The 115343-nt window shown below is 71.9% G+C and carries 103 protein-coding genes and 2 tRNA genes (1 of these 105 running past the window's edge); 60 read left to right on the top strand and 45 right to left on the bottom strand.

Annotated elements, in window-relative coordinates; genetic code table 11:
- Positions 1–461, top strand: partial view of a 4-(cytidine 5'-diphospho)-2-C-methyl-D-erythritol kinase gene (locus HDG68_RS01695; protein WP_172148657.1) — the final stretch only. The gene continues 475 nt to the left of window position 1, outside the view; the window shows 461 of its 936 coding nt (coding positions 476–936); the start codon falls outside the window, past its left edge; its stop codon occupies positions 459–461.
- Positions 462–588: 127 nt separating this feature from the next.
- Here HDG68_RS01695 and HDG68_RS01690 read toward each other — a convergent pair whose 3' ends face one another.
- Both HDG68_RS01690 and HDG68_RS01685 read right to left on the bottom strand, forming a co-directional pair.
- Positions 589–1887 carry a hypothetical protein gene (locus HDG68_RS01690; protein ID WP_172148655.1) on the bottom strand — a complete coding sequence of 433 codons (1299 nt, stop codon included), beginning with the start codon at positions 1885–1887 and terminating at the stop codon, positions 589–591.
- Positions 1880–2848 carry an acetylxylan esterase gene (locus HDG68_RS01685; protein WP_172148654.1) on the bottom strand — a complete coding sequence of 323 codons (969 nt, stop codon included), beginning with the start codon at positions 2846–2848 and terminating at the stop codon, positions 1880–1882. The genes HDG68_RS01690 and HDG68_RS01685 overlap by 8 nt, the downstream gene beginning before the upstream one ends.
- A 179-nt stretch (positions 2849–3027) precedes the next feature.
- Between HDG68_RS01685 and HDG68_RS01680 the strand changes: the two genes are divergently transcribed.
- Positions 3028–4866, top strand: coding sequence for an ATP-binding cassette domain-containing protein (locus HDG68_RS01680; protein WP_172148653.1), 1839 nt, complete (start codon positions 3028–3030; stop codon positions 4864–4866).
- Between the two features lie 131 nt (positions 4867–4997).
- Here the strand turns inward: HDG68_RS01680 and HDG68_RS01675 are convergent, their stop codons facing one another.
- Both HDG68_RS01675 and HDG68_RS01670 read right to left on the bottom strand, forming a co-directional pair.
- Positions 4998–5933, bottom strand: a complete 936-nt coding sequence (locus HDG68_RS01675; protein ID WP_172148652.1) for an aldo/keto reductase — start codon at positions 5931–5933, stop codon at positions 4998–5000.
- Positions 5934–5959: 26 nt separating this feature from the next.
- On the bottom strand, positions 5960–6820 hold the full coding sequence (locus HDG68_RS01670) for an aldo/keto reductase (protein ID WP_172148651.1): 861 nt from the start codon (positions 6818–6820) through the stop codon (positions 5960–5962).
- 110 nt (positions 6821–6930) lie between these two features.
- On the opposite strand from HDG68_RS01670, the gene HDG68_RS01665 reads away from it, so the two are divergent.
- A complete protein-coding gene (locus tag HDG68_RS01665) occupies positions 6931–7827 on the top strand; it encodes a LysR family transcriptional regulator (RefSeq protein WP_172148650.1) in 897 nt (298 codons plus the stop codon).
- A gap of 7 nt (positions 7828–7834) precedes the next feature.
- On the opposite strand, the gene HDG68_RS01660 is transcribed toward HDG68_RS01665, so the two are convergent.
- From HDG68_RS01660 to HDG68_RS01650, 3 genes are all read right to left on the bottom strand, one after another.
- Positions 7835–9133, bottom strand: a complete 1299-nt coding sequence (locus HDG68_RS01660; RefSeq protein ID WP_172148649.1) for an MFS transporter — start codon at positions 9131–9133, stop codon at positions 7835–7837.
- Positions 9126–9632, bottom strand: coding sequence for a MarR family winged helix-turn-helix transcriptional regulator (locus tag HDG68_RS01655; protein ID WP_172148648.1), 507 nt, complete (start codon positions 9630–9632; stop codon positions 9126–9128). Before HDG68_RS01655 ends, HDG68_RS01660 begins: the two co-directional genes overlap by 8 nt.
- Positions 9633–9805: 173 nt before the next feature.
- Positions 9806–10402: a TetR/AcrR family transcriptional regulator gene (locus HDG68_RS01650; RefSeq protein ID WP_172149110.1), complete on the bottom strand. Its 597-nt coding sequence runs from the start codon at positions 10400–10402 to the stop codon at positions 9806–9808.
- A gap of 216 nt (positions 10403–10618) precedes the next feature.
- Between HDG68_RS01650 and HDG68_RS01645 the strand changes: the two genes are divergently transcribed.
- The 5 genes from HDG68_RS01645 to pth all read left to right on the top strand — a co-directional run bounded on the left by HDG68_RS01645 (position 10619) and on the right by pth (position 15221).
- Positions 10619–10690 (top strand) — tRNA-Gln (locus HDG68_RS01645).
- Positions 10691–10834: 144 nt separating this feature from the next.
- Positions 10835–12418 carry a bifunctional UDP-N-acetylglucosamine diphosphorylase/glucosamine-1-phosphate N-acetyltransferase GlmU gene (gene glmU / locus HDG68_RS01640; RefSeq protein ID WP_246253502.1) on the top strand — a complete coding sequence of 528 codons (1584 nt, stop codon included), beginning with the start codon at positions 10835–10837 and terminating at the stop codon, positions 12416–12418.
- A 78-nt stretch (positions 12419–12496) separates the two neighbouring features.
- Positions 12497–13480 carry a ribose-phosphate diphosphokinase gene (locus HDG68_RS01635; protein ID WP_172148645.1) on the top strand — a complete coding sequence of 328 codons (984 nt, stop codon included), beginning with the start codon at positions 12497–12499 and terminating at the stop codon, positions 13478–13480.
- Positions 13481–13873: 393 nt separating this feature from the next.
- Complete coding sequence (locus tag HDG68_RS01630) at positions 13874–14488, top strand: 50S ribosomal protein L25/general stress protein Ctc (protein WP_172148643.1); 615 nt, start codon at positions 13874–13876, stop codon at positions 14486–14488.
- A gap of 130 nt (positions 14489–14618) precedes the next feature.
- On the top strand, positions 14619–15221 hold the full coding sequence (pth, locus tag HDG68_RS01625) for an aminoacyl-tRNA hydrolase (RefSeq protein ID WP_172148641.1): 603 nt from the start codon (positions 14619–14621) through the stop codon (positions 15219–15221).
- A gap of 9 nt (positions 15222–15230) precedes the next feature.
- Here the strand turns inward: pth and HDG68_RS01620 are convergent, their stop codons facing one another.
- Entirely contained in the window at positions 15231–16238 is a 1008-nt protein-coding gene (locus HDG68_RS01620; protein ID WP_172148639.1) for a lysophospholipid acyltransferase family protein, read from the bottom strand.
- 181 nt (positions 16239–16419) lie between these two features.
- Between HDG68_RS01620 and HDG68_RS01615 the strand changes: the two genes are divergently transcribed.
- Genes HDG68_RS01615 through HDG68_RS01605 form a run of 3 tightly spaced genes read left to right on the top strand, consistent with a single transcriptional unit; the run spans position 16420 to position 20523 of the window.
- On the top strand, positions 16420–17607 hold the full coding sequence (locus HDG68_RS01615; RefSeq protein WP_172148637.1) for a glycosyltransferase: 1188 nt from the start codon (positions 16420–16422) through the stop codon (positions 17605–17607).
- Entirely contained in the window at positions 17604–19334 is a 1731-nt protein-coding gene (locus tag HDG68_RS01610) for a tyrosine-protein kinase family protein (protein ID WP_172148635.1), read from the top strand. The genes HDG68_RS01615 and HDG68_RS01610 overlap by 4 nt, the downstream gene beginning before the upstream one ends.
- Before the next feature lie 13 nt (positions 19335–19347).
- Positions 19348–20523, top strand: coding sequence for a glycosyltransferase family 4 protein (locus HDG68_RS01605; RefSeq protein WP_172148633.1), 1176 nt, complete (start codon positions 19348–19350; stop codon positions 20521–20523).
- Here the strand turns inward: HDG68_RS01605 and HDG68_RS01600 are convergent.
- From HDG68_RS01600 to HDG68_RS01580, 5 genes are all read right to left on the bottom strand, one after another.
- Positions 20471–21331: a glycosyltransferase gene (locus tag HDG68_RS01600; protein ID WP_343037368.1), complete on the bottom strand. Its 861-nt coding sequence runs from the start codon at positions 21329–21331 to the stop codon at positions 20471–20473. The genes HDG68_RS01605 and HDG68_RS01600 overlap by 53 nt on opposite strands.
- A 317-nt stretch (positions 21332–21648) precedes the next feature.
- On the bottom strand, positions 21649–22656 hold the full coding sequence (locus HDG68_RS01595; protein ID WP_172148629.1) for a glycosyltransferase family 4 protein: 1008 nt from the start codon (positions 22654–22656) through the stop codon (positions 21649–21651).
- Complete coding sequence (locus HDG68_RS01590) at positions 22653–23780, bottom strand: glycosyltransferase family 4 protein (protein ID WP_172148627.1); 1128 nt, start codon at positions 23778–23780, stop codon at positions 22653–22655. The genes HDG68_RS01595 and HDG68_RS01590 overlap by 4 nt, the downstream gene beginning before the upstream one ends.
- Positions 23777–25114: an O-antigen ligase family protein gene (locus HDG68_RS01585; RefSeq protein WP_172148625.1), complete on the bottom strand. Its 1338-nt coding sequence runs from the start codon at positions 25112–25114 to the stop codon at positions 23777–23779. Before HDG68_RS01585 ends, HDG68_RS01590 begins: the two co-directional genes overlap by 4 nt.
- Positions 25111–27180 carry a glycosyltransferase gene (locus HDG68_RS01580; protein ID WP_343037367.1) on the bottom strand — a complete coding sequence of 690 codons (2070 nt, stop codon included), beginning with the start codon at positions 27178–27180 and terminating at the stop codon, positions 25111–25113. The genes HDG68_RS01585 and HDG68_RS01580 overlap by 4 nt, the downstream gene beginning before the upstream one ends.
- A gap of 105 nt (positions 27181–27285) precedes the next feature.
- Between HDG68_RS01580 and HDG68_RS01575 the strand changes: the two genes are divergently transcribed.
- Genes HDG68_RS01575 through HDG68_RS01565 form a run of 3 tightly spaced genes read left to right on the top strand, consistent with a single transcriptional unit; the run spans position 27286 to position 30805 of the window.
- On the top strand, positions 27286–28317 hold the full coding sequence (locus HDG68_RS01575) for an NAD-dependent epimerase/dehydratase family protein (RefSeq protein ID WP_172148623.1): 1032 nt from the start codon (positions 27286–27288) through the stop codon (positions 28315–28317).
- Entirely contained in the window at positions 28314–29603 is a 1290-nt protein-coding gene (locus HDG68_RS01570; protein WP_343037366.1) for a class I SAM-dependent methyltransferase, read from the top strand. Before HDG68_RS01575 ends, HDG68_RS01570 begins: the two co-directional genes overlap by 4 nt.
- The gene (locus HDG68_RS01565; protein WP_425483717.1) at positions 29543–30805 is read left to right on the top strand and encodes a class I SAM-dependent methyltransferase; all 1263 of its coding nucleotides are present in this window, start codon (positions 29543–29545) and stop codon (positions 30803–30805) included. The genes HDG68_RS01570 and HDG68_RS01565 overlap by 61 nt, the downstream gene beginning before the upstream one ends.
- Here the strand turns inward: HDG68_RS01565 and HDG68_RS01560 are convergent.
- Positions 30792–31343, bottom strand: coding sequence for a dTDP-4-dehydrorhamnose 3,5-epimerase family protein (locus tag HDG68_RS01560; RefSeq protein WP_172148619.1), 552 nt, complete (start codon positions 31341–31343; stop codon positions 30792–30794). The two genes, HDG68_RS01565 and HDG68_RS01560, sit on opposite strands and share 14 nt — an antisense overlap.
- Before the next feature lie 161 nt (positions 31344–31504).
- Here HDG68_RS01560 and HDG68_RS01555 point away from each other — a divergent pair, with 161 nt between their 5' ends.
- Genes HDG68_RS01555 through HDG68_RS01535 form a run of 5 tightly spaced genes read left to right on the top strand, consistent with a single transcriptional unit; the run spans position 31505 to position 36500 of the window.
- Positions 31505–32923 carry a glutamate-1-semialdehyde 2,1-aminomutase gene (locus HDG68_RS01555; RefSeq protein ID WP_172148617.1) on the top strand — a complete coding sequence of 473 codons (1419 nt, stop codon included), beginning with the start codon at positions 31505–31507 and terminating at the stop codon, positions 32921–32923.
- Positions 32920–33768 carry a sugar phosphate nucleotidyltransferase gene (locus HDG68_RS01550; protein WP_172148615.1) on the top strand — a complete coding sequence of 283 codons (849 nt, stop codon included), beginning with the start codon at positions 32920–32922 and terminating at the stop codon, positions 33766–33768. Before HDG68_RS01555 ends, HDG68_RS01550 begins: the two co-directional genes overlap by 4 nt.
- The gene (locus HDG68_RS01545) at positions 33761–34954 is read left to right on the top strand and encodes a polysaccharide pyruvyl transferase family protein (protein WP_172148613.1); all 1194 of its coding nucleotides are present in this window, start codon (positions 33761–33763) and stop codon (positions 34952–34954) included. Before HDG68_RS01550 ends, HDG68_RS01545 begins: the two co-directional genes overlap by 8 nt.
- Entirely contained in the window at positions 34951–35586 is a 636-nt protein-coding gene (locus HDG68_RS01540) for a PIG-L deacetylase family protein (RefSeq protein WP_343037365.1), read from the top strand. The genes HDG68_RS01545 and HDG68_RS01540 overlap by 4 nt, the downstream gene beginning before the upstream one ends.
- 17 nt (positions 35587–35603) lie before the next feature.
- Entirely contained in the window at positions 35604–36500 is an 897-nt protein-coding gene (locus HDG68_RS01535; protein WP_172148609.1) for a glycosyltransferase, read from the top strand.
- Here HDG68_RS01535 and HDG68_RS01530 read toward each other — a convergent pair.
- The 3 genes from HDG68_RS01530 to HDG68_RS01520 all read right to left on the bottom strand — a co-directional run bounded on the left by HDG68_RS01530 (position 36448) and on the right by HDG68_RS01520 (position 39703).
- Positions 36448–37383, bottom strand: coding sequence for a glycosyltransferase family A protein (locus tag HDG68_RS01530; RefSeq protein WP_172148607.1), 936 nt, complete (start codon positions 37381–37383; stop codon positions 36448–36450). The genes HDG68_RS01535 and HDG68_RS01530 overlap by 53 nt on opposite strands.
- Positions 37380–38222 carry a glycosyltransferase family 4 protein gene (locus HDG68_RS01525; RefSeq protein WP_343037364.1) on the bottom strand — a complete coding sequence of 281 codons (843 nt, stop codon included), beginning with the start codon at positions 38220–38222 and terminating at the stop codon, positions 37380–37382. The genes HDG68_RS01530 and HDG68_RS01525 overlap by 4 nt, the downstream gene beginning before the upstream one ends.
- A 305-nt stretch (positions 38223–38527) precedes the next feature.
- A complete protein-coding gene (locus HDG68_RS01520) occupies positions 38528–39703 on the bottom strand; it encodes a glycosyltransferase (RefSeq protein ID WP_172148605.1) in 1176 nt (391 codons plus the stop codon).
- A gap of 112 nt (positions 39704–39815) precedes the next feature.
- Between HDG68_RS01520 and HDG68_RS01515 the strand changes: the two genes are divergently transcribed.
- The 5 genes from HDG68_RS01515 (at position 39816) to HDG68_RS01495 (ending at position 44822) form a co-directional block, all read left to right on the top strand.
- Positions 39816–40877 carry a glycosyltransferase family 4 protein gene (locus HDG68_RS01515; protein WP_343037363.1) on the top strand — a complete coding sequence of 354 codons (1062 nt, stop codon included), beginning with the start codon at positions 39816–39818 and terminating at the stop codon, positions 40875–40877.
- Between the two features lie 83 nt (positions 40878–40960).
- A complete protein-coding gene (locus tag HDG68_RS01510; RefSeq protein WP_216647869.1) occupies positions 40961–42154 on the top strand; it encodes an ABC transporter ATP-binding protein in 1194 nt (397 codons plus the stop codon).
- Position 42155: 1 nt separating this feature from the next.
- Positions 42156–42983: an ABC transporter permease gene (locus tag HDG68_RS01505; protein WP_172148604.1), complete on the top strand. Its 828-nt coding sequence runs from the start codon at positions 42156–42158 to the stop codon at positions 42981–42983.
- On the top strand, positions 42983–43840 hold the full coding sequence (locus HDG68_RS01500; protein WP_172148603.1) for a glycosyltransferase family protein: 858 nt from the start codon (positions 42983–42985) through the stop codon (positions 43838–43840). The genes HDG68_RS01505 and HDG68_RS01500 overlap by 1 nt, the downstream gene beginning before the upstream one ends.
- Before the next feature lie 28 nt (positions 43841–43868).
- Positions 43869–44822: a glycosyltransferase gene (locus HDG68_RS01495; RefSeq protein WP_172148602.1), complete on the top strand. Its 954-nt coding sequence runs from the start codon at positions 43869–43871 to the stop codon at positions 44820–44822.
- A gap of 379 nt (positions 44823–45201) precedes the next feature.
- Here HDG68_RS01495 and HDG68_RS01490 read toward each other — a convergent pair whose 3' ends face one another.
- A complete protein-coding gene (locus tag HDG68_RS01490) occupies positions 45202–45459 on the bottom strand; it encodes a hypothetical protein (RefSeq protein WP_172148601.1) in 258 nt (85 codons plus the stop codon).
- Between the two features lie 52 nt (positions 45460–45511).
- Between HDG68_RS01490 and HDG68_RS01485 the strand changes: the two genes are divergently transcribed.
- Positions 45512–46291: a hypothetical protein gene (locus HDG68_RS01485; RefSeq protein ID WP_172148600.1), complete on the top strand. Its 780-nt coding sequence runs from the start codon at positions 45512–45514 to the stop codon at positions 46289–46291.
- 95 nt (positions 46292–46386) lie between these two features.
- Entirely contained in the window at positions 46387–47685 is a 1299-nt protein-coding gene (locus HDG68_RS01480) for an apiosidase-like domain-containing protein (RefSeq protein ID WP_172148599.1), read from the top strand.
- A gap of 27 nt (positions 47686–47712) precedes the next feature.
- On the opposite strand, the gene HDG68_RS01475 is transcribed toward HDG68_RS01480, so the two are convergent.
- Positions 47713–48336, bottom strand: a complete 624-nt coding sequence (locus HDG68_RS01475; protein ID WP_172148598.1) for a phosphatase PAP2 family protein — start codon at positions 48334–48336, stop codon at positions 47713–47715.
- 170 nt (positions 48337–48506) lie between these two features.
- Between HDG68_RS01475 and mfd the strand changes: the two genes are divergently transcribed.
- A complete protein-coding gene (gene mfd, locus HDG68_RS01470) occupies positions 48507–52130 on the top strand; it encodes a transcription-repair coupling factor (RefSeq protein WP_172148597.1) in 3624 nt (1207 codons plus the stop codon).
- Positions 52131–52147: 17 nt separating this feature from the next.
- Here mfd and lhgO read toward each other — a convergent pair whose 3' ends face one another.
- Entirely contained in the window at positions 52148–53356 is a 1209-nt protein-coding gene (gene lhgO, locus HDG68_RS01465; protein ID WP_343037362.1) for an L-2-hydroxyglutarate oxidase, read from the bottom strand.
- 68 nt (positions 53357–53424) lie between these two features.
- On the bottom strand, positions 53425–53841 hold the full coding sequence (locus HDG68_RS01460) for a PPOX class F420-dependent oxidoreductase (protein WP_172148593.1): 417 nt from the start codon (positions 53839–53841) through the stop codon (positions 53425–53427).
- 71 nt (positions 53842–53912) lie between these two features.
- Between HDG68_RS01460 and HDG68_RS01455 the strand changes: the two genes are divergently transcribed.
- Together HDG68_RS01455 and ppdK are read left to right on the top strand one after the other, a co-directional pair.
- Positions 53913–54833 (top strand): pyruvate, water dikinase regulatory protein, encoded by a 921-nt coding sequence (locus tag HDG68_RS01455; protein WP_172148591.1) that lies wholly within the window; start codon positions 53913–53915, stop codon positions 54831–54833.
- Positions 54830–57535 (top strand): pyruvate, phosphate dikinase, encoded by a 2706-nt coding sequence (gene ppdK, locus HDG68_RS01450; protein WP_172148589.1) that lies wholly within the window; start codon positions 54830–54832, stop codon positions 57533–57535. Before HDG68_RS01455 ends, ppdK begins: the two co-directional genes overlap by 4 nt.
- 143 nt (positions 57536–57678) lie before the next feature.
- Here ppdK and HDG68_RS01445 read toward each other — a convergent pair whose 3' ends face one another.
- From HDG68_RS01445 to HDG68_RS01435, 3 genes are all read right to left on the bottom strand, one after another.
- On the bottom strand, positions 57679–58347 hold the full coding sequence (locus HDG68_RS01445; RefSeq protein ID WP_172148587.1) for an ABC transporter ATP-binding protein: 669 nt from the start codon (positions 58345–58347) through the stop codon (positions 57679–57681).
- 11 nt (positions 58348–58358) lie between these two features.
- Positions 58359–59921: an ABC transporter permease gene (locus tag HDG68_RS01440; protein WP_172148585.1), complete on the bottom strand. Its 1563-nt coding sequence runs from the start codon at positions 59919–59921 to the stop codon at positions 58359–58361.
- Between the two features lie 186 nt (positions 59922–60107).
- Entirely contained in the window at positions 60108–60788 is a 681-nt protein-coding gene (locus HDG68_RS01435) for a hypothetical protein (protein WP_172148583.1), read from the bottom strand.
- 189 nt (positions 60789–60977) lie between these two features.
- Here HDG68_RS01435 and eno point away from each other — a divergent pair, with 189 nt between their 5' ends.
- The 6 genes from eno (at position 60978) to HDG68_RS01405 (ending at position 66581) form a co-directional block, all read left to right on the top strand.
- On the top strand, positions 60978–62258 hold the full coding sequence (gene eno / locus HDG68_RS01430; RefSeq protein WP_172148582.1) for a phosphopyruvate hydratase: 1281 nt from the start codon (positions 60978–60980) through the stop codon (positions 62256–62258).
- Positions 62259–62617: 359 nt separating this feature from the next.
- A complete protein-coding gene (locus HDG68_RS17505; protein WP_343037361.1) occupies positions 62618–63295 on the top strand; it encodes an FtsB family cell division protein in 678 nt (225 codons plus the stop codon).
- 61 nt (positions 63296–63356) lie between these two features.
- A complete protein-coding gene (locus HDG68_RS01420; RefSeq protein WP_172149098.1) occupies positions 63357–63812 on the top strand; it encodes a DUF501 domain-containing protein in 456 nt (151 codons plus the stop codon).
- 49 nt (positions 63813–63861) lie between these two features.
- Positions 63862–64812 carry a Ppx/GppA phosphatase family protein gene (locus tag HDG68_RS01415; RefSeq protein WP_172148581.1) on the top strand — a complete coding sequence of 317 codons (951 nt, stop codon included), beginning with the start codon at positions 63862–63864 and terminating at the stop codon, positions 64810–64812.
- A 110-nt stretch (positions 64813–64922) separates the two neighbouring features.
- Positions 64923–66392 carry an NAD(P)/FAD-dependent oxidoreductase gene (locus tag HDG68_RS01410; protein ID WP_172148579.1) on the top strand — a complete coding sequence of 490 codons (1470 nt, stop codon included), beginning with the start codon at positions 64923–64925 and terminating at the stop codon, positions 66390–66392.
- A gap of 115 nt (positions 66393–66507) precedes the next feature.
- Positions 66508–66581 (top strand) — tRNA-Leu (locus HDG68_RS01405).
- Positions 66582–66587: 6 nt separating this feature from the next.
- Here HDG68_RS01405 and HDG68_RS01400 read toward each other — a convergent pair.
- On the bottom strand, positions 66588–66971 hold the full coding sequence (locus HDG68_RS01400; protein ID WP_172148577.1) for a DUF6221 family protein: 384 nt from the start codon (positions 66969–66971) through the stop codon (positions 66588–66590).
- A 120-nt stretch (positions 66972–67091) separates the two neighbouring features.
- Positions 67092–68012 carry a LysR family transcriptional regulator gene (locus tag HDG68_RS01395; RefSeq protein ID WP_172148575.1) on the bottom strand — a complete coding sequence of 307 codons (921 nt, stop codon included), beginning with the start codon at positions 68010–68012 and terminating at the stop codon, positions 67092–67094.
- 73 nt (positions 68013–68085) lie between these two features.
- On the opposite strand from HDG68_RS01395, the gene HDG68_RS01390 reads away from it, so the two are divergent.
- Positions 68086–69066: an EamA family transporter gene (locus HDG68_RS01390; RefSeq protein WP_172148573.1), complete on the top strand. Its 981-nt coding sequence runs from the start codon at positions 68086–68088 to the stop codon at positions 69064–69066.
- Here the strand turns inward: HDG68_RS01390 and HDG68_RS16845 are convergent.
- Together HDG68_RS16845 and HDG68_RS01380 are read right to left on the bottom strand one after the other, a co-directional pair.
- Complete coding sequence (locus tag HDG68_RS16845) at positions 69014–69649, bottom strand: helix-turn-helix domain-containing protein (RefSeq protein WP_246253418.1); 636 nt, start codon at positions 69647–69649, stop codon at positions 69014–69016. The genes HDG68_RS01390 and HDG68_RS16845 overlap by 53 nt on opposite strands.
- 22 nt (positions 69650–69671) lie before the next feature.
- Positions 69672–69911: a hypothetical protein gene (locus tag HDG68_RS01380; protein ID WP_172148571.1), complete on the bottom strand. Its 240-nt coding sequence runs from the start codon at positions 69909–69911 to the stop codon at positions 69672–69674.
- A 194-nt stretch (positions 69912–70105) separates the two neighbouring features.
- On the opposite strand from HDG68_RS01380, the gene HDG68_RS01375 reads away from it, so the two are divergent.
- Both HDG68_RS01375 and HDG68_RS01370 read left to right on the top strand, forming a co-directional pair.
- The gene (locus HDG68_RS01375; RefSeq protein WP_172148569.1) at positions 70106–73483 is read left to right on the top strand and encodes an efflux RND transporter permease subunit; all 3378 of its coding nucleotides are present in this window, start codon (positions 70106–70108) and stop codon (positions 73481–73483) included.
- A 167-nt stretch (positions 73484–73650) separates the two neighbouring features.
- Complete coding sequence (locus tag HDG68_RS01370) at positions 73651–74484, top strand: Bax inhibitor-1/YccA family protein (RefSeq protein ID WP_172148567.1); 834 nt, start codon at positions 73651–73653, stop codon at positions 74482–74484.
- A gap of 269 nt (positions 74485–74753) precedes the next feature.
- Here HDG68_RS01370 and HDG68_RS01365 read toward each other — a convergent pair whose 3' ends face one another.
- Complete coding sequence (locus tag HDG68_RS01365) at positions 74754–76670, bottom strand: glycoside hydrolase family 15 protein (protein ID WP_172148565.1); 1917 nt, start codon at positions 76668–76670, stop codon at positions 74754–74756.
- A 173-nt stretch (positions 76671–76843) separates the two neighbouring features.
- On the opposite strand from HDG68_RS01365, the gene HDG68_RS01360 reads away from it, so the two are divergent.
- The 3 genes from HDG68_RS01360 to HDG68_RS01350 are packed head-to-tail and all read left to right on the top strand — an operon-like array spanning position 76844 to position 79011.
- Complete coding sequence (locus HDG68_RS01360; protein ID WP_172148563.1) at positions 76844–77272, top strand: YciI family protein; 429 nt, start codon at positions 76844–76846, stop codon at positions 77270–77272.
- Positions 77273–77308: 36 nt separating this feature from the next.
- The gene (locus HDG68_RS01355) at positions 77309–77731 is read left to right on the top strand and encodes a YciI family protein (RefSeq protein WP_246253416.1); all 423 of its coding nucleotides are present in this window, start codon (positions 77309–77311) and stop codon (positions 77729–77731) included.
- Positions 77728–79011 (top strand): sigma-70 family RNA polymerase sigma factor, encoded by a 1284-nt coding sequence (locus tag HDG68_RS01350; protein ID WP_172148561.1) that lies wholly within the window; start codon positions 77728–77730, stop codon positions 79009–79011. Before HDG68_RS01355 ends, HDG68_RS01350 begins: the two co-directional genes overlap by 4 nt.
- A 4-nt stretch (positions 79012–79015) precedes the next feature.
- Here the strand turns inward: HDG68_RS01350 and HDG68_RS01345 are convergent, their stop codons facing one another.
- A complete protein-coding gene (locus HDG68_RS01345; RefSeq protein WP_172148559.1) occupies positions 79016–80026 on the bottom strand; it encodes a DMT family transporter in 1011 nt (336 codons plus the stop codon).
- 82 nt (positions 80027–80108) lie between these two features.
- Between HDG68_RS01345 and HDG68_RS01340 the strand changes: the two genes are divergently transcribed.
- Together HDG68_RS01340 and HDG68_RS01335 are read left to right on the top strand one after the other, a co-directional pair.
- Positions 80109–81029 carry a LysR family transcriptional regulator gene (locus HDG68_RS01340; protein WP_172148557.1) on the top strand — a complete coding sequence of 307 codons (921 nt, stop codon included), beginning with the start codon at positions 80109–80111 and terminating at the stop codon, positions 81027–81029.
- Between the two features lie 64 nt (positions 81030–81093).
- Positions 81094–81495 carry an FKBP-type peptidyl-prolyl cis-trans isomerase gene (locus tag HDG68_RS01335; protein WP_172148555.1) on the top strand — a complete coding sequence of 134 codons (402 nt, stop codon included), beginning with the start codon at positions 81094–81096 and terminating at the stop codon, positions 81493–81495.
- 54 nt (positions 81496–81549) lie between these two features.
- On the opposite strand, the gene HDG68_RS01330 is transcribed toward HDG68_RS01335, so the two are convergent.
- On the bottom strand, positions 81550–82767 hold the full coding sequence (locus HDG68_RS01330) for a class I SAM-dependent methyltransferase (RefSeq protein ID WP_343037360.1): 1218 nt from the start codon (positions 82765–82767) through the stop codon (positions 81550–81552).
- Positions 82768–82789: 22 nt separating this feature from the next.
- Between HDG68_RS01330 and HDG68_RS01325 the strand changes: the two genes are divergently transcribed.
- Positions 82790–83113 carry an Rdx family protein gene (locus HDG68_RS01325; protein WP_172148552.1) on the top strand — a complete coding sequence of 108 codons (324 nt, stop codon included), beginning with the start codon at positions 82790–82792 and terminating at the stop codon, positions 83111–83113.
- A 68-nt stretch (positions 83114–83181) separates the two neighbouring features.
- On the opposite strand, the gene HDG68_RS01320 is transcribed toward HDG68_RS01325, so the two are convergent.
- Positions 83182–83565 carry a DUF5997 family protein gene (locus HDG68_RS01320; RefSeq protein WP_172148551.1) on the bottom strand — a complete coding sequence of 128 codons (384 nt, stop codon included), beginning with the start codon at positions 83563–83565 and terminating at the stop codon, positions 83182–83184.
- A gap of 52 nt (positions 83566–83617) precedes the next feature.
- Here HDG68_RS01320 and HDG68_RS01315 point away from each other — a divergent pair, with 52 nt between their 5' ends.
- A complete protein-coding gene (locus HDG68_RS01315; protein WP_343037359.1) occupies positions 83618–84490 on the top strand; it encodes a LysR substrate-binding domain-containing protein in 873 nt (290 codons plus the stop codon).
- A gap of 108 nt (positions 84491–84598) precedes the next feature.
- On the opposite strand, the gene HDG68_RS01310 is transcribed toward HDG68_RS01315, so the two are convergent.
- From HDG68_RS01310 to HDG68_RS01300, 3 genes are all read right to left on the bottom strand, one after another.
- Positions 84599–86221, bottom strand: coding sequence for an AAA family ATPase (locus HDG68_RS01310; protein ID WP_172148550.1), 1623 nt, complete (start codon positions 86219–86221; stop codon positions 84599–84601).
- Between the two features lie 213 nt (positions 86222–86434).
- Complete coding sequence (locus HDG68_RS01305; protein ID WP_172148549.1) at positions 86435–87985, bottom strand: ATP-dependent DNA ligase; 1551 nt, start codon at positions 87983–87985, stop codon at positions 86435–86437.
- Positions 87986–88078: 93 nt separating this feature from the next.
- The gene (locus tag HDG68_RS01300; protein ID WP_172148548.1) at positions 88079–88453 is read right to left on the bottom strand and encodes a winged helix-turn-helix transcriptional regulator; all 375 of its coding nucleotides are present in this window, start codon (positions 88451–88453) and stop codon (positions 88079–88081) included.
- A gap of 100 nt (positions 88454–88553) precedes the next feature.
- On the opposite strand from HDG68_RS01300, the gene HDG68_RS01295 reads away from it, so the two are divergent.
- Entirely contained in the window at positions 88554–89198 is a 645-nt protein-coding gene (locus HDG68_RS01295) for an NAD(P)-dependent oxidoreductase (RefSeq protein WP_172148547.1), read from the top strand.
- Positions 89199–89276: 78 nt separating this feature from the next.
- Here the strand turns inward: HDG68_RS01295 and msrA are convergent, their stop codons facing one another.
- Both msrA and HDG68_RS01285 read right to left on the bottom strand, forming a co-directional pair.
- On the bottom strand, positions 89277–89945 hold the full coding sequence (gene msrA / locus HDG68_RS01290) for a peptide-methionine (S)-S-oxide reductase MsrA (RefSeq protein WP_172148546.1): 669 nt from the start codon (positions 89943–89945) through the stop codon (positions 89277–89279).
- Between the two features lie 158 nt (positions 89946–90103).
- Positions 90104–91696 carry a Na+/H+ antiporter gene (locus tag HDG68_RS01285; RefSeq protein WP_172148545.1) on the bottom strand — a complete coding sequence of 531 codons (1593 nt, stop codon included), beginning with the start codon at positions 91694–91696 and terminating at the stop codon, positions 90104–90106.
- A gap of 120 nt (positions 91697–91816) precedes the next feature.
- Between HDG68_RS01285 and HDG68_RS01280 the strand changes: the two genes are divergently transcribed.
- Genes HDG68_RS01280 through ilvA form a run of 3 tightly spaced genes read left to right on the top strand, consistent with a single transcriptional unit; the run spans position 91817 to position 94989 of the window.
- Positions 91817–92434 carry a YdeI/OmpD-associated family protein gene (locus HDG68_RS01280; RefSeq protein WP_172148543.1) on the top strand — a complete coding sequence of 206 codons (618 nt, stop codon included), beginning with the start codon at positions 91817–91819 and terminating at the stop codon, positions 92432–92434.
- A gap of 27 nt (positions 92435–92461) precedes the next feature.
- Positions 92462–93724, top strand: a complete 1263-nt coding sequence (locus HDG68_RS01275; protein WP_172148541.1) for an AI-2E family transporter — start codon at positions 92462–92464, stop codon at positions 93722–93724.
- A 44-nt stretch (positions 93725–93768) separates the two neighbouring features.
- Entirely contained in the window at positions 93769–94989 is a 1221-nt protein-coding gene (gene ilvA / locus HDG68_RS01270; RefSeq protein WP_172148539.1) for a threonine ammonia-lyase, read from the top strand.
- Positions 94990–95064: 75 nt separating this feature from the next.
- Here the strand turns inward: ilvA and HDG68_RS01265 are convergent, their stop codons facing one another.
- From HDG68_RS01265 to HDG68_RS01245, 5 genes are all read right to left on the bottom strand, one after another.
- Positions 95065–95487, bottom strand: coding sequence for an ectoine synthase (locus tag HDG68_RS01265; protein WP_172148537.1), 423 nt, complete (start codon positions 95485–95487; stop codon positions 95065–95067).
- Positions 95488–95531: 44 nt separating this feature from the next.
- The gene (gene ectB / locus HDG68_RS01260; RefSeq protein ID WP_172148535.1) at positions 95532–96827 is read right to left on the bottom strand and encodes a diaminobutyrate--2-oxoglutarate transaminase; all 1296 of its coding nucleotides are present in this window, start codon (positions 96825–96827) and stop codon (positions 95532–95534) included.
- 101 nt (positions 96828–96928) lie between these two features.
- A complete protein-coding gene (ectA, locus tag HDG68_RS01255) occupies positions 96929–97477 on the bottom strand; it encodes a diaminobutyrate acetyltransferase (protein WP_172148533.1) in 549 nt (182 codons plus the stop codon).
- 235 nt (positions 97478–97712) lie between these two features.
- Entirely contained in the window at positions 97713–98195 is a 483-nt protein-coding gene (gene greA / locus HDG68_RS01250) for a transcription elongation factor GreA (protein ID WP_172148531.1), read from the bottom strand.
- Positions 98196–98392: 197 nt separating this feature from the next.
- Positions 98393–98821: a DUF4307 domain-containing protein gene (locus HDG68_RS01245; protein WP_172148529.1), complete on the bottom strand. Its 429-nt coding sequence runs from the start codon at positions 98819–98821 to the stop codon at positions 98393–98395.
- A gap of 64 nt (positions 98822–98885) precedes the next feature.
- Between HDG68_RS01245 and mca the strand changes: the two genes are divergently transcribed.
- From mca to HDG68_RS01230, 3 genes are read left to right on the top strand one after another with little or no spacing between them, the layout of a single operon-like run.
- Positions 98886–99782: a mycothiol conjugate amidase Mca gene (gene mca / locus HDG68_RS01240; RefSeq protein WP_343037358.1), complete on the top strand. Its 897-nt coding sequence runs from the start codon at positions 98886–98888 to the stop codon at positions 99780–99782.
- Entirely contained in the window at positions 99782–100168 is a 387-nt protein-coding gene (locus HDG68_RS01235; protein WP_172148527.1) for a hypothetical protein, read from the top strand. Before mca ends, HDG68_RS01235 begins: the two co-directional genes overlap by 1 nt.
- Positions 100165–100977: a carbon-nitrogen hydrolase family protein gene (locus tag HDG68_RS01230; protein ID WP_172148525.1), complete on the top strand. Its 813-nt coding sequence runs from the start codon at positions 100165–100167 to the stop codon at positions 100975–100977. The genes HDG68_RS01235 and HDG68_RS01230 overlap by 4 nt, the downstream gene beginning before the upstream one ends.
- Before the next feature lie 182 nt (positions 100978–101159).
- Here the strand turns inward: HDG68_RS01230 and trhA are convergent, their stop codons facing one another.
- Entirely contained in the window at positions 101160–101951 is a 792-nt protein-coding gene (trhA, locus tag HDG68_RS01225) for a PAQR family membrane homeostasis protein TrhA (RefSeq protein ID WP_425483716.1), read from the bottom strand.
- Positions 101952–102185: 234 nt separating this feature from the next.
- Here trhA and HDG68_RS01220 point away from each other — a divergent pair, with 234 nt between their 5' ends.
- The 4 genes from HDG68_RS01220 (at position 102186) to HDG68_RS01205 (ending at position 105655) form a co-directional block, all read left to right on the top strand.
- Positions 102186–102947, top strand: coding sequence for an isoprenyl transferase (locus HDG68_RS01220; RefSeq protein WP_172148523.1), 762 nt, complete (start codon positions 102186–102188; stop codon positions 102945–102947).
- 37 nt (positions 102948–102984) lie between these two features.
- Positions 102985–103470 carry a MarR family winged helix-turn-helix transcriptional regulator gene (locus HDG68_RS01215; RefSeq protein ID WP_172148521.1) on the top strand — a complete coding sequence of 162 codons (486 nt, stop codon included), beginning with the start codon at positions 102985–102987 and terminating at the stop codon, positions 103468–103470.
- A gap of 22 nt (positions 103471–103492) precedes the next feature.
- Complete coding sequence (locus tag HDG68_RS01210; protein WP_172148519.1) at positions 103493–104686, top strand: glycerate kinase; 1194 nt, start codon at positions 103493–103495, stop codon at positions 104684–104686.
- A 159-nt stretch (positions 104687–104845) separates the two neighbouring features.
- Positions 104846–105655, top strand: a complete 810-nt coding sequence (locus HDG68_RS01205) for a bestrophin-like domain (RefSeq protein WP_172148517.1) — start codon at positions 104846–104848, stop codon at positions 105653–105655.
- 36 nt (positions 105656–105691) lie between these two features.
- Here the strand turns inward: HDG68_RS01205 and HDG68_RS01200 are convergent, their stop codons facing one another.
- Positions 105692–107611 carry a coiled-coil domain-containing protein gene (locus HDG68_RS01200; RefSeq protein WP_172148515.1) on the bottom strand — a complete coding sequence of 640 codons (1920 nt, stop codon included), beginning with the start codon at positions 107609–107611 and terminating at the stop codon, positions 105692–105694.
- 182 nt (positions 107612–107793) lie between these two features.
- Between HDG68_RS01200 and HDG68_RS01195 the strand changes: the two genes are divergently transcribed.
- The 3 genes from HDG68_RS01195 (at position 107794) to HDG68_RS01185 (ending at position 110650) form a co-directional block, all read left to right on the top strand.
- Positions 107794–108939, top strand: a complete 1146-nt coding sequence (locus HDG68_RS01195; RefSeq protein WP_172148513.1) for a ferrochelatase — start codon at positions 107794–107796, stop codon at positions 108937–108939.
- Positions 108940–108993: 54 nt separating this feature from the next.
- Entirely contained in the window at positions 108994–109758 is a 765-nt protein-coding gene (gene hemQ / locus HDG68_RS01190; protein WP_172148511.1) for a hydrogen peroxide-dependent heme synthase, read from the top strand.
- Between the two features lie 70 nt (positions 109759–109828).
- A complete protein-coding gene (locus HDG68_RS01185; protein ID WP_172148509.1) occupies positions 109829–110650 on the top strand; it encodes a tryptophan-rich sensory protein in 822 nt (273 codons plus the stop codon).
- On the opposite strand, the gene HDG68_RS01180 is transcribed toward HDG68_RS01185, so the two are convergent.
- Complete coding sequence (locus HDG68_RS01180; protein WP_172148507.1) at positions 110619–111416, bottom strand: putative protein N(5)-glutamine methyltransferase; 798 nt, start codon at positions 111414–111416, stop codon at positions 110619–110621. The genes HDG68_RS01185 and HDG68_RS01180 overlap by 32 nt on opposite strands.
- A gap of 206 nt (positions 111417–111622) precedes the next feature.
- Between HDG68_RS01180 and HDG68_RS01175 the strand changes: the two genes are divergently transcribed.
- Positions 111623–115270: a proline dehydrogenase family protein gene (locus HDG68_RS01175; RefSeq protein ID WP_172148505.1), complete on the top strand. Its 3648-nt coding sequence runs from the start codon at positions 111623–111625 to the stop codon at positions 115268–115270.
- Positions 115271–115343 lie beyond the last annotated feature (73 nt).

The raw sequence follows: 115343 nt of genomic DNA, 5'->3' as shown, positions 1-115343 counted from the left end.
TCGGCACCGGGCGGGGCCACCTGCTCACCCCGGCGATGACCCGCGGCGAGTTCCACTGGGCGTTCGCCGCGCAGGACGAGGGCCTGTCGACGCCCGCCGTCTACGGACGCTTCGACGAGCTCGTGGCCGCGGGCCGCCTCGCGCCGACCGCCGAGGTCGACGCCGACACCGCGCTGATGCAGGCCCTGCGGGCCGGCGACCCCACGGCCCTCGGTGCCGCCCTGCACAACGACCTCCAGGCAGCCGCGCTCGACCTGCGCCCCGAGCTGGAGCGGACCCTCGAGATCGCCCGCAACGGCGGCGCCCTCGGGGCCATGGTCTCCGGGTCGGGGCCGACCGTCGCCGCGCTCGCCCGGTCACGGCAGCACGCGCTCGCGATCGCGGCCACCTGGACCGCCGAGGACGCCGCCGACTCGGTGTGGTGCACGACGGCGCCCGCCGCCGGGGCCCGGGTCCTCTGACCCGCCCTCCCGCGACGTAGGCAACTCTCCCGCGAGGTAGGCAACGCCGCGCCGAGGTAGGCAACGTTCCCGTGAGGTACGCGACGGTGGGTGCCGGCCCGCACGCGGTCGTCGCACCGCGCCGCCGTCAGTGCGGCAGCGGCGCCAGCGGCGTCCCGTCCGCCGACCGCCCGACCAGGACGACCGGGCTCGCGGCCGGCCAGCCGCCGTCGTCCTCCCACGACGGCAGCACGGTCAGCCCTGGTCCGAGCCGGACGCTGCGGTCGCGCGCCTCCACCGTGACCTGCTCGACCTGCGGCGGCGCCGCCACGACCAGGTCGACCGTCATCTCCTCGGCGTCTCGGACCACCCAGTCGCCGGCGAACGGCGGCAACGCCGTGCCGTGCGGGGTGGACGTCCCTGCCCCGCGGCCCAGCGGATGGACCCACGGGGTCCCGTCACCGGGAGCGAGGACGCCCGCGCTCGCGGCCCACCACACGTCGTCCACGGAGTCGGGGTGCGTCCGGGCGGCTACGACGGCGATCGAGCGGCCGTCGTCGAGCCTCTTGGTGCCCCACACCTCGGCGTGGACGGGCTCTCCCGGGACCTGCTCGCGCGCCGCTTCCTCCGTGTCGGCCAGCGCGGACCAGGCGGACGCGGCGTGGGGGCCGGTGAGCGTCTCCCACAGGTCCGACCCGCTCGTCTCGATCGTCGTGCCCGACGACGGCCGCACCAGCCGCTCGACGTCGTCACCGGGAACTCTCGCGGCATCGAACGGCGGGCTGATGACCAGGCCGTCGTGGATCGGGCGGGCGCCGGCCCCGGTCCCGGCGGCCGCCGAGACCACCTCGAGCGTCGCGGGACCGGACGATGCCGGACCGGTGGCGTCCGAGGCGAGCAGGACGACGCCGTCCGCCGGGTGCAGTGCCGCACCGTCGAGATAAGGCGCGACGCCGTCGCCGACGATGGTGAATTCGTCGTCCCGGCCGCCGTCGTCCTCCACCTTCGCGATGAGCAGTGCCGTACGGTCCCCGGCGCGCAGCACCACGGCGCGCGCCGATTCGAGGAGCGTGGGCCGTTCGGGGACGTCGAGGGCGAGCTCGTAGCGGAGGTAAGCCATCAGGGCTTGTGCGGACACGTCGCCGGCCCACAGGACAGAGATCGGCTGCTGGTCCGACGGCGGCTCCTCGCGACCGCCGGCGGGTTCGTCCCGCCACACGTCCGCGGCGGCCTCGACCTCGCCGGCCCAGTCGCCGGAGTCGATCAGGCTGCCGCGAGCGGGGAACGCGTCGAGGGTCGAGGCCGTGACGGGTGCGTCGACGGGGTCGCCGTCCATGGCGGCCCACGCGGCACCTGCGGCGCAGAGCGCGAGGACCGCGACGGCCGTCGCCGTCAGGACGTGCCGCAGGCGGTAGCGAGGTCCGGGTGAGGCGACCGGTTCAGGCATGCTTGCGCAGCCACGCCACGGTGGGCGCGAACCGGTACGCCTGGCCGCCCTCGTGCCCGTTGTACGGGTACACGTCGATCTCTCGGTGCTCGCCGCCCCAGGCGTTGTACGCCGCGTACACCGTCGAGGGCGGGCAGATCGTGTCCATCAGGGCCGCGGAGAACAGTCCGGCGGCCCGCGCGCGGCGCGCGAACGAGACGCCGTCCAGGTAGGACAGGGTGCGCCAGACGGCGTCCTCATGGTCGCGGTGCACCGACAGGTACTGCGTGATCTCACCGTACGGATGGGAGTCGACGATCTGTACAGCACGCCGGAAGTGGCACAGGAACGGCACGTTGGGTGCGGCGGCGACGACGTCGGGCAGCAGCCCGGCCACGGCGATCGCGATGCCGCCACCCTGCGAGGTCCCGGCCACGGCCACCCGTGCGGGGTCGATCCCGTCGATCTGCCGCACGGCGTCCACGGCCCGCACCCCGTCGGTGAACACCCGTCGGTAGTAGTGCTGGGCCGGGTCGAGGATGCCGCGGGTCATGAAGCCGGGGGAGGCGGGGCCGCTGCCGACCGGGTCGGGCGTGTCGCCGCCGGACCCCCAGCCGGAGCCCTGTCCGCGGGTGTCCACGACCAGGTGGGCGAACCCGGCGGCCGCGTACCCGAGATGCTCGTGCGCCAGCCCGCGGCCCCCGCCGTACCCGAGGAACTCGACGACGGTCGGCAGAGGTCCGTCGACCTGCGCGGGCCGGACCAGCCACGCCTTGATCGGGTGCCCGCCGAACCCGGCGAACGTGACGTCGTCGACCGTGAGCGCCGTCAGCCCGGCGTCGACCCGCTCGACGCGGACGTCGTCGCCGAGGCCGCGCGCCTCGGCGATCGTCGCCCTCCAGAACTCGTCGAAGTCGTCCGGCTCGTCGACGGCGGGACGGTACTGCTCGAGCTCGGGGACGGGCAGGTCGAACTGGGCCATGCGGGAACTCCAGGGTGAGGACGGCGGCGTCGGGACGAGGTTAGCGGCCCGCGCCGTCGTCCGGCGATGCCCGCCCCCCGTCGAGCGTCCCTGGATGCACGTCATCGACGCCCCATGACGTGCATCCAGGGACGCTCGACGGTGAGGGTGGGGCGACGGGCGGCGACTACCCTTCTCGGGTGGCACATCTCCTCGGCGCGGACAGCATCTCGCTGACCATCGGCACCCGCACCCTGCTCGACGACGTCTCGCTCGGGCTCGACGACGGCGACCGGATCGGCGTCGTCGGCCCCAACGGTGCCGGCAAGTCCACGCTGCTGCGGATGCTCGCCGGCACGGCCTCGCCCGACGGCGGTCGCATCACCCGGGTCGGCGGCTCGCGGCTGGGGATGCTCGACCAGCGCGACGACGTCCCCGAGGGCGCCACCGTCCTGGACCTGGTGCACGGCGACGACGAGACCCATGAGTGGGCCTCCGACCCGCGGATCCGCGCCGTGCACGCCGGGCTGCTGGCCGACCTCGACCTCGACAAGCCGGCCACCACGCTCTCCGGTGGCCAGCGCCGTCGCGTGGCCCTGGCCCACCTGCTCGTCGAGGACCCGGACGTGCTGCTGCTCGACGAGCCGACCAACCACCTCGACGTCGAGGGTGTGGCCTGGCTCGCCGAGCACCTGCGGAACCGGTACGGCCGCCCCGGTGCGACGGGCGCCTTGGTGGTCGTCACCCACGACCGCTGGTTCCTGGACGCGGTGTGCTCGCGGATGTGGGAGGTCCGCGGTGACGGGTCCGGCGCCGTCGACGGGTACGAGGGCGGGTACGCCGCCTACATCCTGGCCCGCGCCGAACGGTCCCGGCAGGCCGCCGCCGCGGCCGAGAAGCGGAACAACCTGCTCCGCAAGGAGCTCGCCTGGCTCAAGCGCGGCGCCCCGGCCCGCACCTCCAAGCCGAAGTTCCGCGTCGAGGCGGCTCAGACCCTCATCGCCGACGAGCCGCCGCCGCGCGACCAGCTCGAGCTGACGCAGATGGCCACCAAGCGGCTCGGCAAGGACGTCCTGGACCTCGAGGACGTCACGGTGCGTGTCCCGTTGCCCGACGGCGGGGAACGCACCCTGCTCGACGACGTCACGTGGCGGCTCGGGCCCGGCGACCGGTACGGCGTCGTCGGCGTCAACGGTGCCGGCAAGACGACGCTGCTCGCCCTGCTGGCCGGACGCCGCGACCCCGAGGGCGGCCGGGTGCGTCGCGGCAAGACCGTCGAGGTCGCCGAGCTGACCCAGGAGGTCACCGAGCTCGACGAGGTCGGGCACCTCACCGCCGTGCAGGTCGTGGACCGCGAGAAGCGCACCGTCGTCGTGGACGGCAAGGAGCTCACCGCCGGCCAGCTCACCGAACGGCTCGGCTTCACCCGCGAGCGGGCGCACACGATCGTGCGGAACCTGTCCGGCGGCGAGCGGCGTCGGCTCCAGCTGCTTCGGCTACTCGTCTCGGAGCCGAACGTGCTGCTCCTCGACGAGCCGACGAACGACCTCGACACCGACACCCTGGCCGCCGTGGAGGACCTGCTCGACGGCTGGCCCGGCACGCTGATCGTGGTCTCCCACGACCGGTACCTGCTGGAGCGGGTCTGCGACCGGCAGTGGGCGCTGCTCGGCGACGGGGCGCTGAGGGACCTGCCCGGCGGCGTCGAGCAGTATCTCGACCTGCGCCGCGCTGCGACGTCCGGCGCGCCGGCGTCCGGCGGAGAGCCCACCTCTCGAGGGGCGACGTCCGCGCCGTCGGACGCCGCGACCCCCGCGCCGTCGGCCGCCGACCAGCGGCAGGCCAAGAAGACCGTCCAGCGCCTGGAGAAGCAGCTCGCACGGCTGACCGACGAGGAGGCCCGGCTGCACGAGCGGATGGCCGCCGACCCCACCGACTTCGAGGCGACCACCAAGCTGGACGCGCGCCTTCGTGAGCTCGGCGCCGAGAAGGACGAGCTGGAGATGCAGTGGCTGGAGGCCGCCGAACTCGCCGACTGAACGAGCCGGACGACGGCGGCACTCAACCTCTCGGTGCGTCCGGGCGTGTACCGGCCCTCGGCGTCCGTGAGGCCCCCGCGCGACGGCGGCCGGTCCGGGAACGCACCCCGGGCCGGCCGCCGTCGTCCCTGCTACGGCACGGTGTAGCCCGCCGCGCGGAACAGCTCGTACCACTCGGCCCGGGTCAGGGGGACGTCGGAACCCTGCGCGGCACCGGCGACGCGCTCCGGCGTCGTCGTGCCGAGGACCACCTGCATCCCGGCGGGGTGCCGGGTGATCCACGCGGTTGCGATCGCGATGGCGGGCACGTCGTACTTCGCGGCCAGCCGGTCGATGACGGCGTTGAGCTCCGGGTACTCCTCGGAGCCGAGGAACACCCCGGTGAAGAACCCGGCCTGGAACGGCGACCAGGCCTGCACGGTGATGTCGTGCAGGCGGCAGTAGTCGAGCAGCCCGCCACCGTCGCGCACGGCCGACTGGTCCAGCCCGGCCATGTTGGCCGCCACGCCCTGCGCCACGAGCGGTGCATGCGTGATCGAGAGCTGCACCTGGTTGGCCACCAGAGGCTGGCGCACCGACTTCTTCAGCAGCTCGATCTGGCCGGGCGTGTGGTTGGAGACGCCGAAGGCGCGCACCTTGCCGCTCGACTCCAGGTGGTCGAACGCGCGGGCGACCTCGTCCGGCTCCACCAGCGCGTCGGGACGGTGCAGCAGCAGCACGTCGAGGTAGTCGGTGCCCAGCGCCTCCAGAGAGCCCTCGACGGAGGACACGAGGTGGTCGTACGAGTAGTCGAAGTACGGCCCGTCCGGCACGATGCCGGCCTTCGACTGGATGGTCAGCTCCTCGCGCTGCGACGACGTGAGCTGCATGGCCTCGGCGAACCGGCGCTCGCAGCCGTGCAGCTCCTCGCCGTAGACGTCGGCGTGGTCGACGAAGTCGATGCCGGCGTCGCGGGCGGTGCGCACCAGGGTGCGCACGGCGTCGTCGTCCATCTGCGCGATGCGCATCAGGCCGAGGACGACGTTGGGGACCTGGCGGCCCGTGGTGCCCAGGGGGACGGTCTTCATGGATCTCCTCGGTGTGGTGCGGTGGGTCAGGAGGCCGAGAGCTCGGCGAGCTCGTCGGCGGTGAGGTCCAGGTCGACGGCGCGGACGGAGTCCTGGATGCTCGCGGGCCGCGAGGACCCGGGGATGGGCACGACGACGGGTGCGAGCGCGAGCTCCCAGGCGAGCGTGACCTGCTGGGGGCTGACGCCGCGGCTCTCGGCGACGCGGCCGAACGCCGCGTGGGCCGTGCCGACCTCACTTGCCCGGGCGATGCCTCCGAGCGGCGACCAGGGCAGGAACGCGATGCCGAGCTCGGCGCAGTGCTGCAGCTCGCCCAGGCTGGAACGGAAGGCGGGCGAGAACTGGTTCTGCACGGAGGCGAGGCGTCCGCCGAGCACCTCGTTCGCCTCGTCGATCTGGGCGACGTCCGCGTTGGAGATGCCGGCCTGCTGGATGACGCCCTCGTCGAGGAGCTCGACCAGCGCGCCGATGGACTCGGCGTAGGGCACGGACGGGTCGGGGCGGTGGAACTGGTAGAGGCCGATCGCGTCGACGCCGAGGCGCTGGGCGGAGGCCTTGGCCGCGGCCTTGAGGTGCTCGGGACGGCCGTCCTTCGTCCAGGACCCGTCGCCTGGGCGCAGGTGCCCGCCCTTGGTCGCGACGAGCACGGCGGAGGGGTCGCCGCCCCAGCTGCGCAGGGCCTCGGCGACGAGCTCCTCGTTGTGGCCGACCTCGCCGGCGTCGCGGTGGTAGGCGTCGGCGGTGTCGATGAGCGTGACGCCCGCGTCGAGGGCGGCGTGGACGGTGGCGATCGCGCGGTCGCGGTCGGGGCGTCCCTCGATGGACAGCGGCATCCCGCCGAGACCGACGGCGCTGACAGTGTGGTGTCCGATGGTGCGAGATTCCACGGTTCTCCTCGTCTCGACGACCTTGTGGTGACTGCGGGTTCGACGATAGGAAGGAACCGGTGATGAGTCCAACAACTTGAACTCATCGGATTCAGCAACGGGAGTGATCGATGGAGCTGCGGCAGATGGAGTACCTGGTGGCGGTGGCCGAGGAAGGCCACTTCACCCGCGCGGCCGCGCTGTGCGGGGTGACCCAGTCCGGGCTGTCCGCCGCCATCCGCAACCTGGAGAAGGAGCTGGGCGCGTCGCTGTTCGCCCGCACCACGCGACAGGTGGCGCTGACGGACGCCGGCCGCGCGCTGCTGCCGTTCGCCCGGCGCATGCTCGCCCAGGCGTCCGCGGGCCGCGACGCCGTCGCGCGAGCGAGCCAGCAGCTCTCCGGCCGGCTGCGGCTCGGGTCCGAGCAGTGCCTCGGTGTGGTCGACGTCGGCCCGCTGCTGGAGCGCTTCCGGCTGCGGTACCCGCTCGTCGACGTCCAGTTCACCCAGGCGGGGTCCGCCGAGCTCGCCGCGCAGGTGCGCGGCGGGGAGCTCGACGTCGCGTTCCTCGCCACCACGCAGCATCTCGGCTCGCTGCGGAGGCTCGAGCTCGGCCGCCGGCCCGTGGTCGGCCTGGTGCACCCCACCGACGACCTGGCCCGCTCCGACCAGGTCACGTGGGAGGACCTGGCCGTCCGCGACTTCGTGGACTTCCGGGAGCCCTGGGCCATCCGGCAGCTCGTGGACGCGGCGTTCGCCGACCGCCACCTCGAGCGCCGGGTGCGGATGAGCGTCGACGACGTCCACACGCTGCTCGACTTCGTCCAGCGCGGCCTGGGGGTCGCCGTCGTGCCGCAGCACGTGGCCGCCAAGCCGCAGGCCGCCGGCCTGGTGACCCTCGAGCTGCCTGCCGGGACCACCCCGCAGTGGGTCGTCTCGGCGGTCTCGGGGCCGACGGCGGAACCGACCGCCACGCGCCTGCTCGAGCTGCTCGGGGAGGCCAACCTCGCCGTCGCCCAGCCGGCCTGACCGGACGTCAGCGGCCCCGATCGCCCGCCGCGACCCACAGCGCCGCCGCCATCGCCACCACCAGCCCGACGATCACGCCGAGCGACGCCGTCCACGAGCCGGTGGCCTCGTGCAACGCACCCAGCAGCGTCGGGGCCAGCGCTCCGCAGGCGTAGCCGCCCGTCTGCACGACGGCGGAGGTCCGGCGGGCGGCAGCCACGGACGGCGAGCGTCGCGCGATGAGGGTGAAGATCACGGTGAACACGCCGCCCTGTGCGGCGCCCGCCAGGCACACCCCGACCCACCAGGCCTGCGGCGCCACGAGCAGGAGCACCGGCAGGCTCATCCAGAACGTGCACAGCACGGTCGCGACGGTCCGCTCGGACAGGCGTCCGCGCAGACCCAGCGGCACCAGGAACGCGCCCGCCACGGCGGCGAGCTGGAACGGGGCGGCTGCACCCCCGGCGGCCGCGGCGTCGAACCCGATCCGGTCGGCCAGGATCGACGGCAGCCAGGTCGACATCGCGTAGTAGCCGGACGTCTGCCCGGCGAACGCCACCATGAGCAGGACGGCCAGGCCGCGCTGCACCGTCGCGTCCGCCGCCTGCGGCGTGGTGCCCGACGGCGGTGCTCCGGCGTGCCGGGCGGCCAGCGTGCGGCCGGCGGGAACCCAGGCGACCAGTGCTGCGACCGCCAGCACGCCCCAGCCCGCCAGGGCCCACTGCCATCCGAACGCGGCGGCGAGCGGTGCGGTGAAGAGGGTCGTGACGGTGGACCCGGCGTTCATCGTCGCCGTGTAGGCGCCGGTCACCCCGGCGGCGCGGCGTCGGAAGTCGCGGGTGATGATCACCGGGACGGCGACGTTGCCGAGGGTGATGCCGACGCCGAGCACCGCGGTGCCGGCCAGTGCTGTCGTGACCGAGCCACCGGAGCGCAGCAGGGTGCCGCCGAGCACGGCGACCAGCGCGAGGACGAGGGCGCGTTCCGGACCCCAGCGACCCACCAGGGCCGCAGCGGCCGGTGTGCACAGCGCGAAGGACAGCACGGGGATGGAGGTCAGCAGGCCGACGCCCGCCGAGGTCATCCCCAGTCCGGTGGCGACGTCGTCCACCACCGGTGCCAGCGCGGTCAGCGGGGCGCGCAGGTTGACCGACACCAGCAGCAGGGCCGCGAGGACGAGTCCGCCGGCACCCGCGGCGAGCGCCGCACCCGGGCGGGTGCCGCCGTCGGACCCGGAGCCGCCGGACCCGGAGCCGTCGGACCCGGAGCCGCCGGGGCCGGACGCCGACCGGTCGGCCGGGGTGCCGCCGTCGTCGGCGCTACTCATCGAACTGGGCGCCGAGGGTCCTCAGGAGGGCGGCGAGCCGCGGACGTTCCGCGGCGGGCAGGGCGTCGAGGACCTGGGCCTCGACGTCGAGCAGGTCGCTCATCGCGGCGTCGACGCGGGCGCGGCCGGCGGCGGTGAGGTGGACGAGGACGCCGCGGCGGTCGTCGGGGGAGCGGTGCCGTTCGACGAGGCCGCGCTGCTCGAGCCGGTCGATGCGGTTGGTCATGGTGCCGCTGGTGACGAGGGTCTGCGCGACGAGGCGGCCGGGGGAGAGGCGGTACGGCTCGCCGGCGCGGCGGAGGGCCGAGAGTACGTCGAACTCCCACGTCTCGAGGTGGTGCCGCTCGAACGCGATGCGGCGCGCCCGGTCGAGGTGGCGGGCGAGGCGGCTGACGCGGGAGAAGACGGTCAGCGGCTCGACGTCCAGGTCGGGACGTTCGCGCTGCCAGGCGGCGACGATGCGGTCGACCTCGTCGCCGGCGTGCTGCGTGCTGTCCATCCGTCCAGCCTAGCGCCGGTGTCTCGACGTCAAGAATCTTGACGCGCCGTCCGCGCTGTGGGCATGAAATCTGCGGGTCCGGACCGCTGCGGACCTGCAGATTCCATGCCCACAGCGACCGGGGTCGACGTGCCGGGCCCGTGGTAGGCCGTGGCAGGACCGTGCCCTCGAGGTCAGCGGCCGATCAGACCCGGCTTGCGCTCCATGCCCGCCAGGCCGTTCCACGCCAGGTTGACCAGGTGCGCGGCGACGTCGGCCTTCTTGGGGCGGCGGGCGTCCAGCCAGTACTGGCCGGTCAGGGCCACCATGCCGACCAGCATCTGCGCGTACAGCGGGGCGATCTTGGGGTCCAGGCCGTTGCTGCGGAACTCGTCGGCCAGGATGTGCTCCACCTGGGTGGCGACGTCGCCGATCAACGAGGAGAACGTGCCCGTGGCCTGGGCGACGGGGGAGTCGCGCACGAGGATGCGGAACCCGTCCTCCGAGGACTCGATGTAGCCGAGCAGCGCCAGCGCCGTGCGCTCCACCATCACCTTCGGGTGCCCGCCCTCGGCCAGCGCACCCGTCAGCGCACCGGTCAGGGACTGGACCTCACGGTCCACGATGACCGCGTAGATGCCCTCCTTGCCGCCGAAGTGCTCGTACACCACCGGCTTCGACACGCCCGCCGTCGAGGCGATCTCCTCCACGCTCGTGCCGTCGAAGCCCTTCGTCGCGAACAGGCCGCGGCTTACCGCCAGGAGCTGCTCGCGGCGCTGGCTCGCCGTCATGCGGGCGCGCGGGGCGCGCTTGGCGTCGCGAGGTTCGGCAGGCATGCGTCCATTGTGCCGGGTGTGTCCACCGCGGGATGTGGTCCGCCCCACGACGCAGGCCGCCGCCGAGGCGTGGATCCGGTCCGACCCACTGCCGACGACCTGGCAGACTGAGGACCGACGAGCGACGGCAGGCCCGGGCCCGCACGCCGGAGGGTCACCGTCGTCGTCCGGTCCGCCTTGGTGTAATCGGCAGCACAAGGGTTTTTGGTGCCCTTGGTCCAGGTTCGAATCCTGGGGGCGGAGCCCGCGCGAGACCCCGACAGAGACGGAGCACCGGTGGTAGCCACGGCCCCTCACGGCGAGACGACCGCAGACCAGACGCCCGCACCGCAGCAGACGCCACGGCCCGCCGCCGTCGTCGTCCTCGCCGCCGGCCAGGGCACCCGGATGAAGTCCGCGACGCCCAAGGTGCTGCACGCCCTCGGCGGGCGCACGATGCTCGGCCACGCCATGACCGCCGCCGGCGAGCTCGCCCCCGAGCACCTCGCCGTCGTCGTGCGGCACGAGCGCGAGCAGGTCGCCGCCGCCGCGCTCGACCTCGACGCCGGTGCCCTCGTCGTCGACCAGGACGAGATCCCCGGCACCGGACGGGCCGTGCAGTGCGCCCTCGACGCCCTCGACGCCCGCGTGCACGCCACCCGTGCCGCGACGCTCGCGCAGAGCGACACGGTGCACGACGACGAGGACGGCGAGCACCCCCTCGGCGACGGCGTCGACGGCGCCGTCGTCGTCCTGGCCGGGGACATCCCGCTGCTCGACGGCGCCACCCTCGCCGAGCTGCTCGCCGCCCACCACGCCGACGGCAACGCCGTGACGATCCTGACCACCGAGCTCGACGACGCCACCGGCTACGGCCGCATCGTGCGCGAGAGCGGCACCGGCGACGTCACCGCCATCGTCGAGCACAAGGACGCCACCGCCGCACAGCGCGAGATCCGCGAGATCAACTCCTCCGTCTACGTGTTCGACGCCGCCGTGCTGCGCCGCGGGCTCGGCGGGCTCGGCAGCGACAACGCCCAGGGCGAGGTGTACCTGACCGACGTCGTCGCCTCCGCCCGTGCCGAGGGCGGGGCCGTGCGGGCCCTGCTGTCCGACGACCCGATGCTCGTCGAGGGCGTCAACGACCGGCTCGCGCTGGCCACCCTCGGCGCCGAGCTCAACCGCCGCACCCTCGAGCGCTGGATGCGCGACGGCGTCACCGTCGTCGACCCCGCCACCACCTGGGTCGACGCCGACGTCGAGCTCGCGCCCGACGTCACGCTCCTGCCCGGCACCCAGCTGCACGGCGCCACCACCGTCGCCGCCGGCGCCACCGTCGGCCCGGACACCACGCTGACCGACGTCGAGATCGGCGCCGGGGCCACCGTCGTGCGCACCCACGGCTCGCTGTCCGTCATCGGCGAGGGCGCCTCCGTCGGGCCGTTCGCCTACCTGCGCCCCGGCACGGTGCTCGGGACGAAGGGCAAGATCGGCACGTTCGTCGAGACCAAGAACGCCGAGATCGGCGCCGGGTCCAAGGTGCCGCACCTGTCCTACGTCGGCGACGCCGTCATCGGCGAGCAGTCCAACATCGGCGCCGCGTCCGTCACCGTCAACTACGACGGCGTCGCCAAGCACCGCACCGTCATCGGCTCGCACGCCCGCACCGGCGCCGACAACATGTTCGTCGCCCCCGTCACCGTCGGTGACGGCGCCTACACCGCGGCCGGCAGCATCATCACGCGCGACGTGCCCGCCGGGTCGCTCGGCGTCAGCCGCGCCCAGCAGAAGAACATCGACGGATGGGTCGAGAGCCGCCGCCCCGGCACCCCCGCCGCCGAGGCCGCGGCGCGCACCCGCGACGCCGCCGGCGACGACGCCACGCTCGCCCCGCAGGCGAAGCGTGAGCTCGCCGAGCACAATGCCCTGAACGGGGCGAACCCCTCGACGGACGACGACGGCGACGCCTCCGCGTCGACCGGATCCGCCTGAAGTCCTGCCCGACGTCCCGCCCGATGGCCGCCTGACCCTCGCCCGCACCCGAGCCGCACGACGAAGGAACCCCCGCAGATGAACACCTCGATCCCTGGCACCGGAGAGCGCACCCTCGTCCTCGCCGCCGGCCGTGCGCACCCGGCGCTCGCCGAGGACGTCGCCGAGGAGCTGGGCATCGGCCTGCTGCCGACCTCCGCCTACGACTTCGCCAACAGCGAGACCTACGTCCGCTTCGGCGAGTCCGTGCGCGGGTCGGACATCTTCCTGCTGCAGAGCCACACCGCGCCGGTCAACCAGTGGCTCATGGAGCACCTGCTCATGGTCGACGCCGCCAAGCGGGCGTCCGCCCGCACCATCACCGTCGTCGCGCCCTTCTACGCCTACGCCCGTCAGGACAAGAAGTCCCGCGGCCGCGAGCCCATCTCGGCGCGTCTGGTGGCGGACATGCTGCACACGGCCGGCGCCGACCGGATCATGAGCGTCGACCTGCACACCGCGCAGATCCAGGGCTTCTTCGACGGCCCCGTCGACCACCTGTGGGCCATGCCCGTGCTCACCGACTACGTGCGCACCCGCGTCGACACCTCCAACGTCACCGTCGTCTCGCCCGACGCCGGCCGCATCCGCGTCGCCGAGCAGTGGGCCGCCAAGCTCGGCGGCGGACCCCTGGCGTTCGTGCACAAGACGCGCGACGTCACCCGACCCAACCAGGCCGTCGCCAACCGCGTCGTCGGCGACGTCGAGGGCCGCGACTGCGTGCTCGTCGACGACCTCATCGACACCGGCGGCACCATCTCCGAGGCCGCCAAGGTCTGCATGGACGCCGGCGCCAAGTCCGTCATCGTCGCCGCCACCCACGGCGTGCTCTCCGACCCCGCCGCCCAGCGGCTCTCCGAGTCCGGGGCCCTCGAGGTCGTCGTCACCGACACGCTGCCCATCCCCGCCGAGAAGCGGTTCGAGAGCCTCACCGTGCTGTCCATCGCGCCGCTCATCGCCCGCGCCATCCGCGAGGTCTTCGACGACGGGTCGGTGACCTCGCTGTTCGACGGGAACAGTTGAGCACCTCGTCCTCGCGTGCACGACGGCGGTCGCCCCGGCGGGGGCGGCCGCCGTCGGCGCGTGCGGGGCCGCGGACTGTGACGTGCGCCGCCGTCCGACGCTTTCGCTGCAGGGACGACGCCGGGTACAGTAGTCAGGTTGCCTCGGCGAGGGACGTCTGACGGGCGCCGGTCTGCGAGACCGTGCGAACGCAGAGCAGGATCCGTCGGATTTCCGTGATCGACTGGGCGGCTGCCGGTGTCGCGCGCTGCGCCGACCCTGCGGCGTCCACGGTCGCGTCCGTCACGTGTCCCACGCCGACGCAGCCGCCCGCCCGTGGGCCTCCGGTCCCGGGCAGCCGACGGCTCCCACTGGCCGTCGGCACGCACACGACCTTCCGCAGGAGTGATCCCCATGGCCGAGATCAAGCTCGCCGCCGAGATGCGCACCGAGTTCGGCAAGGGTGCGGCCCGCCGCATCCGCCGCGCCGACAACATCCCCGCCGTCCTCTACGGGCACGGCACCGACCCGGTGCACGTGACCCTCCCGGGCCACGCCACGATGCTCGCCGTGCGTCACACCAACGCGCTCATCGAGCTGACCTTCGACAACGGCACCGAGCTCGCCGTCGTCAAGGACGTCCAGCGCAACGTCGTGCGCGAGGAGATCGAGCACGTCGACCTGCTCATCGTGAAGAAGGGCGAGAAGATCGCCGTCGACATCACCGTGCACGTCACCGGTGAGTCCGCCCCCGGCACGATCCACCTCGTCGACTACCAGACCCTCACGGTCGAGGTCGACGCCACCAACATCCCCGAGTACGCCGAGGTCTCCATCGAGGGCCGCGAGGCGGGCGACCACATCTCCGCCGGCGACATCGAGCTGCCGAACGGCGCCACGCTGCTTACCGACCCGGAGTACACGGTCGTGTCGATCACCGAGCCGCGCGGCGAGGAGTCCGCCGACGAGGACGAGGCGTCCGCCGAGTCCGCCGAGGCGCCGGCCGAGGGCGAGTTCTCCGCCGAGTGACCTCGTCTCCCGCGGGCGGTTCGCTGCTCGCGGGAGATGTCACGACCCTCGAACGCCCGACGGCGGCCACGTGCCGCCGTCGGGCGTTCTGCGTGCCGGGTAGGTTGCACCTGGCGAAAGGACGGAACACATGACTGACGGCCCCTGGCTCGTGGTCGGGCTCGGCAACCCCGGGCCGAAGTACGCCGGGAACCGGCACAACGTCGGGCAGATGGTGCTCGACCTGCTGGCCTCGCGGACCGGCGCGCGGTTCGCGCGGCACGTCCGCGCCCAGGCCGTCGTCACCGAGGCGCGGCTGGGTGTGCTGCCCGGTGGTGCTCCCGGCCCCCGCGTGGTGCTCGCCAAGCCCACCACCTACATGAACACCTCCGGCGGGCCCACGTCGGCGCTCGCGAAGTACTACTCGATCGACCCCGAGCGGGTCGTCGCCGTCCACGACGAGGTGGACATCCCCTTCGACACCATCAAGCTCAAGACCGGCGGGGGAGAGGGCGGCCACAACGGCCTGCGCGACATCTCCAAGGCGCTCGGGACGCGGGACTACGTGCGGGTGCGTGTCGGCGTCGGGCGACCGCCCGGGCGCATGGACACCGCGGACTACGTGCTGCGGGACTTCGCGGGCGCGGAGCGCAAGGAGCTGCCGATGCTGGTCGACGACGCCGCGGACGCCGTCGAGATGGTCGTGACCGAGGGGCTGCTGGCCGCGCAGGGGAAGTATCACCAGCGGGGCTGAGCCGGGTAGTCAGATGACGTCCCAATGGCGCGCCGATTTGTTCCAGCGGCGTTCCTGGCCCAGGTCGAGACTGTAGCGGCGAGGGTTTGTGCCGATGTGGTCCTCGATGGCGCGCAGAACCTGTCTTGTCACGTCGGCGTCACGCTCGGACGGATCGGTTGCCGACGACGAGTACGGGCCGAGGACATGGACCACGACTTCGGTCTTCCGGACTACGCCCGGCAGGATGAGCAGCAGCGGACACCCCACGGACCGCGCGATCCGTGCAGAGCCGGTGGAGAAGTGTCGTGTCGCGTGACCGGCGAATGGGACGGAGACGGTGCGTCCCCGACCGGCTTGCCACGGTGCGTCGATGTTGACCCACAGCATGCGTTTCTCGTCTCGGAGAGCACGTACGGCCTGGGTCGCCGCGTTGCCGAGGTAGATCAGTTGGAAGTCCAAGGGCTCGCTCCATGGCGCCAGTGCCTCGAGGCTCAGGCCCAGCTGACGCTGTATGCGCTGCTCCTGCGGTGTGGATGCCGACTCCGGGGGCGTCGCGGTGATCAGAGCCGAGTTGCGACCACCAACTTGCGCCGCGAAGGCGGCGTAGATGGCGGGGTCGCGGATGAAGTGGCCGGACACCACGACGAGTGGCCCCTGGCCGTCGAGCACCTGGCGTGCTTCGGGCGTCGCCGCGATGCAGAACTCGTAGGCGTCCGGGGTGAGTCGACGCGCCAGGACAGCGCTCTGGAAGGCATGCTCTTCGAGGAGCGCAGCCTGTTGCGCCCAGAAGGCGGCGACGGCGCGCGGAGCAGAGCAACCGAGTACGGCTCGGAACGGACGCCAGCCCGTGCCGCGCCTGGCGTCGAGGGCCACCAGCAAACCGGCAAACCCCCATGCCAAGGCGCGCGCGACCGACATCGGTAGGTGTCGACCTGCGGGTGCGAAGACCGATCGGTACAGAACGTAGCGGGCGAAGTCCTTGCGCTGACTACCCATCGTCTCGTGAAGGCGCCGACGTAGGTCTGAGGCGGTCATGAATCCTCCCGCGATGAATCGCCATGGCACGTCTCACGATCATGCGTGACGTTGGGTACGTGGGACCCCATAGTCGTCCGGTTTCACCCGGGTGACACCAGCACGAACGGTCCAGAAGGTGGCCCCGACGACATAACCTGACAGGGCACGCTCAGCGGATCGGCGTGCACAGGAGGCTGTGATGAGCGACGGAGTTGTGCTGGCGCACGACTACGCCACGCAACGAGGCGGTGCAGAGCGGGTGGCGCTGCTGATGGCACAGGCGTTCCCGGGGTCTCCGTTGTACACGACGCTGTACGAGCCGTCAGCGACCTTTCCCGAGTTCGGTGCTCTCGATCTCCGGGTCTCCGCTCTGAACCGCTACCGAATGTTGCGGCGTCATCACCGATTGGCGTTTCCGGTGCTCTCCCGTGCGGTCGATCACCAGCGGGTGGTGGGCGACGTCCTGGTCGCGAGCTCGACCGGCTGGGCGCACGGCTACCGCGGTGCGCAGCGGTCTGTCGTCTACTGCCATGCACCGGCGCGCTGGCTCTATCAGCGAGACCGATACCTCGGTGCGGGTGGTGGCCCGGCGGACCGACTCCGTCGAGCGCTAGCGGGAGCGGTCCTGGGCCTCACGGCCGATCGACTGCGGAGTTGGGACCAGCGCGCGGCACGGCGGGCCGACCTGTACCTGGTCAACTCCTCGGTGACTCGCGATGCTGTTCGTGTGGCGTACGGGATCGAGGCCGAAGTGCTCCCGCCTCCCGGCGCACTGTCCCCGACGGGCCCGTGTCGCGCGGTCGAGGCCCCAGGCGGGCACGCACTCGAGCCAGGTTTTCTGCTGTGCGTCGCTCGCCTCCTCCCGTACAAGAACGTCGACGTGGTGATCGAGGCCGCCGCCGAGCTCGGACGACGGCTCGTTGTGGTCGGCGAGGGACCCGACAGGTCGCGTCTAGAGCAGCGCGCCTCGCGACTAGCCCCCGGAGCCGTCACGTTCGCCGGAAGGGTTGATGACAGCGAGCTGCGCTGGTTGTACAGCAGCGCTTCGGTCTTGGTGGCCTCCTCGTACGAGGACTACGGGTTGACACCCCTGGAAGCTGGCGAGTTCGGGCTCCCCGTCGCCGCGCTGAGGGGTGGCGGATACCTGGACACCGTCGCGGAGCACGTCAACGGCGCCTTCTTCGACCACCCGACGAGCGGGTCCGTCGCCGCCGTGGTGCAGCAGATGCTGTCGGCGACCTGGGATGATGGAGCCATTGCTGCTCACCTGGAGCAGTTCTCCGCGGACAGGTTCGCAGCCCGTCTTCGTCAGGCGGCGATGTCGGAGTCGATGAAGATCGGAGCACAGGGTGCGACGAAGGCAACGTCGGCGGGGGCGCAGCCGTGACTGTGCGTGATTTCGGACGCGTCCTGTGGGCGGGCCGCTGGTATGTCCTGGCCGCGGTCCTCGTTGTGGTCGCCGCGACACTGTGGTTCGCCGACCGACAAGTCACCGAGTACGAGGCCGCCGCCGCCGTTCAGCTGGAGGAGAGCGCCACGGGCAGCGGAAGTGTCGTGGTCGGCGATGACCCGTCCCTCCTGACGTCGCCCGACATCGTCTCAGCTGCTGAGGAAGCTCTCGGGGACCCGATCGCCGAGGGCGAAAGCGTCGAAGCCAGCTACGACAGCGAGACTCTGACGTTCGTCGTCCAGAGCCGGGCACTCAGTCAGGAGCGTGCCACTGCACTTGCCAACACCTATGCGCAGGCATACCTCGAGTACCTCCCGACGCTGATCAACGATCAGGTGACGTTGCTGGACGAGCAGATTTCCGCCGTCAGTGAGCAGGTCAGTGAAGCGCGCGAGACGCTGGAGGGGGACAAGGACGACCCCGTCGCGACAGCACTCGAGCAGACCGGCAACGAGACGCTCGCCGGGCTCACGTCGACGCTGACGGCATATCTCGCCCTGGTGCGCCCGGGCCAAGTCTCGGTCGCCGCGGTCGGCGCGACGCCCGTGGGCCTCGATACGGCGATGATCCTCGCCATCGCGGTACTCGCAGGCATCGTCGCCGGTGTCGGTGCCGCATTTCTCAGGTTCGCGCTCGACATGCGCGTGCGGACTGCCCACGAAGTGGCCGAAATCAGCGCAGCGCCGGTTCTGGCGGGCCTCGCCAACGCGCGACGAGCGATGAAGTGGGCTCAGGGGGAGAAGAAGCTCCCCGTGGCGACTCGCGTGGCCACCCCGTTCACTGAGTCGATTCGCGAGCTTCGGACCGCCATCCAGGTCGGGTTGGGAGAGAGTCGACACGGCACGATCGTGGTATCTGCGGCGGAACCCCGAGCGCCACGCGCGTTCGTCGCGGCCAATCTGGCTGCGTCCTTCGCGTTGTCCGGGAGGCACACGATCGTTCTCTCCGGTGACCTGCGGCGTCCACAGATCGACGAGCTTCTTCCTCCGCCGGATGGATGGAGCGGCACCCGCGGACAACTCCGTGCCTCGACCGTCCCCAACCTTGAGGTCTGTCCGATGCCTGACGTCCCCCTCGACCCAGCGGACTACCTGGCGAGCGCCAGCGCGCGAGACCTGTTCGACGCTCTCAAGCGACGCGCCGACATCGTCGTCGTCGATGCGCCGCCCGTTCTTGCCGCCGCTGATGCCACCATCCTCGGGTCGTACGCGGACGGTGTCGTGTTGGTCGCGGAGATCGGAAAGACCGACCGTGCGGTGCTTGCCGAGGCGGCGAGTCGTCTGAGCACCAATTCCGTGCGTCTGCTCGGAGTCGCCGTGGCCGGCAGGTCTGAGACGCATCGAGCGGCCTACGCTGCGACATATGGCGAGGTGGACGAGGCCACGACGTCGTCTCGGCATTCGGGTGAGTCCGCAGAAGGCATCAGCTTTCCCAGTGCGTCGAGCACGTCGAGCACGTCGAGCACGTCGAGCGCTTCGAGCGCCTCGGATGCCGCGGGCATAGACAGGGGCGGTAAGCCCTCCGGCGCGCCAGCGGTGCCATGGGCTCGGATACCGTTCATGTCGAGGGACGGCGAGAGGAAGGAGTCGCCATCGTCGGCGGACAGCGGAGACGACGAGGCGTCACCGCTGCCGGGTTCGAAGCATGCCCGCAGCGCCCGCTGAAGTTCAGCGGCCCTTGCGCGTCACGATCATCGGTCACACGGCGCGTGAATCGGGCGCTGAGTTAGCGCTGTGCCGGCTGCTAGGTGCCGTCGACCGCGTCCGGCTCGGGATCGACGTGGTCCTCTTCGAGGACGGCCCGCTCGTCGATCGGCTGGCGCCGCTGGCCGACGTCGTGACCGTCATGCCCCTCGCGCGTCGTGCCGCGGGCTTGACGCGTGGTCAGGTCCACGGGCTGCGGAGCATCGCCGCAGCGCCCGCCGCTGCCGCGCTGATGTGGCGGCTCGCGGTGCACCTCGCGCGCGAACGGCCGGACGTGGTGGTCACGACGACGATGAAGGCCCACGTCATCGGTTCGGCCGCGGCTGCGGCCGTAGGGGCTCCTCTCGTCTGGCACGTGCATGACAGGATCGCGCCCGACTACATGCCCGCTCCGCTCTCGAAGCTGTTGCGAGCGGCCGCCAGGGTCTTCCCCCGTGCAGTCGTCGCCAACTCTCGTGCGACCGCAGCCACGCTTCCCGGGGTGCGGAACCTCGTCGTCGCCTACCCTGGTTTTTCTACCAGCCAGGCGATCGCCGACCCCGCCAGCCACGTGGCGCCCGCGCGCCCGGTGGTGCTCTTGCTCGGCCGGATCAGTCCGACGAAGGGCCAGCTGGAGCTCGCCCGGGCGATGCCGAGCATTCTCGCTCGCCATCCCGGATCGACCTTCCGCATAGTGGGTTCCCCGATCTTCGGCGGCGAGGACTATGCGGGAAAAGTCCAGCAAGCGGTACGTGCGCTCGGTGTCTCCGACCACGTGACGATGCTGGAAGCAGTCGACGATCCGCGGTACGAGCTCGACGAGGCCACCGTCCTCGTGCACGCTTCGCCCGTGCCGGAGCCGTTCGGACAGGTGGTTGTCGAGGCCATGGTGCGGGGTGTACCGGTCATCGCCACCGACGCCGGGGGCGTGCCGGAGATACTCGTCGACCGCTCGTCCAGGCCACTCGGATGGCTCGTCCCCCCGGGAGACGCCGACGCTCTCGCCGCTGCAGTCATCGACGTGCTCGACCAGCCTGCTGAAGCGCGACGGCGCGCGTCGGAGGCCTACGCGGCGGCGCACGACCGTTTCAGGATCGAGCTGACCGCCGAGCTCGTCACTACGGTCTGGCGTCGCGCGGGGCGACGGTCGCGCGGATCACCTCGTGCATGACCGCCGCCTGGCGGTCCCACGTGGGCAGGTCGTCGGGCACCCTGATCTGCCGCTGATCGGGCACGGGCCGTGCCGTGACCGCGACGACGTGCGCGGGGAACTGCTCGGACGACACCGCCTCGACGAGCACGTCCCGGCTGTCGCGGAACCCCGCTACCCGTGTCGAGACCACAGGTCGTCGTGCGGCCCGGTACTCGTACAGCTTGATCGGATCGAGGGAGTCGGTGAACTGGTCGACGACGTGGGGCACCACGAGCACGTCGGCGCTGCGGGTGTAGGCGGGGATCTCCGAGAACGGCTTCGCTCCCAGGAGGTGGACGCCGGCTTCCTCGAGGAGATGCCGCTCACGGCCCTCGAGCGCGTCAGGGCCGACGAGCACCAGACGTCCGCCAGATCTGCGCAGGGCGCGGGCCGTGCGTGCGCACAGATCGACGTCGAGGCGATCCGCATGAAGGGTGCCGACGTAGAGGGCGACCGGCCCCTCGCCGAGATCGCGCGGGCGCTCGACCGGTCCCGTGTACGCGGCCGAGTCGACGCCGTTCGTCACGACGACGACATCTGGACGAACAGACCCCTTGTCGTGGGCGAGCGCCGGCGAACACACCGTGACGGTGGCGGTCTCGGCGAGCAGCCTGGCTTCGGAACGTGCCAACCGGGCCGACTCCGTCTGAGTTCGGCGTGCTGCGAGCCAGTCGTCGGTGACGTCGTACAGTGTCGGTGCCGTGGTCAGGTCGAGGATATCGACCAAGGCGAGGTCGTTGATCCAGACGGCGTACAACGGCCCGAGCCGCCGTGCGACGCGCAGCACGCCTCGAGCTCGTCTCCTGTCGCCGCCTGAGTCCCACCGGCGTGGCAGCCACTTCGTCGGTTGGTACAGTGTCAGACGCGCTGCCGCGTCGTGGGCGAGTGCGGTGTCCGCGTCCCGTCCGCTGCGCAACCCCCGGCCAGGCCGAGGCGCACGACGGTGCACAGCGTCGTACAACGGGTCGGCCGGGGGCTCGACGAAGAGCACACGCAGCTCCTCGTCCGCGGCGAGTATCCGAGACACAAGATGCTGGTTGCGTCTCCAGACCTCGTCCCAGGGTTCGAGCGAACAGACCACGAGGACCTCTGCTGTAGCGGCCGTCATCGCAGGCTCCGGTACACAGCGGCCGTGCCCGCCACCTGGGCCTCGAGAGTGAAACGTTCGCGCTGTCGGGAGGCCGCCGCGTGCCCGTAGGCACGACGCCCCCTGTCGTCGAGAGCGAGAGACCTCAGGCGGTCGCCGGCGTCGCGGACGTCTCCCGGGGTGAACAGTGCGCGTTCGTCGAGCCCGGCGAGCAGTTCGGCGTGGCCGCCGGCATCGGCAGCGACGACTGGTAAAGAGCGAGCCATCGCCTCGAGGACGCTGAGCCCGAGCCCTTCCACCGCGCACGGCGCGAGAAGCAGCCCTGATTTGTCCATGAGGTCGGGCACGTCCGACCGGTGCCCCAGGAACTCGACATCGAGAGCCAGCTCCGAGCTGAGGGCGCCCAGCCGATCGCGCTCGGTCCCGGTACCCGCGATCCGGACTCGCCACCCCAGCTCGGTGAGCCCTGAGGCTGCGGCGGCCCGGATGGCCAAAGCGGTCTCCTTCTCCTTCTCGAGGCGCTGGAGGATCAGGATGACCTTCTGTTGGTGGTCGCCCCTCGGCGCAGTGTGCACCCCGGGATGAACCACGGTGCTCGGTCCGTCCACGTGGTCGGCCACGAACTCCGAGATCGCGATCTGGGCCGAGACGGCCCGGCGTGCGATCGCGGCGACAGCAGGACCTTGTAGCCCGCGGCCGCGTGGTGCGGCGAAGTGGCGTGTCGTGACGACTGCCGGGCCTTGCCGTGAGCCGCGGACCGTCAGTCCTGCCGCGATCTCCGCCGCCGTCATGTGGACGTGCACCACGTCTGACCACCGGCCGTGGACCTGCAGCTCGCGTGCAACGTCACGCACCGTCGACGCCGGACGATGGAGGACACCGCCGAGCTCGCGGACCATGTCGGGCGGCGAGCCTCCGATGACCAGCACGTCCTCACCGCGCTCTGCCTGGGCGCGAGCGAGGCGGGCAACGTGCCGCTCGACACCGGCGAACCCGTCGGAGCGTACGGCATGGACGATCCTCATGCTGCTCCCTCGCGGCGCCCGTCGCGCGACGACGCGGACAGAACCTCCAGGTATCGGGTTGCCACGGTGTTCCATGACCACCGTTCGGCCATGCGGCGAGTCGCCTCGCGGACCTCTGTGGGATCCAGCTCAAGGACCTCCGTCAGCCCCCGCGCCACGGATTCCGGCGCGGGGGAGACCATGCGCCCGGTCGAGGGAATGACCACCTCCGGCACGACCCCCACGGGTGTCGCGACGACGGGAAGGCCGGCAGCGAGTGCTTCGAGGTACACCAGCCCGAAAGACTCGTAGGCGCTGGGGAGGCACAAGGCGTCGGAGGCGTGGAAGGCCGTGACCACGTCGCTCTCGGGACCGGTGAAGACGCATCGGTCGGTGATGCCCGATGTCTCGGCGTGACGTCGGGCAACGCTCACCATCTGCGCGTCACCGCCCACGACGAGCAGATGGGCACCGGTCTGCGGGATCGCGTCGAGGAGCGCGGGAAGTCCCTTGCGGTCGTGCTCGTTGCCGACGAACAGCACGACGCGCTGACCGGGGCCGAAGCCGTAGCGGTCCCGGGCGGCCTTCCTCTGCTCCGGAGTCGGGGGCCGGAAGCGATCCAGGTCCACGCCGTTGCCGATGACTGCCGTCGTCGTGCGGAGGCCGGGATGCAGGTCGTGCAGCAGATCGTCCTCGGTCGGGCTGAGGTTGACCACGACCCGGTGGACGCCGAACCGGTAGCGGATCGCGTCCCGGCCCAGAACGAAGAGGTGCATTGGATTGCGCGCGAGCCTCCACCTAGCATGCCCCCGGCCGCGCATCGCCACCTGGACCAGCCCATGGTTGACGTAAGCGTCACCAGCGAGGGCGTCGTTGTGGCAGATGGAGACGGACCCGGGTATAGACCGGCAGTAGCGCCGAGCGAGCACCGTGCCGACCGTCGAGAACCAGACCACTCGTGCGAGCAGGGCGAGGCGGCCGCCGATGCTCGTCGACGGGGCCGGAATCCACCCGCCCCAGCTGTCCTCGAGGGTGAAGCGCTTGGTCTCCACTCCAGCCCGGTCCCACGCCGACTCGAGCTCGGCAGCGACTCCTCCCACGCCCGTTCCCGGTCCGATCTCGGGGCAGATCTGGACGACGATCATGTCCTGCTCCCCGTGAGCGGCGCGTGCCGAGCTTCAGGCGGAGCGGCCTCGACGGATCGCTCCTCGGCGTCGGCCCGGGCTGCTGCACCGAGGCAGACCCCGGCGATCACGTACGGGACAGAGACGCTCACGGCGACCCAGAACAGGTCGAGTTGGCCCTGAACGAGGCGTGAGGCAAGGATCGCGAAGGCCACCGTCCCGTAGTCGGGACGCACGCGCCACAGGACCATGAGCCCGCCGAACTGCAGCACGAGGAAGGCGACGAGACCGACGATGCCCGTCGAGCTGAGGACCTCGAGCTCAGCGTTCGGAGGTTGGAACGAGTAGAACTCACCCGTGGTCCACCAACGCAGGCCGACGCCGACGACCGGCTGGTGCTGCCAGACCTCGATCGCCTGCTCGAACCAGGTCAGGCGCTGGTAGGTTGAGTTGAAGGAGTTGCCTTCGGCCACCTGTTCCTGGACCAGTGTCAGTACCGCGACGCACGCGACGACGACCGGCGCGAGGATCCACGGGGTGTGCCGGACCTTCTGGTGTCGGCGGAAAAGAATGATCACCACGGCCACAGCGAGGCCGATGTAGGCCTGCCGCGCCTGTGTGGCGGCTACCGCGAGGGTGAGGGCGCCGAACGACGCATAGCTCACCCAGAGGGGCCAGTTCATCCAGGGCGGGCGTGCGTAGACGATGGCGGCGGCGGAGGCGAGGAGGGTGCCGATGAAGTTCTTGTGCATCCCGAAGGGCCAGTGGAGGTAGACCGGTCCGGTGTTTCCCTGGGAGAACTGCAGCGCTCCGAAGACCAGGGTGAGCCCAGCGATCACGAGACAGGCGCCCACGAGGAGGGTCAGGCCGAGCGCGGCGTGCCCGGACCGGCCGACGGCCCACCCGACGACCAGTGCGCCACCGACGAGCAGCCAGGCGTGAAACCACTCGACGGTGTTGGCGAGATAGGGATTGACGAGCACCGTGAAGAGTGTCGCAGCCTGGTAGACCGCACTCAGCCACAGCATGTTCCGCATGGCCGGGCTGAAGGGGCGCGGTCCGAGAAACACCGCGAACCAGAACGCGCCGAAGAAGGCGAAGTCGCTCAGTGAGAGGTCGACACCGCCTGCTCCGACCCGCTCGACGATGACGAAGAGCGGCATGGCGAGGACGGGGAGCGCGACCGGTTCGTACACCGTGACGCCGACCAGCATCAGCAACACCGCGGCGACCACGGCGAGAGCCGGCGCGACGACGACGAGGAGGCCGATCAGAGCGAGGCTGGCCGCGACGACGCAGATCAGCAGCGCCGTCCGGGCCCCCCGCGGCAGGGCGCGCGAGGAAGGCGGGATCATCCCGCCGCCCCGTGGACCAGGAGCCCCAGACGCCGCCGAGCGGCGGCGCGCCGGTCCGAGCCCGGGGCCATCGCGCGGATCGACGCGCCGACCGCGCCACCAGCCCGCGCGACGTGCCATCCGGTCGTCCCGTAGTGCTTGCGCCAGTAACGCTCCTGCGAAGCGCGGACCCACCTCTCGCGTTGCAGGCTGTCAGAGCTCGTCGCCCCTCCGACGTGGAGTGCGACGACATCGGTGATCAGCCGGTGGGACCATCCACGCTGGTGCGCCCGGTAGGCCCAGTCCGTCTCCTCGGAGTAGAGGAAGAACTCCTCGTCGAACGCCCCGACGTCGTCGATGGCGTCCGGGTGCAGCAGCAGGACCGATCCCACGACGTACGTCGCCCGGCGTCCACCGTGTGCGGCCAGGCCGACGGCACGCCGGAGCACATCGATCCCGAGTGCCTCGGACCATGCCGACCAGGGATGGGGGAATGGCCACTCCACGCGCGCCGCCGCACCCGCGGGGTCCACCTGGGCGGGACCGACGCTCGCGGTGCGCGGGGTCGAGTGCAGGGCGTCCTGCAACGCACGGACGCCGTCCGGGCTGATGGCGGCGTCAGGGTTGAGCAGCAGCACGTCGCGCCCCGGATGTTGGAGGTTAGCCAGACCGTGGTTGACGCCGGCCGCGAAGCCGCCGTTGCGGCCCGGATCCAGATACCGCCCACCGGCTAGTTTCGTGATCTCTCGGACCTGAGGGTCACTGGAGTTGTCCACCACGGTGATCGGCAGCTTCCCGGTGATCGGTGCCAAGGCACGTCTGAGAAGTTCCGGCGAACCGTAGGCCACGACAAGCGCCTCGGCCGGTGGCCGGTCCTCGTCACACTCCTGCGGCGCTGCCGTGGCGGCGCCGTAGAGTGCGGCGAGCCGCGCCGCCACGACGGGCCAGGCGCACTCCGCCGCACGCTCCGCGCCGCTGGCGCGCAGACGTACGGCGGTCGCCGGCTCGGTGGCCTTGCGCAACGCGGCGGTGAGCGCCCGTGGGTCCTCGGGGGGCACCAGGAGCCCAGCGCCACCGACGACGTCGGGCAATGCCCCGGACCTGCTCGCCACCACCGGAGTCCCACATGCCATAGCCTCGATCGCGACCCGCCCGAACTGCTCGACCCAACCCCTCGTGGTTCGAGACGGGACGGCGAGCACGTCGATCGACCGGAAGAACTCGACGAGCTCGGCGCCGCCCAGAGAGCCCTGGAACCTGACCCGATGGGTGAGGCCGAGCTCGCCGGACCGCTTGCGGAGCTCATCCTGTGCCGGCCCGGCTCCTGCGATGGCAAGGTCCAGGCCGGGGTCGAGGGCGATCGCCTCGAGGAGGACGTCCACACCCTTGTGCGGTGCGAGCCGACCCGCGTACCCGACGAGGGCACGTTGCCTCGGGCGCGGCCTATCGACGGGAGTGAAGACGCCGAGGTCCACCCCTAGCGGGATGACCTCGACCGTCCCGCGGGCCCCCTTGTCCAGAAGGATCTCCCTCGCATCGCGGTTGCAGACCTGGATCGCCGCCGCACGACGCAGGACGCGCCTCTCGATCCAGCGGAAGGGCGGCGGGTACCGCTTGTGAAGGTTTTGAGCGCTGTAGACGACGAAGGGGTGCTGCGGTGTGTTGCGGCCGCGCAATCGATCGACCGCGCGTCGTGCCAGCGCGAGCAGCAGCACCTCGGCGGTGGCGACGGCGAACGGCTCCTCGTGCAGGTCGAGGACATCATGCGGGCGCCCCAGGGCGTGCCAGATAGGGATCGGGTCGTAGACGAACAGCGCGGGGTGCGAGCCCCACGTTCGCACGCCGACCACCACTTCGTCCGGGTGCGGCACGAGGCGGACCTCGCGACCGCCTTCGTCCCAGCGCCGCGCAGACAGCAGGGTCACCTCTACCCCGCGACGCCGGAGCTCGCGCTCTCGTTCACGCCAGGCATCGACGACCGCGCTGTGCGACACCCGCAGGACCCTCATGGGCAACGATCCTGGTCGATCTGCCGGCGGGGCGAAATGTTCGCCTGGCACTATCACCCGCTCGGTCCGATCTTTCACCCGCTCCCGGCCTCTCCCTGGAGCAGGGGTGCTGGGTACCGTCGAGTCGGCCCTGCTCGTCGCTCTGGGAGACGTCGAGAGCCACTGACGCCGAGGAGGCAAGAGATGCGGGTGCTCGTCGATGGTGATCGGGGGTACATCGGTGCCGTGCTGGTACCTCTGCTTCAGGCGGCGGGCCACGAGGTCGTCGGGCTCGATGCCGGCTGGTACGACGGGTGCGACTTCGGGCCTCCGGTGCAAGGCTACGAGCAGCGGACCGGGGACGTGCGGGACGTGCGACCCGACGACCTCGAGGGGTTCGACGCCGTCGTGCACCTCGCGGCGATCTCGAACGATCCGCTCGGCCACCTCAACCCGGAGGCCACATTCTCCGTGAACACCGATGGCGCGGTGAACATGGCCAGGGCCTCACGCGAGGCAGGTGTGTCGAGGTTCCTCTTCTCCTCGTCGTGCTCGCTGTACGGCGCCGCCGGTGACGCCCCTGTGGACGAGAACTCGTCGTTCCACCCCGTCACGCCGTACGGGGAGTCGAAGGTCCGCGCGGAGGAGGGCATCTCGGAGCTCGCCACGGCGAGCTTCTCCCCGACCTACCTCCGCAACGCCACGGCCTACGGCTCGTCGCCGCGGCTGCGTGCCGACATCGTGGTCAACAACCTGACAGGCGCCGCGTTCACTCGGGGCGAGGTGCGACTGCAGTCGGACGGGAGCCCGTGGAGGCCGCTGGTGCACGTGGAGGACATCTCCCGGGCGTTCCTCGCAGCCCTCGAGGCTCCGCGGGAGATCGTGCACGACCGTGCGTACAACGTCGGCCGGGACGAGGACGTCGTTCAGATCCGAACGGTCGCCGAACAGGTCAGCAGGATCACGAGGCGCCCGGTGACCTTTGCGCCTGGCGCCGGAGCGGATGCACGCAACTACCGGGTCGAGTTCTCGCGGATCCGCGAGGAGTTGCCCGGGGCGTCGCCGCGGTGGACGGTACCGGACGGTATCCAGGAGATCTGGGACGCTGCGCATCGCCACGGGCTCTCCGCTCCAGACTTCGAAGGGGAGCGCTTCGTTCGTCTTGAGCGGATCCGCGCGCTTTCCGAGTCCGGAGAGCTCGACCTGGGCACGCTGCGGGCCGTGGTGAAGGCGTGACCGGCTCCACGAAGGCCCCTCTTTCCATCGACGCTGCTCTGGCCCCTGCGCCCCCTTGCCGTCTCTGCGGCAATCCACTGCGCCGGACGTTCGTCGACCTTGGCCTGTCCCCCCTGTGCGAGAGCTACCCGACCGTCGATCAGGTCGATGGTCCGGAGACCTTCTACCCGCTCCACGTGCGGGTGTGCGAGTCCTGCCTGCTCGTTCAGCTTCCTTCGTACGTTCCCGCGGAGGAGATCTTCGACGACTACGCGTACTTCTCCTCCTACTCGGACTCCTGGGTGGCGCATGCACGCCGCTTCGTCGACGACGCCGTAGAACGCCTGGGCCTGACCCCGGAGGAGTCATACGTGGTGGAGGTGGCCAGCAACGACGGCTATCTGCTCCAGCATGTCGTAGATCGGGGGATGCGCTGTCTCGGTATCGAGCCATCGAGCAACGTCGCCGAGGCTGCCGTCGCGCGAGGCGTGCCGACGCAGGTCGACTTCCTCGGTGAGCAGACGGGGGCGAAGGCTCGTGAGGCGCACGGCCCGGCCGACCTCGTTGTGGCGAACAACGTGTTCGCCCACGTGCCGGACATCGTCGACTTCGCCCGGGGGCTGCGTGCTCTCGTCGCCGACGAAGGGCGGGTGAGCATCGAGATCCCCCACCTCCTGCGACTGGTGCAGGGGAACGAGTACGACACGATCTATCACGAGCATTACAGCTATCTATCGCTGCTGACGACTCAACGGGTGCTCGAGTCGGCCGGCCTCACCGTCGTCGACGTCGAGGAGCTGGCGAGTCATGGCGGTTCGCTCCGGACATGGTCGGCGCCGTCCGAGCACGCTCCCGCTCCCTCGTCCGAGGTGGCTCGTGTCCTGCGCCTCGAGGCCGACGCCGGCCTGCACACCGTCGAGGGCCATGCCGGCTTTGCCGAACAGGTCACTTCCGTGCGCGACGAAGTCTTGCGGTTCTTGCTCGAAGCCCGCCGCGAAGGTCGTCGCGTCGTGGCGTACGGGGCCCCGGGAAAGGGCAACACCCTGCTCAACCACTGCGGGATCCGCCCGGACCTCATCGAGTTTGCCGTCGACCGCAACCCCTACAAGCACGGCCGCTTCACCCCGGGGGCGCACCTTCCGATCCTCCCGCCCGAAGCGCTCGACGAGGCTCGGCCCGACTTCGTCGTCGTCATGCCCTGGAACCTCCGCCAGGAGATCTCTGCTCAGCTGGCCCACATCGCGACGTGGGGAGGCCGCCTGGTGTGCTTCCTTCCCCGTCTCGAGGTCTTCGAGCCGGGGACGTGAACAGCGGCGCCGGGCCGCGTGGCTCGTTCGTCGGCTCCGGCCCCAGCCCTGCCTGGCGCTGTCGATGGTGCCGAGGTGCGGAGGGCAGCGTCGTCCTCGACCTGGGTGCACAGCCACCGGCGGACCGGTTCCCTGCGGCCACCGATCCCGTGGAGGACGCACTCTTCCCGCTGCGAATGGTGCTGTGCGACCGTTGTGGGCTGGCGCAGCTCGAGGAAGACGAGACGCGCGCGGACGAGCCGCGTGGCGTGGAGCCGGAGGCACTCGTCGCGCAGGCGCGTGCGGCCGTCGCCGATCTGACGCGCGCGGGGTTCGTCGAGCGGGGTGCGCGCGTCGAGGAACACGGCAGTCCGCACGGCGGCTCGTGGTGGGCCCCCGTCCGGGACGCCGTGCCCGGCGTCGTCGTAGCGGGCGGCGGCCCGGCCGACCTCGTAGTCGACTCCTTGGGCCTGATGCACGAGCCAGATCTGCGGTCCGCCTGGCTTCGCCGGGTCCGGGAGATGTCTGCCGAGGGTGTCCTCGCCCTGCATCTCCATCCGCTCTCGACGATCATGCGCGACGGGACGTGGAATGTGCTGCGCCACGGCCACTACTCCTACCTGTCCGTGACGATGACGGTCGAGATGGCACGCTCGAGCGAGCTGACGCCCGTCGGCGCCTGGCGATACCCCCTCTACGGCGGAACATGGGTTCTGGCGTTCGCCCGGTCCGCTTCCGTCCGTGCGGCGTCGGTGCCGCCCGAGGTCAGCTCCGTCATAGAGCGGGCGCTGGAGGACGAGTCCGCCCTGGGTGTACGGGACCCCGCCGCTGTCGCCCTGCTCGGTCGGGGAGTCACGGCGTCGACGGCCGCCCTGCGAGCCTGGCTGGACGGTTGTGGTGACTCGGTCGTCGTCGGGTATGGCGCGGCCTCACGGGCAGTGTCACTCTTCGCAGCCACCGGGATCACGGTCCGGGACGTGCGGGCCGTCGTGGACTCGTCGGAGGCGAAACGGGGTCTGTCGATGCCGGGAAGCGGGCGGCCCCGAGTGCCGATCGTCGGTCCCGAAGCGTTCGCCGAGCTCCGTCCCGATCACGTGCTGCTCTTCGTACCCGACCTTCTCGACGAGGTCCGCCGGGCCTACCCGCAGATCGAGGCCGCCGGCGCTCGCTGGGTGCTCGCCGAGCCGGAACCGTTCGTCGTCCCTCCGCTCAGCGGGACGTGAGTCGTTCGACGAGCCGTGCCCATGAGCCGGCGGCGGCGTCACGGTCGCTGACGACCGTCACCGGGACAGGCCATGTGATGCCGAGGTCCGGATCCCTGTAGTGGACGGCGACGTCCTCCCTCGGTTCGTGCTCGGAATCGATGCGGTAGCAGACGTCCGCGGTGACCGTCAGGGTCTGGTGGCCGTGGAGGCATCCACGTGGCACGTGCAGCACGCGGAAGTTCGTGTCGTCGAGGAGGAACGCCTCCCATCGGCCGAAGGTCGGTGAGTTCGGCCGCGCGTCGACGACCACGTCGTGCACCGCACCGTTCGCCACTCTGACCAGCTTTGACTCGCCGGCGCCGTCTCGTCCGTGGAGTCCGCGCACAACACCGCGCAGCGACCGGGACTGGCTGTCCTGAACGAACGACCTGGGGTCGATACCGGCCCGGGCCGCCGTGTCGTCGTCGAACGTCCGGGTGAAGAGCCCGCGATCGTCCCGGTGCGGTGTGGGTTCGAGGAGGAGGACACCGTGAAGGCTCGTGTCTCGTACGTGCACGGCCTCACGCTAGGCGACCTCGTGGCCCGCGCACGGGTGAAAAGTGCCCGCGGCACGGATGAAATGCCGCCGTGCGGGTTCAGACCTGCGGTGACGCGCAGCAGACTGGCTGCGGGCGCCCGACCGGGCGGCTCCGGAGCCACCGCGTCGAGGGGAAGCCGATGTCGCAGCACGTAGGATCCGACACGGCGTCTGCCCGCCCTGCGTGGGCCGGGCTCGAACGTTCGGCGGCCGCCCAAGCGCGCCTGCACGAACTCGTTCCGGGCGGGGCGCACACCTACGCGCGTGCCTCCGACCAGTACCCGGAAGGCATGGCGCCGGTGCTCGCTCGAGGTGCAGGTGCTCATGTCTGGGACATGGACGGCAACGAGTACGTCGAGTACGGGATGGGACTGCGGAGCGTCACGCTCGGCCATGGCTACCGACCTGTCGTCGATGCGGTCGCCGCCGCTGTCGCGGACGGGGTGAGCTTCTCGCGACCGACGACATGGGAACTCGATGCTGCCGAGGCGTTCTGTGCCCAGGTGCCCGGCGCCGAGATGGTGAAGTTCGCCAAGAACGGTTCCGACGCGACCACTGCGGCCGTCCGGCTGGCCCGAGCCGCGACGGGACGTGAGGTGGTTGCCGTCTGCACGGACCAGCCCTTCTTCTCGACCGACGACTGGTTCATCGGCACCACACCGATGGATGCCGGCATCCCTAGGGCGGTCAGCGGTCTGACCGTCAGGTTCCGGTACGGAGATCTCGCAGGTACGGCATCGCTGCTCGCGGAACGCCGCGGAGAGATCGCAGCTCTCGTGCTCGAGGCGGCGACCGCCCAACTCACGCCACCACCTGGCTACCTCGAGGGGCTTCGGGCGCTCTGCGATCGAGAGGGTGTCGTCCTTGTCTTCGACGAGATCATCACGGGTATGCGCTGGGCCGCAGGAGGTGCTCAGTCGGTCTACGGCGTCACGCCCGACCTGTCTACATGGGGCAAGGCCATGGGGAACGGCTTCGCCGTCTCAGCCCTGGCCGGTCGTCGCGAGTTGATGGAGCTCGGGGGTCTTGCGACCGACGAGCGACGCGTGTTCCTGCTCTCCACCACAAACGGTGCGGAGACCGGCGGTTTGGCCGCCTGGCTCGCGGTCCGCCGCACCTACGAAAGCCGAGACGTGCCGGCGGTTCTGGCGGAGCGCGGACGGCGGCTTCGCACCGGAGTCGAGCAGGTCGTGGACGCCGCGGGGCTCTCGGCCCACGTCACGGTTTCCGGACATCCCGCATGCCTGGTGTTCGGAACGCTGGACGCGACCCGCAAGGCATCGCAGGCCTACCGAGCGTTGTTCCTGTCCGAACTCCTCCGAGGGGGAGTTCTCGCTCAGTCGTTCGTCGTCTCGGCGGCGCACACAGACGCCGACCTCGACCGGACGGTGGACGCGGTCGGTCGAGCGCTCCCGATCTACGAGGCTGCGCTCGACGCCGGTTCGACCGATAGATTCCTCGTCGGCGCTCCCGTCGCTCCAGCGCTGCGAGAGCGCGCCGCACCACGCCGCCTCCGTCACGACACCGACTCCATTCGACGCCCCGGAGGTGCACGATGAAGGTCGTCCTGTTCTGCGGCGGTCTGGGCATGCGCATGCGGTCCGGCTCGGACTCGTTGCCGAAGCCGATGATGCCGATCGGAACCCGGCCCGTCCTGTGGCACATCATGAAGTACTACGCACACTTCGGGCACACGGAGTTCATCCTGTGCCTGGGGCACGGGGCCAACGCGGTCAAGGACTACTTCCTGAACTACTCGGAGACGCACTCGAACGACTTTGTCCTCACCAAGGGTGGCGACCAGATCGAGTTGCTGTCGAGCGACATCAGCGAGTGGCGCATCACCTTCGTCGACACCGGCATCGACACCGCGATCGGTGAACGACTGCGCCGCGTGCGTCAGTATCTCGACGACGACGACGTGTTTCTCGCCAACTACGGTGACGTCCTGACGGACGCCCCGATGAACGCCATCATCGACGAGTTCGTGAAGACTGACGCGGTCGGGACCTTGCTGGCGGTCGCCCCTCAGGACTCGTTCCACGTGGTGCGTTTTGACGAGGACGGCTGGATGCGTGACCTCGAGCCCGTCGCGCATATGAGCATGTGCATCAACGGAGGCTACTTCGTCCTCCGGCAGGGGATCTTCGACTTCCTCGACGAGGGGGAGGACCTCGTCATGGACGCGTGCGTGCGCGCCGCCCGTGCCGGCCGGTTCAGAGTGCACCCCCACCCCGGCTTCTGGGCGCCCATGGACACGCTCAAGGAGCGCTCCGCGCTCGAGGAGATGAACCGCACGGGTGATCGGCCCTGGGCCGTCTGGGACCGTGCGTCTCAGCATCGGCCGCGCCGCGCGCCGGAGGTCCGGGTACCGGAAGTAGTCGGACGAACCCGTGGTGCGTGACATACGGCCACCGGCTCGTCCCCGTGTAGCCCTGCTGGGGCAGTTCGGCATCGGCAACCTCGGCAACGAAGCGTCGCTCGACGCCATGCTCGACGTCCTCGGCGAGGACGCGGAGCTGGTGATCGTCACCGAGAAGCCTGACGTCGTCCGGCGTGACCGAGGCATCTCGACGGTCTCCGTCACCGACCCGCACGCTGTCCGTGGCGGGTGGCGAGGAGCGTGGGGAAAGTTGCGCGACCTGGTGTGGGCGTGGCGGCGGGTCGGTGAGGTCGACGCCGTGGTCGTGCCTGGGACCGGGCTGTTGGAGGGGGCGGCGATCCGAGCGACGGCGATCCCGCTGACCCTGGCGTGGTACGGGGTCGCTGCGCGGTGTCGTCATCGCCCGTTCCACCTGGTCTCGATCGGCGTCGACGACGGCGGCAGCCGGTTGACGCGGGCACTGTTCGGCGCGGTGCTGAGGTTCGCCACGTCGGTGACGGTGCGGGATCGCGGTTCTGCGGAACACGTCGCGAGGCTCGCAGGCGCTCGACCTCCCGTCGTCCCGGACCTGGTGCTCTCGGGCAAGCCGCTGGGCGCCAGGGGCGACGCGGGAGGGTGGACGGTCGCCCTCGGTGTGATCGACACGAACGGGACGGGAACGGTCGAGGCCTCGTGGGACCGGGACGACTATCTGGGCAGGATCTGCCTGGTCGCGCGCCGGCTCGAGGAGGCCGGGACGACGGTCCTGGTGGTCGGTGGGGCAGGGCTGGACGACACGATCGCCGAGGAGGTGGTCGCTCGTGTCGACCGTGCTGCCGTCGTCCGAGCTCCCGCGGACACTCTCGACGAGTTGGCCGAGTGGTTCGCCGGCTGTCGCGTCGTCGTCGCAGCGCGTTACCACAACCTGGTCACGGCGGTGCGCGCCGGGCTCCCGGTCGTGTCTCTGGGGTACGCGAGGAAGCAGCAGTGGCTGGTGGACGACCTCGGAGCGCCCGAGAGAGCGCACGACGTCGCCGGATTCGACCCCGACCTCGTCGCGGAACAGGTCCTCGAGATGCTGAGGGAGGGGAACGCCTGGCATTCAGCGCACACCGACACGGTGCGATGGACGGGCCGGGCACGCGCCCTGCTCGAGGCGCAGGCAGACGATCTCCGGCGCGACCTGGGACTCAGCCGGTACCCGACGCAACTGGAGACGAAGCGGTGAAGCCGTTGACAACGGGGCCCGGCCCGATCCACGTCATCGGGCTGGCAGCGCACCCGGACGACCTAGAGATCGGCTGCGGCGGGACGTTGCTCCGCCTGGGGGCGCGCCCGGGGGCCTCGGCCGCGTTCCTCACTCTCACGGGGTCCAGTGAGAGGACCGAAGAGGCGCGCCGAGCTGCCGCCGCGGTGTGGCCCGGTGCTCGCTCCACGTTCGCCGGGTTGCCGGACGGTCGGCTGCCCGGCCACTGGGACGCGGTGAAGCAGACGTTGCACGACTTCGCGGCCTCGACACCGCCTCCCGACGTCGTCCTGGCGCCCCGATACGACGACGCCCACCAGGACCACCGGTTGCTGGGTCGCCTCGTCACGACGGTGTGGCGGGACGCGCTGGTGCTTCACTACGAGATCCCGAAGTGGGACGGAGACCTCGGCCGTCCCAGCACCTATGTCCGGCTGTCGAAGGAGGTCGCGCTCCGTAAGCTCGAGATCCTCGACGAGTGCTATCCCTCGCAGGTGGGCCATGACTGGTGGGACCGTGAGACGTTCGGCGGGCTGATGAGGATGCGCGGAATCGAATGCAGGTCGCACTATGCGGAGGCTTTCGTGGTACCGAAGGCGGTGATCGACCTGTGACGGGCCGGGGTCCGGCCGTGACGGTCGGCGTACCGGTGTGGAACGGCGAGAGATACCTTGCCGAGGCGCTCACGGCCCTCCAGGAACAAGAGCTTGAGAACATCCAGGTCGTTGTCTCGGACAATGGTTCTACGGACGGCACGCTCGAGATCGCCCGCTCGTTCGCCGCCGAGGACGACCGTTTCACGGTGCTGACGACAGAGGTCAATCGTGGCGTGACGTGGAACTTCAATCGCGTTCTCCACGCGGCGGATGCGCCCCTGTTCATGTGGAACGCAGCCGACGACCTGGTGCGGCCGGGTCATCTTGTGTCCTGTCGGTCGGCTCTGGACTCCCATCCCGACGCGACGATCGCCTTCTCGCGAGTTGTTCTCATCGGGGCTGACGGCGAGCGTCTCGGTGAACGGGACGACGAGGACCTCGACTTCATGTCCCTCGGACCGGTCGAGCGGTTGCACGAGTTCTTCGTCCGGCAGGCCTATCAGGTGATCGGATACGGCGGCGTGTTTCGCTCCGACGTGCTGCGGTCCATGGGCGGGCACCCTGATTTCTACGGCGGTGACATGGCGCTCGCGGTACGGATGGCACTGCGGGCTCCTTGGATCCAGGTTCCCGACCAACTCTTCTGGGCGAGGAACCACGAGGAGCAGACCAACAAGCTCCAGGCCTCCGACCCGGTGCGGCAGACCCGCGCGTACCGGGAGCACCGTCGACGTCTCGCGTTTCCCCAGTGGTACCTGAACCACCGGCTCCTCGCGGAAGCGGTGCTCGCTCCGTTGCCCGCCGCGGAACGCGCTCGTGCGGTCCGGGTCGTGCTGCGGGACTGGACCGTCGAGAACTGGCGCTTCTTTCCCTACGACCTCAAGAGGAACGCTCAGCTCGTTCGCCGTGGCGCTGGCCGTTCACCCGCCTGATCGCTGCTCGCAAGGGTGCATGTGGAGCGAATCGCACTGCCCACACCACCTCGGCCCACGCCGCGGCCGGGCGGTGCTCGCCCAGGGCTGACCGCGCGGCGCGACCCGCCGACCAGATCGCAAAGCGGTCGTTCGCCTGCTGAGACTCGACCAGGGCGCTGACGAGCTCGGACTCCCCGCGCGCGGACGACTGTTCCAGGTGCCGGGCGACGACACCGCGAATCGCCGTCGCGAGGTCGCGATGCCGGCGTGTCGCGTTGCCTCGATGGCGTCGGTAAGAGACCAGTGAACGACTCCCGACCATCGCGACACCACCGTGCGCAGCAAGCCGGAACACGAGGTCCAGGTCCTCGGCCAGGCGCAGCGACTCGTCGAATCCTCCGACGGCTCGGAACGCGTCCGCCCTGACCACGGAGTTGGGGAGCATGATGCCGGTTCGTCGTCGGTAGACATCCGACGTCGTCGAGATCGGAATCTGGTCCGCGGAAGCTATCGTTCTCCCTTCGTCGTCCACGGAGCGCATCCGGGAGTAGGTGAGCGCGAGTCCTGGGTCGGCACGCATGGCGCGGGTGTGGGCCTCGAGACGTTCGGGCTCCCACACGTCGTCGTCGTCCAGGAAGGCAATGAGGTCGCCCCGGACGACGCGGGCACCGATGTTGCGCGCACGCGCCGGGCCGCCTCCTGGTGTCCTGACCACCCTGGCCCGTGGAGGCGCGCCGGGCAGGTCTTCGGGTCCGAACTCCCGCGGCCCTCCGTCGTCGACGATGACGAGCTCGAGGTACTCGGTGCTCTGCCGGCAGGCCGATGCGAGAGTCTCGGCCAGGAACGGATTGTCGGCACCGCGATTGGTGGCGAGCACGACGGAGATGCCGACGGTGGTCATCCGGGCGCTCCTGCGGGCCGGATCGACCTCAGGAGCGTGTCCAGCTCGGCGGACGCGACGGCCCAGTCCCGGCCTTCGGCACGGGCACGGGCTCGTGATCGAGCGGCCTCCAACGTCCGTGGATCCTCGGCGAGGCGTTCGAGCGCGTCGGCAAGTGCTCTCGCGTCGCCGGCGTCGACGAGAGCCCCGGCGTCACCCACCACCTCAGGGATGCCACCGACCGCGGATGCCACGATCGCCGCGCCCGCGGCCATGCCCTCTAGCACGGTCAGAGGACAGGGGTCAGGCCAGACGGAGGGAACGACGACCACGTCGGCTGTGGCCAGAAGCCCGGGCACCTCCGGGCGGGGAACGAAGGGCAGCACGGTCGCGCGGCGACCGATGCGGTCGGCCCGGGCCCTGACCTGCCGCTCGTAGGAGGTGAGTGGGGCCGTCGCAGAGAAGCCGGCGCTGCCGACGACAGTGGCCCGGATGTCCGCGCGGTCCAGCAGCTCGACGGCCTGCAGGAGGATGTCAGGCCCCTTGTCCGGGATCGTGCGGCCGACGAAGACCACGTGGAGCTCGCCCTGGCCCTTCGGAAAGGCGGGCCCAGGCCGGAACCGTGCGGTGTCGACACCGTTGCGGATGACGTGCACGCGGTCGCGCAGCGCGCGCGGTAGCCGGTCCGCCGTGCGCTCGGCGAGGAAATCGCTCACGCAGACGACGGCGCCCACGTCGCCGATCACGCGCCCCGCCTCGCGCTGGGTGTACGTGCGGAACAGCTCGTTATGGGCGTACAGGACCGGAGTGTGTGGACGTGCGACCAGGCCGACCGCCTGGGGCGCGTTGTGCAGGATCACGACGGATGGCTCCCACCGGTCCTGGTCCGCCAGAGCGGCCGCCCACGGCCCGGCCGTCGAGCGGGCGAGGCCCAGAGGCGCCCGAAGGACGTCGAGCCGGCGGTTCCATGCACCGGGGTCTGCGACCGGCTCGTACTCGTCGATGGTCGCGTCGTCGTAGCGGTCGGCGTACGTCCCGCGGGCGACCCGGACCGTGGCGCGGCCGCCTCGCATGCTGGAGTTCAGCCCGTGCACCACCGTAGGTACGGCGCTTCCGGTCCGCGGGGAGTAGTGGTCGCCCGGTGTGATGACATGAACGGTTCGCCTCATGCAAGGGCCTCGTCGTGGTGCGCCGGGCCCAGGACGTCCTGGTAGACGTCCTCGACGCGGTCGGTGACCGCCTGCCACGAGTGGATGACCACGGAAGCACGGCCGGCAACGCCGATGCGGTGTCGAGTCGCGGGGTCGGTGATCCGGCCAAGGGCGCGGGCGAAGTCCTCGGACTGTTCGGGGTCGATCAGCAATCCCGTGACGTCGTCGTCGACGATCTCTGCGACACCGCCACGGTTGGTGGCCACCACGGGGACCCCGGCGCGCATCGCCTCGAGCACGACGATCCCGAAGGCCTCGGAGCGACTCGGGACGACGAGCGCGTCGGCGCGCGCCATCACGGCCACCACGGCGCCGCGATCGAGCGTTCCGGTCCAGTGGACGCTGCCCTGCACGCCGAGGTCCTGCGCCAGCTGTTTGACGGCGCTCACCAGTGGACCGTCTCCCGCACACACCAGGCTCAGGTCCGCGGCGATGTCGCCCGTCGCACGTGCACGCGCGAACGCGCGGACCAGGAGGTCGAAGCCCTTCACGCGGTCGACGCGACCGAGAGCGAGGAGGTAGCGGTCCGGCAGGTCGTCCGGTGGCGAGCCCTCCGCTTCGTCCGTGTCGACCCCGTTGCCCACGACGGTGGCGCGCCCCGGGGCGAAACCGAAGCGAGCGAGGTCGGCCGCGGCGTACGCGGAGCAGGCCGTGACGGCGGCGGATCGTGCGAGGGAACGTCGCAGCGCGTACCGTTGCAGGGCGGAGACGCCGAAGGCGTCGTCGGCATCCCCGCTGGTCTCACCGTGGACTCCGACGACGAGGGGACGGCGACGCACCGCAGCCAGCGCCGTGGCCCAGGGACCGTTCGGCCCGTAGCACTGGACGTGAACGATGTCAGGCCGATCTGCCCGTGCCGCAGACGCCCAGGACCGCCATGCGGATGGAAAGGCCGCGAGGAACCGGGCTACGCCTCTGATGGACCTCGTGGGCAGGGGAGCCGGAAGGTACCGGACGTGGACGCCGGGCACGGCCTCGTCGACCCCGGTCGTCTCGTCGCCCCGGTCGACCGCCCAGACGGCGACCCGATGACCGCGTCGCTCGAGCTCCGCCGCCAGTCGTCGCACGTGCTCCTCGACCCCGCCTGGGCGGGGCCAGAAGGAACTCGTGACGAGTGCGATGGAGGCCACCTGGTGATCGTAGGGAGTCCACCCTCCGATCGGTCCGGAGAAGCGCAGATCTCACCCGCTCGAGCCGCCAATTCGCCCCCGACGACCAGCCGGTGCGCACCACAATGGTCCCGTGGAGCCCGTTCTGACCCTTGCTTCGTTCGCTTCGGCGCTGCCCATGGGGCCCCAGACCTATGAGGAGAACATCGCCTCCCGCGCCCAGGCGGCCGTCGGCGACGGCGTGCGCGTCGAGCGCGCGCTCGTGCGGTCCTTGCGATCGGAGCTTCCGGGGACTGCCCGCCTGCCCGGCGCGGTGCTGCGCGGCACCGCGCCGGGTGCGCGACGGGCGGCCGGCCATTGGCTCTACCGCGGCTCAGCCGTCGTGCATCGGATGGGGCTGTCGATGCCACCGGCACCGGTTCCCGAGGTGGTCACCGTGCACGACACGGTATCGTGGCTGTTCCCCGACGAGGCCGCACCGGAGCCGTTCGCCGCTGAAGAGACGAGGCGTGCGGAGGCGGTGATCGCCGTCTCGAAGTTCTCGGCGGACGACATTGCGGAGCGTTTCGGGTTGGACGGCGTCCATGTCGTCCACAACGGCGTGGCTCAGCGCTACTTCCGGATCCCGCCCCTGTCGGAGGAGAAGCGCACCGACCTGGGCATCCGGGGACGCTTCGTCCTGCACGCCGGTGGTGCCACGGCCCGCAAGAACCTGGAGGGGCTCGCGTCGGCCTGGACCCGTGTCCGCAGCGCGTGCCCGGACGTCCAGCTCGTGATGTGCGGGCCGCCGGCCGAGCGGCGAGACCGTCTCTTCGGGCCGCTCGACGGGGTCGTACGGCTGGGTCGCGTACCCGACGACGTCCTACCGGGACTCATGGCCGCAGCGTCCGCCGTCGTCGTTCCCTCCCTGCACGAGGGCTTCGGGCTACCGGCGCTCGAGGCAATGGCCTGTGGCGTGCCCGTCGTCGCTGCCGACCGTGCGGCCCTCCCGGAGGTGTGCGGAGGCGCCGCGTGGCTCGTCGAGCCGGACGGCCCCGGGATCGCCGACGGGCTGGTACACGTCCTCGAGGACGGCCCTGGGGTGTCGGAACGCGTGTCGGCAGGCCGGGTGCACGCCAGTGGCTTTACCTGGGAGGCGAGCGCGGCCGGGCACGCCCGTGTCTGGCGCACCTTGATGGGTGGATCGCTCGGGTGAAACTGCCACTTCACCCGGTCACCGCATGGGCTGGCGCCGACGGGCGGGACTAGTCTCCAAGCGTGTCCGCCTCCACTCCAGCTGTGTCCGTCCGTGGACTCGGCAAGACCTACCGCATCGGTAGTGCCGGCCACCGTCCGACGACGGCGGTCGAGGCGATCATGGCGCGGTTGCGGAGCCCGTGGGCGAAGTCGCGGTTCACCGAGTTCGACGCGCTCGACGGAGTTGATCTGGACGTCCCGTGGGGCGAGGCGCTCGGGATCGTGGGGCGGAACGGTGCGGGCAAGTCCACGCTACTCAAGCTGCTGACACGGGTGACGGCTCCCACCCGCGGTCGGATCGAGCTCCACGGACGCATGGGGAGCCTGCTCGAGGTCGGCACCGGCTTTTCGGGGGAGCTGACCGGACGGGAGAACATTTACCTCAACGGCGCGATCCTGGGGATGACGCGCAAGGAGATTCGGTCCTCGTTCGACGAGATCGTCGACTTCTCGGGCGTCGCGAAGTTCCTCGACACCCCGGTGAAGCGCTACTCGTCCGGCATGTACGTGCGTCTCGCCTTCTCCGTGGCCGCCCACCTCCGAACGGAGATCCTCGCGATCGACGAGGTGCTCGCCGTGGGGGACGCAGAGTTCCAGCGCAAGTCGTTGGCGAAGATGCGCGACGTCGCCAAGGACGGACGCACGGTTCTTTACGTGAGCCACCTCGTCCAGACGGTCACCGCACTGTGCACCAGCGCCGTCTACCTCGACCGCGGGCGGCTCACGTACGCCGGCTCGGTCGACGGTGCGCTCGACGTCTACCGGCGTAGCTTCGAGCAGTTTGCGATGGAGCAGCAGGATCCGGAGAGGAGGCCTGGCACGGGGACGCTGCGCGCGAGTTCGTTGATCCCGGCGTCCGACGTCTTCGACCCGGCAGAAAGCAAGCGGTTCGTCCTCGGCGTCGGCTCGAACCCGGATCTCGTCGGCTCGTACTTCGTCTCCATCCACGTCAACGATGCCAGCGGCGCGGTGGTCGCCCAGTGCGACTCGCGCGCGGTGGGCGGCTGGTACGAGGCGAGCAAGGAGCAGGAGATCCAGCTGACGCTGCGCGCGCCCTGGTTGAAGCCGGGGCGCTACACAGTGGACGCCTTCGTCTGTCAGACGGGAGTGCTCGACGCCTGGGAGGGAGCATCGGCCTTCGAGGTGCTCCCGGCGACCCCGTACCCCGAGATGACGCTCGACGAAGCGACGGCGCAGGGAGTCGTGCTCGCCGACTACGACTACGAGGGGCGGTGACATGGCGACCATCGTGATCACACCCCCGGGACGCCTTGGGCTGCCCCGATGGCGCGAGTTGTGGGCGGCGCGGGAGGTTCTTCTCCGCTTCGGTCTGCGGGACATCCTGCTGAGGTACCGGCAGACCGCTGTCGGTGTGGCGTGGGTCGTCGTCCAACCGTTGCTCGGTGCAGGGATCTTCGCGCTGGTCTTCGGTACCGTCGCCGATCTGCCGACCAACGGTGTGCCCTACTTTCTCTTCAGCTTCATGGGCATGCTTGCCTGGAACCTGTTCAGCCAGACGATCGCTCGGTCCTCGGCCTCGCTGGTGGCCAACCAGGCTCTCGTGGCGAAGGTCTTCTTCCCACGGTTGCTGGTGCCCTTGTCGAGTGCGCTGGGCGTGCTCCTCGACTATGCCGTGGCGCTCGGATTGGGCGTCGTCCTGCTGATCGTGTACGGGGTCAGCCCGGGGTGGGCAGTCCTGCTCCTGCCGGTCTGGACGATGCTCCTGCTCATGGTCGCGCTCGGGGTCGGGGTTGCCGCCGCCGCGATCCAGGTCAAGTATCGGGACGTCGGCTACGTGATGCCGTGGCTGCTGCAGATGGGCCTCTACGCGACTCCGGTCGCCTACTCGCTCGAGGCGCTCGAGGGATCGCCCGAGGCCGTCCAGTGGCTCTTCACAGCCAACCCTCTGACCTGGTTCCTCGAGGCGTTCCGATGGTCGCTCCTCGGTCAGGCGGCGCCTCCGCTGTGGCAGATCGTAGGAATGGTCGGTGCTGCGCTGCTCGTGCTTCTCGGCGGGACCTTGGTCTTTCAGCGCTACGAGCGACAGTTCGCGGACGTGATCTGATGCGCGCCAATGCCTACGTTCTCGCCGCTGACCCCCACTTCCTGGCGGCGAGCATCAGGTCGTACTACGACCGGGTGGAGCGGATCATTGTGTCGTACGACCGCAGCTCGACGTCGTGGACCGGAACGAGGCTTCCCGTCGACCAGTGCCTCACGATCATCAAGTCGGTCGATGTTGACGGCAAGTGTGTTCTCGCCCCCGGCGATTTTTGGCAGCCCGGCGAGGAACCGATTGCCAACGACACCTACCAGCGGCAGGTGGCGCTCGATCAGGCCGGGGAGGGCGTCGACTGGGTCCTGCAACTGGACACCGACGAAGTGATGGTGTCTCCCGACACCTTTTTCCGCATGGTGGAGCGCGCCGAGGCGGTGGGTGCCGACGCCCTCGAGTATCCCGCGCGCTGGCTCTACGCCAGGGTGGGCGACGTTCCCGGCGGTGGGCGATATCTGGAGGCGTCGACCCGCTTCTGGCGTCCTGCTGCAAGCTTTCCTGGCCCGCTCGCCATCCGTCCTGGTGTCACGTTGGACTGCGCGCGGCAGGCCTCTACCGCGGTGTCCTACAGGGTCGACATCCGGCCGTGGCACACGGATCGCGTCCAGGGTTACCAGCGCCTCGTCCATGATGTGGTCGGTGTGGACGACGCCGTCGTCCACTACTCGTGGGTGCGCCCGGACGATCAGATGCGCAGGAAGTTCGGGTGGTCCGGCCACGCAGCCACGTACTCACGTCCCGCGGTCTACCAGCGATGGGTGGAGCGCGCGCAGCGCCCTTGGAGAGCCGTCATGGCAACGCCATTCCGCAGGCATCCCGCCTGGCTGCGGCTCGTCACCATAAGACCGGAGGCGGAGGATGTCTGAGGCGCGTAACCAGCCGGACCGTCTCACGGTGAGTGTGGTGGTGCCGACGTATCGACGTCCCGAGTTCGTACGGGAATGTCTTCGACATCTCTCAGCGCTGCGGACGCCGCCCACCGAGGCCCTGGTGGTGGATGCATCGCCGGACGACCGCACTCGCGCCGTCGTCGGAGAGTGGCCGGGTGTCACTTATCTGCGGAACGATCTCGGCGCGAGCACCACGCCGGAGTCCCGGAATATCGGCCTGCAGGCGGCCACGGGTGACGTCGTCGCCTTCGTCGACGACGACGCCTACGTCGATCCGGACTGGTTGGACGAGTTGATCAGCTGCTATGCCGACCCTGAGGTCTTCGGTGTCGGCGGGCGTATCGTCAACGGCCAGTCGGGGGAGGACCGCGAAGGGCTGGACCGCATCGGGAGACTCCTGCCGGACGGTCGGCTCATGGGGTACTTTGCCGCCGATCCTGGTCGGGTGATCGACGTAGACCACCTCTTGGGCGCCAATATGTCCTTTCGCCGGGCTGCGCTCTCCGACGTCGGAGGAGTCCACGGAGGCTACCCCGGCCCCTGCATCTGCGAAGAGACGGACATCTCGCTCCGGCAGCGTGCTCTGGGTCGACGCCTGGTCTTCAACCCGCGTGCGGTGGTGCGCCACGTCTCGGCTCCCTACGCGATCAAAGGAGATCGCTTTGACCGACGGTGGCACTTCTACGCCCGCCGAAATCAGCAGGCGATGTTCATCCGCGTCTTCGGGCTGGGGTCGCCTTACCCCGCGCGCCTGGCCGGCACCCTCCTCCGCGAGCTCAAGATGCGCTGCGCCTACGTGGCGAGGGCGCTCGCGGGTCGGGTCCCAGAACTGGACCACCGTGGGAGGCTGCGTTCGCCCGCCATTGTTCTTCGCTCGGTGATCGAACTGAGCGGTCTCGTCGTCGGCACCGCCGCCGGCATCCCACAACGCCGGTCGGAACTACAGGAGAAGCAATGACCAGGTCGAAGACGGGGCGTTTTGGCGTCCGCAGCCCGTTGCGCCTGGCGGCCGCACTCTGCCTCGCGCTCGTCGCGAGCATCGGGGTGACCGGACCCGCGGCTGCCGCGGACCAGTGGTCGGGCTCGTCCAGTGCGCTGAGCCTCGACTGCACCGGCACCCCGTGCCCCTGGGGACAGCACCTCAGTGGGCAGGCCGTGGCATGGCCCGCAGACTTCGACGCGGTCGTCGGCCGCCTCGGCTACACCGCGAGCGCTCCGGCGTACCTTCCTGCCCAGCAGGCGAACGGTCTGAGGATCACGGTGCTGAGCGGGCAGGCCCAGCTCACGGCCGGTCGTCCGGATGCGGCGAACCACCGGAGCTATGCCCTCGGATCGGGTCAGAGCATCGTCGTCTCCGGCCTCGCCTCGGACGAGGTGCTCGCGGTACAGGGCAGTTCGACGTTCTCGTGGGAGATTCGACGAGACGGTGCGTCGCCGTCGCCGTCGCCGTCGCCGAGCGTTCCCCCGACGCCCTCCCCGACGCCTTCGCCCTCTCCGACGCTTTCGCCCTCTCCGACGCCCTCCCCGACGCCTTCGCCCTCTCCGACGCCCTCCCCGTCGCCGGAGCCGGGCGTGGGGACAACCTGGGAGGGCACGTCGGCAAGTGCCTCGCTAGAGTGCCAGCTCGCGGGTTGCCCCTGGGGTCCTGTGCTCTCCGGACAGGGATTGGTCTGGCCGGAGTCGCTTGAGGCAGGGTTCGCGGGCCAGAGCGGCTACACGGCCTCCAAGCGCGTGTACCTCGACGGTGAGGTCGCCGAAGGCCTCTCTATCACTCTGACCGAGGGCACCGCGGCGATCTATGTAGGCCCTCCGGACGGGGCCCACGACCTGCGGGCGGTGCTCGTGCCGGGGTCTACACGACTCGTCACGGGGGCAGCGAGCGGGACCGTGGTGAGCGTCCAGGGCACGGCCCCGTTCTCGTACGAGCTGACGATGGACGCCGAGGTTCCCGGTGAGCCCTTGGACCCGACCGATCCGGTCGAGCCCGAGCCCACCGAGCCCTGCACCGACGTCACGGTATGCGATGTGGTGACGGCCGTCGAGTCGTCCTGGCAGTGCAATATCGAAGAGTGCCACGGTTCTCCGTGGGCGGGTGCTGCGATCTCGTGGCCCACCGGTACTGCGTACTCGAGTAACGACAGGCCTGGCGACGCATCCCGCACTGCGTTCGACGTGAACGGCCAGGAGCTGCACCCATACGCAGGCTCATGGATCGACGGGTGTCAGGTCGAGGTCGTGTGGGGCACGGTGCTCGTCGTGGAGTGGCGCCGGGGTGCGAACGACTGGCGCGAGACGCTGCTGTCGCCGGGCGACACCTACACCGTTGATCTCCGAGGAGACGAGGACGGCGCGCTCATCGAGGGGTACCCGTTCGGTTTCGGAGTACGGCTCACCACGTGCGACCCGCAACAACTCGCAGACCTGTGATCATCAGTCGACGCCGTTTCCTGGCCCTGGCAGGAGTGGTCTCGGGCACGACGCTGATCGCGTGCTGTTCGACTCCGGATCCAGAGGTTCCTGACGTGGCGCTCGAGCGCTGGACCGGCGGCGATCTGCCCCTGGTGGCGGGTGTCTCTGCGGACGGCCGGCGCCTGGTCGACGAGAACGGCTCGCCGTTGCTCGTGCTTGCGGACACGGTGTGGACCATGTCCGGTGTCTACACGGCCGAGCAGCTCGGGAAGTACTTCAGCGAGCGTCAGGCGCAGGGTTTCAATGCGGTCCAGACCTCCGCACTACCGTTTCATATCGACGGTTCAGGCAACCGTGTCGACGGTTGCATCGACGGGCAGCAAGCGTTCGTCGACGGCGACATCACGCGGTGGGACGAAGGGTACTGGACCCGGCTGGACACGCTTCTCGACGAAGCGAGCAAACGCGGCTTCTCCGTTCTCCTGGGAGCGATGGGCCCGCTGCTTGCCTACGGCATCGGTGACCCGGCCGAAAGCCGTGAGTTTGGCCGGATGCTGGGGGACCGGTACGGCGGCCGGCCCGGGATCATCTGGCTCTTCGGCGTCGACTACGCAAGCTCCGAGTGGGACCTCCTCGACCCGAGCCTTTTGGAATGCCTCGATGGCCTGCGGGACGCGGGTGCCGATCAGCCCGCCACCGTCCAGTACCACAACAACAGCTCGCTCTCCGTCGACAACGCCCGTTGGGGGGGACGCGTCGAGGTCCAGGCCGCCTACACGTATGCCCCCACCTACGCCGTCGTGCGCAAGGGGTACGAGCTCGCTGAGGGCCCGGTGGCGCTCGTCGAGTCCAACTTCGAGGACGAGAACAACACAGCTGGGCCGGACACCACTTCCGAGACGATCCGGCGGCAGGTGTTGTGGACCTACACGAGTGGGGGCGCCTATGCCGCCTACGGGCGGCGCGACGTCTGGCAGTCGCGGGGCGATTTCCTCGATGCCTTGGGGTCGACCGCCGTCGCGCAGCTGGGTCTGATCCGTGCCCGTGTCGAGACGCTCGACTGGTCCGCGTGGGTCCCTGACCTCGCTGGCGAGGTGCTCGTCGACGGGTCGGGGGAGGACGTCCGGAGCGGTTCGCAGCTCGACGGTACGGCCGACATGCTCGAGTCGGACTTTGCGACGTGCGCCGCGACGCCGGACCGGTCTCAGGTCGTGGTGTACCTCCCGACAGCCCGCCCGGTGCGGCTGGATCTCGGCGACAGCGAGGTCCATGCGGTTTGGTGGGACCCGACCACGGGGGCGGAGTCGGGGGTTCGCCCTGACGACTCGGGGTGGTTCGAACCTCCTGAGGGTCGGCATTCCGACGACGCCACCGATTGGCTACTCGTCGTGGACCGTGTCGCCGCTGGTTGATCGACGTAGCCCGTTCCTCGTGCCGGCTCAGTCGGGCCGGAGTCGCAACGCGTAGACGGTCATCGCCCCCCACGCTGCGACCAGGAATACCGACCCGAGGGTGTCACTCGGCCGGTGGGCATGTGTGGCCACGCTGGCGACCGCGGCGAGAAGGACGATCAACCCTGCCGAGTACGCGGTGACCGTGTCGTTCCAGGACGTGGGCCGCAGCCACCACGCGGCCAGGCAGAGGGCCGCGACTGCCGTGACATGCGTGCTCGGAAACGTGTTGTGCGCGTAGACCGGGTGGGCGAGCTCGGAAGGCCGACTGAGGAGGAGGTCGCGCAGCACCAGGCTGGATGCGATGGCGCACGGTATCGCCACCGCCGCGGCAACGACGCCGCGCCACCGCCGCCGCGCGACTCCGATCATGCCGAGAACTCCCACCGCTGCGGCGAGCAGGAACGGGAGAGCGCCGCGGATCACTCCCAAGGCCGCAGCGACGGCACTGGTGTCGGGAGTTCCGGCCCAGCCTGCGACCAGACCGAGTACAGCGCCGTCGACCGAACGTCCCGCTGGCGTGTGGACGGCCAGACCGTAGACGAGAGCGGCTCCGGCAGCTGCGAGCACGGCGCTGATCGGATCGCGCCATCCGGAGCTATTCCGACTCATTCGTCGATCGTCGCCCGGGCATCGGCAACGGTCGAGGGTGAAGTTGCCGATCCGGAGGTGCTTCGTGGACAGAGATGGGTGTCGGCTTCCCGGCGTAACCTAGGACGGTCAGCCCGCACGCCCCGTCCCGGGGCGAGGTGGGCCCGTCGTCGCGCGCTCGAAGGACTTCCATGAACCTCACCGGCATCGTCCCCGCTCTCCTCGACGACCCCGGAGCGGCCGCCGCCCTCGAGGCGGTCCGGGCCGGGGGAGAGGTCGACGTGGTCGGGCCGAAGGGCGTCCGCCCCCCGCTGCTGGCTGCGGCCGCGGAGCAGCGTCCCCTGGTGGTCGTCACCGCGACGGGCCGCGACGCCGACGAGCTGGCCGCGAGCCTGCGCGCCTACCTGCCGGACGACCGCGCCGACGACGTGGCCGTGCTGCCGGCCTGGGAGACGTTGCCGCACGAGCGCCTCAGCCCCCGCGCGGACACGGTGGCCAAGCGTCTGGCGGTCTTCCGGCGTCTGGCGCACCCCACGGAGCGGCGTGGCCAGGCCGGTCCCGTGAACATCCTCGTGATGCCGGTGCGTGCCCTGCTGCAGCCGGTGGTCGAGGGTCTGGGCGAGCTGGTCCCGGTGGAGCTCCGCACCGGCCAGGAGGCCGACCTGACCGCGGTCGGCGACGCCCTCGTGGCCGCCGCGTACACCCGGGTGGACATGGTGGAGCGTCGCGGCGAGTTCGCGGTGCGCGGCGGGATCCTGGACGTCTTCCCGCCGACGGAGGACCACCCGCTGCGCATCGAGTTCTGGGGCGACGAGGTCAGCGAGATCCGCTGGTTCGCCGTCGCCGACCAGCGCTCGCTGGAGATCGCCGGGCACGGCCTGTGGGCCCCGCCGTGCCGCGAGATCCTGCTGACGGCGTCGGTGCGTGCCCGCGCCGCGGACCTGGTCCAGCAGCTGCCGGGCGCCACGGACATGCTGGACAAGCTCGCCGCGGGCGTGGCGGTGGAGGGCATGGAGTCCCTCGCGCCGGTGCTGGTGGACCGGATGGTGCCGGTCCTGGAGCTGGTGCGCGAGGACGCGCTGCTGGTCCTCGACGAGCCGGAGCGGGTCCGTCGTCGAGCGCACGACCTGGTCGCCACCACGGAGGAGTTCCTCGCGGCCGCGTGGACGGGCGCGGTGGCCGGGGCGGACGCCCCGATCGACCTGTCGGCGGCGTCGTTCGCCACGTTCGCCGAGACGCGTGAGGTGGCGGCCCGCCGCGGGCTCGGCTGGTGGACGCTCTCGGCCTTCTCCCTGGAGGGCGCGGAGACCGGGGACGACGACGGCACGGACCTCGCGTCGTCGGCCCCGGTCGTGCTGGGGGACGACGGCGGCACCACCGTGACGATCGCGGCACGCGACGTCGAGTCCTACCGCGGGGACGTCGCGCGGGCGCTCGACGACGTCCAGGGGCTGCAGAAGGCCGGCTGGCACCTGGTGCTCACCACGGAGGGTCCCGGACCGGCCCGGCGCATGGTCGAGCAGCTCGGCGCGGCCGACACCGCGGCCCGCCTGTCCACAGACCTGACCGACCGGCCCGAGGGCGGCGTCGTGCATGTCGTCCCGGCGCTCGTGGGCAAGGGGTTCGTGGTCCCCGAGCTGCGGCTCGCCGTGTTCAGCGAGGCCGACCTGACAGGTCGCCAGGGGTCGACCACCCGCGACATGCGCAAGATGCCCTCGCGGCGGCGCAACGTCGTCGACCCGCTGCAGCTCCAGGCCGGGGACTACGTCGTGCACGAGCAGCACGGTGTGGGCCGGTTCGTCGAGATGGTGCAGCGCACCCTCGGGGCGGCCGGCAACCGGGCGACCCGCGAGTACCTGGTCATCGAGTACGCCTCCTCCAAGCGCGGGCACCCGGGAGACCGGCTGTTCGTGCCGATGGACCAGCTCGACCAGGTCACCAAGTACACCGGCGGCGAGGCGCCCAGCCTGAACAAGATGGGCGGCGCCGACTGGAAGAACACCAAGTCTCGCGCCCGCAAGCACGTCAAGGAGATCGCGAGCGAGCTGATCCGCCTGTACTCGGCGCGCATGGCCACCGAGGGGCACGCGTTCGGCCCGGACACGCCGTGGCAGCGCGAGCTCGAGGACGCGTTCGCCTACATCGAGACGCCCGACCAGCTCGTCACCATCGACGAGGTCAAGGCCGACATGGAGAAGACGGTACCCATGGACCGGCTGATCTGCGGCGACGTCGGCTACGGCAAGACCGAGATCGCGATCCGGGCGGCGTTCAAGGCGGTCCAGGACGGCAAGCAGGTCGCCGTGCTGGTGCCGACCACCCTGCTCGTCCAGCAGCACTTCGACACGTTCTCCGAGCGGTACGCCGGGTTCCCCGTCAACGTCCGCGCGCTGTCCCGGTTCCAGAGCACCAAGGAGTCCGCCGAGACGCTCGAAGGGCTCAAGGACGGTTCGGTCGACGTCGTCATCGGCACCCACCGCCTCATCACCGGCTCGGTGCACTTCAAGAGCCTCGGCCTGGTGGTCGTCGACGAGGAGCAGCGGTTCGGCGTCGAGCACAAGGAGACCCTCAAGCAGCTGCGCACCAACGTCGACGTCCTGGCCATGTCCGCCACGCCGATCCCACGCACCCTGGAGATGGCCGTCACCGGCATCCGCGAGATGTCCACCCTCGCCACGCCCCCGGAGGAGCGCCACCCCGTGCTCACCTACGTCGGCGCCTACGAGGAGAAGCAGATCTCGGCGGCCGTGCGCCGCGAGCTCCTGCGCGAGGGCCAGGTGTTCTACATCCACAACAAGGTCGAGTCCATCGACCGGCAGGCCGCGCGCCTCCGCGAGCTCGTCCCCGAGGCCCGCGTCGGCGTCGCGCACGGCAAGATGAGCGAGTCCCAGCTCGACCAGATCATCCGCGCCTTCTGGGAACGCGAGATCGACGTCCTGGTCTGCACCACGATCGTCGAGACGGGCCTGGACATCTCCAACGCGAACACGCTCATCCTGGAGCGTGCCGACACGTTCGGGCTGTCCCAGCTGCACCAGCTGCGCGGCCGGGTGGGCCGCGGACGCGAACGCGCCTACGCCTACTTCCTCTACCCGCCCGAGCGGCCGCTGACCGACACCGCCCACGACCGGCTCGCCACCATGGCCGCACACACCGACCTCGGCGCCGGCATGCAGATCGCCATGAAGGACCTCGAGATCCGCGGCGCCGGCAACCTGCTCGGAGGCGAGCAGTCCGGGCACATCGCCGGCGTCGGATTCGACCTCTACGTCCGCATGGTCGGCGAGGCCGTGGCCGCGTTCCGCGGCGACCGCGAGGAGGAGCAGCCCGAGGTCACCATCGAGCTGCCCGTCGACGCACACCTGCCCGAGTCGTACATCGCCACCGAGCGCCTCCGCCTCGAGGCCTACAAGAAGATCGCCGCCGCGCACGACTCGGCGGCGCTCGCGGAGATCCGCGCCGAGCTCACCGACCGGTACGGCACGCTCCCGGAACCCACCGAGGCGCTCTTCGAGGTCGCCGAGTTCCGCAACCACGCCCGGCGGGCCGGCCTGACGGACATCACCGCACAGGGCAAGCACATCCGGTTCGCCCCGGTGGACCTGCCCGAGTCGGCCCAGCTCCGGCTCAAGCGGCTCTATCCGGGCACCATCCTCAAGCCTGGCATCCGCGCCGTCCTCGTGCCGTTCCCGACGACCGCGCGCATCGGCGGCAAGCCGCTGCGTGGAGCCGCGCTGCTGGAGTGGGCGCGTCAGCTCATCGACGGGGTGATCCTCGGGGAGGTGGCGGCCGCCGCGGCGGCGGGCTCGCGGTAGCCGAGCTGCCGTCCCGGTCAGGCCTCGTCGAGACGCTGGACCACGGTCCGGGCGATCTCGAGGCTCGCCGTCGCCGCGGGTGAGGGAGCGTTGAGCACGTGCACCTGCCGGGGCCCGGTCAGGATCCGGAAGTCGTCGACGAGGCGCCCGTCGCGCTCGAGCGCCTGGGCCCGCACGCCCGAGGGCGCGGGGACGAGGTGCTGACGTTCGATCATCGGTGCCAGGCGCTGCAACGAGCGCACGAACGCGCGCCGGGACAACGAGCGGACGACCTCGCGGGCACCCGGCACGACGTGGTGCGCCCCGAGCGCCCACAGTCCCGGCCAGGAGAGCGAGTCGAAGACGTCACCCGGGACGACGTCCCGCCATCGGTACCCCTCGCGGGCGAGGGCGAGCACGGCGTTGGGGCCGGCGTGCACGCTGCCGTGCAGCGTGGGCGTCAGATGGACGCCCAGGAAGGGGAACCGAGGATCCGGCACCGGGTAGACCGGGTTCGTCACGACGTGGGCGGCATCCCCGACGAGGTCGAAGTACTCCCCGCGGAATGGCACGATCCGGACGTCGGGCGCGAGACCGCAGGTCTCGGCGAACCGGTCCGCGTACAGACCCGCGCACGCGACCAGGGCGTCGACCACGATCTCCTCGGCCCGGTTGTTGCCGGTGCCCGCGGACTCGACATCGATCGCCATGCCGCCCCCTGACGACGGCCTGGCGCCGACCACCCGGACGCCGCACCGGACCTCCCCGCCGTGCTGCGCGACGTCGTCGGCCAACGCCCGGCACACGGCCGGGTAGTCGACGATGCCCGTGGACGCCACATGCAGCGCGCCGACGCCCCGCACGTGGGGTTCGATCCTGCTGAGCTCCGTCGCTGCGACGCGGCGCAGGGGCACACCGTTGGCGGTCCCGCGTCGCTCGAGCTCGGCGAGCGCCGGGAGCTCGGAAGCGTCGGTCGCCACGACGAGCTTGCCGGTGGTGCGCACGTCGATGCCTCGCTCCTGGGCGAACCGGGTCATGGAGGCTGCACCGGCCGTACCGAGCCGAGCCTTGAGCGACCCAGGAGCGTAGTAGAGCCCGGAGTGGATGACTCCCGAGTTGCGGCCCGTCTGATGGCGGGCGATGCCCTGTTCCTTCTCCAGGACGACGACGTCGTCGCCGCGGGCCGCCAGCCGCGCGGCCACGGCGAGCCCGATGATCCCTGCACCGACGACGGCGATTCTCCGCACGGGCTCATGGTTCCGCATCCAGCGCGGCCGTGTGGCCCGGTGGCGGGTGATCTTCTCCGGCGCGCAGCTCAGCCGAAGTCCGCCGCTGTCGCGTGCTCGACGTCGATCAGGAACGCCATGCGTTCCTCGCCGCGCGGGTACGGCGCGCCGGTGTAGGCGTCGGCGATCCGGTCGACGATCGTCCAGCCCGCCGCCCCGTCGACCGTCCGGGCCACGCGACCCCGCAGCATCGCCATCTCCCAGGGGCGCTCGGTGTGTGCCACCGACACGGCGACGCGCGGGTCGCGCGCGACGTTGCGGGCCTTGCGGGACCCGGGGCCGGTGAGGAAGGCGAGGCGGTCGTCCTCCCAGGCGACCCAGAGGGGCACGACGTGCGGGGAGCCGTCGGGCAGCAGCGTGGCGAGGTGGGCGACGTGGGTGCCGGCGACGAGGGTCCGGGCGAGCTCGGGGACGTGGGCGGGGCCGTCGGAGTTCGTTGCGCTCATCCCGGGTGGACCGGCCCCGGCGGCGCGACTCATCGCCGCCGTCGTTGAGCGGACGGTTCTACCCTGGCCCCATGACCCCGACGGAGCAGGTCGTCATCCATGTCGTCGCGGACTCCACGGGTGACACGGGTGCCCGCGTGGCCCGTGCCGTGCAGTCGCAGTACCCGGGCCTGGACGTCGCTGTGGTGCGCCATCCTCGCCTGCACAGCCAGGAGGGCCTGGACGACGTCGTCGAGCAGCTCCGCGCGGATCCGGCGCCGGCGGTGGTCTACTGCACGGTCGTCGACGAGACGTTGCACCAGCAGGTGCTGGACCGGTGCGCGGAGCTCGGCATCCCGTGCGCGGACCTGCTGACGCCGGCGCTGGACGCCGTGGCGGAACGGACCGGCGCCACCCCGACGCGCCTGGTGCAACCCGTGGGACTCGCGGCCGACTACTTCGAACGCATCCACGCCATGGAGTTCGCCATCGCGAACGACGACGGCAACGCGACGCCGGAGGGTCTCGCGGAGGCGCAGATCGTCCTGGTGGGGGCCTCACGCACCGGCAAGACGCCGCTGTCGATGTACCTGGGCTATCTCGGGTACCGCACGGCGAACATCCCCCTGGTCGCGGGGGTGGCGCCGCCGTCGGTGCTCGGGTCGATCGACCGCTGGAAGATCGTCGGCCTGACGATCGATCCGGAGCGCTTGCTGACGATCCGACGACGGCGGGTGGACCTCATGGGTGCCGGGCGGCAGGACGGCGGTCGCCTGGGTGGCTACGCGGACCTCGCCCGCATCCTCGAGGAGCTCGACGACATCGCCGCCACGCAGCGGCGTCTGGGCTGTCCCGTGCTGGACACGACGTCTCTCGCGCTGGAGGAGGCGGCGGGTCGCATCATCGACCTGGTGACAGCGCGGCGCCGGGCCAATACAGTCCTGTCCGAGCACGTCGACGGGCGCAGCACACCCACCTCGCCCGGAGCCGAGACGGAGGCGAGGAAGCCATGAGCGACCAGTCCGAGCAGGCCCGCACCGACCAGTCCGACGGCGCAGCGCCCGGGAGCCCCGGGGAACGTCGGCTCGTGTACGACCTCGCGGAGGGCAGCGCCGCGATGAAGCCGTTGCTGGGCGGCAAGGGCGCCGGCGTGGCGGAGATGAGCCGCATCGGGGTGCCGGTGCCCGACGGGTTCACGGTCACGACCGCGGCGTGCGTGGCGGCGATGGAGGCGGGCGGCACCTGGCCGGACGGGCTCTGGGAGGAGATCCTCGCCCGGCTCGACGCGTTGGAGGAGCGCACCGGCCGGCGCCTGGGGGCCGCGGAGCGCCCGCTGCTGGTGTCGGTGCGCTCGGGTGCGGTGATCTCCATGCCCGGGATGATGGACACGATCCTCAACCTGGGGATCTCGGACGAGTCCGTCGTCGCGCTGGCCACCGAGTCCGGCAGCCCGCGGTTCGCCTGGGACTGCTACCGGCGGTTCCTGCAGATGTACGGCGAGGTCGTCGAGGGGGTGCCGGCGCACGCCTTCTCCGACGAGATCGCCGCGCTCAAGGGGCGCCGCGGCGTCGAGCAGGACACCGACCTGACGGTCGAGGACCTGCAGGAGCTCGTCGAGACGTTCCGGACCGTCGCGCTGCGGCACACCGGTGAGGAACTGCCGACCGACCCGCGTGAGCAGCTGCGCCGGGCGGTGCACGCCGTCTTCGCCTCCTGGGACACCCCGCGGGCCGGGGTCTACCGCAAGGCCCACGACATCCCCGACGACCTGGGCACCGCCGTCAACGTCATGCAGATGGTGTTCGGCAATCGGGGCGACACCTCAGCCACCGGGGTGTGCTTCACGCGCAACCCGTCCACGGGCGCGAAGGAGCTCTACGGCGAGTTCCTCGTCAACGCCCAGGGGGAGGACGTCGTCGCCGGCATCCGCACGCCGCTGCCCCTGGCGCAGATGGAACGGGTGCTCCCGGACGCCTACGGCGAGCTGCTCGACACGATGAACCGTCTGGAGCAGCACTACGGCGACATGCAGGACATCGAGTTCACGGTCGACGACGGCAAGCTCTACCTGCTGCAGACCCGCACCGGGAAGCGCACGGCGGCGGCCGCGCTCAAGGTGGCCCGCGACCTGGTGGCCGAGGGGGTCATCGACCGGGAGACGGCGCTGCGGCGCATCGAGCCCGCCCAGCTCGACCAGCTGCTGCACCCCGGGCTGGACCCGGAGCACGGTCGGGAGCCGCTGACGCGCGGTCTCAACGCCTCGCCCGGTGCGGGTGTGGGGACGGTGGTGTTCGACGCCGACACCGCGGCCGAGCGCGGCGGTGCCGGCGAGCCGGTGGTCCTGGTGCGTTGGGAGACCACCCCCGACGACATCCACGGCGTCATCGCCGCGCAGGGGGTCCTGACGTCGCACGGGGGCATGACCTCGCACGCCGCCGTCGTCGCGCGCGGGATGGGCAAGCCGTGCGTCGCCGGCGCCGGGGACCTGCACATCGATGTCGAGGCCCGCACCGTCGCCGTGGGGGACACGGTGCTCACCGAGGGTGACACGATCACCATCGACGGCACCACCGGTGAGGTCTTCGCCGGGGCGCTGGAGCTGGTGCCGCCGCAGATCACCGACGACTTCACCGAGGTGCTGTCCTGGGCGGACGACGTGCGGCGCCTCGGCGTGCGGGCCAACGCGGACACCGGGGCCGACGCCGCCAAGGCCCGCGAGCTCGGTGCCGAGGGGATCGGGCTGTGCCGCACCGAGCACATGTTCATGGACGCCGAACGGCTCCCGGCGGTGCAGGCGATGATCCTCGCCGAGAAACCGGAGGAACGCGCCGAGGCCCTGGAGCGCCTCCTGCCGATGCAGCAGGCGGACTTCACCGAGCTCTTCACGGCGATGAGCGGGCTCCCGGTCACGATCCGGCTCATCGACCCGCCGCTGCACGAGTTCCTGCCCGACCTCGTCGAGCAGTCCGTGCTGGTCCAGCGGTTGGAGGACTCGGGGGTGACGGGCCGCGAGCTCGACGACGCCCGCACGGTGCTCGGGCATGTCAAGCGGCTCAGCGAGATGAACCCGATGCTGGGGACCCGCGGGGTGCGGCTCGCGCTGCTGTACCCGGAGATCGCGCGGATGCAGGTGCGGGCGATCGCGCGGGCCGCGGCCGCGGTGCGCGAGCAGGGCGGTGACCCGCGCGTGGAGATCATGGTGCCGCTGGTCGGTTTCGACGAGGAGCTGCGCCGCATGCGTGCCGTCGTCACCGAGACGTGGGCCGAGGAGACGGCCGGTGCCGACGTGCCGCACACGGTGGGGACGATGATCGAGCTGCCGCGGGCGGTCCTCGTCGCCGACGCGATCGCCGAGCACGCCGACTTCTTCTCGTTCGGCACCAACGACCTGACGCAGACGACGGTCGGCATCTCGCGCGACGACGCCGAGGGCTCGTTCCTCAACGCCTACGTCGACGGCGGGATCCTGCCCGCCAACCCGTTCGCGAGCATCGACGTCGACGGCGTGGGCGAGCTGGTCCGCCTGGGCGTGCGCAAGGGACGCGGCACGACGCCGGACCTCAAGACCGGCGTGTGCGGCGAGCACGGGGGAGACCCGGCGTCCATCGCCCTGTTCGACGAGATCGGCCTGGACTACGTGTCCTGCTCGCCGTACCGGGTGCCGATCGCCCGCCTCGCGGCCGCCCAGGTCACGCTCGACCGCCCCGCGAGGTAGGGCACCTCTCGCCGAGGTAGGCAATCTTCCCGCGAGGTAGGGCACGGAATCGTGCCCTACCTCGCGGGAACCTTGCCTACCTGAGCGGTGCCCGGCCTACCTCGCGGGAAGATTGCCTACCTCGGCAGAGGACCGGCCGGTCGTCAGGCGGCCTCGGAGACCTTCCCGCTCGCGATCCGCAGGCGCCGCTGGGCCCGTCGGGCGACGGCGGAGTCGTGCGTGACCATGACGATGGTCAGCCCCTGCTCCTTCCACAGCACTTCGAGGAGCTCGACGATCTCGTCGCGCGTGGCCTCGTCGAGGTTGCCGGTCGGTTCGTCGGCGAGCAGGACGGTCGGCTCCTTGACCAGCGCCCGGGCGATGGCGACCCGCTGCTGCTGCCCGCCGGACAGCTCCCCGGGCAGGTGGTCGGCACGCTCGCCGAGGCCGACCGACTCCAGCGCCGCGAGCGAGCGCCGCGCACGGTCGGCCGCCGGCACGCCGAGCGGCACCAGCGCGGTGCCGACGTTCTCCACGGCCGTGAGCGTCGGGATCAGGTTGTAGTGCTGGAACACGAATCCGAGGTTCTTCGCGCGGGCCTTGGTGAGCGCGCCGTCGGACAGCCTCGCCAGGTCGTCCCCGGCGAGCACGACGCGGCCCGACGTCGGACGGTCGAGCCCGCCGAGCATCTGCAGCAGGGTGGACTTGCCGCCGCCGGTGGGACCCTGGATCGCGACGAGCTCGCCGTCGCCGATCTCCAGGTCCACCGACTGCAGGGCGTGGACGGTGCGCTTGCCGGTGTAGGTCTTGGTGACGTCCGTGAGCTGGTACATGCGGGTTCCTCTCAGGCGAGCGAGCGAAGGGCTTCGGCGGGGCGGAGACGGGCGGCGCGCCAGCCGCCGACGACGCCGGCGAGCAGCCCGCCGAGGACGGCGAGCCCGACGGCGGCGACCACGATCCACACGGAGACCGGTGCGGAGAGCACCACGTCGACGGCGCTGGAGGCGGCATCGGCGACCTGCCCGAAGGGACCGCCCCCACCGGCGCCGGGGCCGCCACCGGACGCACCGCCGTCGGGCAGCTGTCCGCCGCCGGCCTGACCGCCGGCATCGGGGCCGCCGAACGAGAAGCCGCCGGCACCGGAAGCACCGGTCAACGTGATCCCGGCGAGGTTGATGCCGAGGACGGCCAGGGCGCCGAGTGCGACGCCGGCCACGCCGCCGATCAGACCCTGGACCACCGACTCGCCGGCCACCTGCCCGACGACGCGGCCCTTGGACCAGCCGATCGCCTTGAGGGTCCCGAGCTCGCGGGTGCGGCGGTTGACGCCGGAGACGGTGAACAGGATGGCCAGGCCGAACGCCGCGGCGAGCACCACGATGCTCAGCCAGGTGCCGAGGGTGGAGACCAGCGACGACGCCGTGGACAGCGAGCCCGTGACGTCCCCGGCCAGGTCGGAGCTGGTGGAGACCGAGGCGTCGGGCAGCTCGGCGGCGATGGCGTCGGCGACCGCGTCGACGTTGTCGGCGGAGTCCACCGCGACGTAGACGTCGGTGACCTGGCCGTCGAGGTCGGCGAGCTCCTGGGCGAGCGTCAGCGGCACGTACACGTCCGACGCGGTGGCGACGCCATCGCCGGTGGTGGAGCCGACCGTGCCGACCACCTCGACGTCGGTGCCGCCGACGTCGATCGTGTCGCCGACGGCGATCTCGGCGGTCTCGGCGTAGGTCGCATCCAGCACGGCGGCCTCGGTGTCCCCGTCCTCGAGGCCGCGACCGTCGGCCACCTCGAGGGTCGTGAGCGGCCCGACGGCGGTCACCGCGGGGTCCACGCCGGTCACCGTGAACGAGTCGACCTCGAACGCGCTGCCCCCGGCGCCGTCCGCGCCACCGGTGGTGCCGTCGTCGGACCCGTCCTGCGTGCCCTCACCGGGCGCCGCGCCGGGCTGCCCGCCGGACTCCATCTGCTCGCGCATCGCCTCGAAGTCCGGCATCTCGCCGCTGAACGACGTGCTGGACAGGGTCAGCGTCGCGGCGGCGCCGGAGACGTGCTCGACGCCGGTGATCGATGTCAGCGCGGTGTCGTCGAACGACGAGCTGCCCCGCTCGACCGTCAGCTGCGACTGGTCCAGGGAGCGGGTGCCCTCCTCGTCGGCCTCGCCGGACTCGGCGTCGAACTCGAAGCGTCCCGGGCCTCCTCCGCCGCCCGGCGCCCCGGCCTGCGTGACGGTCACGTCGGTGCCGACGCCGTAGACGGACTCGAGCACGGACGCCTGGGCGTCCCGCACGCCGGACGACACCGACGAGACCACCATGACCAGGGCGATCGCGACGGCCAGGCCGACGGCGACGACCGTCGTCTGCTTGCGGCGGTGCCGCAGCTCGCGGCGTAGATAGGTCAGGAACATGCCACTCCTTGTCCGAGGGGCGCAGCGGCCCGCGGGGTCCGACGTCGTCGGAGCCTGTCGGGGCCGGAACCTACGGAGCGAACCTGGCGCGGACCTGCCACGAACCTGTGACAGACCTGTGAAGGGCCAGTTCAGGGAGTCGGCTGGGAGCGTGCTGGACGACGACGGACGGGTGGCGTGGCCGTCCTACTCCGGTGAGCGGGTGCCCAGCTCGCCGGCGATCCGACGCTCGATCGCCTCGGTCGCCGGGTCCGGCAGCACGAGGATTCCCTCGAGCTCCTTCGTGGCCCGGCGATAGGCGGACTGCCGTTCGGCGTGGCTGGCGCCCGGGTCGTCGGCCAGGGCCAGCAGCTTCTTCGCCCGGTCCAGGGCGCGCCGCTCCTCGGCGGTGAAGTCCGAGGCCTGACGGCGCTTCGCCTCGCGCTCGGCGACGTCGAACGTGAGCTGATACTCCAGGACGGCGGTGCGGTAGCGGTCCAGCAGGTGCCGGTCGCGCAGCTCGGCGGGGTCCTCGGGGCGCAGCTCCTCGGCCGCCCGCCGGGCCCGGTGGAAGTCGACGGTGACCGGTTCCCGCATGTCCGTCATGAGGGGGTAGTCGAGCACCTTGACGGCGTCGAGCTCGTAGTCGAGCCAGCGGTGCTCGGTCTCGTCGTGCACGGCCAGCGCCCGGTCGATCTCGCGCTGCATCGACTCCGCGGACTCCGCCGCCGCCACCTGGCCGCCGTGCTTGATCCGGTACATCTCGATCTTGTCGCGGCGGCGCCGCTCGTCCCACGCCCGCAACCCGCTGGCCCACGCGCCCACGACGCCGCTGAGCGGGAAGACGAGCCACCAGTACGAGCCGAGGAAGTCCCAGAAGCCGTCCACGTCTTCACGATAGTGCGGGGCCCGCGGCCGGGACGGTGGTGACCGACAGGTGGTCGGGGGCGCAGGCACCCGGCGTCAGGGCTACGCTGGGGGCGTCAACCCTCCATCGTCGTGGGCGTCGGCTGCCCCGGACGCACCGCGTCCGAGCCTGGCCCCGATAGCCCGCGAGCCCTGTCAGAAGGAGCATCCGTGGCAAGCATCGAAGCCGTTGGCGCGCGCGAGATCCTGGACTCTCGTGGAAACCCGACCGTGGAGGTGGAGATCGCCCTCGACGACGGCACCTTCGCCCGTGCCGCGGTCCCGTCCGGCGCCTCGACCGGCGCCTTCGAGGCCGTCGAGCGGCGTGACGGCGACGCCGAGCGCTACCTGGGCAAGGGTGTCGAGGGTGCGGTCAACGCCGTCATCGACGACATCGCGCCCGAGCTGATCGGCTACGACGCCGAGGAGCAGCGCCTCATCGACCAGACCCTCATCGAGCTGGACGCCACCCCGAACAAGGGCAAGCTCGGCGCCAACGCGATCCTGGGCGTCTCCCTGGCCGTGGCGAAGGCCGCCGCCAAGAGCGCCGGTCTGGACCTGTTCCGCTACGTCGGCGGCCCGAACGCGCACGTCCTGCCCGTGCCGATGATGAACATCCTCAACGGCGGGTCCCACGCGGACTCGAACGTGGACATCCAGGAGTTCATGATCGCCCCGATCGGCGCGACCTCGTTCAAGGAGGCGCTGCGCACCGGCGCCGAGGTCTACCACGCCCTGAAGTCGGTGCTGAAGGCCGAGGGCCTGGCCACCGGTCTCGGCGACGAGGGCGGCTTCGCCCCGAACCTTTCGAGCAACCGTGCGGCGCTCGACCTGATCATCACCGCCATCGAGAAGGCCGGCTACACGCCGGGCACCGACGTGGCGCTGGCGCTCGACGTGGCCGCCACGGAGTTCTTCTCCGACGGCACGTACCACTGGGAGGGCGGCGCGAAGTCGCCCGAGGAGCTGATCTCCTTCTACGAGGAGCTCGTCCGCGACTACCCGCTGGTCTCCATCGAGGACCCGCTGTCCGAGGACGAGTGGGACTCCTGGTCGGCGCTCATGGACAAGGTCGGCGACAAGGTCCAGATCGTCGGCGACGACCTGTTCGTCACCAACCCCGAGCGTCTGGCCAAGGGCATCGAGACGAAGGCTGCGAACTCGCTGCTGGTCAAGCTCAACCAGATCGGCTCGCTCACGGAGACCCTCGACGCCGTGACGCTGGCGCAGCGCAACGGCTTCACCACGATGACCTCGCACCGCTCCGGCGAGACCGAGGACACCACGATCGCGGACCTGTCGGTGGCCACCAACGCCGGCCAGATCAAGACCGGTGCCCCGGCCCGCGGCGAGCGGATCAACAAGTACAACCAGCTCCTGCGCATCGAGGACGCGCTGGACGACGCCGGTCGCTACGCCGGGCGTTCGGCCTTCCCGCGCTTCCAGGGCTGACCCTCGCGTCGCCCGTCCCGCGAGATAGGCGATCTTCTCGCGAGGTAGGCAACCTCTCCGCGAGGTAGGCCCGGACCTGCTGAGGTAGGCGACCTTGCGGTGAGGTAGGCGAGTTCGCCCGCGGTACGACGACGGCCGGTGACTTCCGTGCGGAGGTCACCGGCCGTCGTCGTACCGCGGAGCGGCCGCAGCCCTGCCGTGCGCCGTACCGCCGTGCGCCGTACCGCCCGAGCCGGCGGCGTGCTGCCTACCTCACCGCAAGGTCGCCTACCTCGCGAGAGGATCGCCTACCTCGCGGGAGGGCGGGCGCGCCGACCAGCATCCACCGGCCTCGGCGCCCGGTTTGGGACGATCGGCCCGTGGCCTCCCGTCGACCGTCCGCACCGCGCCGCCCCGCCTCCCGGCCGGGCGCCCGCTCGACCGCGCGCTCCGGGGCCCGGACCACCGCACGCTCCCGGAGCACGGGGGCGACCCGCACCGCCTCGAACGCGACGAAGCCGCCCCGCCGCCCCTCGGGCCCGGCCCGCGACGAGCGCCGGCGCAGCCGCCTGGGACTGGTGCTGCCGGAGGTCCTGACCGTCCGGCTCCTCGTCCTCGGCGTGGTGCTCATGCTGTCGTTCGTGCTGCTGCTGCCCACCGTGCGCGGCGCCGTCCAGCAGCAGGCGGAGATCGACCGGCTCGAGGCCGAGCTGAGCGCCCACCGTGCGGAGCTGTCCGAGCTGGAGGACGAGCTGGCGCGCTGGGACGACCGCACCTACGTCGTCCAGCAGGCCCGCAGCCGGCTCAACTACGTGCTGCCGGGGGACACGGCGTGGCGGGTGGTGGACGGCGACGCGGTGTCCGACGGCGGCACCACCGCGACGGACGACGCCCCGCAGCCGGTGGCCACGGGCACCCCGGCGGTCCCCTGGTACCAGGGGATGTGGGAGTCGGTGCAGGTGACCGACGAGGTCGGCGCGGACGCCGTGGGGGAGCCGGACCGTGACGCGTCCGACGTCGACGGCGCCGCGGACGAGGGCGAGGACGGGGGAGAATAGCCGCGTGGCAACCGCGACCCCTGACGACCCGACCACGGCGACCGACCGCGACCTCGAGGTGATGGCCGAGCAGCTCGGCCGCGCACCCCGCGGGGTGGTGGGCATCGCCGCACGTTGCGTGTGTGGACGGCCGCTGGTGGCCCGCACCGCCCCGCGGCTGCCGGACGGCACCCCCTTCCCGACCACCTACTACCTGACCCACCCGGGTGCGGTGGCGGCGGCGTCGCGCCTGGAGGCGGAGGGCGTGATGAAGGAGATGACCGAGCGGCTCGCCCAGGACGAGGAGCTGGCCGCGGCCTACCGCGGGGCCCACGAGCACTACCTCGCCCGGCGCGCCGAGCTGGGGCACGTCGAGGAGATCGAGGGGATCTCGGCCGGCGGGATGCCGACCCGCGTGAAGTGCCTGCACGTCCTGCTCGCCCACAGCCTGGCGGCCGGCCCGGGGGTCAACCCGCTGGGCGACGAGGCGCTGGACCGGGTCCGCGACCAGTGGCGTCCCGACCGGTGCTCGTGCTGACGCCGGCAGCCGCGCGCGTTCCGGCACGGGGTGAGAGGGTGACCCGGTGATGAGCAGCACCCGTGTAGCCGCCGTGGACTGCGGCACGAACTCCATCCGGCTCCTCGTGGCGGACGTCGCGCCCGATGGCACCCTCACCGAGCTGGACCGGCGCATGCAGATCGTGCGGCTCGGCCAGGGCGTCGACCGCACCGGAGAGCTCGCGCCGGAGGCCCTCGCGCGCACCCTGACGGCCTCGGGGGAGTACGCGAAGATCGCCGCCGAGCTGGGGGCGACGCGCACCCGGTTCGTGGCGACGTCGGCCACCCGCGACGCGCGCAACCGGGACGTCTTCGCCGAGGGCGTCCGCGCGACGCTGGGCGTGGTCCCGGAGGTCATCACGGGCGACGAGGAGGCCGCGCTGTCGTTCCGCGGGGCGATCAGCGGGGAGGCGGCGTCCCATCCCGGCCCGTACCTCGTGGTGGACCTCGGGGGCGGGTCGACCGAGCTGGTGCACGGGACGACGGCGCCGGACGCCGCGGTCTCGATGGACGTCGGTTCCGTGCGGCTCACCGAACGCCACCTGCACTCCGACCCGCCGACGGCCACCGAGGTCGACCGGGCCCGCGCGGACGTCGACGCCGCGCTCGACGCGGCCTCCGCCGTCGTCCCGCTGGGCCGCACGTCGACGTTGGTGGGGCTGGCGGGCTCGGTGACGTCGGTGACCGCGCACGCGCTCGGCCTGGACGCCTACCGCCGCGAGGAGATCAACGGCACGGTGCTCGGTGTGCCGCAGGTGCTGGCGGCGTGCGAGGACCTGCTCGGCCGCACGCGCGAGCAGCGGCTCGACCTCGGGTTCATGCACCCGGGGCGCGCCGACGTCATCGGCGCGGGCGCGCTGGTCTGGGCGCAGGTCGTGGCACGGGTGCGCGACGACGTGGCGGCGTCGGGCGGCGAGCTCACGCAGGTCGTGACCAGCGAGAGCGACATCCTCGACGGGATCGCGCTCTCGCTGGCCTGAGCCGCCCGCAGCGGTGCCGGCGGTGCGGCGCCCGGCACTGTCGGCGACGAGACCCGACTGTGATCGCCCGCACGCGCGAGCAATCCGCGGGCGGTCGTAGACTGGTCGCCATGCCTCAGAACGTTCTGACGACGGACACCCCTGCCCAGGACGCGTCAGCGCCCGCCCCGCGCCCGCGGAAGGTGCCGCGGATCGTCGTGCTCGGCGGTGGATCCGTCGGCCTGTACGTGGCGCGCCGGCTCCGCAAGAAGCTCGGCAAGCGTGAGGCGGCCATCGTGGTCGTCGACCCGCGCCCGTACATGACGTACGCGCCGTTCCTGCCGGAGGCCGGCGCGGGCTCGATCGACGCCCGCGACGTCGTCGCCCCGCACCGGATCGCGCTCAAGGGCATCGACGTGCTGCAGGGCAAGGTCACGAAGATCGCCCACGGCGACAAGAAGATCACGATCTCGCCGGAGGAGGGCCTGGACTACGAGGTCTCCTACGACCACGTCGTCGTCGGTCTCGGCTCGGTCTCCCGCACGCTGCCGATCCCCGGGCTCGCCGAGCACGGCATCGGGTTCAAGAACGTCGAGGAAGCGATCGCGGTCCGCAACCACGTGCTCAACCGGATGGACGTCGCCTCGTCCACCTGGGACGCGGACCTGCGCAAGCAGATGCTGACCTTTACGTTCGTCGGCGGCGGTTTCGCCGGGATCGAGGCGCTGGCCGAGATCGAGGACATGGCGCGCTACGCGACGCGCAACTACCCGACGATCGAGGAGTCGGATCTCCGCTTCGTCATGATCGAGGGCGCGGGCCGTATCCTGCCCGAGGTCTCCGAGCCCATGGGTGAGTGGGCGCTGGAGGAGATGAAGAAGCGCGGCATCGAGTTCCACCTCAACACCTTCCTGTCGTCCTGCGAGGACGGGCACGTCGTGACCTCCACGGGCGTCGAGTTCGACACCGAGACGATCGTGTGGACCGCGGGCGTCAAGGCGAACCCGGTCATCAAGGAGGCCTCCGACCTGCCCAGCGACCGGATGGGCCGCGTGACGGTGCTGCCGACGCTGCAGGTCGCGGTCACCAACGACGACGGCACCGAGGGTGAGGTCGTGCAGGACGCCTGGGCCGCCGGCGACTGCGCCGCCGTCCCGGACCTGATCAACCCGGGCTCGTTCTGCCCCCCGAACGCCCAGCACGCGATCCGCGAGGCGACCCGGCTCGCCGACAACATCATCGCGACGCTGAAGGGCGACCCGCTGGTCGAGTACAAGCACAAGAGCGTCGGCGTGGTGGCCTCCCTCGGCCTGTACAAGGGCGTGGCCGAGCTGTTCGGCTTCCTCAAGCTCAAGGGTCCGCTCGCCTGGATGGCGCACCGCAGCTACCACGTGATGGCGATGCCGACCGGCAACCGCAAGCTGCGCATCCTCATCGGCTGGATCGGTCAGTTCCTCATGGGCCGCGAGATCGTCTCGCTGGGTTCGTTGCACGACCCGCGCGACGAGTTCCGCAAGGCGTCGGTGCCGCCGAAGCCGTCCGGCGACGCCAAGGTGGAGCAGAAAGCCGAGTCCTCGGCGGCCAAGGCCGAGAAGGGCTGACGCGCCGCACGACGGCGTTCGGGCGGTTCCGCTCGGCAGCTCGCGTCGCGCTCGGTACCGTGAGGTGCCGGGCGTGACCGGACGTGTCGACGCGGGGCCGCCCGTGCGCGTCCCGGCCCCCGTAGCCCAACTGGCAGAGGCAGCCGGCTTAAACCCGGTCCAGTCCCGGTTCGAACCCGGGCGGGGGCACCGTCCTCAGGCTGTCGGCCGCCACTCGGTGCGGTACTGCGGGTGTCTGGCGTAGGGCAGGCGGAGCACGTGGTCACGTCGGGACCGGAGGCCGAGGTCCGTGGGAACCACCCATTCGTCGAGGCAGAGCCGGATGATGCGGCGCTTCGACTCGACCTCGGCCAGGACCCGGGGTGGGGCCCAGTTGACGATGTGCCAGACGTTCGCCCGGTTCAACGCCTTGAGCCGGGACAGCGTGACGCCGTCGCGCAGCCGGTCCGACCAGATCTCGAAGTCCACCTCCGTCCCGGCCGGCGACCATCGGGTCGCGTTGGCGTCCTGAGCGGTGCCCGCGTCCTCGTCCAGCCGCTCGTGCAGGAACGTGGCGAGGGCCGCGAGGTCGATGGTCATGGTCGTCCTCCTGCCCGGTGTGCCGACCCCCCGCTCCTCCACGTCTAGTAGCGCCCGCGCGCACTCGCACGAGAAGCCCCCCCGAGCGGCGATGCCCGAAGCAACAGTGACCCGACGCCATCAGGGCGGGCGGTCGACGCCGTGGCGCGCGGCGACGTCGGCCCCCGCCCGGACGACGGCGTCGAGCACGCGGCGCACGGCGAGCCGGCGGGCGCGGTCCGGCCGCACGAGCGCCGTGAGGTGGCGGACGGCGGGGACGCCGGTCAGCGGGCGCAGCGTCAGCCCGCCCGCCGTCGGCGTGGTGAACCGGGGGAGCGCCGCGAGGTACGGGCCGGACGCGACGCACGCCTCCACGAGCCGGTTGTCGAGCAGGCGCTGGCGGACGTCGAGCCGCGCGCCGGTGGCCCGCTCGACGTTCTGCAGCACCGTGTCGAACGGGAATCCCGGCGGGACGCCGATCCAGGGATGGGGTGCGACGTCCTCGGCGCTGACCGTGTCCTGGCAGGCGAGGGGGTGGCTCGAGGCCATCGCCACGTCGATCGGCTCGTCCACCACGGGTACGACGACGAGGCCCGCGGTGCCCGGTGGCCTCACGCTCGTCATGCTGTGGCCGACGACGACGTCGTGATCGGCGGCCAGGGCGCCGTAGGCGTCCTCGGCGCGGTCGGCGTCGGTCAGCCGCAGGTCGATCCCGGAGCCGGCCAGCGCGCGTTCGAGGGCGGGGAACAGGAACGTCGCCCCGCTGGGCAGCGCGGCGACGGACACGGTTCCGGCGGGGGAGTCGCGGAACGCGTCCCAGCGTGCCTGCACCTCGGCCAGGGCAGCGGCGACCTCGGCGCCGCCTGCGGCGAGCAGGCGCCCGGCGTCCGTGAGCCGGACCCCGCGACCGTGCGGTTCCACGAGGGCGGCGCCGAGCTCGCGCTGGGCGGTCTTGAGCTGTTGCGACACCGCGGACGGCGTCCGGTGGGTCGCGGCGGCGACGGCGGAGATGCTGCCGCGGTCCGACAGCTCGCGCAGCAGGTCGAGATGACGGGCGTCCATGAAGACAGCCTAAAGGGCGACTGCAGAACATTTCGCTTGTCCTTATCTGTGACGCGCGGTGAGCATGGGTCTCGTGCCGATCCGCCACCGCCTCCTCGCCGTCGTCGTCGCCCTGCTCTGGGGCCTGAACTTCCTGGCCATCGACGCCTCGCTCGGGCACTTCCCGCCGATGTTCCTGGTGGCGCTGCGGTTCGCCGTGCTGGCGGTGCCGACCGTGCTGCTCGTGCCCTGGCCGCAGGTGCCGGTGCGGTGGCTGATCGGGTACGGCCTCGGTTTCGGCGTGCTGCAGTTCACGTTCCTCTACTGGGGGATGGCCGCCGGGATGCCCGCAGGGCTGGCGTCGTTGGTGCTGCAGGCCTCGGGACCGTTCACGGTGGTGCTCGGTGCCACGTTCCTGCGGGAGCGGGTCAGCGGTCGGCAGGTGCTCGGCGTCCTGATCGCGGTGGCCGGGCTCGCCGTCGTGGGCTGGCAGCGCGCCGAGCACGCCGCCGTCCTGCCGTTCCTGCTGACGCTCGCGGGGGCCTTCGGCTGGGCGATCGGCAACGTGTGCAACCGCCGGGCGCAGCCGCGCAACCCGATGCACCTGGCGCTGTGGATGACGGTGGTCCCGCCGTTGCCGATGCTGGCCGTCTCGCTGGTCGTGGAGGGCCCGGACGCAATCGTGGGCTCGTTGACGACGCTCGGGGCCCCGGGCGCCGGTGCCGCCCTGGCGGGTCTCGCCTACACGGTGATCTTCGGCACGGTGGTCGGCTCCAGCCTGTGGACGTGGCTGATGGCCCGGCACCCGTCCGGCGTCGTCGCGCCGTTCTCGATGCTCGTGCCCGTGTTCGGCATGTCGGCCGCCTGGCTTGTGCTGGGGGAGACCGTCACGCCCGGGGAGCTGGCCGGCGGCGTGCTGGTGGTGGTCGGCGTGCTGCTCGGCAGCCGCGCCGGGCGCCGGGACGGGCGTGCGCGCGACGGCGGGGACCCGTCCCGCCCGGCCCGCGACGACGCCGGGGACCTCAGTCCGTCGGAGGCTCGCCCGGGAGCTCGTCCACCAGTGGGAACGCGTTGAAGTGGATCTGGACGGGGACCGCTCCGGGGGTGCCCTCCTGTCCGCGCAGCGGCAGCAGGTGCTCCTCGACGAACCGGTGGTACGCCGCGATCACGTCCTCCATCTGCTCGGGCGTCGCCCAGAGGTGCGCGGTGTCGAGCGTGATGGCGTCGCGCCAGCGGGCGGTGCGCGGATCGGCGGGGTCGGTCCGCCCGATCTCCTCGAGCAGCCGCCACACCTTCGCCTGGCGTGAGCGCTCGGACTCGGCGTTGACGAGGGACTTCGCGGTGCGGGTGCCGACGTCGTCCTCGTCGTCGATCCTGATGCTGTAGCCGCCGGGGGTGGCCTTCCACCAGCGCTCCCGGGCCGTGCCGCGACCCTCGACCTCGGTGACGAAGTCGTGCTTGGCGAGCTGGCGCAGGTGATAGCTGGTCGATCCGCTGGACTCGCCGACCAGCTCGGCCAGCCGGCTGGCCGTGAGCTCGCCGTGGGTGTGCAGCAGGTCGAGGATCGTGAGGCGCAGGGGGTGCGACAGGCCCTTCAGCCGGGTCGAGTCGACGTCTCGCGACGGCTGCGGTGTCCCCGGTGCCGGCTCTGTTCCCATGCGACGACCGTACTGCGGCGTGTCAGCGCAGGCCGAGCGGGTGGATCTGCGCGGCGTTGTCGCGGACCCGCTCGGTCAGGTCGTGCCGACGGTCCGCCGTCGCCACCCGGGCGGGCAGGGACGTCCGACGCTGCTCGACACGTCGGTGACCGGCGTCGGCCAGCCGCGACCCGGCGGCCAGGAGTGCCCGCCCGGCGCCGTCGAGCAGGCGGTCCAGGACGGTCCGGTGGGGGACGGGCGGTGCGGTGACGGCGATGATCATGACGACCTCCAGCTCTGCGGTGGTGGTGCGAGAACAATGCCAACATAGCGCTGCAAAGAAGCCTTTGCAAGAGGTTCTTGGCAACCGTTCCCGATACACCGGTGTACTCGGAGGGAACTCACGGCGCGTAGGCTCCGTTCTGCAGCCGTACGACTCCGCCGTCGTGCACTCCCCCTCATCGAACTGGAGAGCGCGTGTTCCGCCTTGCCCGCCTGTCCCTGGCGAATCGTGCCGTGGTCGCCCTGGCCACGGTCGCGATCTTCGTCTTCGGAGCGCTGAGCCTGACCTCGCTGAAGCAGGAGCTCATCCCCTCCCTGGAGCTGCCCGCCGGCGTCGTCGTCGCCACCTACCCGGGCGCCTCCCCGGAGGTGGTCGAGGAGAACGTCACCGAACCGCTCGAGGCCGCCGCGCAGACCGTCGACGGCATCGAGTCGATCAGCTCGACCGCGTCCACCGGCATGTCCACCACGACGGTGGAGTTCACGTACGGCACCGACATGGACGCCGCCACGCAGCGGCTCACCACGGCGATCACACGCACCCAGTCCCAGCTCCCCGAGGACGTCGAGCCGCAGGTCATCACCGGTTCGCTCGACGACCTGCCCGTCATCCAGCTCGCCGTGGCGGGCGACGGCGACCTCCCCGAGCTCGCCGACGAGGTCGACACGGTGCTCGTGCCCGCGCTCGAGGACATCGACGACGTCCGGTCCGTGGCCGTCACCGGAGGCGTCGAGGACCAGGTCCGCATCGACGTCGACCAGGCCGACCTCGCCGCCGAGGGGCTCGAGCTCAGCCAGGTCACCGACGTGCTGGCCGACTACGGCGTCGTGATCCCCGCCGGGACCGTCACCGAGGACAGCGCCACCTACTCGCTGCAGGCCGGCACGCGCCTCGAGAGCGTCGAGGACCTCGAGGAGCTGCCGCTGGTCCCCACGGCCACCGCGAGCACCGGGAGCACCGGGTCCGACGGCGGCACCACCGCGGGCGGGGCCGACGACGGCGCGACGCTCCCCGACAGCGGCACCGACGTGCCGTCGTCGGACGGCGAGAGCGCCGCCGGAGCCGCCGAGGGCAGCACGGGCACCGACACCGAGCTGCTCCCGGACGCCAACGCGCCCCCGGCCGTCCCGGAGCCCGTGCTCCTCGGCGACGTCGCCGAGATCTCCGTCGCCGAGACCGACGCGACCTCCTACTCCCGCCTCGACGGCGAGCCGTCGCTCGGCATCGCCATCACCAAGACCCCGCAGGGCAACACCGTCGACGTCTCCCACGCCGTCCAGGACGTGCTGGACGACTCGGCCGCCGAGCTCGACGAGGCCGGCATCTCCACCGCCGTCGTCTTCGACCAGGCACCGTTCATCGAGGAGTCCATCGAGGGACTGGCCACCGAGGGCGGTCTCGGCCTCATCTTCGCGATCGTCATCATCCTGGTGTTCCTGCTGTCGCTGCGGGCCACCCTGGTCTCCGCGGTGTCCATCCCGCTGTCCCTGGCCACGGCGTTCCTCGTCATGGAGGCCACCGGCTACACGCTCAACATCCTCACGCTCGCCGCGCTGACGATCTCCATCGGCCGCGTGGTCGACGACGCCATCGTCGTCATCGAGAACATCAAGAGACACCTGTCCTACGGCGAGGACAAGATCGAGGCGATCCTCAACGCCGTGCGCGAGGTCGGCGGCGCCATCACCTCGTCCACCATCTGCACCGTCGCCGTGTTCCTGCCGCTCGGGCTCGTGACCGGCATGACGGGCGAGCTGTTCCGGCCGTTCGCGTTCACCGTCGCCATCGCGATGCTCGCCTCGCTGCTGGTCGCGCTGACGATCGTGCCCGTGCTGGCCTACTGGTTCGTCAAGGCCCCGAAGGGCACCGAGGACGCCACCGACGGCGGCCAGGCGATCCGCGAGGCCGCCGAGGCCAAGGAGCGCCGCGGCCTGTGGCAGCGGGCCTACATCCCGAGCCTCGCCACCGCGCTGCGGCACCCGTGGATCTCGCTGGTGCTCGCCGTCGGCATCCTCGCCGGCACGCTCGCGCTGGTGCCGCGCCTGGAGACCAACTTCATCGGCGACTCCGGCCAGGACACCGTCACCGTCACCCAGACGTTCGAGGACACGACCTCCCTCGAGGCGCAGGACGACGCCGCGCGCGAGGTCGAGCAGGCCATCGGCGACGTCGAGGGCGTCGAGACCGTCCAGACGTCCGTCGGGTCCGCGGGCGGCCCGGAGGCCGCGTTCTTCGGCGGTGGGGGAGCGCCCACCGCGACCTACTCGGTCACCCTGGACGAGGAGGCCGACGGCGTCGCCGTCCAGGACGAGGTGCGCGCCGCCGTCGAGGGCTTCGCCGGTGACGGTCCGACGACGGAGGTCAGCGTGGCCGGGGGCGACTCCGGCTTCGGGTCCACCACCGTCGACCTGGTGGTCAGCGCCAACGGCTCCGACGAGCTGACCGAGGCGGCCGAGGCCGTCCAGGACGCCGTCGCGGACCTCGACGGGGTCGCCGAGGTCAGCAACGACCTCGCGTCGTCGCAGACGATCCTGCAGGTGTCCGTCGACCGGGAGGCAGCCGCCGAGGCGGGGCTGACCGAGACGCAGGTCGCCGGCATCGTGTCCGGGACCATGAACCCGGAGCAGGCGGTCGGCGAGGTCGACCTCGGCGAGGGACCGCTGGAGACCGTCGTCGTCACCGGTGAGGCGCCCGCGACGCAGGCCGAGGTCGAGGAGATCGAGATCCCGACCGCGACCGGCATGGTGCCGCTCACCGACGTCGCGACCGTCGAGGAGGTCCCGACCCCGACGTCCGTCAGCCGCATCGACGGGCAGCGGTCCGCCACCGTCTCGGTGACCCCGGGCGCCCAGGACCTCGGCACCCTGAGCGCCGAGATCACCACGGCGGTCGACGAGGTCGAGCTGCCGGCCGGTGCCGACGTGACGATCGGCGGTGTCGCGGCCGACCAGGAGGAGGCCTTCGCCGACCTCGGCCTGGCGCTCATGGCGGCGATCGCGATCGTGTACCTGATCATGGTCGCGACCTTCAAGTCGCTGATCCAGCCGCTCATCCTGCTGGTGTCGGTCCCGCTGTCCGCCACGGGCGCGCTCGTGGCGCTGCTGGTCACCGACACCCCGCTCGGTGTTCCGGCACTGATCGGCGTGCTGATGCTGGTCGGCATCGTGGTGTCCAACGCCATCGTGCTCATCGACCTCATCAACCAGTACCGCGAGCGCGGGCGCGGGCTCGACGACGCGGTGCGCGAGGGTGCCCGCAAGCGTCTGCGCCCCATCGTCATGACGGCGCTGGCCACGATCTGCGCCCTGACGCCGATGGCGTTCGGGCTCACCGGCGGCGGGGCGTTCATCTCGCAGCCGCTGGCCCTCGTGGTCATCGGTGGGTTGATCTCGTCGACGCTGCTGACGCTGCTCATCGTCCCGGTGCTGTACGTGCTGGTCGAGGGGCGCAAGGACCGCCGGGCCGACCGCCGTCGTCGGCGGGCCGAGAAGCGGGAGCGCAAGGAGCTCGACCGCCGTGACCGGGCTGCCGCCCGGGAGGCGAGCGAGGCGTCCGGGCCGGCCGCGTCCTGACCGCCCTCAGCGGGCCCCGACGCTGCCGACCCGTTGCGGATCCGCAACCCGGGAACCTCCCGGCCGGGCCGTGCGTTGCCTAGGATGTCGGTGACGGCCAGCGACCCGGCCCTGCCCGCGCGACGACCCGTCGTCGGGCACCCGGCAGCCGCGACCAGGAGGAGTTCATGAGCAACCCCGTCTTCTCGAACAGCGACGTGTTCGGCGAGCCCCGCCGCACGGCGCGCGGTGGTGCCACCACGGCGCCGCCCCGCGGCCAGGCCCAGTACGGGGCCTACGGCGCGCAGGCCGCCGACGCCGCATCCCTGCAGAACATGTACGAGTCGCCGTCGGCCACGCCGGTCGACACCAAGCGCCTCACCTACACCGACGTCATCATGAAGACGGCCGGGCTGCTCGCGCTGCTCGTCGTCGTGGCCGCGGCCACCTGGGTGATCGCCCCGGGACTGTGGATCTTCGGCATGATCGCGGGCCTCGTGCTCGGCCTGGTCAACGCCTTCAAGAAGAACCCGAGCCCGGTGCTCATCACCCTGTACACGATCGCCCAGGGTGTGTTCCTCGGAGGCATCTCGGCGTTCTACGAGACGCAGTTCAACGGCATCGTCGGCCAGGCCGTCCTGCTCACGCTCTGCGTCTTCGCCGCCGCGCTGGGCCTGTACAGCTCCGGCAAGGTGCGCGTCACCCCGAAGTTCACGCGGTTCCTGCTGATCGGCATGGTCGGCTACCTGCTGTTCTCCCTGGTCAACGTGGTCCTCGTCTGGACGGGCGTCCTCGAGGGCTGGGGCATGCGCGGCGGCACGCTGGGCATCGTCATCGGCCTGTTCGCCGTCGTCCTGGCAGCCATGTCGCTGATCATGGACTTCGACTTCATCAAGCGCGGTGTCGAGCAGGGCGTCCCGGCCAAGTTCGCCTGGTCGGCGGCCTTCGGCCTCATCGTCACCCTGGTCTGGCTGTACCTGGAGATCCTGCGCCTGCTGGCCATCATGCAGAGCAGCGACTGACACCCGCCGCGACGTGGGCGACGTCCTCACGACGTAGCACAGCGCACCGACGACGGCCGGGCACCTTCACCGCGAAGGTGCCCGGCCGTCGTCGTCCCGCCTCCGTCCCCGTCCCGCGAGGTAGGCAACTTCTCGCCGAGGTAGGCAACAATCCGCCCAGGTAGCGCGCCCCGTCGCACGTCGAGCGTTCTACCTCGCGAGGGAGTTGCCTACGTGGCGCGAAGGCCGCCTACCTCGCGAGGCGCGGGAACGCGGGACGACGGCGGAGCTCATGCCCGGCTGGGCGTGCGGAAGGCGCGGTGGTCGCCCGGGTCCTCCTCGGCGCGGATCACGTGCATGACGGCGTTGATGAGCGCCAGGTGCGTGAACGCCTGCGGGAAGTTCCCGAGGTGCCGGCCGGTGCGGGGGTCGATCTCCTCGGCGTAGAGGTTCAGCGAGGACGCGAAGGACAGCAGCCGCTCGCACAGCGTCCGGGCCTGGTCGATCTCGCCGATCTCGCACAGGGCGGAGACCAGCCAGAACGAGCAGATGGTGAACGTGCCCTCCTCGCCGGACATGCCGTCGTCGGTCTCGTCGGTGCGGTAGCGCAGCACGAGGCCGTCCTCGGTGAGCTCCTCGGCGATGGCCGTGACGGTGGCGCGCACGCGTTCGTCGTCGGGCGGCAGGAACCGCAGCAGGGGGATGAGCAGCAGCGAGGCGTCGAGGGCGTCGTCGCCGTAGCGCTGGGTGAACACGCCGCGCTCGTCGACGCCCTTGGAGCAGATGTCGGCGTGGATCTCGTCGGCGAGCTTCTGCCACTGCTCGGCGAAGTCGAGCTCGTCGTACAGGCGCGCGAGGCGTGCCCCGCGGTCGAGGGCCACCCAGCACATGAGCTTGGAGGACGTGAAGTGCTGCGGCTCGCCCCGCACCTCCCAGATGCCCCGGTCGGGCAGGTGCCAGTGCTTGGCGGCCTCCTCGACCTGGCGCTTGAGCACCGGCCACAGCGCCTCGGGGAGCTGTTCGCGGTTGCGGGTGTGCAGGTAGACGGAGTCGAGCACCGCGCCCCAGACGTCGTGCTGGCGCTGGTTGTAGGCGGCGTTGCCGACGCGCACGGGCTGGGCGCCCTCGTAGCCCGTGAGGTGCGTCAGCACGGACTCGTCGAGCTTCTCCTCGCCGTCGACGCCGTACATGATCTGCAGACGCTTGTTGTCGTGGCAGGCGTCCTGGATGAAGGCGAAGAAGTCGTTCGCCTCACGGTCCAGCCCGAGGGTGTACAGGCCCCACAGGGCGAACGTGGAGTCACGGATCCACGCGTACCGGTAGTCCCAGTTGCGTTCGCCGCCGGGGGTCTCGGGGAGCGATGTCGTGGCCGCGGCGAGCAGGGCGCCCGACGGCGCGTAGGTCAGGCCCTTGAGGGTCAGGGCCGAGCGCTGCAGGTAGATGCGCCACGGGTGGTCGGGGAAGGAGCCCTGGGTGATCCAGTCGCGCCAGAACTGCTCGGTGCGCCACATCTTCTCGGCGGCCTCGTCGAAGGAAGCGGGGGCCGGCAGCGGCGACCAGGCCAGGGCGACGTACTGGGTGTCGCCGGCGTCCATCCGGGTGCGCGCCTGGGCGCGGCGGCCCTCGAGCCCGAACCTCAGGGACGAGCTGAGCCGCAAGTCCGGGTTCTCGTCACCCGTGCGGGCCACGACCGAGGAGTAGCCCTCGTCGAGGTACTCCCACGTGGGCTCGTGCCGCCCGTAGTCGGACATCGGCGAGCAGATGACCTCGAGGTCGACCGTGCCGGAGACGCACTTCACGGTGCGCAGCAGGATGTGCTCGGCGTCGTGGTCGGTGGGGGTGCGCCGGTGCGTCTGGGAGCGCTCGTCGACGTTGTGCCACGGGCCCATCACCATCGCGTCGCGGACCACGAGCCATCCGGTCGAGGTCTGCCACGTGGTCTCGAGGATGAGCGTGCCGGGAATGTAGCGACGGGCGACGGGCACCCGTACGGCGTGCGGACCGACCCGGAACGTGCCTGCCCCGCGGTCGAGGATCGCGGCGAAGACGCTGGGCGAGTCGGGGCGTGGCGCGCACATCCACTCCACGGCGCCGCTGGGTGCGACCAGGGCGTTCGTCTCGCAGTCGGACAGGAAGGCGTACTCCGCGATGGACGGGAAGGTGCTGCGTCCGTCCGGCCGCGGTGGTGCCTGGGAGTCGAGCGTCATAGGTCCAGACTGCGGTGCTCCGGTCCCCGCGCGCCACTTCCGACCCCCGTGCGGCGAGAAGATTCACACAGTTGTGACGTAGAACCGTCCCGGTGTCGATCCTGCGCTGTCCCGTTCGACCTGGGGGTGAGAAGGTCTCGACAGGGGCCTGGAGAGCATCGGAGACGAGTGACATGGCCAAGTACATGCTGATCATGCGAGCCAGCGACGAGGCGCAGGAGGCGTTCGCCGAGGCGGGGATCGACTTCGACGAGATGCTGGCCACGATGGGCCGGTTCAACGAGGAGATGATCACGGCGGGCGTGCTGGTCGCGGCCGAGGGCCTCGAGGAGCCGGAGAAGGGCGTGGTGGTCGACTACTCGGGTGACGAGCCGGTCGCCACCGACGGTCCGTACGGCGAGACGAAGGAGCTATTCAACGGCTTCTGGGTGCTGGACGTGCCGACGATGGACGACGCCGTCGCCTGGGCCAGGAAGGCGCCGCTGGCCGGCCCGGGGATGAAGGCCGAGATCCGCCGCATCCCGGGGATCGACGAGTTCCCGCAGGACAACGAGTGGGTCCGCCGCGAGCGCGCCTGGCGCGAGCGCACCGGCCAGCTCTGAGCCACCATCCACCGGTACCGGAGAGGACGCAGCACCATGGGCAAGTACATGCTGATCATGCGAGCCAGCGACGAGGGTCGGGCGGCCTACGAGGAGATGGACTTCACCGAGGTCATCGCCGCGATGGGTCGCTACAACGAGCAGATGATGGACGCCGGCGTGCTCACGGCCGGCGAGGGTCTGGCGGACGCCGCGGAGGGCGCCGTCGTCGACTTCTCCACCGACACGCCGGTCGTGACGGACGGGCCGTACGGGGAGACCAAGGAGCTGTTCAACGGGTTCTGGATCCTGGACGTCGCCTCGCAGGCGGAGGCGATCGAGTGGGCCAAGCGTGCCCCGCTGAGCGGTCCGGGCACCAAGCTCGAGGTGCGCCGGGTGCACGGCGAGGAGGACTTCCCCGCCGACAACGAGTGGATCCAGAAGGAGAAGCAGTGGCGTCAGGAGCTCGGCACGGAGTGAGCGGCGTGCCCGACGCGCGGCGTGCTGTCGAGGCGACCTGGCGGATCGACTCCGCCCGCATCGTCGGCGCGCTCGCCCGGTACACCGGCGACCTCGCCCTCGCCGAGGACGTCGCCTCGGAGGCACTGGCGGAGGCGCTGGTCGCCTGGCCGCGGGACGGCAGGCCCCGGGACCCGACGGCCTGGCTGCTGGCCACCGCTCGCCGCCGAGCGATCGACGCGTTCCGCCGTCGTGCCGGACGCGACGACCGGTACGCCGCCCTCGGCCGCGACCTGGCCGAGGGGCAGACGCACGCCGGAGCCGCGCCGTCGGACACCGGTGAGACGGACCTGCTGTGGGACCCGGACCGGATCGAGGACGACCGGCTCGCGCTGATCTTCACCGCCTGCCACCCGGTGCTGTCCAAGGAGGCCCGCGTGGCGCTCACGCTGCGGGTCGTGGCCGGGCTGTCGAGCGACGAGATCGCGCGGGCCTTCCTGGTGCCGCGTGCCACGGTCCAGGCGCGCATCACGCGGGCCAAGAAGACGCTCGGCGCCGCGCGGGTCCCGTTCGAGGTGCCGACCGCGGCGGACCGGCCCGAGCGCCTGGGCTCGGTGCTCAACGTGCTGTACGTGATCTTCACCGAGGGGGCCACGGCGTCGTCGGGCAGCGACTGGATGCGCACGGACCTGGCGTCCGAGGCGATCCGCCTGGCGCGCGTGCTGCGGCGGCTGGCCCCGCGCGAGCCGGAGGTCGCCGGGCTGCTCGCCCTGCTGGAGCTCACCGCGGCGCGGTTCCCCGCACGCACGGGACCGGACGGCGAACCCGTGCTGCTGGCCGACCAGGACCGGCGGCGCTGGGACACGGGCGCGATCCGGCGGGGCCGGGCCGCGCTCGCCCGGGCGGTCGGCGCCGGGCGCGGCCTCGGCCCGTACGGGTTGCAGGCCGCGATCGCCGAGCAGCACGCCGTCGCACGGTCCGTGCAGGACACCGACTGGGAGCGCATCGTCGTGCTGTACGAGGCGCTCGGCCAGGTGGCGCCCTCACCCGTGGTGGAGCTCAACCGGGCGGTCGCGGTGTCCATGGCTGCCGGCCCGGCGGCCGCGCTGGAGATCGTCGACGACCTGGTCGCCCGGGAGGTGCTGGGCGGCACCTACCTGCTCCCGAGCGTGCGCGGCGAGCTGCTGTCCCGCCTCGGGCGTCGCGACGAGGCGCGCGCCGAGCTGGAGCTGGCCGCCCGGCTCTGCGGCAACGAGCGCGAGCGCGGGGTGCTGGCGGCCAAGGCCGCGGCGCTGCGCTGACCGCTCAGGCCGGAGCCGTGGGTCGCCGCGTGCCGGAACTGCCGGCGCGGCGCGCCCGGCGGGGGAGCGTCGCCACGGCGACGCCCGCCAGCGCGAGCGCCCCGCCGGCCAGCGCCACCGGCGGCGGCACCTCGTCGAGCAGGATCCAGGACAGCAGCACCGTCAGGGGCGGGATGGCGTAGGCGCTCGCGGCGGTCCGCCCGGCATCGGTGCGCGCCAGCACGTACCCCCAGGTGCTGAACGCGATCGCCGTGGGGAACACGCCCAGGTAGACGACGCCGGCGACCACCGGGGCGGGTGCGGCGGCCAGCTGATCGAGCAGCGCGGGCAGGAACGGCAGCGCGGCGAGGGTGCCGGCCGCGCAGCCGAGCCAGGTCATGGTCAGGGCGTCCAGGCCGGGCAGGATCCGCTTCTGCAGCACCGCGGAGCCGGCGTACAGCAGCGCGGCGACCAGCGCGAGCGCGACGCCGGCGGCGTCGAACCGGCCGTTCGAGGTGGCGACGGCGATGAGGACGACGCCGGCGAGCGCGACGGCCATGCCCGTCAGGAGCCGCCGCGGGAAGCCCTCGCCGAGGAGCAGCCCGGCGAGGACCGCGATGAGCACGGGGGCGAGGTTGATGAGCATGGAGGTGGTGCCGGCGTCGAGGTGCTGCTCGGCGGCGTTGAGGGCCATGTTGTAGCCCCCGAACCAGGCGACGCCCCATACCGCGACCAGCGCGAGGGCGCGGCCGCGGGGGAGTCGCGCGGCGGGGCGGCCGTGCGTGCGGCGCCGGTGGCGCGCGATCCCGACCAGGACGGTGAGGGTGAGCGTCCCGACCGCGACGCGACCGAGCGTGAGCGGCCCGGGGTCGAGGTCGTGGGCGACCGCGCGGATGCCGATGAACGCCGAGGCCCACAGCAGGATCGTCGTGGACATCGCGGCGACGACGAGTCCGGGGCGGCCGGGCCCCGTGCGTGCCGAGGGGGTCGCCGGAGGGGTCGGTCCGGGCGGGAGGGGTGCGGTGGTGGTCGCCATGCCGCGATCGTCTCTCGACACCACACGTCAGCACCAGTTCATGTTTCTTCCGCTCCGTTCAGTGGCGCTGTACGGTAGGGGGATGCTCGACGTGCACCGCCTGCGCATCTTCCGCTCCGTCGTCGCCAGCGGGTCCGTCGCCGCCGCCGCGACCAACCTCGGCTACACGCCGTCCGCCGTCAGCCAGCACGTCGCCGCCCTGCAGCGCGAGACCGGCCTGGCGCTCCTCGAACGGTCCGGCCGCGGCGTCCGGCCCACGGCCGCCGGGCTCGAGCTCGCCGACCAGGCCGACCGCGTCCTCGCCCGGCTCGGGGAGGTGGAGGCCGTCGTCGCCGACCTGCGTTCGGGACGCACCGGCCGGCTGTCCGTCGACTACTTCGCCTCCGTCGGTGCCGCCTGGCTGCCCGACGTCGTGCGGCGGCTCACCACCGAGTTCCCTGGCGTGCGGCTCGACCTGTCGCTGCGCGAGCACATCGCCGACGACGCCGACGCGCGTCCCGACCTGCAGATCGCCGTCGCCCGGCACGGGTTCGAGCCCGGCGCAGGATTCACCGCACGGCACCTCCTCGACGACCCGTACGTCGCCGTCGTCCCGGCCGATCACCCGTACGCCGGCGCCGGAGCCGTCGAGCTCGCCGACCTCGAACCCGAGCGCTGGATCGACAACGACTTCGCGCGCGGGTGGTGCCGCCGCAACCTGCTCGAGGCGTGCACCGCCGCCGGCTTCAGCCCCGCGTTCGCCGTCGAGGCCCACGACTACCCGACGGCGATCGCCCTGGTGCGCGCCGGCGTCGGCATCACGGTGCTGCCCGCGCTCGGCGCCACCCACCTCCCACCCGGCACGGTCGCCGTGCCCGTCGAGCGGCCCGAGCCCGTCCGATCCATCTTCGTCGTCACCCGGGACGCCGCCGCCCGGACGCCCGCGGCCCGTGCCGCCGTCGCCACGCTCGTCCAGATCGCCGACCGGGCCCGGGAGACGGTGCGCGCCGACGCGCCGTCGTAGGCTGGGGCGACACCGCCGACCGGCAGCACCGCCGTCGGCCCCCGAACCCCCGTGAGGTACCACCGTGACCACGCTGCCCACCGCCACCGGCTCCTTCGGCGACAAGCCCGAGATCACCTTTCCCGCGGGTGACGCCCCGTCCGGCCTGCAGGTGCAGGTGCTCGAGGAGGGCTCCGGCCCCGTCGTCGACGCCGGCCGCACCATCGTCGTCAACTACTACGGCCAGACCTGGGGCGGCCAGATGTTCGACAACTCCTGGGACCGTGGCCAGACCATCGACTTCCCGATCGGTGTCGGCGCCGTCATCGGCGGCTGGGACAAGGGCCTCGTCGGCCGCAACGTCGGCGACCGCGTGCTGCTGTCCATCCCGTCCGAGCACGGCTACGGCGAGCGCGGCGTCCCGCAGGCCGGCATCCCCGGCGGTGCGACCCTCGTCTTCGTGGTGGACGTCGTCGACGTCAAGTGAGCCGACGCGGGGCGGTGCGGGACGTCCCCGCGCCGCCCCGTGCTCGTCGCGGCCTCAGACCTTGCGCGACCGGGTCACCGTGAAGCGCGGGTCCTGGGCGACGTGGTCCGTGGGCCCCACCGCACGGGCGAGCGACCCGCGGTAGCGCAGCCGCGTGTTGTACACGCACCACAGCTCGCCGCCCGGCCGCAGGAGCCGTCCGGCCGCCGCGAACATGCGGTGCGCGGCGTCGGTGCTCACGCCGGCGCGGTCGTGGAACGGCGGGTTGAGCAGGACGACGTCGGCGCTCGCGTCCGGCAGGTCGGCTCCGGCGTCGCCACGCTGCACGACGGCGGAGACCCCGTTGGCGGCCAGCGTCGCCCGCGTGGACGCCACCGCGGCCGCGGACCGGTCCGAGGCCACCACGCGGGCGGCCGGGTAGCGGCGCGCCAGCACCACGGACAGCAGACCGGTGCCCGACCCGAGGTCGACGGCGTCGCGCACGCGGTCGGCGGCGGGCCACCGTCCGGCGGTGCCGAGCAGGAACCGGGTGCCGTGGTCCAGGGCGGGACCGGCGAACGTGCCGCCGTGGGCGACCACGTCGAGATGGTCCGGGGGAGTGCCGCCGTCGGTCGGGGTGGCCGCGGCGAGCAGCTCGGGGTCGACGAGGCGCTCGCGGGCCGGGTGGAGCGGGTCGGCGACGCGAGCCTCGGGACGCGTCCCGGACGCCACCAGGGCGCGCGACTTGCTGCGGGCGAGCGTGGCGTGCACCTCGACGAACCGGTCGCCGAGCACGTCGTTCATGGCCCGCGTCATGTGCTTGATGCGGCCGCCGGCGAGCACCGTGACGTCGTCGGCCGCGTGCCGGGCGACGGCCTCGGCGATCTCCGTGAGCTCGGCGAGCGACTTGGGCAGCTGCAGCAGCACCAGCCGGGCACCGTCGAGCAGCGACGGCTCGAGGGTTCCGTGGACCACCGCCGTCGGCCCGGCCGGGAGCTCCGCCGCCTGCAGGTTGTGCTGCAGGGCCACCTCGGCGTCGACCGCGTCGGTGTGGGTGCGCACGTCCGGTGCGCCGAGAGCCAGCACGCCCAGCGTCAGTGCCCCGAACCGGTCACCGACCACCACGACGTCGCCCGCCGCGGCCGTGGCGAGGCGTTCGGCGGCCTCGGTGAGCAGCAGCCGGTCGGTGGCGTCCACCGCGACGGGACCGTCGGCACGGGTGCCGTCGTCGGGCCAGGGCACGAGCCGGTCGAGCACGGCGGTCACGGAGGCGGGCAGCACGGGAGGGGTCACGGCACGACCGTAGTCTGGGCGCATGACCGAAGCCACGTCGTCCGACGCCCGGGTGACGATCACCTACTGCACGCAGTGCCGCTGGCTGATGCGGGCCGCCTGGGTGGCCCAGGAGCTGCTGCAGACCTTCCGCACCCGCCTCGGCGAGGTGGCGCTGGTGCCGGGCACCGGCGGCGTGTTCCGCGTCGAGCTGGTCCCGGCGCCGGGTGCGGAGCCGGTGCTGCTGTGGGACCGCAAGGCGGAGGGTGGGTTCCCGGAGATCCCGCCGCTGAAGAAGGCGGTGCGGGACGCCGTCGCGCCGGACCTGTCCCTCGGGCACACCGACCGGGTGGCCGCCGGCGAGTGACCGGTTCGGCAGCTCGTCCCCGGATCGGCACTCCTGACTGCCGAACCGAGGCCGGACTGCCGCACCGATCAGTCCGTGGGCTTGCGCTCCGCAGCGACGCGCTCCTCCTCGGCACGCACCTTCGCGGCCGTCTCGCGCTCGCGGACGAGCCACTCGGGCGGGTCCTCGCGCAGCTCGTCGATCTGCTCGGTGGTCAGCGGCTCGGTGACGCCGCCCCGGGCCAGCCCGCCGATCGAGATGCCGAGCCGCCCGGCCACCACGGGGCGCGGGTGCGGACCGTTGCGACGCAGGTCGTCCAGCCACTGCGGCGGGTTGGTCTCCAGCTGTTCCAGCTCGGCGCGCGTGATGCCCTTCTCCTGGAACTCCGCCGGCGTGGCGGGCAGGTAGACGCCGAGCTTCTTCGCCGCGTTCATCGGCTTGAGGACCTGCTGGGAGAAGGGTGTACCGGCCATGCGCCCAGCGTAGACGTGCGGGCCGCGTGCCGCCGCACCGTAGCCTGGCACCGTGAGCGAGGACACGGCCCCGGCCGACGACGGCGGCCCCGACATGGCAGGCAGCCCCCGGTTCCGGCTGGGCTACGTCCCGGGCGCGACCCCGGGCAAGTGGGCGCGCACGTGGGAGCAACGACTGCGTGACGTGCCCCTGGACCTCGTGCAGGTCGAGGCCGCGGACGTGGCCGGCGCCCTGCGTGCCAGGGAGGTCGACGCCGCGATCGGTCGGTTGCCCGTCGACAAGGAGGACTTCCACGCCATCGCGCTGTACGACGAGGTGCCGATGGTCGTGGTCTCCCGTGACCACCTGCTCGCCGCCACCGAGGAGTCGGAGCACGTCACGGCCGCCGACCTCGCCGAGGACGTCCTGTGGGTGCCGGCCGACGACGTGCTGTTCACGGGCGACGAGCCACGGCCCGGAAAGGCTCCGGAGGCGTACGACGACGGCACGGGGACGCTGGTGACACCGGCGCCCGCGACGACGGCGGAGGCCATCGCCTGGGCCGCCGCCGGCAGCGGCGCCGTCGTCGTGCCGATGTCCCTGGCCCGCCTGCACCGCCGCAAGGACGTCGTGCACCGCGTGCTCGACGACGGCCCCGAGGCACCCGTCGGCCTGGTCTGGCTGCGCGACGGGCTGTCGGAGCAGACGGCCGAGCTCGTCGAGGAGATGGTCGGCATCGTGCGCGGTCGTACCGCGAACAGCTCCCGGGGCCGGGCAGGGGACCGAGCACGGAAGCAACTCATGGCATCGGATCGCAAGACGCCGGGTCTTGGTGCGACAAGTCCTGGCAGACGCCTCAGCAAGAGCGCCCCCTCAAAGAAATATCGCGATACCGGACAAAAATCACGAATCAAGCGCACCCGGAAGCGACGAGGGAAGTCCTAGGCCCTGGAATCAAAGGTGGACGTCTGCTGACCCGGCCACGGATCTCGGTACTTGCTTGTGCTTCCCGTCGTAAAGGCGCGCGGAAGCCCACCGTCGCCAAATTGTTGACTACTCGCCAAAAATGCTCTGCTTGAGTTCGCTGTAGACGCCCATGCCGGGCTGAAGTAGACTTGCCAGAGTCCCTGTGGCGAATGCATTCCAGTTGCTCCCCCCACCGGAAATGCCTAGATCTCTGCGAATATCTGTATAGAAAAGACCTGCGATCTTCTTGAAATCGTCGCGGTCGTTGCCCTTAGCGATGGAATCGCTCATTAGCGCGTCGCGACGCTGAATCAGAGTTTCGGATCGGTCGATGGCCCCGTACTCGTTACACAGCGCAACCAGAACTTCATCGTCCATTAGGTAGGACTCAATGTTCCTCCGGCCCAGTACCCGCACCCCTGCAGCGTTATATTCAGCCACTTCCTCCTCGCTAAGCAAGTCACGGTCAACCAGCCGCACCAACTCGGTGCCGCTCGCGATAGTCTGGATAGCGCGGCCCGCTTCAAGTCGATCCTGCGACACGTCAGTACTGTTCCCTGCTGATATGAAATCTGTTTCAGGGAACTCCTTGGAGAAGATCTTGCGGTAGCATGCGGCGTCAAACTCAGCCCTACCGTCCGTCGCTGACGCAGGAGGGCGGCCCTCACATAGCACTACGCGCTCTGGTGCCATTAGTTGAGCAAGGTCGCCAAGAGCAACATCGAGCGTCTTTGCCCAGAAGTCGCGGCTTGGTTGAACGGGAACGATCGACGCGGACTGATCGAAATCGATACCGTGCATGTCGATAAAGGTCACAGCACCCGGAGTCTGCTGCGCCATCTCCCAAGCCTTTCGCATGAATCCTATGCTGTGTGTAGCCAAAACCAGTTGCGATTCTCTCGGGACGAGTGAGGAGAGCGTCTCAAGGAGTGCGCCCTGAATTCGCGTATTGAGGTGGGTTTCTGGCTCGTCAATGCACCAGATTGAGTTATCGAAGTAATCGGCCTTGATGATTGTGTCCAGGATCAGGTCGAAGCACGCTTTCTCGCCTGCGGAGAGATTCTTGTAGAGGAACCTGTGAGATTCGCCCTTAGTGAAGTAGAAAGTTCCAGCGGAATCTGCGCCCTCGGTGACACCTCCGATGCCCTCAAGCTGGAGGTCGTTGAAAACCCTTCCGAGAGCCGTTCGAACCTTGCCAATTATTCTATCTCGCAACTGTGCTCGGGTCATTGTCTCGGGCAAGTCGTCGCGATATAGTCCATCGATTGTTTGGATCACGAGTCGTCGATAGTTGTCAGACACGCTCTGGTCAGTGTCGATAAGCCTAGTAACCCGGGGCATGTCTAGAGGCGATCTGGAGCGGGAGATTCCGTCTACGGTGAAGTCGGCTTCATTGCGAAACGCGCTTCTAGTGTACACAAGTTTCTTGCGCTCATCCTGACCCTCTGGTAGTGGCTCGTGAAATTCGACAGAGACGCGTTGGGTCCAGTTCATTGGCTCGCTGCCAGTCTTGGTGCCGTAGGACTCATCCCAATTGGCGCCAGCGCCTCCATGCGCCCAGTGCCAGGTCTTGAGGCCGTCGAAAACAGAAGACTTACCGGATCCGTTCGGTCCTGCGAGAATGACAAGTCTTGCTGATGATGGTATATTTTCGATTGCTAGTTCGGAGAATCGTTTGAAGCCGTGAAACGCGATCTTCTTGAGGCGCATTAGCATCTCCTCCTCCGGAGTTGGGCCCGTTCTTTCCTCGACGTTGGGGAGGGCCCCGTCTCAGATTGGCCCAACTTGAGGATGATGTCTATAGGGCGGATCCAATCCGTTTGATGGGATCCGTGAGACGTAGATCTCTTGCTGGGCTGCAGTAGCCCCAAGGTTTCATGTGCCCGGCCGGGGAGGGTTGGCCACGGAGTGTCACCCACCACGCTAGAGGAGTCCCCGCAATGCGTCGATCGTGTCGGCCTCGGCGGCCGTCTTGTCGTCCCGGTAGCGCAGCACGCGGGCGAACCGCAGCGCGACGCCGCCGGGGTAGCGGGTGGAGCGCTGGACGCCGTCGAACGCGATCTCGACGACCTGCTCGGGCCGCACGTGGACGACGTAGCCGTCGGTGGACCCTTCGGCGAGCTCGGTGAAGCGCTCGGTCTGCCAGGCGAGCATCTCGTCCGTCATGCCCTTGAACGTCTTGCCCAACATCACGAACCCGTCCCCGGCGGGGTCCCGCGCGCCGAGGTGGATGTTCGACAGCCAGCCGCTGCGCCGCCCCGATCCCCGCTCGACGGCCAGCACCACCAGGTCCAGGGTGTGGCGCGGCTTGACCTTGACCCACGCGGACCCGCGCTTGCCGGCCGCGTAGGGCGCGTCGAGGTCCTTGACGACGACCCCCTCGTGCCCGGCGGCGACGACCCGCTCGAAGAACTCCGCCAGCGCCGCCGCATCGGCGTCGACCAGGCGAGGGACGACGGCCTCCGCGGGGACCGCCCGGTCGAGCGCTGCCAGGCGCTCGCGCGCCGGTGCGTCGATCAGGTCCGTGCCGTCGAGGTGCAGCAGGTCGAAGAAGCGGACGGTGAGGGGGAGGGCGCCGGGTTCGGCGTCGTGGGTGCCGGTGCGCGACGCCGTCTCCTGGAACGGCCGGGGCCGTCCGGCGTCGTCCAGGGCGAGGGCCTCGCCGTCGAGCACGGCGGCCTCCACCTCCAGGGAGCGGGCCAGCGCCACGACCTCCGGGAGGCGGTCGGTGATGTCGTCGAGCGACCGGGTAAACACCGCGACGTCGTCACCGGCCACGTGCACCTGGACGCGGATGCCGTCGAGCTTGGTGTCGGCGGCGACCGCGGCGTCGCCGAACTTGTCCACGGCCGTGGAGACGTCGGGCGCGGACGAGGCCAGCATGGGCCGCACCGGGCGGCCGACCCGCAGCGTGAAGGACTCCAGCGCCCCGGCGCCGCCGGTCAGTGCGGCGCGGGCGATCGGCCCGGACAGCGCGCTGAACATCGCGGCCCGGCGCACGGACCGCCCGGGGACGTCGGCCGCTTCGGCGATCGCGTCGAGCAGCAGCGAGTCCGAGGCGCCCTGGCGCAGCTCCTCGCGCAGCAGCCCGGACAGGAACTGCTGCTCGTCGGCCGTGGCCCGGGAGAACAGCTCGGTGAAGGCGTACGTGCGTGCCGTGTGGGAGCCCGTGCCCGCGAGCGCCTGCATCGCGGCCAGGGCCGCGTCGACCTCGACGGGCGTCAGCGTGGCGACCTCCGCCGCAGGCGGCAGGTCGGCCAGGTTGCGCCAACCGATCCCCGTGCGGCGTTGCCGCGGGCGGCCGGACAGGTACGACGCGACGATCTCGATCTCGTCGGCGTCCGGGTCGTCCGACACGGCCTCCGCCGGGGGAGCGGCCGACCGCAGCGCCTCGGCCAGCAGCTGGCGCTTGCGCAGGCGGGAGCGCGTCGCGGCGACCGCGGCGTGCGTGGTGACCAGCTCGGCGAGCAGCACCCCTCGATCTTCCCAGTGGCTACCGACATCTGCCCGAAGACGCGGGGGTGGCGGGGCTGACGGGGGCGGGGCCGTCAGATACCTGGGGAGATCTCAGGAGGTGGCGTGCGCCGTGTCGTAGGCCTCGCGGGCGGCGAGCACGTCGGCGGAGTGGTCCAGGGTCCAGCGTTCGAGAGCCTGCAGGGGGCCGAGCACGTCGTGCCCGGCGGCGGTGAGCTCGTACTCGACGCGCGGCGGGACCTCCGCGTGCACCGTGCGCTGCACGAGGCCGTCCCGCTCGAGGCCGCGCAGCGTCCGGGTGAGCATCTTCTGCGAGACGCCGTCGACGCGCTGCGCCAGCGCGGAGAAGCGTTGCGGGCCGTCGGCCAGGGCGCCGACGACGAGGACGGTCCACCGGTCGGCGACGCGGTCCAGGACCGTGCGGCTCGGGCAGGCCTTGAGGTACGGGTCGAACGGGATCTCGGTCACGGTGCTTCCTCCTTGCGGACCACGATCCTACGTCCTATAGTCTCCGAAGGAAACCTACTCTCCTTTGGAGAGTGACATGCCGGCAGAGAGCGAGAATGTCATGGCACGCATCACCGTCATCGGAGGCACCGGGTACGCCGGGGAGCACATCGTCCGCGAGGCCGTCGCGCGCGGTCACGAGGTCACCTCGCTGAGCCGGTCCGAGCCCACCGAGCCCGTCGACGGCGTGCGGTACACCACCGGCTCGGTCCTGGACGAAGCGACCGTGGACGGCGCCGCGCAGGGCGCCGACGTCGTCGTCGCGACCGTCTCCCCGCGCGGTGACATGGCCGGTCGCGTCCGGCCCGCCTACGCCCGGATCGCGGACCGGGCCGCCGCCCACGAGGCGCGGCTCGCCGTCGTCGGCGGCGCCGGATCCCTGAAGGTCAGCGAGGACGGCCCGCGCGTCGTCGACGGCCCCGACTTCCCGGACGCGTTCAAGGCCGAGGCGCTGGAGTTCACCGACATCCTCGCCGACCTGCAGGACGCGCCGGAGAGCCTCGACTGGTTCTACCTCAGCCCGCCGGCCGTGTTCGGCGCCTACGCCCCCGGCGAGAGGACCGGCACGTACCGCACCGGCGGTGACGTGCTCCTGGCCGACGACGAGGGCAGCTCGTTCATCTCGGGCGCCGACTTCGCGACCGCGCTGGTCGACGAGCTGGAGAACCCGACGCACCGTCGTCGCCGGTTCACCGTCGCGAGCTGACGCCGGCGCGACACGGCCCGCCCCTCGAGCGTGAGGGGCGGGCCGTCGTCATGAGGGAGAGGTCGCCGGCGGGATCGCTCAGGCGGCCGTGGGGAACGGCACGCCGGTCGTGGCGTGGCAGCGGTAACCGTGCGGGTTCTTCGCGTCGGACAGGTACTGCTGGTGGTAGTCCTCGGCGTAGAAGAACGGGCCGGCCTCCGCCGCGGGCCGCATCTCGGTGGTGATCGGGTCGTACCCCTTGGCCGCCAGCACCTCGGCGTACCGCTCGGCGGTGGAGCGCACCGCCTCCGCCTGCTCCGGGGTCGTCCAGTAGACGCCCGAGCGATACTGGGTGCCGACGTCGTTGCCCTGGCGGTAGCCCTGGGTCGGGTCGTGCCGCTCCCAGAAGAGGCGCAGCAGCTCCTCCTCCGACACCTTCGCGGGGTCGTAGGCGACCATCGCGGTCTCGGTGTGCCCGGTCCGCGCCGTGCAGACCTCCTCGTACGTGGGGTTCGGCGTCGTGCCGCCCATGTAGCCGACGGCGGTGCTCACCACCCCCGGGACCTGCCAGTAGATCTCCTCGGCGCCCCAGAAGCAGCCCATCGCGAGGTAGAGCACGCGGGTGCCGGGCTCCCAGGGGCCGACGATCGAGGTCCCCAGGACGGTGTGCGGCCGGGGCGCGGCCAGCACGGGGCCCTCACGGCCGGGCAGCGCGTCCTCGGGCGCGATCATCGTCGTCTTGCCGCTGCCGAACAGGTTCTCGAACATCGCGTCGCCTCCTGGAGTTGCCTGCGGGGCCGGTCCGCCGACCCCGCTCCTGCGCAACGATCTCGCGCCGCCGCGTGTTCCGCCGTCGTGCCGACGCCCCACGAACCCCGGGTCCCGAACTGCCGACCTCGGCAGTTCGGGGACGAGGGGTGCTGGACTCAGTCGAGGTCGCGGACGGCGCGGGCCTCCACGTCCGCCAGCACCTCGTCGGCTACGTGCGGACTCACCTCGCCGGCGTTGCGCGCCCGGACGCACACGTCCCGCTCGACCTCCACGGCGTCGCGCAGCAGCTCGTCCACCAGCTCGCCGTACCGGCCCTCGGCGTCACCGCCCGCCTGCCGCGCCTCCGACAGCGCCTGCTGGGCCGCGAGGTACCCCTCGTACTGCTGCGCGACGGCATCCCGCACCGGCGCGGGCAGGTCGCCGCGCGCCAGCACCGCGTCGAGCGCCGCCCGGGTCGCACGCTCCCGCAGCTCGGCGACCTCGGCCGTCTCGTCCGCCGTCGTGCCCACGCCGAGACGTCGCACCACCGGCGCCAGCGTGAGGCCCTGCAGCACGAGCGTCGCCAGCACGACGACGAGCCCCACGAAGACCACCGTGTCCCGCTGCGGGAACTCCTCGCCCGAGGCCACCAGGTGCGGCAGGGCCAGCGCGGACGCCACGGAGACGACGCCGCGCATCCCCGCCCACGAGATCACCAGGGTCTCGCGCTGCGTGAACGCCCCGATCCCGGCCACGTGCTCCGGCACGCCCTGGCGGCGCGCACGGTCCGCCATGCCGCGCTCCAGCCACCACACCGCCGGGAACATCCAGGCGAACCGCAGCAGGATCAGCGCGGCGACCACGGCCAGCGACAGCGGCAGGGCGATGTCGGCGACGGGGTTGCCGTCCAGCACGGAGGTGAGCTCGAAGCCGATGAGGACGAACACCACCCCCGTGATCAGGTAGTCGGCGTACTCCCACACCGAGCGGCCCAGCAGCCAGCCGCCGGAGGACACCGACGTGTGCGACACCGAGCGCAGCCACAGCCCGAGGGTCAGGACGGCGAGCACGCCGGAACCCAGCAGCTCCTCGGCCACCAGGTAGGCGGCGAAGGGCAGCGCGATCGTCACCGTCGTCTCGGCCGCCGGGACCCGGATGCGGCCCAGCAGCAGGTGGCCCAGCCAGCCCCCGGCGGCGCCGACGGCGATCCCCACCACGACCGCGAGCAGCAGGTCGAGTCCCACCTCGGCCGCCGTCACGCTGCCGGCCACCACCGCCGCGACCGCCACGTGGTACAGCACCAGGGCCGTCGCGTCGTTGAACATCCCCTCACCCTCGAGGACCGTCACCACGCGGCCCGGCAGCCGGAGGCGTCGCGCCACCGCCGTCGCGGCCACGGGGTCCGGGGGAGCGACGATGGCGCCCAGCACCCACGCCACCGCCCACGGCGCCCCGGCGGCGTGCGCGATCACCGCCACGACGCCCGCCGACGCGATCGTCAGCCCCACCGCGGTGATGAGGATCGGCCGCGCCTGGCTGCGGAACTCGCGGGCCGTGGAGCGCTGGGTCGCGGCGAACAGCAGCGGCGGCAGCACCACGGGCAGCACCAGCTCGGGATCGAGGCGAAGCCCGGGCGTGCCCGGGATCAGCGGGAGCAGGATCCCGAACAGCGTCAGCAGGACGGGCAGCGGCACCCGGATCCGGTCCGCGAGCGGCGTCAGCACCACGATGCCGGCGATGATCACGCCCCACAGGGCGATCGACGACATGGCTGCTCCCGGTGGACGACGACGGCGGTCGCGGCAAGTCTGCCGGTCCGGGAGCGGCGACGCACCCGTTCGACGGGTCGTGCTGCCCGGCGTGTCGGCGCCGATGGGTACGGTCGGAGCATGGCGACCCCATCGGACGACCCCCTCCTGCTCCCCGACGCCGCAGCCTGGCGATCCTGGCTCGACGACCACGAGGACTCCGCGCACGGCGGCGTGTGGCTCGTGCTCGCCCGCAAGGGGCGTGACGACGCGCCCACCACGCTGCGACGCGACGAGGCGCTCGAGGAGGCCCTGTGCAGCGGCTGGATCGACGGTCAGGCACGACGCCGTGACGCCGACACGACGCTGCAGCGTTTCAGCCCGCGGCGCCCGCGCAGCACCTGGTCCCTGCGCAACCGCGAGATCGTGGGCCGGCTCGTCGACCAGGGGCGCATGCGCCCCCGCGGGCAGGCCGAGATCGACCGCGCCCGGCAGGACGGCCGCTGGGACGCCGCCTACGCCGGCCCTGCCTCCATCGAGATCCCGCCCGAGCTGGCCGCCGTGCTCGCCGACAGCCCGCGGGCGACCGCCGCGTGGGACCGGCTCACGGCACGCAACCGGTACGCGATCCTGCACCGCCTCGTGACCCTGCGCACCGACGACGCCCGCGTGCGCAACGCCGCGCGCTTCGTCGAGATGCTCGAACGGGGCGAGACGCCCTACCCGCAGCGCCGGCGGCTGCACGACGACGGGCGATGACCTGACCAGGACCCTAGTCTGGGGCCCGTGAACAGCGAGCGGGGTCGGATCAGCGGGGCGGACACCGTCCCGCTCAGCGTGCGGGGCGCGGCCGCGTGGTCGTGGCGGCTGCTGCTCATCGCCGCCGGCGTGGCGGGGCTCGTCTGGCTGCTCAGTCAGCTCAAGACCATCGCGGTCCCGGTCGCGATCGCCCTGCTCATCACCGTCCTGCTGCGGCCCGTGCGCGTCACCCTCCAACGCTGGGGCGTCAACCGGGGCGTGGCGAGCGCGATCTCGATCCTCGGGCTGATCGCGTTCGTCACGGGCCTGATCGTCCTCGCCGGGCAGTCGATCGTCTCCGGGTTCCAGGACCTGTGGGACCAGGCCGTCGCCGGGTTCGAGGAGTTCCTCGCCTGGCTGTCCGACGGCCCGCTAGGACTGGACACCGCCACGCTGGAGAACGTCGGCCAGCAGGCCCAGGACTGGGCCTCCGACCAGAGCTCCACGCTCATCACCGGGGCGCTCGGTGCGGCGACGACCGTCGGGCACGTCCTCGTCGGCATCATCATCGCGATCTTCTGCCTGATCTTCTTCCTGCAGGACGGCCGCAGCATCTGGACCTGGGTGGTCAACCTGCTGCCGGTCGCCGCCCGCGAGACCGTGCACCAGGCCGGCCGGCGCGGCATGGTCACCCTGTCGTCCTACGTGCGCACCCAGATCCTCGTGGCCCTCGTCGACGCGATCGGCATCGGTGTCGGTGCGGCATTCTTCGTGCCCGCGCTGGCCATCCCGATCGGCATCCTCGTCTTCGTCGGCTCGTTCATCCCGATCCTGGGCGCCATCGTCACCGGCGCCATCGCCACGGCCGTGGTGCTGGTCGCCGAGGGCTGGATCGCGGCGCTGATCATGCTCGGCATCGTCCTGTTCGTCCAGCAGGCCGAGAGCCACATCCTGCAGCCGTTCCTCATGGGTCACGCCGTCTCGCTGCACCCCGTCGCCGTGGTGCTCGTGGTGGCCGCCGGGAGCCTGGCGGCAGGCCTGATCGGGGCGCTGTTCGCCGTGCCCCTCGCCGCCGTCCTGAACACCGTCATCCAGTACCTGCACGGCCACGACAAGTTCCCCGAGCTCGGCACCGACGACCACGTGCCGCTGCTGCGACGGCGACCCTCGTTCGCCGACCTGCCGGGCACCCTGCTGTGGACCCACCGCTCCGGCTCGGACGACGCCGCAGCACCCGGGACCGCGGCGCCCGGCACCGACGCCGGACGCGGCGAGGACCCGCGGACCCGCGGCGAGACCCCGGACCGCTGAACCGCCGGTTCGGTCGTACCGGCCCGACGCCCCATACTGGGCGGGTGAATCTTCCGACCCCGCTGGACCGCGTGACGCTCGACGACGTCAGGGCTGCCGCCACCCTGCTGGAGCCGGTGGTGACACGGACACCCGTGCTGCCGTTCCGGGCGCTGACGCAGCTCACGGGTACCGACGTCGTCCTCAAGTGCGAGAACCTCCAACGCGCCGGGTCGTTCAAGATCCGTGGCGCCTACACGCGCCTCGCGCGGCTGACGCCCGAGGAGCAGCAGCGCGGCGTCATCGCCGCCTCGGCCGGCAACCACGCCCAGGGCGTGGCCCTCGCCGCCCAGCAGCTCGACATCCCCGCCGTCGTGTACATGCCGCAGGGAGCCTCGGTGCCCAAGCTGCAGGCCACCCGGGGGTACGGCGCCGAGGTGCGCCAGGTCGGCACCAGCGTCGATGAGGCGCTCGCCGCCGCACGCTCCGAGTCGGCGCGCACCGGCCAGGTCCTCGTGCACCCGTTCGACCACGCCGACGTCGTGGCCGGGCAGGGGACGGTGGCGCTGGAGATCCTCGAGCAGGTGCCCGACGTCGGCACGGTCGTCGTGCCGCTCGGTGGCGGTGGCCTCGTGGCCGGGATCGCCACGGTGCTCGCCGAGGCGGCGCCGCACGTCCGCGTCGTCGGTGTCCAGGCGGCGTCTGCGGCCGCCTACCCGGCCTCGCTCGCGGCCGGCAAGCCGGTGCCCGGTCAGCTCGGGTCGACGATGGCCGACGGGATCGCCGTCGGGACGCCCGGCGAGGTCCCCTTCGAGGTGCTGCACCGCCTCGGCGTCGAGGTGCGCACCGTGTCCGAGGCGGAGATCTCCCGGGCCCTGCTGCTCGTCGCGGAGCGTGCGAAGCAGGTGGTCGAGCCCGCCGGTGTCGCCGCCGTCGCCGCCGTGGTCGCCGCCCAGGGCCTGTTCGCGGGGACGGTCGTGCCCGTCCTGACCGGAGGCAACATCGACCCGCTGCTCCTGCAGCGCGTCATCCAGCACGGTCTGGTGGCCGCCGGGCGCTACCTGCAGATCTCGGTCCGGCTCGACGACGAGCCCGGGGCCCTGGCCTCCCTGCTGGACTCGGTCGCCGCGGCCGAGGGCAACATCGTGCGTGTCGACCACCGCCGCACCGACACCACGCTCGAGGTGTCCGAGGTGCTGGTCACCCTGCAGCTCGAGACCGAGGGGCCGGACCACTGCGCCCGCGTGCTGGAGCGCCTGCGGCGTGACGGCTACCACCTGACCTGAGACGAGGACGACCCCCGCGGTCCGGACCGACAGTCGATCGCGGACCGCGGGGGTCGTCCTCGCGGGAAGGTGCCGTCAGCCGGCCGCAGCCTGCGGCTCGGTGCTGGTCTCCGGCTCGGTGATCAGCGGGTACACGCCGTTCTCGTCGTGCACCTCGCGGCCGGTGACCGGCGGGTTGAACACGCACACGCACGTGATGTCGGTCTTGGGCCGCACCTTGTGCTTGTCGTGGTCGTTGAGCAGGTACAGCGTGCCCGGCTTGAGCTCGTGCACCTCACCGGTGGCCAGGTCCTCGATCTCGCCCTCGCCGGAGGTGATGAAGACGGCCTCGATGTGGTTGGCGTACCAGAAGAAGTTGTCGGTCCCCGCATACAGCGTGGTCTCGTGCACCGAGAACCCGACACCCTCCTTGGCGAGGATGATGCGCTTGGAGCGCCAGTTCTCGCTCTTGATGTCGGCTTCGGTGTCGGTGATCTCGTCGAGGCTGCGGACGATCATGCGTGTCTCCTCAGGTCGTGGGGGTGCTCGCGGTGGCGCAGGTCTCAGGCGACGGCGGCGGCGAGCGCCTCGTCGATGATGGCCAGGCCCTTGCGGAGCTCGTCCTCGGTGATGGTCAGCGGCGGCAGGAGCTTGACGACCTCGCTCTCGGGACCGGAGGTCTCGACGAGCAGCCCGCGCTCGAACGCGCCGGTGGTCACCTTGTCGGCGAGCTCGCCCGAGGGCATCTGCAGGCCGCGGGCCAGGCCGCGGCCCTTGTTCACGAGACCGAGCTCCGGGTAGCGCGACACGAGACCGTTGAAGTGGGCCTCGATCAGCAGGCCCTTGGCGAGGATCTCCTTCTCGAGCGTGTCGTCCGACCAGTAGGTGCGGATGGCCTCGGCCGCCGTGGCGAACGCCGGGGCGAGACCGCGGAAGGTGCCGTTGTGCTCGCCGGGCTCCCAGACGTCCAGCTCGGGACGGACCAGGGTGATGGCCATCGGCAAGCCGTAGCCGGAGATCGACTTCGACAGGCAGATGATGTCCGGGTTGATGCCGGCCTCCTCGAACGAGAAGAACCCGCCCGTGCGGCCGCAGCCCATCTGGATGTCGTCGAGGATGAGCAGGATGCCGTGCTCCTTGCAGAGCTCGGCGAGGCTGCGCAGCCACTCGGCGCGCGCGGCGTTGATGCCGCCCTCGCCCTGCACCGTCTCGACGATGACGGCGGCCGGCTCGTTGAGGCCGGAACCGCCGTCCTCGAGCATCCGCCGGAAGTACTGGAAGTCGTCGACGTCACCGTTGAAGTAGTCGTCGTACGGCATGGGCGTGGCGTGCACGAGCGGGATGCCGGCACCGCCACGCTTCATCGAGTTGCCGGTGACGGACAGCGCGCCGAGCGTCATGCCGTGGAACGCGTTGGTGAAGTTGATGACCGACTCGCGACCGGTGACCTTGCGGGCCAGCTTCAGCGCGGCCTCGACGGAGTTCGCGCCACCGGGGCCGGGGAAGACGACCTTGTGGTCGAGCCCGCGCGGCTCCAGGATCAGCGAGTGGAACGTCTCGAGGAAGTCGCGACGGGCCGTGGTGAACATGTCGAGCGAGTGCACCATGCGGTCGTCGGCGAGGTAGTCGATCAGGACCTTCTTCAGCACGGGGTTGTTGTGCCCGTAGTTGAGGGACCCGGCGCCGGCGAAGAAGTCCAGGTAGGCGTCGCCGTCCTCGGTGTAGACGGTGGCACCGACCGCACGGTCGAACACGACCGGCCAGGCGCGCGAGTAGCTGCGGACCCCGGACTCGAGGGCGGTGAAGCCGGTCGGGTCCTCGGTGGTCGACGCGTCGTTCGGGGGGGTCAAGGTTGTCACGAAGGACACTCCTGTAGGTGGTGCGCGCGGGTGCGTGCGAACGTGCGGGGCTGCGCCGTCACCTGCGCGCGGGACCGGCGCAGCCCGGAGATCATGGCCCGTCAGGAACGGCGGATGCCCTCGATGACGAGCAGTGGTTCGGCCTCGTGGCCGTCGGGGAAGTGCTCCGCCTCGAAACCGGTCACCTCCGAGAGCGTGGCTCCGCGCTCGGCGGCCCAGCGCTGGAAGACTCGTCGGGAGGACGTGTTGTCCTCGGTCACCGTGGTCACCAACGAGTCTACCCCGGGCAGTCCGTCGATGACCGAGTCGACGAGCCGCCCGGCCACACGGTGGCCGCGGGCGGCGTCGTCCACGGCGACCTGCCACAGGAAGAAGCGGCTGGGGTCGCGGGGCAGGAGGTAACCGCTGAGGAAGCCGACGACGCGGCCGTCCAGGACGGCGACGCGGCAGGTGTCGGAGAAGTGGTCCGCGAGCAGCAGGTAGCTGTACGAGGAGTTGAGGTCGAGGCTGCCCGAGTCACGGGCGACCCGCCACATCTCGCCACCGTCGGCGAGGGCGGGCGGTCGGATCTGGAGGTCGACGGAATCGCGCCCGGGCGTCGCTCCGCCGGGCACCTGATGGTCGCTCGATGAGGATTCGGTGGTGTTCATACCACGGAAAACCATAGACACTTCTGCGGGGAATTCCCACCCTTGTGCCGACGGTCACAGGTGGTGACACGGGCCCCGGGAACCGTCCGCAACCGTTGCGCTGCCGGGGCGGAAGCGGGTCGACGTCGACCGTCGCGACACCGCCAGGACGTGGTGCACGTCACGTCCTGGCGGTGTCGAGCGCCGCGGGCGGCACGCTCGCCGCACCTCCGGCTCGGGCTGCGCCGTGGCCGGCTCAGCCGGAGAACGGGGTGGCCTTGAGGACCTCGACCGGGATCTCGCGGCCGTTCGGCGCCGTGTAGCTGACCTTGTCCCCGACCTGGTGGCCGTCGATGGCGGCACCCAGGGGCGACGTGGGCGAGTAGACGTCCATGTCCGTGGTGCCGGCGATCTCGCGCGACCCGAGCAGGAACGTCATCTCGTTCCCTGCCACCGACGCGGTGACGACCATGCCGGCCTCGACGGTGCCGTCGTCGGCCGGGCTGCCGACCGCCACGTAGCGCAGCTTCTCGGTCAGCTCGCGGATGCGGGCCTCGTTCTTCGCCTGCTCCTCGCGGGCGGCGTGGTAGCCGCCGTTCTCCTTGAGGTCACCCTCGTCGCGGGCGGCAGCGATGCGCTCGGCGATCTCGGCGCGGGCGGGGCCGGAGAGGTGCTCCAGCTCGGCCGTCAGCCGGTCGTGAGCCTCCTGGGTGAGCCAGGTGACGTTGCTCTCGGTCACGAGGGCTCTCCTTTCTGGTGCTCGTTCGTGCCCGGCGCGCGCCGCGCGGACGTCCGGCCGACGGGCGTCGGCACGCGCGTCGGCTCGTGCAGGACTTGCGTATGAATCCCTCAGGATAGCCCAGGGTGCGCCGGGTGCGGGAGAGTTGGCTGGTCAGGTGCGGGTCGATCGGTGGTCAGGTGCGGACCACGGGCAGGTCAGCCGTCGACGGCCGCGCAGCGGGCCACCACGGCCGACGTCGCCTCCTGGGAGGTGCCGATCGTGACCTCGTAGGCGGACGTCCGGGCCTCGGCGGGACCCACGGTCACGTCCACGGTGCCGACCTGCGCGTAGCTGGGCGCCAGCGCCTCGACGGTGCACACCGCCGTCGTGCCGGGCGCCATGTGCACCTGGAACGAGGCCTCGACGGTCTCGGCGTCCACCACGTCGAAGCCGACCATGTCGTACTCGACGGGGTCGTCCTGCTGCAGCCAGAACGTGTAGCCGGCGACCGCCAGCACGGCCACGACCAGCGCGACCACCACGGCGGTCGTGCGCCCGCGGCGTCCGGCGCCACCGCGGCCCGTGCTCGGGCGCGCGGCTCCGTAGCGGTCCGCGGGCACGGCGGGGGGCGAGGACTCGGTCATGACACCATTGTCCCCGATGGGGACGAGGGGTCCGCCCACGGGCCCGGAACACCGAGGAGGCACTGTGACCGGCGAACCGCTGCGGCTCATGGCGGTGCACGCGCACCCCGACGACGAGTCGAGCAAGGGTGCGGCGACGACGGCCCGCTACGCGGCCGAGGGCGTCGAGGTCCTGGTGGTCACGTGCACGGGCGGGGAACGGGGCGATGTGCTCAACCCGTCGTTCGAGGTCCCCACCGGTCACGAGTTCGAGTCCGTCGAGGGCAAGCGGGCCGTGCGCCGCCTGGAGATGGCGGCCGCCGCCGACGCGCTCGGCGTGCGCCAGACGTGGCTCGGTTTCGTCGACTCCGGGCTGCCCGAGGGCGACCCGCTGCCGCCGCTGCCGGAGGGCTGCTTCGCGCTGCTGCCGCTGGAGGAGGCCTCCGCGCCGCTGGTCGAGCTGGTCCGCGAGTTCCGGCCGCACGTGATGACCACCTACGACCCGTCGGGCGGCTACCCGCACCCGGACCACATCCGCTGCCACGAGGTCGCCTTCGAGGCGTACCACGCGGCGGGTGACGCCGGCCGGTACGTCGTCGACGGTGGTGCCGAGCCGTGGGCGCCGCTCAAGCTGTACTACAACCACGGGTTCTCGATGGCGCGCCTGCGTGCCGCGCACGAGGCGATGGAGGGCGCCGGCCTGGAGTCGCCGTTCGGGGACTGGATCGAGTCGCGTGCCGCCCGGGAGATCCCCGAGCGCACCGCGACGACCAGCGTCGACGTCGCCGCGTACTTCCCGCAGCGCGACGCGGCGCTCACCGCGCACGCCTCCCAGATCGACCCCGAGGGGTTCTTCTTCGCGGTCCCGCGCGACCTCGAGGCCGACGTCTGGCCGACCGAGGAGTTCGAGCTCGCGGACGCCCGCGTCCCCACCACCACGCCGGAGGACGACCTGTTCGCCGGCATCCGGAAGGAGTCCTGATGCCGCTGGCGCAGCTCGGTGCCCTGCTCGCCGACGTCGACCCCGCCCCCGCGCCGAGCCCCACGGCCCGCGTGCTGGAGGACTGGGAGGTCACGCCCGGGCTCGAGGGCTTCCTGGCCACGTTTGCCGTCGCCGCGGCCGCCGTCGTGCTCTTCCTGTCGTTGAGCCGGCACCTGCGCAAGGCGGATGCCAACGCCCGCGAGCTGGGCTACGACGTCCCCGAGCGCAAGGGGATCGCGGTGCGCCGGTCCGACGCCGGCACGGACGCGGACGGCACCGGCCAGGCGGGGGAGGGTGACCGGGAGGCGACGGCCTCCGCCGACGTGGGGGCGACGCCGGAGTCCCCGGACGTCGCCGGCGAGGACGACCGGCGGGGCCCCGCATGAGCGTGCGGGTCACGATCGGCCAGGTGACCGTGGCGGACGACCACGAGGCCAACCGCTACATGGTCGCCGACGCCGTGGCCGAGGCCGCCCGCGTGGGCGCCGACCTGCTGGTGCTGCCCGAGTACGCCTCCGGGTACCACCGCCACGGTGTCGGGATCGAGCACGCCGAGGACCTCGAGGGGCCGTTCGTGTCCCTGCTGCGGCGGCTCGCCGGCGAGCACGGGCTCGCGATCATCGCCGGCACGACCCTGCCCGGCGCCGACCCGGCACCCGGCGAGACCCGCAAGGGTGTCAACGCCGTCGTCGCCGTGGACGCCTCCGGTGAGCTCGCCGGCGTCTACCGCAAGGTGCACCTGTACGACGCGTTCGGCACCCGGGAGTCCGACCGCCTCGAACCCGGGCCCGTCGACGCCGAACCCCTCACGCTGCGGGTCGGCGACCTGACGTTCGGGGTCATCACCTGCTACGACCTGCGCTTCCCCGAGTCGGCGCGTCGGGTGGTCGACGCCGGCGCCGACGTCGTCGTCGTGCCGGCCGCCTGGGTGTCCGGTCCGCTGAAGGCGGAGCACTGGCGCGCCCTGCTGACGGCCCGCGCGATCGAGAACACCGTGGTGGCCGTCGGTGTCGGGATGGCGGGCAAGGGCGTCACCGGGTGCTCGACGCTCGTCGGGCCGGACGGCGTCGTCGGGCTCGAGGCCGACGAGACCCCGCAGCTGCGCACGGTCGACCTGGACCCGGAGCAGCTCGCGGCCGTGCGGCGCTCGAACCCGTCGCTCGCCAACCGGCGCTACGCCGTCGTCCCGCGGTAGCCGGCGCCTCCCACCCGGACCCGCCGGCCGCGAGGTAGCGCTGCTCCCCGCGAGGTAGGCGACATCTCGCCGAGTTGTTGCCTCCGTGAGCACAACGTCGCCTACCTCGCGAGAACCTTGCCTACCTGGCGGGAGGGCCGCCTACCTCGCGGACGAGTTGCCTACCTCGCGGAAGGACCGGGTCAGACGGCGAGCCAGGCGAGGTAGATCGCCACCGTGTGGCAGGCGAACCCGACCACCGTCAGCGCGTGGAAGATCTCGTGGAAGCCGAACCAGAGCGGAGACGGGTCGGGGAACTTCGTGCCGTAGACGACGGCGCCCAGGGTGTAGGCGAGGCCGCCGCCGGCCACCAGCCACACCACCGCCGGTCCGCCGGTGGCCCCGAACTGTCCCAGGTAGGCCACCGCGACCCAGCCGAGCGCGACGTAGACCGGCACGTAGACCCAGCGCGGAGCGTTCATCCAGATGACGCGCGCGAGCAGACCGAGGATCGCGCCGCCCCACACGATGGACAGCAGCACGGTGGCGGACTCGGGGTCCAGCAGGGCTACGGCCAGCGGCGTGTAGGTGCCGGCGATGATGAGGAAGATGTTCGCGTGGTCCATGCGTCGCAGCACGGCCTCGACGCGCGGCGACCACGTCCCGCGGTGGTAGACGGCGCTGGTGCCGAAGAGCATGAGCGCGCTGAGCCCGAAGATCGCGGCCGCGACCTTGCCGGCCACCGGTTCGGCGAGCACGACGAGCACGATGGTGGCCGCCAGGGCGAGCGGCGTCGTGACCAGGTGTATCCAGCCGCGCAGCTTGGGCTTGAGGCGGCGGGCCTGGGTGGCGGCGCTCGCGGTGACGGTCTGGACGGCGCCGGTGACGCTCTCGCGGGCGCCGTGCACGGCCTCGCGCGCGACGTCCGAGGCGGTGTGGTCGGCGTCGGCCGGGTCGGGTACGGACTGGCGCTCGTGCGGGGCGGCTCCGGCCACGGGTCCTCCTGGCGGGTCGGGGTCTGTCGATCGGGCGGCGAACTAACCTACGGTTGCGTAGGTTACGCCAGCGTAGGTGACGCGGGAAGCGCGTGTCGCGCCCTATCCTGTGAAGATCGTGCGACGACCCGGTCCGGCTCGCCCACCGGACCGATCTGCGCGGCCTCGGCACCGCGGTGGCGGCGGTACCGTTGTCCCGATTCGTCCGACCCGAACCCGCCTGCGAGGACCCGCGTGCGCCTGCCCCACCCGCTGTACAGCCTGTACGAGCGACGGCTCGCCGCGTCGATGCCGAGCGCGTCCCTGCCCCGGCACGTCGGCGTCATCCTCGACGGCAACCGTCGGTGGGCCAAGTCGTTCGGCGAGACCGCCGCGACGGGTCACCGCAAGGGCGCGGACAAGATCGCGCAGTTCCTGGGGTGGGCCGAGGAGTTCGGCATCGAGGTCGTCACGCTGTGGATGCTCTCCACCGACAACCTCTCCCGCTCCGAGGACGAGCTCGCCGACCTCCTCGACATCATCTCCGACGCCGTCCGCGACCTCGCGGAGACGCGGCGCTGGCGGCTGCGCATCGTGGGTCGGCTCGACCTGCTGCCCGAGCGGCTCGTCGGGGCCGTGCGCGAGGCCGCGGCCGCGACGGCCGACGTCGACGGCCTGCACGTCAACATCGCGGTCGGGTACGGCGGCCGGCACGAGATCGCTGACGCCGTGCGTTCCTACCTCCGGGCCGAGCAGGCTCGCGGCGCCACGCTCGCCGAGCTCGCCGAACGGCTCGACGTCTCCGACATCGCCGACCACCTGTACACCAAGGGCCAGCCCGACCCCGAGCTCGTCATCCGCACCTCGGGCGAGCTGCGGGTCGGCGGCTTCCTGATGTGGCAGAGCGCGCACTCCGAGCTCTACTTCTGCGAGGCCTTCTGGCCGGACTTCCGGCGCGTGGACTTCCTGCGCGCCCTGCGAGACTTCTCCCGGCGCGAGCGCCGGCTGGGACGATAGGCGTACCGGCGACGACGCCGGGGACAGGAGAGGCGCCATGACCACGACGCACCGGACGTCCGGCACCGCGCAGCGCGCCGCCGCGACCTGGGAGGCTCTGTTCCGCAGCCAGGTCACCCTGATGCGGCGGTTCCAGACCGACGAGGTCTGGGTGGAGCTGACCATGCGCGAGTACGACGTGCTGTTCACGCTGTCGCGCGCCCACGACGGGATCCTGCGACTGCGCGACCTCAACGAGAACGTGCTGCTCGCCCAGTCGTCGCTGTCCCGCATGGTGGAGCGGCTGGAGGAGCGCGGGCTGGTCACCCGGTCGGTGCCGTGCGAGGACGGCCGGGGCACGCTCGTGGCCCTGACGGACGAGGGTCGCCGGCTGCAGCGGCGCGTCGGACGGCGGCACGTGCGGGCCATGGAGCAGTACGTCGGGTCCGCGCTCGACGACGACGAGCAGGCCGAGCTGACCCGCCTGCTCGACAAGCTGCGCACCGCCCAGCCCGACATCGCGGACTGGTCCCCGCGCGGGTGACCGGGATCGGTATCCTCGGCGCGTGACCCCGACGAACCAGCCCGAGCCCACGTCCGACGTCGCGGCACCGGCGGGGCCGCACGTCGTCGTCGTGCCCGACTCCTTCAAGGGCAGCCTGGACGCCGGCCAGGTCGCCGCGGCCCTGCGCGAGGGCGTGCTGGCAGCCGCCCCCGACGCCCGGGTGACCTGCCTGGCGATGGCCGACGGCGGCGAGGGCACGCTGGACGCCCTGCTGTCGACCTGGCTGACCCCGGTCCGCACCGTGACGACCTGCGACGCCGTGGGCCGACCGGCGACGGCGCGGTGGGCGACGTCGCCCGACGGGAGGGTCGGCGTCGTCGAGCTGGCCGAGGCCAGCGGGTTGCCCGCCGTCAGCGACCAGCCGTTGCAGCCGCTGCACGCCCACACCCGCGGCACCGGCGACGTCGCGGCAGCGGTGCTCGACGCCGGGGTCGAGGAGGTGCTCGTCTGCCTGGGTGGTTCGGCCTCGACCGACGGGGGTGCCGGGATCCTGACCGGTCTCGGCGCACGGCTCCTGGACGCCGAGGGCCGCGTGGTGCCCGACGGCGGCGAGGGCCTGGCCGGCGTGGCCGCGCTCGATCTCGACGGGCTGCACCCGCGGGCACGGCAGGTGCGCTGGCGTCTCGCCGTCGACGTGTCGAACCCGCTCGTCGGCGAGCTCGGCTCGGCGGCCGTGTTCGCCCCGCAGAAGGGCGCCGGGCCGGGTCAGGTCGCGTTCCTCGACGAGGCGCTGACCCGCTGGGCCAACCTGCTCGAGCGGGAGACGGGCGTCCGCGTCCACGAGCTCCCGGGCGCCGGTGCGGCGGGTGGCGTTCCGGCCGCGCTCGCTGCCGTGCTCGGCGCCGGGCTGGAGCCGGGCGCCGCGCTCGTCGCCGAGGCCGTGGGCCTGCCCGCCGTCCTCGACGACGCCGCCCTCGTGCTCACGGGGGAGGGCTCCTTCGACTCGCAGTCGGTGCGCGGCAAGGTGGCCGACGGCGTGGCGCGCGTCGCGGCCGCGTCCCCGGCCCGCCCACCGGTCGTGGTCGTGGCGGGCCAGGTGCTGCTGCCCGCCGACCAGACCCGCGCGGCCGGCATCGCGGCGGCGTTCTCCATCGCCCCCGGGCCGATCGACCTCGACGACCTGCTCGGCCGGACGGCGGGACGCCTCACCGAGGTGGCGGCATCGGTGACGAGCCTGGTGCTCGCCGCCCGCTGATCCCGGCGGTCCGCTCCGCGGACGCGGCCGCCGCGACCGGATCACCCCCCGTGGCGGTGGCCGCGCACGGGCGGTTCGGTGATGATGGGCGAAGACCGCCGGCCCGCGACCCGGGACCGGCGACACGCACAGGCTGGTCGCCGAGTCCAGGAGCGCCCGATGGATCAGTTCACGATGGTGGTGCTGCTGGTCGGCGGCGGTGCGGTGGTCTTCGGCGCGACTCTGCTCGTGCGGCGCGTCCGGCCCGGTCTGGCGGACGTCGACACGGCACCGGCCGGATCGATCCTGTCGTACGTCGCGGCGACCTTCGGGATCCTCGTCGGGTTCCTCATCGTCGTCCTGCTCGGCGAGGCGACCAGCGCTCGGCACGCGATCGGCGACGAGGCGACCTCCATCGGCACGGCGTTCGACGAGGCCCAGCTCTTCCCGGAGAACGAGGCCGACCTGCAGCATGCCCTGATCTGCTACGCCCGCTCGGTCACGGAGAAGGAGTGGCCGGCGCTGGCCGAGGGCGGGTCGGCACCTGAGACCGACGCGGCGTACCGCGAGCTCATCGCCGCCTACGGGGCGGTGGACGAGCCGACGGGCGGAACCTTCCAGTCCGCGGCCGCGACCAACAGCTTCGTCCAGATCGGCAGCATCTCCACCGCGCGGGAGACCCGGCTCGTCGCCTCGGAGCTCGACCTGGGTCCGCTGATCTGGACCGTGCTCATCGGTGCGGCTCTGCTGGTGGTCTTCCTGCTCTTCGTCGTCACCCTGCCGGCCCGGCCGCTCGTGCAGGCGTCGCTGCTGGGTCTGGTCGGACTCTTCACCACGGTCCTGCTGGTCCTGCTGATGGCGTTAAGCAGCCCGTTCCGGGAGGGGACGAGGCTGGCGTCGCCGGAACTGATCGAGGAGAACACCGCCCGCATGGTGTCGCTCGCCCCGGAGGCCGCGGAACGGCCGTGCGCCTTCGACAACGCGGGCTGACCGGGTGAGCGCGGCGCGCGGGGCGCCCGTCGCGACTCAGGGCTCGACGTCGTCGTGCAGCACCACGCGGGACAGCTCGACGCGACCGCCGGGCAGCACCCAGTAGTGCAGGCGGCGCGCCTGCGGCGTGTTCACCTGCAGGGACAGCCGCCACGCCTGGGCGCCGTCGTGGTCGCGGACGCGGTACGGGTCGCCGCCGCCGTCCCCGCGGCGCAGCCGGTGCAGCTCGTAGCCGGCGATCTCCGGGGCGCGGCCGACCAGCACGAGGACGACGGCGCGGTGCACCTTCTCCTCGAGCCCGCGTCCGGCGTCGGCGAGGCTGGCGCAGAACGCCGGTCCGACGTCGTACTCCGGGAGCGGGAACCGCGTCTTCTCCTCGGCGTGGACGATCTGGGCCCAGGTGCGTCGCACGTCGTACCGCAGCTGGTCGACGGGGTCGAGGAACAGGGGACCCGTGGGCCGGGGCTCCTCGGCGCGCGGACGTTCCTTGCGCGCGGTGCGGATGCGGGTCTTGTAGCGCTCGACGTCGCGCCGCAGCCGCTCGACCTGGTCGCGCTGCTCGCGCGTGAGGTCGCGCAGGCCGGCCACCTCGAGCTCGAGCTGGCGGACGGCGGCGCGGCTCTCGGCGAGCTCCTGCTCGGCGGCGTCCGCGCGGGCCCGCTGCTCGTGCACGGACAGCTCGAGCTGGTTGACCAGCACCCGGTGCTCGCTGCGGGCCGGGCTTGGTTCCGCGGTGTCCGACGGCGGGGGTGGCGGCGTCGCCGGCAGGGCCCGGCCGCGGGGCGGCACGGCGGGCCGCCGTCCCGGGCCCGGCTTGGGCGCGGGCGGGCCGTCGTCCTCGCCGGCAGGGTCGATCGGCTCGTCGCGGTCCGCGGGCGGGTCGTCGTCGGTCGTGGTGTCGGGCGAGGAGGCGGAGTCGGCGACGGCGGTCGGTGCGGGCAGCCAGGGCGGGCCGCCGGGCAGCAGGCTCAGTGCCGCCGCGACGTCCTCGGTGTCGGCGACGTCGTGCAGGCTCAGGTCCGGGCGCAGCCGCGGCCCGGCCGGTCCTGGCACTGGCCGGCCGGGGAGCACGCGTGCGGCGACGACCTCGCCGACGGAGAACAGGTCGCGCAGGTCCTCGAGCTCGCTGCCCGACGCCGCGGCGCGGCCGACCCGGACCGGTACGGCCGGTGCCAGGGCCAGCACGACCTCGTCGGTGGTGACGTCGTGGACCTGCACGGGAGCCACGGTCCCCGGCGGGTAGGCCTGCCGGGCCAGCTCGGCCTGAGCGGCGGAGTCGGGCAGCATGCCGCGGACGTCGAGACGCTGGGCGCCGGGGTCGAGGACGCCCCGCAGGGTCATCCCCGGCGCGAGGAGGCGGTCGACGGGCACGATGGGCAGGGTGAGCTCCTGGGCGACCTGGGCCGTCGTGCCCTCGTCGGTCCGCACCAGGGCGCGGGTCCCGACCACGCCGAGGACCGTCGCGCCGACGGTCGCGGGGGAGTCCGGCGTGGAGGCGCTGCCGGTCAGCCCGGCCGCGGCGGCCGCCGTCAGGGCGTCCTGGACGAGACGGTCGCGCACCCGGGTGCCCTCGGCGTCGTCGTAGGCGAACCACAACGGCGAGCGGCCGACGTCGTGCACCCAGTCCAGGCCGACGGGGTAGACGCGCGAGGCGCCGCCGTAGACCTGCGTGCCGGGCGGCATCGCGTGCGAGAACGCCCACGACGCCTCGCCGGTGCGCACGACGACCACCTCGGCGAGGCCGCGGACGTCGTCCAGCACGCGGTCGGGGTCGACGTAGGGCACGCCGTGCTCGCGCGGCGTGGACACGACCACCACGGGCCAGGCGCGGGCGGGGTCCTGCAGCCGCGCGGCCAGGGCCTCCGCCTCGTCGGGGTCGCGGACACGACCGACCGACGTCGGGACGTCTGCGCTGGTCAGGGCGTCGACGACGGGGGCCGTGGGGGTGCGGGTCACCATGCCTCCTCGCCGTCGGTCGCTCGGTCCGTCGAGACTACCCGCGCGGGTGAGAAGCGGCTCGGGCGACGGCGGGCGCGGCGGCGGCACGACGGCGAGATGACAACCTGTGCGTTCCATGTCACGTCGCCGTGGACCCGTTCGCGGCGTGCCGCGCCCTCGAGCGGGTGGATGATGGGCTCATGCCGACGACCCCCCGGTCCGATCTCGCGAGCCCTTACGACGCCCTGCTGCTGTATTCCTTCGGAGGCCCGAACAAGGCGGAGGACGTCGTACCGTTCCTCCGCAACGTGACGGCCGGCAAGGGGATCCCCGACTCCCGCCTCGAGGAGGTCGGGGAGCACTACTACGGCTTCGGCGGCAAGAGCCCCATCAACGAGCAGAACCTCGCGTTGCAGGCGGCGCTCGAGGCCGAGCTCGCCGAGCGGGGCATCGACCTGCCCGTGGTGTGGGGCAACCGCAACTGGGAGCCGTACACCGACGACGCCGTCACCGAGCTCGAGAACCTCGGCGCCGAGCGCGCCGTGGCGCTGGTGACCTCGGCGTACTCCAGCTACTCCGGCTGCCGCCAGTACCGCGAGGACCTGGCCGTCACGCTGGACAAGCGCGGCCAGCTCGGCGAGGACGGCTCCACCACCGTCGAGTTCGACAAGATCCGGTCCTACTTCAACCACCCCGGGTTCGTGCAGGCGAACGTCGACGCGGTGCTCGACGGGTTCGCCGCGCTCGAGGCGAAGGGCGGGTCGCCCGCCGACGCCACCCTGGTGTTCGTCACCCACTCCATCCCGGACACGATGGAGGCGGCCTCGCGCATCTCGCAGGCCACCTACTCCGAGCAGCACCTCGACGTCGCGGCCGTCATCGCCGAGCGCGTGGGTGCGGTCCGCGGGCACGAGGTCACCTGGGAGCTCGCCTACTGCTCCCGCTCGGGCCCGCCGTCGCAGCCGTGGCTGGAGCCCGACGTCAACGACCTGCTCACCGAGCGCGCGGGCGAAGGTCTGCGCGACGTCGTCATGGCGCCGATCGGGTTCGTCTCGGACCACATGGAGGTCGCCTACGACCTGGACACCGAGGCCATGGAGACCGCGACCGAGCTCGGCCTGACGGCGGTGCGGGCCGGGACGGTCGGCACCCGGGCCCCGTTCGTGGCCGGCCTGGTCGACCTCCTGCTCGAGCGGGCGGCGATCGCCCGCGGCGAGGCCGTCGAGGAGGCCACCGTCGGCAGCCTGCCGCCCTTCCGCTCGGTGTGCGAGGTCGACTGCTGCCTGCGCCGCGACGGCGAGCCCAGCGGCGTGCCGGCCCTGTGCGGCGTCGACCTGCGCCGCTGACCGGCGCCACGCCACCACGGACACCCCGACACCACGACGACGAGGAGCGCACCCATGACCGACCGGCACGTGCACGCGGACACCGGCGAGGACGTCGACACCGCGGCGATCAACGACTCGATCCGCTACGCGATGATCGCGGTGTTCTCGGCGGTCGCACCCGTCCCGGCCGACGACGCGACCCGTGCGGAGGTCGCCGCCGAGGCCGCCGACGCGCTCTGGGACGGCGCCGCCGACGGCGACCGCGACGCCTCCCGGGCGGACGGCGACGTCGTCGTGCGCGGCGTGTACGACGTGGCCGGGCTGCGGGCCGACGCCGACCTCATGGTCTGGGTGCACGGCCCCAGCGTCGAGTCCGTGCAGGGCGCCTACCGCCGGCTGCTCGCCTCCCGGCTCGGGGCGACGCTGGCACCGGTGTGGTCCGTCGTCGCGCTGCACCGTGCCGCGGAGTTCAACAAGGGGCACGTCCCGGCGTTCCTCGCGGGCGAGGCGCCGCGCGACTACCTGTGCGTCTACCCGTTCGTTCGCTCCTACGAGTGGTACCTGCTCCCCGACGACGAACGCCGGACCATGCTGCGCGACCACGGCATCGCCGCGGCCGGGTACAAGGACGTGCGGGCCAACACCATGAGCACGTTCGCGCTGAGCGACTACGAGTGGCTGCTCGCCTTCGAGGCCGACGAGCTGCACCGCATCGTCGACCTGATGCGCGACCTGCGGGCCACCGAGGCGCGCCGGCACGTCCGCGAGGAGGTGCCGTTCTTCACCGGACCGCGCACCGGCCTGGCGCAGTGGGTGGAGGCCCGCCCGCGCGCCTGAGCTCCCGCATCGGCTCCCGCGCCGGAGCTCCCGGGATGCTCAGCATGCTGATCTTTGTCATGCTGGGCAGATGACCACCACCGCAGCATCCCGCGCGACCACCGCCGACCGCGTCCGCCAGGTCGTGGTGGTCGTCGGCGCCCTGCTGGCCGTCGCCGGCGCCGCCTACGGGTCCGGCGCGTTCGGCGGCCAGCCCATCGAGGAGGCCGCCGGCGGCGCGCTCTCCGCCGACGCGACCGTGATGGCCCCGGCCGGCCCCGCCTTCTCGATCTGGTCCGTGATCTACACCGGGCTGCTCCTGTTCGCGCTCCTGCAGGCGCTGCCGGGCCGTGCCGCCGACCCGAGGATGCGCGCCGTGTCGTGGTGGGTGCTCGGCTCCATGGTGCTCAACGCCGCCTGGATCGGGGTCGTCCAGCTCGGCCTGCTGTGGCTGAGCGTGCTGGTCATCGTGGCCCTCGTCGCCGTCCTGGCCGCCGTCGTCGTCCGGCTGCTGCGCGTCGAGCCGACGCGACGCCTCGACGCCCTCGTCACCGAGGGTACGGTCGGTCTCTACCTCGGCTGGGTCTGCGTCGCCACCATCGCCGACGTCGCGGCCACCCTGGTCGACGCCGAGGTGGGCGACCTGCTGCTCGGCGCCACCGCGTGGGGCGTGGTGCTGTGCGTGGTGGCCGCCCTGCTGGTGGTGCTGATCGCCACCCGGACGGCGTCCCGCCCCACCGTGGCCGTCGGCGTCGGGCTCGCGGCCGGATGGGGACTGGCCTGGATCGCGGTCGCCCGTTCGCAGGGCCCCCTGCTCGACTCCGGTGTCTCCTACGCCGCCGGGGTGGCCGCCGTCGTCGCCGTCGGCGGGCCGGTCGTGATCAGCCTGCTGCGCCGACGCTCGCGACCATGACCGCGCCGTCGGTCTCGTCGTCCCGCAGGACCCCGACCCCCAGTCCGGCCGCCGTCACCAGGCGCGTGGCCGCCGTCACCTGAACCCCCGCCACCTCGAACAGCAGCGCTCCGCCGCGTGCCAGCCACGGCGGGGCTCCGGCCACCACGCGACGCAGCACGTCCAGACCGTCGGGCCCCCCGTCCAGGGCCGGGCGCGGTTCGTGGTCGCGGGCCTCGGCCGGCAGCGTGTCCAGGGCCGACGTCGGGACGTACGGAGCGTGGCAGAGCAGCAGGTCGACCCGTCCCCGCAGCGACTCCGGCAGCGCGTCCCAGAGGTCGCCCGTGCCGACCGTCCCGCCGAACGGGGCGATGTTGGCGCGGGCGTGGGCCACCGCCCGGGGGTCCACGTCCGCCGCGTGCAGGCGCGCGGACCGCCCGCCGTCGGGAAGGCCGAGCAGCACCGCACCGCCGACCGCCCCGCTCCCGCAGCACAGGTCGACGACGGTCGCGTCCGCACGCGCGGCGGGCAGGTCGAGCGCCGCCGCCACGAGCCGTTCGCTGCGCCGTCGCGGCACGAACACCCCGGGACCCACCGACCAGGACCGGCCCGCGAGCTCCACCCGGCCCAGCACGTGCTCCAGCGGCTCGCCGGCCGTGCGTCGCGTCACCCGGCGCTCCAGCTGCTCCGGGTCGTCCGTCGAGGCGAGCAGCAGCGCCGCCTCCTCCTCGGCGAACACGCACCCCGCGGCGCGCAGCCGCTCCGTGAGTCGCACGGCGGTGCCCACGGGATCCTCCTCGGTTCGCCCGGACGTCGGGGCGTTCGGTCGGCAGCGGGTGCCCGCATCACACCCTAGCCTCGCGGGTACTCCCCGAGGCGCGACCGGCAGGCCGTCGAGAAGCGTCGCCCCGTCGCGGAGCCTTGTCGAAAGGTCGCCGTCGGCGGCCCCGTTCTGTACAAGACGCACGCGCCGCGAGGGAGCACAGTGGAGGGATGAGCACACACTCCGCCGCGCGCGGGACCGGGACGGGCGGAACCCGCACGTCCGGCCCCGCCGACATCGAGTCCCTCGTCGAGGATGCCGTCGCCCTGGCGCACACCTGGATCGCCGCGGCCGACGGCACCGGCGCCGCGGCCAGCCGCGCGGACCGGCGCACTCGCGCCACCGCCGAACGCCTCGGCGCGCTGGTCGCCGACCCCGCCGGGCTCGACCTGGCCGTCGGGTTCGTCGACGACGTCGCCCGCCCCCAGGACGTCCGCGTCGCCGCCAAGGCGCTGGCCCGGCTCGGCCGCGACGCCGGCGCCGCCTCGTTCCTCTCCCCGGTCGACCGCACCCTGTTCCGCGTCGGTGCCGCCGTCGCCCCCGCCCTGCCGAGCGTCGTCGTGCCCGCCGCACGGGTCCGGCTGCGCCAGCTCGTCGGGCACCTCGTGGCCGACGCCGGTCGCGGGCTCGGTGCGCACCTCGCGCGGACGCGGGACGAGGGATACACGCTCAACGTCAACCTCCTGGGCGAGATGGTGCTCGGCGAGGACGAGGCCCGCGCGCGCCTGCAGCGCACCCTCGACCTGGTGCGCCGCCCGGACGTCGACTACGTGTCGGTGAAGGTGTCCTCCGTCGCCGCCCAGCTCGTCACGTGGGACCTCGACGGGTCCCGCGAGCGCGTGGTCGATCGGCTGCTGCCCCTCTACCGGGCCGCCCGCGACCACGGCGTCTTCGTGAACCTCGACATGGAGGAGTACAAGGACCTGGCGCTCACCACGGCGGTGTTCCGCGACGTCCTCGACCGCGACGAGCTGCGCGACCTGCAGGCCGGCGTCGTGCTGCAGGCCTACCTGCCCGACGCGCTCGGCGCGCTGGACGAGCTCACCGCCTGGGCGCAGCAGCGCGTCGCCGACGGCGGGGCACCGGTCAAGGTGCGCCTGGTCAAGGGCGCGAACCTCGCCATGGAGCACGTCGAGGCCGAGCTGCACGACTGGGCGGTCGCCCCCTACGGCAGCAAGGCCGAGGTCGACGCCAACTACGTGCGCGTCCTCGACCACCACCTGACCCCGGAGCGCACCGCGGCCGTCCGCCTCGGCGTCGCCTCCCACAACCTGTTCCACGTGGCGCTCGCGATCCTGCTGGGCCGGGCCCGCGGCGTCAGCGACGGCCTCGACGTGGAGATGCTGCAGGGCATGGCTCCGATCGAGGCCCGCCAGGTGCAGGCCGAGGTGGCCCGCGACGGCGGCCGCGTGGTCCTGTACACCCCGGTGGTGCGCCCGCAGGACTTCGACGTCGCGATCTCCTACCTGGTGCGTCGCCTCGAGGAGAACGCCGCGGAGCAGAACTTCCTGCACGCCTCGTTCGCCCCGCCGTCGTCCGTCCCGGGTGTCTCCGCCACGCCGATGGACCGCCAGGAGGTCGCGTTCCGCGCCTCGGTGTCCGACGCCGTGCCCTTCGAGGCCGCCGACGTGGCGCCGCGGCGCCGGTCGCGCTTCGAGGGCGACGCGTCCGCCCCCGACGCCGTCCCGCCAGGTCGTACCTCCCGTCCCGAGGTCGTACCCGCGGGGTACGACGGCGAGACGGACGGTACGACCTCGCGGCCCGGTGGTGAGCGGCCCGGTGGCGAGGAGCCCGGTGGTGGGCGACCCGGCTCGCCGACCGGCTTCCGTAACGCCGTCGACACCGACCCGTCGGTCGCGGCGCACCGCGAGTGGGCCGCACGGATCGTCGGCCCCGGCAGCGGGTTCGTCCCGGTCCGGTCCGCCGAGGTCACCGACACCGCCGCCGTCGACGCCGCCGTCGCCCGGGCCGTCGAGGTCCGCGAGCAGTGGGCCGCCGTGCCGCCCGCCGGCCGCGCCCGGGTGCTGCGCGAGGCCGCCCGCCGGCTCGAGGACCGCCGCACGGACCTGATCGCCGCCGCCGTGCACGAGGTCGGCAAGACCGTCGCGGAGACGGACCCCGAGGTCACCGAGGCCATCGACTTCGCCAACTACTACGCGGCGGCCGCCGAGGCCCTCGACACCGTCGACGGCGTCACCTTCGCGCCCGACGGCGTCACCCTCGTCACGCCCCCCTGGAACTTCCCGGTCGCCATCCCGATCGGCGGCGCGCTCGCCGCGCTCGCGGCGGGCTCCACGGTGCTCGCCAAGCCCGCCCCGCCGACGCCGCGCTGCTACGAGCTCGCGGTCGAGGCGGTGCACGCCGCGCTGGAGGCCGTCGCTCCCGACATCGGCCTCGACCCCGCCGTGGCCCGCGACGCCGTGCAGTTCCTGCGGGTGCCCGACGGCGACGTCGGCAAGCACCTGGTCACCCACCCCGACGTGTCCCGGGTGGTGCTCACCGGCGCCCTCGAGACCGCCGAGATGTTCGCCTCCTGGCGTCCCGAGCGACCCGTCCTGGCGGAGACCTCCGGCAAGAACGCGCTGATCGTCACCCCGTCCGCCGACCTCGACCTGGCGGTCGCCGACGTGCTGCGCAGCGCGTTCGGGCACGCCGGCCAGAAGTGCTCGGCGGCCTCCCTGGTGATCCTCGTCGGCTCCGTCGGGGACGCCACCACCGTCACCGGCGAGCGGTTCGGCCGCCAGCTCGTCGACGCCGTCCGGTCGCTGGCCGTCGGTCCGGCCACCTCGCTGTCCACCGTCATGGGGCCGCTCACCGAGCCCGCCGCCGGCAAGCTGCACCGCGCCCTGACCTCGTTGGAGCCGGGGGAGTCGTGGCTGGTCGAGCCGCAGCGGCTCGACGACGTCGCCGCGGCCGCCGGGATCGACCCGGACCGGATGTGGACGCCCGGGCTGCGCGACGGCGTCGCGCCCGGCTCCTTCTTCCACCTCACCGAGGTGTTCGGTCCCGTGCTCGGCATCATGCGCGCCGCGACGCTCGACGAGGCGATCGAGCTGCAGAACGCCGTCTCCTTCGGCCTGACCGGCGGCATCCACTCCCTGGACGCCGAGGAGGTCGAGCACTGGCTCGACCGCGTCGAGGTCGGCAACGCCTACGTCAACCGCCACATCACCGGCGCCATCGTCCAGCGCCAGTCGTTCGGCGGGTGGAAGGGGTCCGTCGTCGGACCGGGTGCGAAGGCGGGCGGCCCCAACTACGTCGCCCAGCTCGGCACCTGGTCGGACACCGCGGCCGACGCCGGGGGTCCGCCGTCGCGCGGGAACGACCCGGCGGGCTGGCTCGCGTGGGCGGAGGCCTCCGACGCCGACGCCTGGGCCCGGGAGTTCGGCGTCGCGCACGACGAGACCGGCCTGGCCGTGGAGGAGAACACCTTCCGCTACCGCCCCGTCGAGCAGGTCACGGTGCGTGTCGGCGACGGCGCCCTGCCGGTCGAGGTGCGCCGCGTCCTGGCCGGTGCGCGCCGCGCCGGCGTCCACGCCGTCGTCGTCCCCGCGTCCGACGCCGGCTGGGGCGTGCCGCACGACGCCCCCGTGCCGCACGCGGAGTTCGCCGCCGCCGTCGCCGACGGCCGGGTCTCCGGGCGGGTGCGCGTGCTCGGCGAGGCGCCCGGGCTGCGGGAGGCCGCCGCCGGCCGCCTCGGCGAGGTCACCGTCCTGGACGGCCCGGTGCTGGCCGCCGGCCGGCGCGAGCTGCTGACGTTCCTGCGCGAGCAGGCGATCAGCCGCACCAAGCACCGCTACGGCCACCTGCGCGACTGACCGGCGAACCACCCCGCTCGCGCTGCGGGTGCACGACATGCCGCCGGGCTCGTGAGCCTGGCGGCATGTCGTG

The organism is Isoptericola chiayiensis (assembly GCF_013149805.1).
Classification (GTDB): domain Bacteria; phylum Actinomycetota; class Actinomycetes; order Actinomycetales; family Cellulomonadaceae; genus Isoptericola; species Isoptericola chiayiensis.
The sequence above is the reverse complement of the archived record's forward strand: the minus strand, read 5'-3'. Positions and strand labels throughout refer to the sequence as shown.

Coding starts and splice junctions, on each gene's coding strand:
- HDG68_RS01345 (WP_172148559.1), bottom strand. CDS start 80,026: ATGGCGACCACCACCGCACCCCTCCCGCCCGGACCGACCCCTCCGGCG.
- HDG68_RS01415 (WP_172148581.1), top strand. CDS start 63,862: ATGAGCAGCACCCGTGTAGCCGCCGTGGACTGCGGCACGAACTCCATC.
- HDG68_RS01410 (WP_172148579.1), top strand. CDS start 64,923: ATGCCTCAGAACGTTCTGACGACGGACACCCCTGCCCAGGACGCGTCA.
- HDG68_RS01590 (WP_172148627.1), bottom strand. CDS start 23,780: ATGATCGTCGTCCAGATCTGCCCCGAGATCGGACCGGGAACGGGCGTG.
- HDG68_RS01595 (WP_172148629.1), bottom strand. CDS start 22,656: ATGAGGATCGTCCATGCCGTACGCTCCGACGGGTTCGCCGGTGTCGAG.
- HDG68_RS01585 (WP_172148625.1), bottom strand. CDS start 25,114: ATGATCCCGCCTTCCTCGCGCGCCCTGCCGCGGGGGGCCCGGACGGCG.
- HDG68_RS01615 (WP_172148637.1), top strand. CDS start 16,420: ATGAGCGACGGAGTTGTGCTGGCGCACGACTACGCCACGCAACGAGGC.
- HDG68_RS01630 (WP_172148643.1), top strand. CDS start 13,874: ATGGCCGAGATCAAGCTCGCCGCCGAGATGCGCACCGAGTTCGGCAAG.
- HDG68_RS01655 (WP_172148648.1), bottom strand. CDS start 9,632: ATGGACAGCACGCAGCACGCCGGCGACGAGGTCGACCGCATCGTCGCC.
- HDG68_RS01340 (WP_172148557.1), top strand. CDS start 80,109: ATGCTCGACGTGCACCGCCTGCGCATCTTCCGCTCCGTCGTCGCCAGC.
- HDG68_RS01215 (WP_172148521.1), top strand. CDS start 102,985: ATGACCACGACGCACCGGACGTCCGGCACCGCGCAGCGCGCCGCCGCG.
- HDG68_RS01635 (WP_172148645.1), top strand. CDS start 12,497: ATGAACACCTCGATCCCTGGCACCGGAGAGCGCACCCTCGTCCTCGCC.
- HDG68_RS01355 (WP_246253416.1), top strand. CDS start 77,309: ATGGGCAAGTACATGCTGATCATGCGAGCCAGCGACGAGGGTCGGGCG.
- HDG68_RS01380 (WP_172148571.1), bottom strand. CDS start 69,911: ATGATCATCGCCGTCACCGCACCGCCCGTCCCCCACCGGACCGTCCTG.
- HDG68_RS01185 (WP_172148509.1), top strand. CDS start 109,829: ATGACCACCACCGCAGCATCCCGCGCGACCACCGCCGACCGCGTCCGC.
- HDG68_RS01370 (WP_172148567.1), top strand. CDS start 73,651: ATGAGCAACCCCGTCTTCTCGAACAGCGACGTGTTCGGCGAGCCCCGC.
- HDG68_RS01295 (WP_172148547.1), top strand. CDS start 88,554: ATGGCACGCATCACCGTCATCGGAGGCACCGGGTACGCCGGGGAGCAC.
- glmU (WP_246253502.1), top strand. CDS start 10,835: ATGAAGTCCGCGACGCCCAAGGTGCTGCACGCCCTCGGCGGGCGCACG.
- HDG68_RS01575 (WP_172148623.1), top strand. CDS start 27,286: ATGCGGGTGCTCGTCGATGGTGATCGGGGGTACATCGGTGCCGTGCTG.
- HDG68_RS01685 (WP_172148654.1), bottom strand. CDS start 2,848: ATGGCCCAGTTCGACCTGCCCGTCCCCGAGCTCGAGCAGTACCGTCCC.
- HDG68_RS01365 (WP_172148565.1), bottom strand. CDS start 76,670: ATGACGCTCGACTCCCAGGCACCACCGCGGCCGGACGGACGCAGCACC.
- ppdK (WP_172148589.1), top strand. CDS start 54,830: ATGAGCGACCAGTCCGAGCAGGCCCGCACCGACCAGTCCGACGGCGCA.
- HDG68_RS01505 (WP_172148604.1), top strand. CDS start 42,156: ATGGCGACCATCGTGATCACACCCCCGGGACGCCTTGGGCTGCCCCGA.
- HDG68_RS01230 (WP_172148525.1), top strand. CDS start 100,165: ATGAGCGTGCGGGTCACGATCGGCCAGGTGACCGTGGCGGACGACCAC.
- HDG68_RS01285 (WP_172148545.1), bottom strand. CDS start 91,696: ATGTCGTCGATCGCCCTGTGGGGCGTGATCATCGCCGGCATCGTGGTG.
- HDG68_RS01325 (WP_172148552.1), top strand. CDS start 82,790: ATGACCGAAGCCACGTCGTCCGACGCCCGGGTGACGATCACCTACTGC.
- msrA (WP_172148546.1), bottom strand. CDS start 89,945: ATGTTCGAGAACCTGTTCGGCAGCGGCAAGACGACGATGATCGCGCCC.
- HDG68_RS01195 (WP_172148513.1), top strand. CDS start 107,794: ATGCCGACGACCCCCCGGTCCGATCTCGCGAGCCCTTACGACGCCCTG.
- HDG68_RS01530 (WP_172148607.1), bottom strand. CDS start 37,383: ATGACCACCGTCGGCATCTCCGTCGTGCTCGCCACCAATCGCGGTGCC.
- HDG68_RS01500 (WP_172148603.1), top strand. CDS start 42,983: ATGCGCGCCAATGCCTACGTTCTCGCCGCTGACCCCCACTTCCTGGCG.
- HDG68_RS01660 (WP_172148649.1), bottom strand. CDS start 9,133: ATGAGTAGCGCCGACGACGGCGGCACCCCGGCCGACCGGTCGGCGTCC.
- HDG68_RS01455 (WP_172148591.1), top strand. CDS start 53,913: ATGACCCCGACGGAGCAGGTCGTCATCCATGTCGTCGCGGACTCCACG.
- HDG68_RS01440 (WP_172148585.1), bottom strand. CDS start 59,921: ATGTTCCTGACCTATCTACGCCGCGAGCTGCGGCACCGCCGCAAGCAG.
- HDG68_RS01265 (WP_172148537.1), bottom strand. CDS start 95,487: ATGATCGTCCGCAGCCTCGACGAGATCACCGACACCGAAGCCGACATC.
- HDG68_RS01690 (WP_172148655.1), bottom strand. CDS start 1,887: ATGCCTGAACCGGTCGCCTCACCCGGACCTCGCTACCGCCTGCGGCAC.
- HDG68_RS01310 (WP_172148550.1), bottom strand. CDS start 86,221: ATGCGCCTCAAGAAGATCGCGTTTCACGGCTTCAAACGATTCTCCGAA.
- HDG68_RS01235 (WP_172148527.1), top strand. CDS start 99,782: ATGCCGCTGGCGCAGCTCGGTGCCCTGCTCGCCGACGTCGACCCCGCC.
- pth (WP_172148641.1), top strand. CDS start 14,619: ATGACTGACGGCCCCTGGCTCGTGGTCGGGCTCGGCAACCCCGGGCCG.
- HDG68_RS01665 (WP_172148650.1), top strand. CDS start 6,931: ATGGAGCTGCGGCAGATGGAGTACCTGGTGGCGGTGGCCGAGGAAGGC.
- HDG68_RS01445 (WP_172148587.1), bottom strand. CDS start 58,347: ATGTACCAGCTCACGGACGTCACCAAGACCTACACCGGCAAGCGCACC.
- HDG68_RS16845 (WP_246253418.1), bottom strand. CDS start 69,649: ATGGGAACAGAGCCGGCACCGGGGACACCGCAGCCGTCGCGAGACGTC.
- HDG68_RS01475 (WP_172148598.1), bottom strand. CDS start 48,336: ATGAGTCGGAATAGCTCCGGATGGCGCGATCCGATCAGCGCCGTGCTC.
- ectA (WP_172148533.1), bottom strand. CDS start 97,477: ATGAACACCACCGAATCCTCATCGAGCGACCATCAGGTGCCCGGCGGA.
- HDG68_RS01360 (WP_172148563.1), top strand. CDS start 76,844: ATGGCCAAGTACATGCTGATCATGCGAGCCAGCGACGAGGCGCAGGAG.
- HDG68_RS01400 (WP_172148577.1), bottom strand. CDS start 66,971: ATGACCATCGACCTCGCGGCCCTCGCCACGTTCCTGCACGAGCGGCTG.
- HDG68_RS01320 (WP_172148551.1), bottom strand. CDS start 83,565: ATGGCCGGTACACCCTTCTCCCAGCAGGTCCTCAAGCCGATGAACGCG.
- HDG68_RS01550 (WP_172148615.1), top strand. CDS start 32,920: ATGAAGGTCGTCCTGTTCTGCGGCGGTCTGGGCATGCGCATGCGGTCC.
- HDG68_RS01395 (WP_172148575.1), bottom strand. CDS start 68,012: ATGGACGCCCGTCATCTCGACCTGCTGCGCGAGCTGTCGGACCGCGGC.
- hemQ (WP_172148511.1), top strand. CDS start 108,994: ATGACCGACCGGCACGTGCACGCGGACACCGGCGAGGACGTCGACACC.
- HDG68_RS01245 (WP_172148529.1), bottom strand. CDS start 98,821: ATGACCGAGTCCTCGCCCCCCGCCGTGCCCGCGGACCGCTACGGAGCC.
- HDG68_RS01675 (WP_172148652.1), bottom strand. CDS start 5,933: ATGAAGACCGTCCCCCTGGGCACCACGGGCCGCCAGGTCCCCAACGTC.
- mfd (WP_172148597.1), top strand. CDS start 48,507: ATGAACCTCACCGGCATCGTCCCCGCTCTCCTCGACGACCCCGGAGCG.
- HDG68_RS01555 (WP_172148617.1), top strand. CDS start 31,505: ATGTCGCAGCACGTAGGATCCGACACGGCGTCTGCCCGCCCTGCGTGG.
- HDG68_RS01650 (WP_172149110.1), bottom strand. CDS start 10,402: ATGACGGCGAGCCAGCGCCGCGAGCAGCTCCTGGCGGTAAGCCGCGGC.
- HDG68_RS01205 (WP_172148517.1), top strand. CDS start 104,846: ATGGATCAGTTCACGATGGTGGTGCTGCTGGTCGGCGGCGGTGCGGTG.
- HDG68_RS01460 (WP_172148593.1), bottom strand. CDS start 53,841: ATGAGCGCAACGAACTCCGACGGCCCCGCCCACGTCCCCGAGCTCGCC.
- HDG68_RS01620 (WP_172148639.1), bottom strand. CDS start 16,238: ATGACCGCCTCAGACCTACGTCGGCGCCTTCACGAGACGATGGGTAGT.
- HDG68_RS01420 (WP_172149098.1), top strand. CDS start 63,357: ATGGCCGAGCAGCTCGGCCGCGCACCCCGCGGGGTGGTGGGCATCGCC.
- HDG68_RS01280 (WP_172148543.1), top strand. CDS start 91,817: ATGGCGACCCCATCGGACGACCCCCTCCTGCTCCCCGACGCCGCAGCC.
- HDG68_RS01175 (WP_172148505.1), top strand. CDS start 111,623: ATGAGCACACACTCCGCCGCGCGCGGGACCGGGACGGGCGGAACCCGC.